Annotated in this window: 125 protein-coding genes, 5 tRNA genes and 3 pseudogenes (2 of these 133 only partly in view); 68 read left to right on the forward strand and 65 right to left on the reverse strand. The window is 67.7% G+C overall.

Annotation, left to right across the window (positions count from 1 at the left end; translation table 11 throughout):
* Both B4V04_RS17660 and B4V04_RS17665 read right to left on the reverse strand, forming a co-directional pair.
* Positions 1 to 1,086, reverse strand: the 5' portion of a protein-coding gene (locus tag B4V04_RS17660; RefSeq protein WP_498232968.1) for a DEAD/DEAH box helicase family protein. Its footprint begins 327 nt before the window's first position; the window shows 1,086 of its 1,413 coding nt (coding positions 1–1,086); it begins with the start codon at positions 1,084 to 1,086; its stop codon lies beyond the left edge, outside the window.
* A gap of 706 nt (positions 1,087 to 1,792) precedes the next feature.
* Positions 1,793 to 2,005, reverse strand: coding sequence for a MarR family transcriptional regulator (locus tag B4V04_RS17665; protein WP_498232969.1), 213 nt, complete (start codon positions 2,003 to 2,005; stop codon positions 1,793 to 1,795).
* 203 nt (positions 2,006 to 2,208) lie between these two features.
* Here B4V04_RS17665 and B4V04_RS17670 point away from each other — a divergent pair, with 203 nt between their 5' ends.
* The 7 genes from B4V04_RS17670 (at position 2,209) to B4V04_RS17700 (ending at position 7,639) form a co-directional block, all read left to right on the forward strand.
* On the forward strand, positions 2,209 to 2,709 hold the full coding sequence (locus tag B4V04_RS17670) for a DUF8112 family protein (RefSeq protein WP_498232970.1): 501 nt from the start codon (positions 2,209 to 2,211) through the stop codon (positions 2,707 to 2,709).
* Positions 2,709 to 3,653: a hypothetical protein gene (locus B4V04_RS17675; protein WP_498232971.1), complete on the forward strand. Its 945-nt coding sequence runs from the start codon at positions 2,709 to 2,711 to the stop codon at positions 3,651 to 3,653. The genes B4V04_RS17670 and B4V04_RS17675 overlap by 1 nt, the downstream gene beginning before the upstream one ends.
* A complete protein-coding gene (locus B4V04_RS17680) occupies positions 3,650 to 3,934 on the forward strand; it encodes a hypothetical protein (protein WP_498232972.1) in 285 nt (94 codons plus the stop codon). Before B4V04_RS17675 ends, B4V04_RS17680 begins: the two co-directional genes overlap by 4 nt.
* Positions 3,931 to 4,791, forward strand: a complete 861-nt coding sequence (locus tag B4V04_RS17685) for a DUF8168 family protein (protein WP_498232973.1) — start codon at positions 3,931 to 3,933, stop codon at positions 4,789 to 4,791. The genes B4V04_RS17680 and B4V04_RS17685 overlap by 4 nt, the downstream gene beginning before the upstream one ends.
* A gap of 481 nt (positions 4,792 to 5,272) precedes the next feature.
* Positions 5,273 to 6,214: a hypothetical protein gene (locus B4V04_RS17690; RefSeq protein WP_498232974.1), complete on the forward strand. Its 942-nt coding sequence runs from the start codon at positions 5,273 to 5,275 to the stop codon at positions 6,212 to 6,214.
* A complete protein-coding gene (locus B4V04_RS17695) occupies positions 6,211 to 6,867 on the forward strand; it encodes a hypothetical protein (RefSeq protein ID WP_498232975.1) in 657 nt (218 codons plus the stop codon). Before B4V04_RS17690 ends, B4V04_RS17695 begins: the two co-directional genes overlap by 4 nt.
* 37 nt (positions 6,868 to 6,904) lie before the next feature.
* A complete protein-coding gene (locus B4V04_RS17700; protein WP_498232976.1) occupies positions 6,905 to 7,639 on the forward strand; it encodes a hypothetical protein in 735 nt (244 codons plus the stop codon).
* A gap of 48 nt (positions 7,640 to 7,687) precedes the next feature.
* Here the strand turns inward: B4V04_RS17700 and B4V04_RS17705 are convergent, their stop codons facing one another.
* The 4 genes and pseudogenes from B4V04_RS17705 to B4V04_RS17720 all read right to left on the reverse strand — a co-directional run bounded on the left by B4V04_RS17705 (position 7,688) and on the right by B4V04_RS17720 (position 9,816).
* Positions 7,688 to 8,191 (reverse strand): hypothetical protein, encoded by a 504-nt coding sequence (locus B4V04_RS17705; RefSeq protein ID WP_498232977.1) that lies wholly within the window; start codon positions 8,189 to 8,191, stop codon positions 7,688 to 7,690.
* Between the two features lie 251 nt (positions 8,192 to 8,442).
* Positions 8,443 to 8,852 (reverse strand): annotated as a pseudogene (locus tag B4V04_RS17710) (winged helix-turn-helix domain-containing protein).
* Positions 8,853 to 8,981: 129 nt separating this feature from the next.
* Positions 8,982 to 9,488, reverse strand: coding sequence for a hypothetical protein (locus B4V04_RS17715; RefSeq protein ID WP_498232978.1), 507 nt, complete (start codon positions 9,486 to 9,488; stop codon positions 8,982 to 8,984).
* 148 nt (positions 9,489 to 9,636) lie between these two features.
* Positions 9,637 to 9,816 (reverse strand): hypothetical protein, encoded by a 180-nt coding sequence (locus B4V04_RS17720; RefSeq protein WP_498232979.1) that lies wholly within the window; start codon positions 9,814 to 9,816, stop codon positions 9,637 to 9,639.
* 232 nt (positions 9,817 to 10,048) lie between these two features.
* Here B4V04_RS17720 and B4V04_RS17725 point away from each other — a divergent pair, with 232 nt between their 5' ends.
* The 3 genes from B4V04_RS17725 to B4V04_RS17735 all read left to right on the forward strand — a co-directional run bounded on the left by B4V04_RS17725 (position 10,049) and on the right by B4V04_RS17735 (position 11,277).
* Complete coding sequence (locus tag B4V04_RS17725) at positions 10,049 to 10,306, forward strand: AbrB/MazE/SpoVT family DNA-binding domain-containing protein (protein ID WP_498232980.1); 258 nt, start codon at positions 10,049 to 10,051, stop codon at positions 10,304 to 10,306.
* Positions 10,303 to 10,704, forward strand: coding sequence for a PIN domain-containing protein (locus tag B4V04_RS17730; protein ID WP_498232981.1), 402 nt, complete (start codon positions 10,303 to 10,305; stop codon positions 10,702 to 10,704). The genes B4V04_RS17725 and B4V04_RS17730 overlap by 4 nt, the downstream gene beginning before the upstream one ends.
* A 243-nt stretch (positions 10,705 to 10,947) precedes the next feature.
* On the forward strand, positions 10,948 to 11,277 hold the full coding sequence (locus B4V04_RS17735; RefSeq protein ID WP_498232982.1) for a hypothetical protein: 330 nt from the start codon (positions 10,948 to 10,950) through the stop codon (positions 11,275 to 11,277).
* A 513-nt stretch (positions 11,278 to 11,790) separates the two neighbouring features.
* Here the strand turns inward: B4V04_RS17735 and B4V04_RS17740 are convergent.
* Positions 11,791 to 12,297 (reverse strand): DUF7342 family protein, encoded by a 507-nt coding sequence (locus tag B4V04_RS17740; protein WP_498232983.1) that lies wholly within the window; start codon positions 12,295 to 12,297, stop codon positions 11,791 to 11,793.
* Positions 12,298 to 13,013: 716 nt separating this feature from the next.
* Between B4V04_RS17740 and B4V04_RS17745 the strand changes: the two genes are divergently transcribed.
* Positions 13,014 to 13,514, forward strand: a complete 501-nt coding sequence (locus B4V04_RS17745) for a hypothetical protein (protein WP_498232984.1) — start codon at positions 13,014 to 13,016, stop codon at positions 13,512 to 13,514.
* 86 nt (positions 13,515 to 13,600) lie between these two features.
* On the opposite strand, the gene B4V04_RS17750 is transcribed toward B4V04_RS17745, so the two are convergent.
* The gene (locus B4V04_RS17750; RefSeq protein ID WP_498232985.1) at positions 13,601 to 14,872 is read right to left on the reverse strand and encodes a Cdc6/Cdc18 family protein; all 1,272 of its coding nucleotides are present in this window, start codon (positions 14,870 to 14,872) and stop codon (positions 13,601 to 13,603) included.
* 715 nt (positions 14,873 to 15,587) lie between these two features.
* Between B4V04_RS17750 and B4V04_RS17755 the strand changes: the two genes are divergently transcribed.
* From B4V04_RS17755 to B4V04_RS17775, 5 genes are all read left to right on the forward strand, one after another.
* Positions 15,588 to 16,355 carry a CBS domain-containing protein gene (locus tag B4V04_RS17755; protein ID WP_498232986.1) on the forward strand — a complete coding sequence of 256 codons (768 nt, stop codon included), beginning with the start codon at positions 15,588 to 15,590 and terminating at the stop codon, positions 16,353 to 16,355.
* A gap of 157 nt (positions 16,356 to 16,512) precedes the next feature.
* Positions 16,513 to 16,869: a DUF8165 family protein gene (locus tag B4V04_RS17760; protein WP_498232987.1), complete on the forward strand. Its 357-nt coding sequence runs from the start codon at positions 16,513 to 16,515 to the stop codon at positions 16,867 to 16,869.
* Between the two features lie 57 nt (positions 16,870 to 16,926).
* Positions 16,927 to 17,196: a DUF8110 family protein gene (locus tag B4V04_RS17765; protein WP_498232988.1), complete on the forward strand. Its 270-nt coding sequence runs from the start codon at positions 16,927 to 16,929 to the stop codon at positions 17,194 to 17,196.
* Positions 17,197 to 17,239: 43 nt separating this feature from the next.
* Positions 17,240 to 18,145 (forward strand): ADP-ribosylglycohydrolase family protein, encoded by a 906-nt coding sequence (locus B4V04_RS17770; RefSeq protein ID WP_498232989.1) that lies wholly within the window; start codon positions 17,240 to 17,242, stop codon positions 18,143 to 18,145.
* Positions 18,146 to 18,238: 93 nt separating this feature from the next.
* Positions 18,239 to 19,534, forward strand: a complete 1,296-nt coding sequence (locus B4V04_RS17775; RefSeq protein ID WP_498232990.1) for a PD-(D/E)XK nuclease family protein — start codon at positions 18,239 to 18,241, stop codon at positions 19,532 to 19,534.
* A 4-nt stretch (positions 19,535 to 19,538) separates the two neighbouring features.
* On the opposite strand, the gene B4V04_RS17780 is transcribed toward B4V04_RS17775, so the two are convergent.
* A complete protein-coding gene (locus tag B4V04_RS17780) occupies positions 19,539 to 20,240 on the reverse strand; it encodes an HNH endonuclease (protein WP_498232991.1) in 702 nt (233 codons plus the stop codon).
* 31 nt (positions 20,241 to 20,271) lie between these two features.
* Here B4V04_RS17780 and B4V04_RS17785 point away from each other — a divergent pair.
* The 6 genes and pseudogenes from B4V04_RS17785 to B4V04_RS17810 all read left to right on the forward strand — a co-directional run.
* Positions 20,272 to 20,340, forward strand: a pseudogene (locus B4V04_RS17785) (zinc-ribbon domain-containing protein); the annotation flags it as partial.
* 87 nt (positions 20,341 to 20,427) lie between these two features.
* The gene (locus tag B4V04_RS17790) at positions 20,428 to 20,784 is read left to right on the forward strand and encodes a hypothetical protein (RefSeq protein ID WP_498233389.1); all 357 of its coding nucleotides are present in this window, start codon (positions 20,428 to 20,430) and stop codon (positions 20,782 to 20,784) included.
* Positions 20,785 to 20,872: 88 nt separating this feature from the next.
* Positions 20,873 to 22,198 carry a restriction endonuclease FokI C-terminal domain-containing protein gene (locus tag B4V04_RS17795; protein WP_498232992.1) on the forward strand — a complete coding sequence of 442 codons (1,326 nt, stop codon included), beginning with the start codon at positions 20,873 to 20,875 and terminating at the stop codon, positions 22,196 to 22,198.
* A 291-nt stretch (positions 22,199 to 22,489) separates the two neighbouring features.
* A pseudogene (locus B4V04_RS17800) lies at positions 22,490 to 23,164 on the forward strand (phosphoribosylamine--glycine ligase); the annotation flags it as partial.
* 80 nt (positions 23,165 to 23,244) lie between these two features.
* Positions 23,245 to 23,814, forward strand: coding sequence for a helix-turn-helix domain-containing protein (locus B4V04_RS17805; protein ID WP_498232993.1), 570 nt, complete (start codon positions 23,245 to 23,247; stop codon positions 23,812 to 23,814).
* 13 nt (positions 23,815 to 23,827) lie between these two features.
* On the forward strand, positions 23,828 to 25,066 hold the full coding sequence (locus tag B4V04_RS17810; RefSeq protein ID WP_498232994.1) for an HD domain-containing protein: 1,239 nt from the start codon (positions 23,828 to 23,830) through the stop codon (positions 25,064 to 25,066).
* Between the two features lie 18 nt (positions 25,067 to 25,084).
* Here the strand turns inward: B4V04_RS17810 and B4V04_RS17815 are convergent, their stop codons facing one another.
* Positions 25,085 to 25,489 carry a universal stress protein gene (locus B4V04_RS17815; protein WP_498232995.1) on the reverse strand — a complete coding sequence of 135 codons (405 nt, stop codon included), beginning with the start codon at positions 25,487 to 25,489 and terminating at the stop codon, positions 25,085 to 25,087.
* Positions 25,490 to 25,592: 103 nt separating this feature from the next.
* Between B4V04_RS17815 and B4V04_RS17820 the strand changes: the two genes are divergently transcribed.
* The 3 genes from B4V04_RS17820 (at position 25,593) to B4V04_RS17830 (ending at position 28,819) form a co-directional block, all read left to right on the forward strand.
* The gene (locus B4V04_RS17820; RefSeq protein WP_498232996.1) at positions 25,593 to 26,879 is read left to right on the forward strand and encodes an HD domain-containing protein; all 1,287 of its coding nucleotides are present in this window, start codon (positions 25,593 to 25,595) and stop codon (positions 26,877 to 26,879) included.
* 67 nt (positions 26,880 to 26,946) lie between these two features.
* Positions 26,947 to 28,011, forward strand: a complete 1,065-nt coding sequence (locus B4V04_RS17825; protein ID WP_498232997.1) for an amidohydrolase family protein — start codon at positions 26,947 to 26,949, stop codon at positions 28,009 to 28,011.
* A 103-nt stretch (positions 28,012 to 28,114) separates the two neighbouring features.
* Positions 28,115 to 28,819, forward strand: a complete 705-nt coding sequence (locus B4V04_RS17830; protein ID WP_498232998.1) for a thymidine kinase — start codon at positions 28,115 to 28,117, stop codon at positions 28,817 to 28,819.
* A gap of 16 nt (positions 28,820 to 28,835) precedes the next feature.
* Here the strand turns inward: B4V04_RS17830 and B4V04_RS17835 are convergent, their stop codons facing one another.
* The 3 genes from B4V04_RS17835 to B4V04_RS17845 all read right to left on the reverse strand — a co-directional run bounded on the left by B4V04_RS17835 (position 28,836) and on the right by B4V04_RS17845 (position 30,286).
* Positions 28,836 to 29,093, reverse strand: coding sequence for a DUF6199 family natural product biosynthesis protein (locus B4V04_RS17835; protein WP_498232999.1), 258 nt, complete (start codon positions 29,091 to 29,093; stop codon positions 28,836 to 28,838).
* 76 nt (positions 29,094 to 29,169) lie between these two features.
* A complete protein-coding gene (locus tag B4V04_RS17840; protein ID WP_498233000.1) occupies positions 29,170 to 29,670 on the reverse strand; it encodes a transcriptional regulator FilR1 domain-containing protein in 501 nt (166 codons plus the stop codon).
* Positions 29,663 to 30,286 carry a class I SAM-dependent methyltransferase gene (locus B4V04_RS17845; RefSeq protein WP_498233001.1) on the reverse strand — a complete coding sequence of 208 codons (624 nt, stop codon included), beginning with the start codon at positions 30,284 to 30,286 and terminating at the stop codon, positions 29,663 to 29,665. The genes B4V04_RS17840 and B4V04_RS17845 overlap by 8 nt, the downstream gene beginning before the upstream one ends.
* A 59-nt stretch (positions 30,287 to 30,345) precedes the next feature.
* On the opposite strand from B4V04_RS17845, the gene B4V04_RS17850 reads away from it, so the two are divergent.
* The gene (locus B4V04_RS17850; RefSeq protein ID WP_498233002.1) at positions 30,346 to 30,864 is read left to right on the forward strand and encodes a CinA family protein; all 519 of its coding nucleotides are present in this window, start codon (positions 30,346 to 30,348) and stop codon (positions 30,862 to 30,864) included.
* A gap of 73 nt (positions 30,865 to 30,937) precedes the next feature.
* Positions 30,938 to 31,357: a universal stress protein gene (locus B4V04_RS17855; RefSeq protein ID WP_144796421.1), complete on the forward strand. Its 420-nt coding sequence runs from the start codon at positions 30,938 to 30,940 to the stop codon at positions 31,355 to 31,357.
* 46 nt (positions 31,358 to 31,403) lie between these two features.
* Here B4V04_RS17855 and B4V04_RS17860 read toward each other — a convergent pair whose 3' ends face one another.
* The 4 genes from B4V04_RS17860 to B4V04_RS17875 all read right to left on the reverse strand — a co-directional run bounded on the left by B4V04_RS17860 (position 31,404) and on the right by B4V04_RS17875 (position 33,099).
* Complete coding sequence (locus tag B4V04_RS17860) at positions 31,404 to 31,610, reverse strand: hypothetical protein (protein WP_498233003.1); 207 nt, start codon at positions 31,608 to 31,610, stop codon at positions 31,404 to 31,406.
* A gap of 72 nt (positions 31,611 to 31,682) precedes the next feature.
* Positions 31,683 to 31,756, reverse strand: a tRNA-Thr gene (locus B4V04_RS17865).
* A 68-nt stretch (positions 31,757 to 31,824) separates the two neighbouring features.
* On the reverse strand, positions 31,825 to 32,373 hold the full coding sequence (locus B4V04_RS17870) for a GNAT family N-acetyltransferase (RefSeq protein ID WP_498233004.1): 549 nt from the start codon (positions 32,371 to 32,373) through the stop codon (positions 31,825 to 31,827).
* Between the two features lie 102 nt (positions 32,374 to 32,475).
* On the reverse strand, positions 32,476 to 33,099 hold the full coding sequence (locus B4V04_RS17875) for a CBS domain-containing protein (RefSeq protein ID WP_498233005.1): 624 nt from the start codon (positions 33,097 to 33,099) through the stop codon (positions 32,476 to 32,478).
* Positions 33,100 to 33,357: 258 nt separating this feature from the next.
* Between B4V04_RS17875 and udk the strand changes: the two genes are divergently transcribed.
* The gene (gene udk, locus B4V04_RS17880; protein WP_498233006.1) at positions 33,358 to 34,053 is read left to right on the forward strand and encodes a uridine kinase; all 696 of its coding nucleotides are present in this window, start codon (positions 33,358 to 33,360) and stop codon (positions 34,051 to 34,053) included.
* Between the two features lie 66 nt (positions 34,054 to 34,119).
* Positions 34,120 to 34,518 carry a hypothetical protein gene (locus B4V04_RS17885; protein ID WP_498233007.1) on the forward strand — a complete coding sequence of 133 codons (399 nt, stop codon included), beginning with the start codon at positions 34,120 to 34,122 and terminating at the stop codon, positions 34,516 to 34,518.
* 18 nt (positions 34,519 to 34,536) lie between these two features.
* On the opposite strand, the gene B4V04_RS17890 is transcribed toward B4V04_RS17885, so the two are convergent.
* Positions 34,537 to 35,949: a DEAD/DEAH box helicase family protein gene (locus B4V04_RS17890; RefSeq protein ID WP_498233008.1), complete on the reverse strand. Its 1,413-nt coding sequence runs from the start codon at positions 35,947 to 35,949 to the stop codon at positions 34,537 to 34,539.
* A 49-nt stretch (positions 35,950 to 35,998) separates the two neighbouring features.
* Here B4V04_RS17890 and B4V04_RS17895 point away from each other — a divergent pair, with 49 nt between their 5' ends.
* The gene (locus tag B4V04_RS17895) at positions 35,999 to 37,003 is read left to right on the forward strand and encodes an alpha/beta hydrolase (protein WP_498233009.1); all 1,005 of its coding nucleotides are present in this window, start codon (positions 35,999 to 36,001) and stop codon (positions 37,001 to 37,003) included.
* A gap of 89 nt (positions 37,004 to 37,092) precedes the next feature.
* Complete coding sequence (locus tag B4V04_RS17900; RefSeq protein WP_498233010.1) at positions 37,093 to 37,464, forward strand: hypothetical protein; 372 nt, start codon at positions 37,093 to 37,095, stop codon at positions 37,462 to 37,464.
* A 27-nt stretch (positions 37,465 to 37,491) separates the two neighbouring features.
* Here the strand turns inward: B4V04_RS17900 and B4V04_RS17905 are convergent, their stop codons facing one another.
* Entirely contained in the window at positions 37,492 to 37,941 is a 450-nt protein-coding gene (locus B4V04_RS17905) for a universal stress protein (protein ID WP_144796460.1), read from the reverse strand.
* Positions 37,942 to 38,022: 81 nt separating this feature from the next.
* Between B4V04_RS17905 and B4V04_RS17910 the strand changes: the two genes are divergently transcribed.
* Entirely contained in the window at positions 38,023 to 39,621 is a 1,599-nt protein-coding gene (locus B4V04_RS17910; protein WP_498233011.1) for an amidohydrolase, read from the forward strand.
* 126 nt (positions 39,622 to 39,747) lie between these two features.
* Positions 39,748 to 39,999 (forward strand): SelT/SelW/SelH family protein, encoded by a 252-nt coding sequence (locus B4V04_RS17915; RefSeq protein WP_498233012.1) that lies wholly within the window; start codon positions 39,748 to 39,750, stop codon positions 39,997 to 39,999.
* Between the two features lie 20 nt (positions 40,000 to 40,019).
* Here the strand turns inward: B4V04_RS17915 and speB are convergent, their stop codons facing one another.
* The 4 genes from speB to B4V04_RS17935 form a co-directional block, all read right to left on the reverse strand.
* Positions 40,020 to 40,871: an agmatinase gene (gene speB / locus B4V04_RS17920; RefSeq protein WP_498233013.1), complete on the reverse strand. Its 852-nt coding sequence runs from the start codon at positions 40,869 to 40,871 to the stop codon at positions 40,020 to 40,022.
* Positions 40,872 to 40,878: 7 nt separating this feature from the next.
* On the reverse strand, positions 40,879 to 41,256 hold the full coding sequence (locus tag B4V04_RS17925; protein WP_498233014.1) for a translation initiation factor IF-5A: 378 nt from the start codon (positions 41,254 to 41,256) through the stop codon (positions 40,879 to 40,881).
* A gap of 141 nt (positions 41,257 to 41,397) precedes the next feature.
* The gene (locus B4V04_RS17930) at positions 41,398 to 41,682 is read right to left on the reverse strand and encodes a hypothetical protein (RefSeq protein ID WP_144796470.1); all 285 of its coding nucleotides are present in this window, start codon (positions 41,680 to 41,682) and stop codon (positions 41,398 to 41,400) included.
* 1 nt (position 41,683) lies between these two features.
* Complete coding sequence (locus B4V04_RS17935) at positions 41,684 to 42,862, reverse strand: aminotransferase class I/II-fold pyridoxal phosphate-dependent enzyme (RefSeq protein WP_498233015.1); 1,179 nt, start codon at positions 42,860 to 42,862, stop codon at positions 41,684 to 41,686.
* A gap of 139 nt (positions 42,863 to 43,001) precedes the next feature.
* Between B4V04_RS17935 and B4V04_RS17940 the strand changes: the two genes are divergently transcribed.
* From B4V04_RS17940 to pyrF, 6 genes are all read left to right on the forward strand, one after another.
* Positions 43,002 to 44,021: an AI-2E family transporter gene (locus tag B4V04_RS17940; protein WP_498233016.1), complete on the forward strand. Its 1,020-nt coding sequence runs from the start codon at positions 43,002 to 43,004 to the stop codon at positions 44,019 to 44,021.
* A gap of 82 nt (positions 44,022 to 44,103) precedes the next feature.
* Positions 44,104 to 45,810: a succinic semialdehyde dehydrogenase gene (locus B4V04_RS17945; RefSeq protein WP_498233017.1), complete on the forward strand. Its 1,707-nt coding sequence runs from the start codon at positions 44,104 to 44,106 to the stop codon at positions 45,808 to 45,810.
* 82 nt (positions 45,811 to 45,892) lie between these two features.
* Positions 45,893 to 47,254 (forward strand): M14 family zinc carboxypeptidase, encoded by a 1,362-nt coding sequence (locus B4V04_RS17950; RefSeq protein WP_498233018.1) that lies wholly within the window; start codon positions 45,893 to 45,895, stop codon positions 47,252 to 47,254.
* A 90-nt stretch (positions 47,255 to 47,344) separates the two neighbouring features.
* Positions 47,345 to 48,127, forward strand: coding sequence for a hypothetical protein (locus B4V04_RS17955; protein WP_498233019.1), 783 nt, complete (start codon positions 47,345 to 47,347; stop codon positions 48,125 to 48,127).
* Positions 48,124 to 48,873 carry a class I SAM-dependent methyltransferase gene (locus B4V04_RS17960; RefSeq protein WP_498233020.1) on the forward strand — a complete coding sequence of 250 codons (750 nt, stop codon included), beginning with the start codon at positions 48,124 to 48,126 and terminating at the stop codon, positions 48,871 to 48,873. Before B4V04_RS17955 ends, B4V04_RS17960 begins: the two co-directional genes overlap by 4 nt.
* 60 nt (positions 48,874 to 48,933) lie before the next feature.
* The gene (gene pyrF / locus B4V04_RS17965; protein WP_498233021.1) at positions 48,934 to 49,764 is read left to right on the forward strand and encodes an orotidine-5'-phosphate decarboxylase; all 831 of its coding nucleotides are present in this window, start codon (positions 48,934 to 48,936) and stop codon (positions 49,762 to 49,764) included.
* A 36-nt stretch (positions 49,765 to 49,800) separates the two neighbouring features.
* On the opposite strand, the gene B4V04_RS17970 is transcribed toward pyrF, so the two are convergent.
* Positions 49,801 to 49,944, reverse strand: coding sequence for a hypothetical protein (locus B4V04_RS17970; RefSeq protein WP_186310935.1), 144 nt, complete (start codon positions 49,942 to 49,944; stop codon positions 49,801 to 49,803).
* Positions 49,945 to 49,995: 51 nt separating this feature from the next.
* Between B4V04_RS17970 and trmY the strand changes: the two genes are divergently transcribed.
* From trmY to B4V04_RS17990, 4 genes are all read left to right on the forward strand, one after another.
* Positions 49,996 to 50,628, forward strand: a complete 633-nt coding sequence (gene trmY / locus B4V04_RS17975) for a tRNA (pseudouridine(54)-N(1))-methyltransferase TrmY (protein ID WP_498233022.1) — start codon at positions 49,996 to 49,998, stop codon at positions 50,626 to 50,628.
* Positions 50,609 to 51,031: a CHY zinc finger protein gene (locus B4V04_RS17980; protein WP_498233023.1), complete on the forward strand. Its 423-nt coding sequence runs from the start codon at positions 50,609 to 50,611 to the stop codon at positions 51,029 to 51,031. The genes trmY and B4V04_RS17980 overlap by 20 nt, the downstream gene beginning before the upstream one ends.
* Before the next feature lie 95 nt (positions 51,032 to 51,126).
* A tRNA-Pro gene (locus tag B4V04_RS17985) sits at positions 51,127 to 51,199 on the forward strand.
* 180 nt (positions 51,200 to 51,379) lie between these two features.
* Positions 51,380 to 52,081, forward strand: a complete 702-nt coding sequence (locus B4V04_RS17990; protein ID WP_144796488.1) for a TVP38/TMEM64 family protein — start codon at positions 51,380 to 51,382, stop codon at positions 52,079 to 52,081.
* A gap of 13 nt (positions 52,082 to 52,094) precedes the next feature.
* On the opposite strand, the gene B4V04_RS17995 is transcribed toward B4V04_RS17990, so the two are convergent.
* The gene (locus tag B4V04_RS17995; RefSeq protein WP_498233024.1) at positions 52,095 to 52,517 is read right to left on the reverse strand and encodes a GtrA family protein; all 423 of its coding nucleotides are present in this window, start codon (positions 52,515 to 52,517) and stop codon (positions 52,095 to 52,097) included.
* Positions 52,517 to 54,019: a sulfatase gene (locus B4V04_RS18000; RefSeq protein ID WP_498233025.1), complete on the reverse strand. Its 1,503-nt coding sequence runs from the start codon at positions 54,017 to 54,019 to the stop codon at positions 52,517 to 52,519. The genes B4V04_RS17995 and B4V04_RS18000 overlap by 1 nt, the downstream gene beginning before the upstream one ends.
* Positions 54,020 to 54,293: 274 nt before the next feature.
* On the opposite strand from B4V04_RS18000, the gene B4V04_RS18005 reads away from it, so the two are divergent.
* The 3 genes from B4V04_RS18005 to B4V04_RS18015 all read left to right on the forward strand — a co-directional run bounded on the left by B4V04_RS18005 (position 54,294) and on the right by B4V04_RS18015 (position 56,060).
* Positions 54,294 to 55,250 (forward strand): alpha/beta fold hydrolase, encoded by a 957-nt coding sequence (locus B4V04_RS18005; RefSeq protein WP_498233026.1) that lies wholly within the window; start codon positions 54,294 to 54,296, stop codon positions 55,248 to 55,250.
* Positions 55,251 to 55,326: 76 nt separating this feature from the next.
* Entirely contained in the window at positions 55,327 to 55,653 is a 327-nt protein-coding gene (locus tag B4V04_RS18010) for a cupin domain-containing protein (protein ID WP_144796496.1), read from the forward strand.
* Positions 55,653 to 56,060 carry a rhodanese-like domain-containing protein gene (locus tag B4V04_RS18015; RefSeq protein WP_498233027.1) on the forward strand — a complete coding sequence of 136 codons (408 nt, stop codon included), beginning with the start codon at positions 55,653 to 55,655 and terminating at the stop codon, positions 56,058 to 56,060. Before B4V04_RS18010 ends, B4V04_RS18015 begins: the two co-directional genes overlap by 1 nt.
* On the opposite strand, the gene B4V04_RS18020 is transcribed toward B4V04_RS18015, so the two are convergent.
* The 4 genes from B4V04_RS18020 to B4V04_RS18035 form a co-directional block, all read right to left on the reverse strand.
* A complete protein-coding gene (locus B4V04_RS18020; protein WP_498233028.1) occupies positions 56,061 to 58,238 on the reverse strand; it encodes a PGF-CTERM sorting domain-containing protein in 2,178 nt (725 codons plus the stop codon).
* Positions 58,239 to 58,463: 225 nt separating this feature from the next.
* Positions 58,464 to 59,372 carry a Vms1/Ankzf1 family peptidyl-tRNA hydrolase gene (locus B4V04_RS18025; RefSeq protein WP_498233029.1) on the reverse strand — a complete coding sequence of 303 codons (909 nt, stop codon included), beginning with the start codon at positions 59,370 to 59,372 and terminating at the stop codon, positions 58,464 to 58,466.
* A gap of 449 nt (positions 59,373 to 59,821) precedes the next feature.
* The gene (locus B4V04_RS18030; protein ID WP_498233030.1) at positions 59,822 to 60,166 is read right to left on the reverse strand and encodes a DUF5802 family protein; all 345 of its coding nucleotides are present in this window, start codon (positions 60,164 to 60,166) and stop codon (positions 59,822 to 59,824) included.
* Between the two features lie 109 nt (positions 60,167 to 60,275).
* Positions 60,276 to 61,208, reverse strand: a complete 933-nt coding sequence (locus B4V04_RS18035; protein ID WP_498233031.1) for an NADP-dependent phosphogluconate dehydrogenase — start codon at positions 61,206 to 61,208, stop codon at positions 60,276 to 60,278.
* A 119-nt stretch (positions 61,209 to 61,327) separates the two neighbouring features.
* Between B4V04_RS18035 and B4V04_RS18040 the strand changes: the two genes are divergently transcribed.
* Positions 61,328 to 61,804, forward strand: a complete 477-nt coding sequence (locus tag B4V04_RS18040) for a cupin domain-containing protein (RefSeq protein ID WP_498233032.1) — start codon at positions 61,328 to 61,330, stop codon at positions 61,802 to 61,804.
* A gap of 35 nt (positions 61,805 to 61,839) precedes the next feature.
* Here B4V04_RS18040 and B4V04_RS18045 read toward each other — a convergent pair whose 3' ends face one another.
* Positions 61,840 to 63,078, reverse strand: coding sequence for a threonine synthase (locus B4V04_RS18045; RefSeq protein WP_498233033.1), 1,239 nt, complete (start codon positions 63,076 to 63,078; stop codon positions 61,840 to 61,842).
* A 174-nt stretch (positions 63,079 to 63,252) separates the two neighbouring features.
* Between B4V04_RS18045 and B4V04_RS18050 the strand changes: the two genes are divergently transcribed.
* Both B4V04_RS18050 and B4V04_RS18055 read left to right on the forward strand, forming a co-directional pair.
* Positions 63,253 to 63,984 carry a helix-turn-helix domain-containing protein gene (locus tag B4V04_RS18050; protein WP_498233034.1) on the forward strand — a complete coding sequence of 244 codons (732 nt, stop codon included), beginning with the start codon at positions 63,253 to 63,255 and terminating at the stop codon, positions 63,982 to 63,984.
* A gap of 96 nt (positions 63,985 to 64,080) precedes the next feature.
* Positions 64,081 to 64,980, forward strand: a complete 900-nt coding sequence (locus tag B4V04_RS18055; RefSeq protein ID WP_498233035.1) for a DUF6159 family protein — start codon at positions 64,081 to 64,083, stop codon at positions 64,978 to 64,980.
* 42 nt (positions 64,981 to 65,022) lie between these two features.
* Here the strand turns inward: B4V04_RS18055 and gcvPB are convergent, their stop codons facing one another.
* From gcvPB to fen, 4 genes are all read right to left on the reverse strand, one after another.
* A complete protein-coding gene (gcvPB, locus tag B4V04_RS18060) occupies positions 65,023 to 66,453 on the reverse strand; it encodes an aminomethyl-transferring glycine dehydrogenase subunit GcvPB (protein ID WP_498233036.1) in 1,431 nt (476 codons plus the stop codon).
* Positions 66,454 to 67,782: an aminomethyl-transferring glycine dehydrogenase subunit GcvPA gene (gene gcvPA / locus B4V04_RS18065; protein ID WP_498233037.1), complete on the reverse strand. Its 1,329-nt coding sequence runs from the start codon at positions 67,780 to 67,782 to the stop codon at positions 66,454 to 66,456.
* 172 nt (positions 67,783 to 67,954) lie between these two features.
* Positions 67,955 to 68,338 (reverse strand): glycine cleavage system protein GcvH, encoded by a 384-nt coding sequence (gene gcvH, locus B4V04_RS18070; RefSeq protein WP_498233038.1) that lies wholly within the window; start codon positions 68,336 to 68,338, stop codon positions 67,955 to 67,957.
* A gap of 268 nt (positions 68,339 to 68,606) precedes the next feature.
* Positions 68,607 to 69,584 carry a flap endonuclease-1 gene (fen, locus tag B4V04_RS18075; protein WP_498233039.1) on the reverse strand — a complete coding sequence of 326 codons (978 nt, stop codon included), beginning with the start codon at positions 69,582 to 69,584 and terminating at the stop codon, positions 68,607 to 68,609.
* Positions 69,585 to 69,755: 171 nt separating this feature from the next.
* On the opposite strand from fen, the gene fer reads away from it, so the two are divergent.
* Together fer and B4V04_RS18085 are read left to right on the forward strand one after the other, a co-directional pair.
* On the forward strand, positions 69,756 to 70,415 hold the full coding sequence (fer, locus tag B4V04_RS18080; protein ID WP_498233040.1) for a ferredoxin Fer: 660 nt from the start codon (positions 69,756 to 69,758) through the stop codon (positions 70,413 to 70,415).
* Between the two features lie 121 nt (positions 70,416 to 70,536).
* Entirely contained in the window at positions 70,537 to 71,091 is a 555-nt protein-coding gene (locus tag B4V04_RS18085) for a DoxX family protein (protein ID WP_498233041.1), read from the forward strand.
* Between the two features lie 115 nt (positions 71,092 to 71,206).
* On the opposite strand, the gene B4V04_RS18090 is transcribed toward B4V04_RS18085, so the two are convergent.
* Both B4V04_RS18090 and B4V04_RS18095 read right to left on the reverse strand, forming a co-directional pair.
* Positions 71,207 to 73,417, reverse strand: coding sequence for a DHH family phosphoesterase (locus B4V04_RS18090; RefSeq protein WP_498233042.1), 2,211 nt, complete (start codon positions 73,415 to 73,417; stop codon positions 71,207 to 71,209).
* 95 nt (positions 73,418 to 73,512) lie between these two features.
* Positions 73,513 to 74,127, reverse strand: a complete 615-nt coding sequence (locus B4V04_RS18095) for a YIP1 family protein (RefSeq protein WP_498233043.1) — start codon at positions 74,125 to 74,127, stop codon at positions 73,513 to 73,515.
* A gap of 139 nt (positions 74,128 to 74,266) precedes the next feature.
* Here B4V04_RS18095 and B4V04_RS18100 point away from each other — a divergent pair, with 139 nt between their 5' ends.
* Positions 74,267 to 74,743, forward strand: a complete 477-nt coding sequence (locus B4V04_RS18100; RefSeq protein ID WP_498233044.1) for a type IV pilin domain-containing protein — start codon at positions 74,267 to 74,269, stop codon at positions 74,741 to 74,743.
* 35 nt (positions 74,744 to 74,778) lie between these two features.
* Here the strand turns inward: B4V04_RS18100 and B4V04_RS18105 are convergent, their stop codons facing one another.
* Positions 74,779 to 75,930 carry a Gfo/Idh/MocA family protein gene (locus B4V04_RS18105; protein ID WP_498233045.1) on the reverse strand — a complete coding sequence of 384 codons (1,152 nt, stop codon included), beginning with the start codon at positions 75,928 to 75,930 and terminating at the stop codon, positions 74,779 to 74,781.
* 23 nt (positions 75,931 to 75,953) lie between these two features.
* Positions 75,954 to 76,925 (reverse strand): sugar phosphate isomerase/epimerase family protein, encoded by a 972-nt coding sequence (locus B4V04_RS18110; protein WP_498233046.1) that lies wholly within the window; start codon positions 76,923 to 76,925, stop codon positions 75,954 to 75,956.
* A 176-nt stretch (positions 76,926 to 77,101) separates the two neighbouring features.
* Between B4V04_RS18110 and B4V04_RS18115 the strand changes: the two genes are divergently transcribed.
* Positions 77,102 to 78,019 carry a PspA/IM30 family protein gene (locus B4V04_RS18115; protein ID WP_498233047.1) on the forward strand — a complete coding sequence of 306 codons (918 nt, stop codon included), beginning with the start codon at positions 77,102 to 77,104 and terminating at the stop codon, positions 78,017 to 78,019.
* A gap of 43 nt (positions 78,020 to 78,062) precedes the next feature.
* Here B4V04_RS18115 and B4V04_RS18120 read toward each other — a convergent pair whose 3' ends face one another.
* From B4V04_RS18120 to B4V04_RS18130, 3 genes are all read right to left on the reverse strand, one after another.
* The gene (locus B4V04_RS18120) at positions 78,063 to 79,103 is read right to left on the reverse strand and encodes a dipeptide epimerase (RefSeq protein ID WP_498233048.1); all 1,041 of its coding nucleotides are present in this window, start codon (positions 79,101 to 79,103) and stop codon (positions 78,063 to 78,065) included.
* Positions 79,100 to 80,191 carry an N-acetyltransferase DgcN family protein gene (locus B4V04_RS18125; RefSeq protein WP_498233049.1) on the reverse strand — a complete coding sequence of 364 codons (1,092 nt, stop codon included), beginning with the start codon at positions 80,189 to 80,191 and terminating at the stop codon, positions 79,100 to 79,102. The genes B4V04_RS18120 and B4V04_RS18125 overlap by 4 nt, the downstream gene beginning before the upstream one ends.
* A 499-nt stretch (positions 80,192 to 80,690) precedes the next feature.
* Positions 80,691 to 81,008, reverse strand: a complete 318-nt coding sequence (locus tag B4V04_RS18130; RefSeq protein ID WP_498233050.1) for a DUF5785 family protein — start codon at positions 81,006 to 81,008, stop codon at positions 80,691 to 80,693.
* A 250-nt stretch (positions 81,009 to 81,258) separates the two neighbouring features.
* Here B4V04_RS18130 and B4V04_RS18135 point away from each other — a divergent pair, with 250 nt between their 5' ends.
* On the forward strand, positions 81,259 to 82,428 hold the full coding sequence (locus B4V04_RS18135) for a glutathione-independent formaldehyde dehydrogenase (protein ID WP_498233051.1): 1,170 nt from the start codon (positions 81,259 to 81,261) through the stop codon (positions 82,426 to 82,428).
* 55 nt (positions 82,429 to 82,483) lie between these two features.
* Here B4V04_RS18135 and B4V04_RS18140 read toward each other — a convergent pair whose 3' ends face one another.
* Entirely contained in the window at positions 82,484 to 82,651 is a 168-nt protein-coding gene (locus B4V04_RS18140; RefSeq protein ID WP_498233052.1) for a hypothetical protein, read from the reverse strand.
* A gap of 161 nt (positions 82,652 to 82,812) precedes the next feature.
* Between B4V04_RS18140 and B4V04_RS18145 the strand changes: the two genes are divergently transcribed.
* On the forward strand, positions 82,813 to 82,965 hold the full coding sequence (locus B4V04_RS18145; RefSeq protein WP_498233053.1) for a hypothetical protein: 153 nt from the start codon (positions 82,813 to 82,815) through the stop codon (positions 82,963 to 82,965).
* 1 nt (position 82,966) lies between these two features.
* On the opposite strand, the gene B4V04_RS18150 is transcribed toward B4V04_RS18145, so the two are convergent.
* Positions 82,967 to 84,094, reverse strand: coding sequence for a CobW family GTP-binding protein (locus B4V04_RS18150; RefSeq protein WP_498233054.1), 1,128 nt, complete (start codon positions 84,092 to 84,094; stop codon positions 82,967 to 82,969).
* 138 nt (positions 84,095 to 84,232) lie between these two features.
* On the opposite strand from B4V04_RS18150, the gene B4V04_RS18155 reads away from it, so the two are divergent.
* On the forward strand, positions 84,233 to 84,700 hold the full coding sequence (locus B4V04_RS18155) for a hypothetical protein (RefSeq protein ID WP_498233055.1): 468 nt from the start codon (positions 84,233 to 84,235) through the stop codon (positions 84,698 to 84,700).
* 24 nt (positions 84,701 to 84,724) lie between these two features.
* Here B4V04_RS18155 and B4V04_RS18160 read toward each other — a convergent pair whose 3' ends face one another.
* From B4V04_RS18160 to mvk, 4 genes are all read right to left on the reverse strand, one after another.
* Positions 84,725 to 85,051 (reverse strand): DUF7976 family protein, encoded by a 327-nt coding sequence (locus tag B4V04_RS18160; protein WP_498233056.1) that lies wholly within the window; start codon positions 85,049 to 85,051, stop codon positions 84,725 to 84,727.
* Complete coding sequence (locus B4V04_RS18165; protein ID WP_498233057.1) at positions 85,048 to 86,103, reverse strand: Mrp/NBP35 family ATP-binding protein; 1,056 nt, start codon at positions 86,101 to 86,103, stop codon at positions 85,048 to 85,050. The genes B4V04_RS18160 and B4V04_RS18165 overlap by 4 nt, the downstream gene beginning before the upstream one ends.
* Before the next feature lie 46 nt (positions 86,104 to 86,149).
* Positions 86,150 to 86,893: an isopentenyl phosphate kinase gene (locus B4V04_RS18170; RefSeq protein WP_498233374.1), complete on the reverse strand. Its 744-nt coding sequence runs from the start codon at positions 86,891 to 86,893 to the stop codon at positions 86,150 to 86,152.
* 80 nt (positions 86,894 to 86,973) lie between these two features.
* Positions 86,974 to 87,990 carry a mevalonate kinase gene (gene mvk, locus B4V04_RS18175; RefSeq protein WP_498233058.1) on the reverse strand — a complete coding sequence of 339 codons (1,017 nt, stop codon included), beginning with the start codon at positions 87,988 to 87,990 and terminating at the stop codon, positions 86,974 to 86,976.
* Between the two features lie 130 nt (positions 87,991 to 88,120).
* Here mvk and B4V04_RS18180 point away from each other — a divergent pair, with 130 nt between their 5' ends.
* Together B4V04_RS18180 and B4V04_RS18185 are read left to right on the forward strand one after the other, a co-directional pair.
* Complete coding sequence (locus B4V04_RS18180; protein WP_498233059.1) at positions 88,121 to 88,669, forward strand: mechanosensitive ion channel domain-containing protein; 549 nt, start codon at positions 88,121 to 88,123, stop codon at positions 88,667 to 88,669.
* Positions 88,670 to 88,731: 62 nt separating this feature from the next.
* On the forward strand, positions 88,732 to 89,082 hold the full coding sequence (locus B4V04_RS18185; protein ID WP_498233060.1) for a DUF4870 domain-containing protein: 351 nt from the start codon (positions 88,732 to 88,734) through the stop codon (positions 89,080 to 89,082).
* A gap of 95 nt (positions 89,083 to 89,177) precedes the next feature.
* Here the strand turns inward: B4V04_RS18185 and rpsB are convergent, their stop codons facing one another.
* The 13 genes from rpsB to B4V04_RS18250 all read right to left on the reverse strand — a co-directional run bounded on the left by rpsB (position 89,178) and on the right by B4V04_RS18250 (position 95,428).
* Positions 89,178 to 89,996 carry a 30S ribosomal protein S2 gene (gene rpsB, locus B4V04_RS18190; RefSeq protein ID WP_498233061.1) on the reverse strand — a complete coding sequence of 273 codons (819 nt, stop codon included), beginning with the start codon at positions 89,994 to 89,996 and terminating at the stop codon, positions 89,178 to 89,180.
* A gap of 16 nt (positions 89,997 to 90,012) precedes the next feature.
* Entirely contained in the window at positions 90,013 to 91,215 is a 1,203-nt protein-coding gene (eno, locus tag B4V04_RS18195; RefSeq protein ID WP_498233062.1) for a phosphopyruvate hydratase, read from the reverse strand.
* Positions 91,215 to 91,394: a DNA-directed RNA polymerase subunit K gene (locus B4V04_RS18200; RefSeq protein ID WP_144796561.1), complete on the reverse strand. Its 180-nt coding sequence runs from the start codon at positions 91,392 to 91,394 to the stop codon at positions 91,215 to 91,217. The genes eno and B4V04_RS18200 overlap by 1 nt, the downstream gene beginning before the upstream one ends.
* Positions 91,395 to 91,396: 2 nt before the next feature.
* Positions 91,397 to 91,591 (reverse strand): DNA-directed RNA polymerase subunit N, encoded by a 195-nt coding sequence (locus tag B4V04_RS18205; protein WP_498233063.1) that lies wholly within the window; start codon positions 91,589 to 91,591, stop codon positions 91,397 to 91,399.
* 12 nt (positions 91,592 to 91,603) lie between these two features.
* Positions 91,604 to 92,002 carry a 30S ribosomal protein S9 gene (locus B4V04_RS18210; RefSeq protein ID WP_094523911.1) on the reverse strand — a complete coding sequence of 133 codons (399 nt, stop codon included), beginning with the start codon at positions 92,000 to 92,002 and terminating at the stop codon, positions 91,604 to 91,606.
* Positions 91,996 to 92,445, reverse strand: a complete 450-nt coding sequence (locus tag B4V04_RS18215; RefSeq protein WP_094557078.1) for a 50S ribosomal protein L13 — start codon at positions 92,443 to 92,445, stop codon at positions 91,996 to 91,998. The genes B4V04_RS18210 and B4V04_RS18215 overlap by 7 nt, the downstream gene beginning before the upstream one ends.
* Positions 92,442 to 92,795, reverse strand: a complete 354-nt coding sequence (locus tag B4V04_RS18220) for a 50S ribosomal protein L18e (protein WP_007999944.1) — start codon at positions 92,793 to 92,795, stop codon at positions 92,442 to 92,444. The genes B4V04_RS18215 and B4V04_RS18220 overlap by 4 nt, the downstream gene beginning before the upstream one ends.
* Positions 92,796 to 92,834: 39 nt before the next feature.
* Positions 92,835 to 92,919: transfer RNA gene (locus B4V04_RS18225), tRNA-Leu, on the reverse strand.
* A 167-nt stretch (positions 92,920 to 93,086) separates the two neighbouring features.
* The gene (locus B4V04_RS18230) at positions 93,087 to 93,839 is read right to left on the reverse strand and encodes a DNA-directed RNA polymerase subunit D (RefSeq protein WP_498233064.1); all 753 of its coding nucleotides are present in this window, start codon (positions 93,837 to 93,839) and stop codon (positions 93,087 to 93,089) included.
* A 1-nt stretch (position 93,840) separates the two neighbouring features.
* Positions 93,841 to 94,230, reverse strand: a complete 390-nt coding sequence (locus B4V04_RS18235; RefSeq protein WP_004046448.1) for a 30S ribosomal protein S11 — start codon at positions 94,228 to 94,230, stop codon at positions 93,841 to 93,843.
* 6 nt (positions 94,231 to 94,236) lie between these two features.
* Entirely contained in the window at positions 94,237 to 94,764 is a 528-nt protein-coding gene (locus B4V04_RS18240) for a 30S ribosomal protein S4 (protein WP_144796569.1), read from the reverse strand.
* The gene (locus B4V04_RS18245; RefSeq protein ID WP_498233065.1) at positions 94,761 to 95,285 is read right to left on the reverse strand and encodes a 30S ribosomal protein S13; all 525 of its coding nucleotides are present in this window, start codon (positions 95,283 to 95,285) and stop codon (positions 94,761 to 94,763) included. Before B4V04_RS18245 ends, B4V04_RS18240 begins: the two co-directional genes overlap by 4 nt.
* Positions 95,286 to 95,342: 57 nt before the next feature.
* A tRNA-Ser gene (locus tag B4V04_RS18250) sits at positions 95,343 to 95,428 on the reverse strand.
* A 268-nt stretch (positions 95,429 to 95,696) separates the two neighbouring features.
* On the opposite strand from B4V04_RS18250, the gene B4V04_RS18255 reads away from it, so the two are divergent.
* The 10 genes from B4V04_RS18255 to B4V04_RS18300 all read left to right on the forward strand — a co-directional run bounded on the left by B4V04_RS18255 (position 95,697) and on the right by B4V04_RS18300 (position 102,590).
* On the forward strand, positions 95,697 to 96,737 hold the full coding sequence (locus B4V04_RS18255) for a zinc-binding dehydrogenase (protein ID WP_498233066.1): 1,041 nt from the start codon (positions 95,697 to 95,699) through the stop codon (positions 96,735 to 96,737).
* Positions 96,727 to 97,083 carry a DUF7977 family protein gene (locus B4V04_RS18260; RefSeq protein WP_498233067.1) on the forward strand — a complete coding sequence of 119 codons (357 nt, stop codon included), beginning with the start codon at positions 96,727 to 96,729 and terminating at the stop codon, positions 97,081 to 97,083. Before B4V04_RS18255 ends, B4V04_RS18260 begins: the two co-directional genes overlap by 11 nt.
* 107 nt (positions 97,084 to 97,190) lie before the next feature.
* Positions 97,191 to 97,769 carry a (d)CMP kinase gene (gene cmk, locus B4V04_RS18265; RefSeq protein WP_498233068.1) on the forward strand — a complete coding sequence of 193 codons (579 nt, stop codon included), beginning with the start codon at positions 97,191 to 97,193 and terminating at the stop codon, positions 97,767 to 97,769.
* 45 nt (positions 97,770 to 97,814) lie between these two features.
* A complete protein-coding gene (locus tag B4V04_RS18270; protein ID WP_498233069.1) occupies positions 97,815 to 98,786 on the forward strand; it encodes an RNA-guided pseudouridylation complex pseudouridine synthase subunit Cbf5 in 972 nt (323 codons plus the stop codon).
* Positions 98,787 to 98,861: 75 nt separating this feature from the next.
* A tRNA-Pro gene (locus tag B4V04_RS18275) sits at positions 98,862 to 98,932 on the forward strand.
* 78 nt (positions 98,933 to 99,010) lie between these two features.
* Complete coding sequence (locus tag B4V04_RS18280; protein ID WP_498233070.1) at positions 99,011 to 99,280, forward strand: DUF7563 family protein; 270 nt, start codon at positions 99,011 to 99,013, stop codon at positions 99,278 to 99,280.
* Positions 99,270 to 99,830, forward strand: coding sequence for a hypothetical protein (locus tag B4V04_RS18285; protein ID WP_498233071.1), 561 nt, complete (start codon positions 99,270 to 99,272; stop codon positions 99,828 to 99,830). The genes B4V04_RS18280 and B4V04_RS18285 overlap by 11 nt, the downstream gene beginning before the upstream one ends.
* A gap of 108 nt (positions 99,831 to 99,938) precedes the next feature.
* Positions 99,939 to 100,328 carry a hypothetical protein gene (locus B4V04_RS18290; protein WP_498233072.1) on the forward strand — a complete coding sequence of 130 codons (390 nt, stop codon included), beginning with the start codon at positions 99,939 to 99,941 and terminating at the stop codon, positions 100,326 to 100,328.
* On the forward strand, positions 100,315 to 100,701 hold the full coding sequence (locus B4V04_RS18295) for a hypothetical protein (RefSeq protein ID WP_498233073.1): 387 nt from the start codon (positions 100,315 to 100,317) through the stop codon (positions 100,699 to 100,701). Before B4V04_RS18290 ends, B4V04_RS18295 begins: the two co-directional genes overlap by 14 nt.
* A complete protein-coding gene (locus B4V04_RS18300; protein WP_498233074.1) occupies positions 100,698 to 102,590 on the forward strand; it encodes a DUF7845 domain-containing protein in 1,893 nt (630 codons plus the stop codon). Before B4V04_RS18295 ends, B4V04_RS18300 begins: the two co-directional genes overlap by 4 nt.
* 294 nt (positions 102,591 to 102,884) lie before the next feature.
* Here B4V04_RS18300 and B4V04_RS18305 read toward each other — a convergent pair whose 3' ends face one another.
* The 4 genes in view from B4V04_RS18305 to B4V04_RS18320 are tightly spaced (each overlapping or abutting the next) and all read right to left on the reverse strand, a layout consistent with a single transcriptional unit that may run on beyond the window.
* Positions 102,885 to 103,226: a hypothetical protein gene (locus tag B4V04_RS18305; protein ID WP_498233075.1), complete on the reverse strand. Its 342-nt coding sequence runs from the start codon at positions 103,224 to 103,226 to the stop codon at positions 102,885 to 102,887.
* A complete protein-coding gene (locus B4V04_RS18310) occupies positions 103,223 to 103,546 on the reverse strand; it encodes a hypothetical protein (RefSeq protein ID WP_498233076.1) in 324 nt (107 codons plus the stop codon). Before B4V04_RS18310 ends, B4V04_RS18305 begins: the two co-directional genes overlap by 4 nt.
* Positions 103,546 to 103,920: a hypothetical protein gene (locus B4V04_RS18315; RefSeq protein WP_498233077.1), complete on the reverse strand. Its 375-nt coding sequence runs from the start codon at positions 103,918 to 103,920 to the stop codon at positions 103,546 to 103,548. Before B4V04_RS18315 ends, B4V04_RS18310 begins: the two co-directional genes overlap by 1 nt.
* Positions 103,920 to 104,403: the 3' portion of an LPS-assembly lipoprotein LptE gene (locus tag B4V04_RS18320; protein ID WP_498233078.1), read on the reverse strand. The gene runs 1,478 nt beyond the window's last position; the window shows 484 of its 1,962 coding nt (coding positions 1,479–1,962); the start codon falls outside the window, past its right edge; its stop codon occupies positions 103,920 to 103,922. The genes B4V04_RS18315 and B4V04_RS18320 overlap by 1 nt, the downstream gene beginning before the upstream one ends.

Consider the following 104,403-nt stretch of genomic DNA (forward strand, 5'->3'; position numbering starts at 1 on the left):
GGGGACGTCGACTCCCTCATCGAGGCACCGTATAGATGTTAGTACGGGGATGTCACCCGCTTCGAACGCAGAGAGCAATCGCTCGCGTTCGGCCTGATCCTCGCGTGCGGTAAAGCGTTCGACAGTCAGGCCGCATTCGTCTCGGAGTCGCCTCGTCGTGGCGTCGACGTGACGCTCTCCCTCGCCGTCAAATCCAGTGGAACCATCACTACAGTAGACCAAGGAGTGACTTGGATCCGATCCCCGCTTGAACAGGTCAACGAGTAGATCTAGCTTCTCTCGGGCGGTGCCGATCAGTCGAGCGCGTTTGAATAGGGCGGTCTGAAGGGACTGGTTATCTCCTAGTTCGAAGTCTCCTCCTGTTTTCTGTTGAGCGAAGAGCCGTCCGATCTTCTTAGTCAGCTGCATGTACTCCTCCATCTCGTCGTCCTGTAACTCCACGATATGAGGAATATAGTAGTACTCACAGAGCGCTCCGGACTCAATCGCTTTCTCAAGCCCGTAATCGAAGACGGTTCCGCCGAAATACGATGTCAGTTTTTCAGTTCCTTCTTCATCGTACCATCTCTCCGGGGTCGCCGAAAGCCCCAGTCGAAGTGAGAAATTATCCATGAGCGCGTTTTGCGTGTGGTTCGCACCAAGATGATGGACTTCATCGGCGATGAGCATCATCCGTCCCGTAGCGCGACTGAGTGTCCGACGCGCGGATTCCATCGAGAGCGTTCGATGGGTAGTGACTACGACGCAGGTGTCGCGGACGCCGTTGTTGAATTCGAGAAGTTCTCGTTCGAGTCGAGGCTGCCAGTTCCGTCGTGATTGATATCCAAGGATCGGATCTGCTCCGAAATCGATCAAGTCTTTTGACCACTGGTCCACGAGATGTTGATACGGAACTGCAACGACGAGAGCGAGGTTCTCATCAAGGGACCGTGCCACGTGAGAGGCAGCCAGCAGCGCAGTGATCGTTTTTCCGGTTCCGGTCGCCATATGCAGAATTCCGCGACCGTCTGCGTTCAACCAGCTACGAACGGCATCCTGCTGATACGGGCGTGCTTCAATCCAGTCCGGTGGTTGTAGATCTGCCATCGCTATTGTCCGAATAACCACATCTAATCCGTGTGCGAATATACGTATTGTGTCGGCGTTATCAGTTCACATATTTCAGCCATCGAACTCAGACTCTATCGATTCAAGTATTCCACCCTCCACCTTCGAGGCATTATGATTAGTTATTTTGGGTTCTTCTGATGTTGAGTCATCAGACTGACTTTGGCTGATAAGAGGCCCGTTGCCAGAGTTTATACTGTGGTGGTTTTCGTGCGATACAACGCCGTGCGGAAAGAAGCACTTCCGGCCACATACCGTGCCATCATCTGCGCTGCGCTGGCAGCGAAACCATTTCTCTTCTCCCGGTTCCCAAGGCTTGTAGAACTCCTTAACTCGCTTATTGAGGTTCTCTACCGAGTGGTCCCAATTACCTGGTACAGTCGCTTGTTCTGTTCGTGATTCATTCATAGTTCAATTCATGTAGACGAGAGTATTAACATTCACTTTAGATATTAGAAATATCGCTCTTCTGTAGGATAGTATTAATGCGGTTGTCAGCAGTTGACCGGTGACAGTGATCAAGTCTCTAAAGTCCTAACGCAAACTCAAGATTCAGGCCGCTCAGCTACAAATCACAAGTAGTGGTGTTCAGCTTAGGATGAACAGTGAGGCAGACCGATCTACGAATGTTCAGGCTCGAGATTACTCTCCTTCACGGAGAAAACGAGTGAGTTTGAGAGAAGGTTCAATGGGATCTAGGATCTTCAGTGAGTTGCCAGAGTGCTGTTGGTTCATGGACATATTCAATAAACTCCGCAGCATGAAGTCTATCTAGCCTCTTTGTTACAGTCGGTCGAGATAAGCCTGTAAAATCCACAAGTGCACCCGTTGTGAGATTGCCTTTAGATACAAATTCGTCAATCACTTTCTCCGTATTCTCGTCTATTCTCAGGGGCATGTTTACGTCATATCTTTTCTAGTACCTCTTATCTCTCATTATACATATCCGTAAATACTAATAACCTTTACTACCCGTTAAGTATAAGTGAATAGGAGTGTTAGGACAGATTGAACACTCGGTCCCACGGGGTAGTCGGTTAGGTTAGAATGCCCGCGTGCGCCAACACGCGGACCGGGTTCCCACACGGAAAGTAAGAACCCATGATAAAGAAAGATTTCAGCGGTCAAGAGAACGTCGATCAATTAATTGAAGCGATAAACCATGTTGAATTTCATGCGCTCGGGGAAGGGGCCGCGATGTGTCAGATGTGCGGCAGCGACCTCGGAGAAGGCGACGACCTAACGGCGTATGCCTTCCGGGCGGCTGGCAACCCGATTTTTGAGGTTGGGTACATGATGTGCGGGGCGGACGAACACGAACACGAACATCCGTCGGTGTTTACGCGTGGTGTTCATGAACTGGTCGTCACTGGCCGGATCGGTCTCTGTACGAATGTGTCGATGCAGTCGTCGTGGTTGGTGCTGATTGAGCCGTCGCCGGTGGTGGTGAGTGTGGCGTCGTCGAGCTCGGCTCGCACGGTAGGTGAATCGACCCGTGACGCCGATACTGAGAGTACTGAAGCTGCGGAGCGCCGTGATGGCCCGATTCCGTTGCTGACGGCCGTCCGTGAGCACATGCGGGCGGATGCGGGTGAGCGGTGATGGTGCCGGCGTTCGATACCGAACACCTTGATTGCGAGTTCTTGCTGCCGGATGATGTGGAAGAACTGATGCTCCCGGACGTGTATGTGGGGCTCGAAATCCCACTGCTCGCACCGGGCGATGGGATCGTGACGGATCGACACCACGCCTCGGCTGACCGGTACGAGGCGGATGATCCGCAGAACCAGATTGGGGGGATGGTGTCGCCGTTCCCGCTCTCAGGATGGCTGCGGCACGGGTGTGAACGCGTCGTACAGGCGGCTGGCGGGACAGCGTGCCATCCGGGTGCGGCGGACGCGGAGTACATGTTGGAGGATGTGTACGAGCGCGATCTCGATGCTGGCTACCATGAGAAGGGGTCGTGCGTGGATGGTGACGCCGGCTGCATGCTGTACGATTTGTTCGGGGGGTTCAACGACCGGGCGGGTCGCCTGGTCCGCCGGCCGATCGGGTTTTCGCCGATTCGCCGACAAGTGGACGTGCTCCAAGGTGAAGCGGAAGCCCATTACCGACAGTTGAACACGCAGGTGCGGTCGCGGAACGCGGAGGATGACGGGCAACCACTTAGAATGGCCTCCCGAGACGTCGTCGGCAACCTCGTCGGCACATGGAAACTCTCACTTCGAGAGTTGAAACCGGAGTACGTTGGGTTGCTCGTGGAGGCGGTCGATTACCTTGACGCGCACAGTGATGAGTTCGAGCTGCAGCTCGGTGGGGCGCGGAATTTCGGGGCGGGCATGGTTGATGCGCGCGTCATTAACCCGCTGTACTCGGACGCGGAGATCAGGCGGGTGTTCAATCGTGCGCAGGATGCGACGTCGGGGATGCAGTGGAAGGATGATGTGTGGCGGGAGTCAGTCCGCGAGGAGTTCGTGGCGGCGCTACAGGCGCGTGTGGCGGGGCGTGATGGTGACGCGTCGGGTCCGGGCGGTGATACGTCGTGACGGGTCCGAGTGACGAGCAGGGCGACAGTGAGGATGAAGAAGTTGGTCTCGATGAGCCGCGGCTGCCGACGATAGCGACGGACCCGGTGCAGGACCCGGTTGATTGGGAGGCGCAAGGCGAGGGCGGTGCGGAGTTGGATGGGGAGTTGAATGAGGTGCGGGAGCCGTCGACGGCGACGGATCCGGTGCAGGAGACGCCTGCGAGTCTGCGGGAGGGTCGTGATGAGCGCGCGTCGGGTGACGATGAGAGTGAGTCGGGTGTGGAGGGTGATGGGGCGTGACGGAGACGGAGTCCGCTCAGGAGCCTGCTGGTGATGGTGAGTCGGATGCGTTGGTGGCGGCGTTTCGGCACGACGTACACAAGCTCAGAGGCCGGCAGCACGAGGCTGGTGAGTCGATAGTGTGTGGAGTAGCGGTGAATGAGTCGGTGCCGTGCGGGGCGGATGGGGATGCGGCGGTGTTGAGTCGCCCGTCGGGGGAGCCGGAGCAAACCGTGGAGAATCACGCGTCGCCGGCGCGGCTCTCCCTAGTGACGGGGGCGACGGTCGCGGATCCCGACGAGGTGCCGGCGTCGTTGGCGGAGGTGCGCGGGTTGGTGGTGCCGGGGTGTTCTGATCCGGCGGAGCTGCACGCTGAATGGTTGACGAGTGATGTGGCGGCGCGGTTCAACGAGTCGGTGTACGTCCCGTACACGTCGCTCAAATACCACACGTTGCTGGTAGCGGCGTTGCTTGATACTTACCGCGCGGGGTATGCGTTCGATGATCTCTATCTCGTGGCGGAGCGGCCAGAGCGTGGCCCGCCGACGAACGGTGATGATGGGGTGGCGGCGGCGTTGTCGGCTGATGTGGTGGTGCCGTGCCGGACGGTGTTGTGGACGTCGGAGTTAGCGGTTCGCATGACGGGTGATCCGCCGCTTGATGGGGCGGTGGCGTCGCTGGGGGCTGGGCCGGCGCGGTCGTTTGCGGATGCGTGGTCGCGGTTGGCGGCGCAGCCGCTGGATTTGGATCGGGAGTGGCTGCGCGTGGTGGATGCGCAACTACGACGAGTCCGGTCGTTCTCGACGGCACTCCAATACGTGGAGGATGTTGTGGCGGGCGGTGCGGCCGTGGAGATGCGTGGCGGGGTGGGGAGGTGATCCGGACGGGCGGGCGGGGTCGGCGGGGCGCAGCGGTCGTGGTGGATCGTTTTGTGAGCGTGCTGGGCGTGGTGGCGCAGCACGCGTCGCGCTGGCCTCGTGAGCGGGGTGGTGGGCGTGGCGGGTGGGTGCGGGTCGTGGTGGGCTCGCAGTCACAGTGGGCGCGTGCTGCGGGCCGCGGGTCTGGTGTCGTGTTGTCCGTGGTGGGACGACGCGGGGCCGGCGCGCGGCTCGGAAACCGGTGGTGCGGGTCGCAGCGCCGAGTGACGCTTCGACCCTGCCGCCGGGACTCGGTGAGAACACCGGAAACGAGGTGTGCCGATCGCGTGGGCGACCGGCAGAAAACACTGGAAACGCGGTGTGTGGATTCCGGGGAGAGTGCGTCGTGGAGAACACTGGAAACGGGGTGTGCGGAGTGGGGTGGTAGTAATGTGGTGTGTGAACATGTAACTATCTCCAGTGGAAGTGGTGGGGTGGGTGCGTGACGCGGATTCAGCAGGTGTTGTTCGAGTTGGAGTCGCAGTACGCGGTCCACCCGTATTTCGTGACGGGGAACGCGTTGTTCAACGCACTCGCTCCGCGCGTTGACGATGAGACGCGGCGGCGATTACGAGTGAGTCACGGGGTGTTCGTGCCGGAGGAGTACGGTGAATACCCGGATGCGCATTCGATGCCTGGGTACGCGGGGAAGCTCGGCGGGTCGCTCCCAGCGGTGGACGCGTACGAGGATTTGTTCCTGTATCGTGATCCGGCGCAGCGATGGTTGTTGGAGTCGCGGCCCAGGGATGCGCATAACACGCATGATGTGCGGATGCACGGTGGGCGTGTGGCGTTCGACAACGAGTGTTGGTTTGGGCGGCCCGAGGCGATGCGAAATAACCGGCGGTCGGTGTCGTGGTACGTGCACTGCTACGTGCACGTGGACGGCGTCAACGACACGATCCCGCTGTCCGAGGACATCCTGAACGGGATTCAGGTCGGCGGCGCGAGGAACTACGGGTTCGGTGAACTATCAGTCGCTGATACGCGGGTCGTGGAGTTGGAGGAACTCGATTACTCTCGACTCGAAGCGGCACACCGCGACGGGGCGGTGTGTGAGGTTGAGTTGGTGACGCCGTTTGTCATCAAGTCGGAGTACCCGGGGGCGGACGCACAGTCGGTGCCGTGGTGGTGGGGAGTAGAGGGTGATGAGTTGCGGCGGCGGGAGACCCGGCTCGTGCAGGGCGGTGAGTCGTACGCGGTGACGGTGCTTGATCACGGGCAAGTCGTCCCGTACTCTGGTTCGAACCCGGTGCGGACAGCGGTGAACGGTGTGTTGCGGGTTGGGACGCATTCCAGATTCGGGTTCGGTGAGTTGCGCATCAGGTCAGCTGTCGATGACCGCGTGCCGGGGCGTTCAGACGCCGGGGGTGGCGGGGCGTGACGTTGCGGCAAGTGGCGTTCGATATCGAGACAACCGGGTTCGACGCGGATGACGTCGTGACGGTGGTCGGGTTCGCGGTGCCGCTCGGCGTGCGCGTGTTCCTCAACACGGCCGGGCGGGCCGCTCCTGAGATCGGTGAGGTCGGTGGGGACGTGGTGGTGAAGGTGTCGACGCACGCGTCGGAGCACGGCTTGCTGGCGGCCGTGGCCGGGTTCGTCACGGAGCGGTTTCGGGACGCGGACGTGCTGCTCGTTGCGTACAACGGGGAGCGGTGGCGCGGCGGGTTCGACCTCCCGTTTCTCCGCACGCGGTTCACACGCCTCGACATCCCGTGGCCGTTCACGGGCGTGCCGTACGCAGACGTGCTGCCGCTCGTCTCGAAGCGATTCAACACGAGTGTCGACGGTGACGCACACAACGATCTTGACACCGCATACGACGTGCTGTGCGACGGGACGTACGGCGAGTTCGATCCGTTCGCGGAGAGTGCGGAAGCGGTGACGGCGTTTGAGGACGGGGAATTCGCGGCGCTCGCGGCGCATAACGTGGCGGACGTGCTGCGGACCCGTGACCTCGGACGGCTCGCGGAACAGTACTGCTCGAAGTCAGATTTCGACGTGAAATCGTTGACACCGACACGGAACGACGCATGACACGATACACGACACGATGGACCGTTGGTGATGGACAGTGAGTACAGACGACTTCCCGGATGACGTTGATGGGTTCAGGACTGCGGGGAAAGAGTCGTGGGCGCATCTCTGGCCGAAATTAGAGTTGGAGCGGTGTCGCTGCAGGCAAACGGAACCGTTCTTCCACGGTGAGTACCGATTCGAGAGGAAGGTTGCTGACCGCGTTCCGGACTGTGCGGTGATCGGAGGTGACGTGAACCGCTGGATTGAGTTCGTCGCTGGGTCCGATCAACCGTTCCGAGAGAAGACGCGGGAAGCGCTTCGCTTGGGGTTCGTGGTGCACTGGGTGTTCCATACTGACAATCGAGACCAGATGTGTGATGCTCGGGAGGCGCTGACCCCGGAATTACAAGCACCGTTCCGGTTCGGTGAGTACGACCCGACGGACGGCACAATTACCGTGGGGGATCCGGTGACGTTCAAGAATTACGCGTTCCCCGTGGAATCCATGGCTGAATTCGTCCCGGAGTCGCTGTTAGGGTATCGGCGCGGTCTCGCCCGTATTGCCCAGCGAGACAAAGCGTATGATCTTGGGATGTTCGACGTGGCTGGGTGTCAACGCCGGATTCTCGCCGAATACCGTCAAGGAAAGTATTACCGCGCCGTCGCACCCGGGCAACCAGTCGAAACCGGGACGTTCGGATTCCCGACACAGGACGGGTTACAACGACTCGTCAATGACGGGCAAGTCACGCGACTCGGACCCGTCCGTCGGCGTGACGCTGTAGAGTAACGTCTGACCAGAAATCACCACCGAGTTGGCGGTTGTCCTTCTGGAAGGTTAGTTCTCGATAGTGTCTGTGATATGATTAATAATTTCGTGAGCGGTAGATCGACTGTACGGTGCGTTTGCATAGCGAAGATCGAACCGCTCGGGTGGCATTTCTTGAATAAGTCCATCTTCTATGGCCTCCTGAATAGTATCGAAATGATATAAACCAAAAATAAAATCAGTTAGTCGATCGAGGGACAGTTCTCCAGTCCCGTCAACGAACACATTTCCATCCGCATGTGATGGTTTGAGTGCCACATGACTTGGCTGCCATATTGGTCGCGTGTCAAGCGGATATACGGCGATTGGTGTTCCACCAAACAGGGATTTAATCGCAATCATGACACTAATACAGTCTCCATGTTGCGGTTCACAGACTTCAGTGAGATTCGCGTCAACGATGGTCTGGCTAACGTCAATATCACTCGTTTGAACGTCGTAAAGTGGTGGTTCAGTTAGATCGATTAATTCATCTTCTAGATCGCTTCGTTGCTCGTTCGGATTATCCTCCATTAGTAAGCAGCTATATCTTGGTGAGATAACACCCTTTCGCTGACCCATCTAGATGAATTAGGTCAGAGAATACTGTAATCGTTATTATTCAGTATATACACCAGATTCGGCTTGTTTGACAGCGTGAGCGTCAGCAGGAGTAGACAGAGCTAGATAGGCGCGCAGGCCAATGTGTAGGGCCGAGCGATGAGCGGTCGATCGACGGGATAGATTGCCCGCGCTCGGCGGGTGACCGAGTCGGGTTGTACGGTTCACTCGGCCGAACTGTCGTACATCGCTTCGAAGTCTTTCTCGCCGCGGATCAGTTCGTCGACGCCGCTCGTGAACGTTACCTCGCCGAACACTGTCGCTCGGTAGTACGTGTAGAGGCCGTCTGCTTCTCGCTCGGTGTGTTGGCGTTTTTCGACGAACCCGACGTTGACGAATTTGTTGAGTGGTAGTGGAGGGTACTGTCGTCGATGTCGATCGCGTCCGCCAGTTCTGTGGGCCTCGTGTCGCCGCTGTGGATGAGGCGGTAGAGGATTTCGTACCTAGCGCGGTGCCCGACCGCTACGTACATCGCCAGGTACTCCTCAAAGCTGAGGACGCTATCCTCGGGCAGCAAATCTTTGGGTTCCCCCAGGAACGCTGCGCCGGGTGATTGCGGGTGATTCGCCGCCATCGTAGTGTCCCGTACAGGAGAGAGGACCTTAGGCACTCTCAAGTCGAATTCTCTCAAAAAACACTGGTTTTTAAATCTGAGATGATTTGAACGGAGGTCAGATATTTTGTGGAATACAGCGTAAGTTCCTCACTCGGTAGGGTATTCCCAGACAAACAGCGGAATTGAGAAATCGAAGTACTGTTCTAAGACGGCCTGTACGTCGTTTTCGGTTCGCCCAAGGGTGGGGAAATTGACGTACGATGGGATCAACAGTACGCCGACATCGGCGGTGCGACCCGTTGGGAACACGGTGGGGTCGCGGTGGGCGATTTCCATTTTCATGAGGTGCCAGTTCGCGCGCATTTGCTCGCCGCTCTCGTGTTCGACTAAGATTCCGTTTTTGTAGGCGTCGAAGCTCGCTCGACGGGAGACCACGTCGTAGTCCGTGGTTGTCTCGAATTTGACCGAGACTTCTTGTTCCCAGTTGAGCGGGGCAAGTAGTTCACGCCGGTCGCTCAGGTTCTGGTTCCCTCCGCCGTGGTCGATGTACGCTTCCGCGATTGCTGGCAGCTCTTCTTTCAGGCCTGTGTCCTCGACGATATCTCTCCCCCCGTTGAACGACCACGTGTCCCGTCTCCGAATCTCAGGCCTCATTGAGCGACGAGACTGGTTACAGGGCCTTACGATTTGAGGTTAAACCACGCTCTCCGGACTTGCGCGGCTCATCCTCTGTTCTCGCGCTCGGCGTGCCTGATGAGTGTTGAGAAATTCGCGGACTGACCGGTACGGTGTTTTCGGACGATCACTCACCGTCGCCAGTTGGTTTGACGTCGTACGGGTACGGGTGTTTCCCTGCGTCCGGGTCAGGGTCGTCGATGATATCCAGGTCCTCGTTGTTAGGGTGTCCTTGTGTCGTTTCCTCGATCTCGGGCGGGTACGGTCGCTTCCCCGCGTTCGGATCCTCGTTGTTCGTGCTGGGCATGTCTGGTCGATGGGTGCGGTCGGGTAAGTGTGTGGCCCACAGGCCGTCCGGAGTCACCGCGTTACGGGGGTATTCTTGTTACACGCATGCTCGGGGGCGTCGGAGAGCGTGCTCCGCCGAGGGCTGTCCTCCATTCGGTAGTGCTGTTGAAATCCATCGGCAAAACGGACGACGGGGGTGGACACGGTAGTATTGGGAAAATTTGATTATTGTCCCACGCGTGGTGTGAGGTATGACGACTGAGACTGATGATCGAGGGAGGATTTATCTCTCGAAGGATCTCCGGGACCGTCACGGCGAGCGGTTCCGCGTGGTTGACCTGCCAAGTCGAATCGTCCTCGTTCCCGTTGACGACGATCCGCTTCAGGCGGTCCGCGAGAGCGTGGGCCCCGTGTTCGAAGGGAAGGATATTGATGAGCTTCGTGAAGATGCACGGGCGACGATCGCGGAGGAGGCTCGCCGAGAAACCGCGGAGGAGTCGGATACGTGACGGCGACGTACGTCGAAACTGATTTTCTCTTCGCTGTGGCGAAACCCGATGATTGGCTGAGCGAGGAAGTTGAGGCGGTTCTCGCCGAGGAATCCGTCGAAACGTCGCTGCTTGCGTACGCGGAGTTTCTCGTCGCCACGTACACGGAAGACGACGGGTTCCGGTTTGAGGTGACACCGCTCGTTGCGAACATGCTTGACTTGGTTCCACTGCCGTCACCGGAAGAAGAGGAACTGCTGCTTGCGGCGGCAACGTATCTTGATGACCACGATCTCACGCCGTTCGACGCGCTTCACGCTGCACACGCCGTGACGCGCCACGGCGGCGTGCTCATCGGGTCCGACCAGGCGTACGACGGGCTATCTGATCTCGACCGTCGGCCGCTCACTCCCGACTAACACGCTTTCGACGGCGCGGATCGCGGCGTGCCTGTACCAGTCGGTGTTGTACGACCGGAGGTTTTCGAGCGGGAGGGACGTGAGTGATGCCCCGACTGTCAGCGTCGGCGACAACGTTGTGGACGGCTTGTCCGAGGGTGAGACTGGGAGCAGGGTGTTGTGTAACGAGTGCGAACAACCTCTCAGATGTGCTACGTATTGCACAAGCGATACCCGGGTTTGAGTGCTACACGGCAGTATCACATGACGACACTTCGGAGCCGGTTGTCGGAGCTCACCGATCCCGACGCCGAAGTGGCTGAACAGACGCGTGACGCGTTGCTTTCTGAACTCGAAATTCCGACGGACTGGACGGTGGCCGAGACGGACGTCGAGATTGCGCAGGACGCAACGGGAGACTGGTTTCTTGTGGCGTTCGACCACCGATCGGATCGGGAGAAGCGAGCGTCCGTTTTCCTACTTTCGGGCTCACACGCATTACAGGTCTACGTCGAATCTGCTGATACCGATCACTGGAGCGAGCCGGCGCGAGACGCCACGGAGATCTCAGCGGTACTTCGCGGCCACGCGTGACCCGCGTCGGACTCACAGATAGTGAACGCAACGGGCGGTGACCAGCGATAGATCGTCAGACTTGCGATGCTGGCTAATCAACGAACGCGGAGACGAAGCGCGTTGAACACGCTACCCGGCCCTATCATTCTCTGAGTCGTTTGTGCCGCTGTTACGGAAGTACAAGGAGAAAGCCCCGCCTTCAGGGCGGGGAGGATGTCAAGGGTGTGGTCGCTGGTGCGCGGTTCGGGGCGTCATAGCTCCCGGATCGATGGCTGAGTGTTCTGGATGAGACGGCCGAACTCAATTTGGTAGCGACACAGCTTGGAGAACTGAATTGAGTGGTGTGCGATATCAACGCCGTTGAGGATGATGGCGAAAATGCGGTCGTAACACGTGGCGTGGTCGTGAGAGGTATCGAGTTCCGATCCGTTTCGGTTTCCGAGTAGCCGTGGACGAATCGGCTAGTTGCCCCGAAGCACCACTGTCTAGACTACTGCGCGAGATTCGTTTTGTTGCCCAGTGGTACGATTGTCAGCTGCGTGATGGTGCCGTGGACTCCGCGGCTTTCTTACGAGCGCGTTCGTACAGTTGGCGTTCTTCGAGAGCGGTGGTCCAGTCGCTGAGGTCCGTATACACGTCGTCAATCTGTGCCGTGCTGAATTCGAGAACATCGACCGCAGCAGGTGAATCAGCGTCGTAGCGGACACGGTACTCCTCAATACGAGTAGTTAGCTCTGACACGCGAGCCTGTAACTCATCAACCGTGTTCTCTTCTGCCAGCCTAGTCGCTTGACGCCACTTGAAATACTCCTCATTCCGCTCATACCGGACTGGCCGGCCCTCGTGACGGATAACAATCCTGAGCTCAGCATAGAAAGACAAGTGTGACCGTGCTGCCTCGTCCGAACAGTCAGCCAACTCGGCGATCTCGCGGACAGTTGTCGGTTCTCGGGCATGTAGTACCGCACCGTACACCCGGTGCTCCGCGTCTTCACCTTCAAACGGCCTCTCGAATGAGGGTGGAGCGTCGTCCGTCATGCCCTCCACTACGGAAGTAGGGACAATGGTTCTTGGTTCGTCGACACTGCTCTGGCGGCAGACTCATTTGTAGAGACACGAGTGAGTGGTTGGGAGTGGGTTGCGTCGGACGCGGCAGTTCCTGTTGATGATGTACTGTGCGGCGGTGATCTGCGGGGGTTAACGCGTTCCAGACGACGATTCCCTTTAGACGCATCTACATCTGTGTGTGGGGTTTGTGACCCGACTTCGGTTCTATGTACGCTGAGCGGCGATGAGATCAAAACACGGTGAAGAAACTCGATGAAAGAGTACCTGCGGCGGGTTAGGATCGATTGCACCCTCCGGTAACTCATCCGCACCGTTTGATGCGTTGCTAGTTGCTGCGAGTCCGCTCGTGGCGGATTATGAGCAGGGTATTTTTGTGATGAATGAAACCAGTCGTGGATTACGAAGAATTCGTTGTAGGTTGCGGCGGAGTATTGGGAGTGTCGCATGTATATGTAAGTCAAAATCCGGCGTGACACACGGTGTCTCGGTGGCTCCTTCGTTGGGTTGCTGAGAGGACGAGGGTTTATTACTGCGTGTTGGTTTCACCTGTTCACCACGCGGCGGTGTGTGGCCCGCTTCGCGGCGATCCGCCGGTGTACTACTAGAATGCGATCCGAAAGCGCGCGAGTTCAGAAACGAGACCAGGGCAACCACATCAACGCGATTGTAGTCGTTGGTACGGGAAGATGAACGCTGCTACGAGATACGTGGAAGCGTCTGAAACAAGCTCACCAGTACACGCATATGTTTCAGATCATGGGCAAGGCGTCTCGGAAACTGAACTCACACATGCGACGGTTGCTGGTCGGTCGATAACCCTCTCAAAGGATGTGGCCACTGACGACCGCGATCTCATCGCGGACGGGATTCGAGTGACCGAACCGGCCGAAAAGTCGTGTTTCGCTAATGCACTCGGGATGTGGGAGTACAACGACCGATTCACGTACGTCGAAGGTTTCGCAGTCATGACCGATCTTGACGTTGGTGGGATCGAACACGCGTGGTGTCTGCTTGACGGAGAGCATCTTGTCGATCCGACGACAGCATCGTTTGACCACTATTACGGTGTTGTAATCGACGATTCAGAGGTCCTCCACGAATATGCCGAAGAGTATCCGTACGAAGGGATTCTCGGTAATCACAAAAACCGGTATGCGTTTCTCCGAGAACGAGGGTACGTCGATTGATCCATGACGCCGGACAGAACCGTCTTTCGGAGTGTCGTTCACAATTCCTCGTAGCCGGGTGAACCGCGAAACTGTGCTAGGGGCCGCTACGGCCAAGTGTCGGAGAGAAACGCGTTGATGTCAACGTCGTACTTGGGTATCGAGACATGGTGGTTGCGGAGAAACCGTTTGTACCGGCCGGACGTTGCTTTGGCCGGGTGAAGAATTTCGTGAGGAGGCACTGTGAGTTCATATGAGAGCCACATGCCGCGGTTCTGGCCGGTGTTGTGTTGATAAGCTTTCACGAGTCCCTTTTCGCGGAGGTTACCTATTAGTTGTTCAACGCGCCGTTTTGAGACGGATTTGAGGCCAAACGACTCGGCGGTGCTCTCATACATGTGGGATAACTCACTAGTAGTGATTTTCTCGTCAGTTCTGTCTGCTCCGGGTTGCGTTTCGTCGTCGCTAGTGGAGCCGGTCATATCCACAGAGGTGTGGACAGCGATGATAGTACACAGGAGTTGTTCCTTCGGATTGAGCTCCTGTGTGAATGTGGTGTATGAACCGAGCGCTTCGCGTGTTTCGCTTGCGGTATTGAGGTGTGCTTCCGTTAGTTGATCGGCGTCGGCTTGGTGTGCAACGTACCCGGCTAATTCGAGCAACTGGAGGGCTTCGGCCGCGCTCCCGGTCTCTTGAGCGATGATTGCTGCACACTTTGGAATCACGGGTTTGGAAATTCCGTCTTCCGTGAATGCGACCTCTGCGTGTGACTCTAAGATATGCCGTAGTTGTGCGGCGTCGTACGGCGTTGTTTCCACGGTGTCCATGTATCGTCTGTAGATGACATCTCGCGGAAGGCGGTTGTAGAGACGAGAATCGTTGGAGATTCCGATGACTCCGCATTCGGTCTGGTCTGTTCCGTACGTTTCGATCGCTTGCTGTATCTCGTCAAACGGCAGATCGTTGTCACCGAGTCCTTCGAGGTTTTCTAAGACCAGATACCAAGTGATGGTCGGATCATCCATCTGCTGTAGGATCGCTTGTTCTAACTCCGGTTGCGAGCGACCGTGATAACTTTCCTCGCAGACCTGGTAGGCGAGTTCAACGTAGATTTGATACAGTGACGTATACTCGCTACAGTCTATTGTGATCACCTCGATATCTCGTTCGACTGCTGTTTCGACGAGGGTGAGAATATGTCGTGTGACCGTACGCTTGCCTGTCCCAGAATCCCCGTGAATCAGTAGGTGGGGCGGGCGAGAGCCGTCCACGAAGTCCTGAAAGTTACTCACTAAGTCGGAGATAGTGTCGTCACGTTCCACGACTGTGTCGGAGATGTACTCATCGCGGAACGGTTGTCTGGTCTTGAATATCGCCATTTGGTGAGTATTTGTGAGGGGTGGTGAGCGAACCGCCGGTTACCTATCCCTATGAATTAGGGTTATAAATGGGTAAGCCCTGAGATGGGTGATTTCTGCACTGGTCCCAGCGATTCGGGGGGACACACACACCCTATTTCGCACGTTCCCCGGTCAAAAGGGAGGGGGTGGGGAGTATGGTCGCTGGTCGGTGTGTGCGTGGAGTGAACGATTGTGACGGGAACGGCTCTATCCAGTGTCTGCGAGTTTTCTTATTAATGCGGTGCTTGAGTTTGAGAGTTGCTCTCGGTTCCTGTAGCTAGCTGAGCGTTGCTTTTTCACTATATTATATATCTTATGGTAATAGCAATATATACATGCAGATACCGTGGCTAGATGACTCAATAAGCGTTTTTTATATTTGGCCTTCTGACGCAGGAATATCTTTTAAATAGGATACGTATCTCCATGATCACTCGTAACGACGGTGGATCTCCCTCCACCCCCTGCTTGAATTGGAGAACGCACGAAATAGGGGGTGGGTGTCCCGGTTCTCCGCCGTGTTTTGACAAAATACGCTGTCTCAGGCGAGCCACAACCCAAAACAGCCACTCACTAAAAATTCCGAACTTACGGTGAATCCGGCAGACTACTCAGTCTATCTTCCATGACCCACGCCGCGCCAAGCAAGGGTGGCTGCATAAGGTAATTAATTCTACACTGGATTAGCGTAGATATGCAGTTCTTCACGGCGGACGATGTCTTGTCGCATAGTACAGCCGCGTCGCCAGATGAGCCAGTGACGGTCGATATCGACGATTCGATTCAAACTGCGCTGGAGATTATGTTGGAGAATGATTTTGACCAGCTCCCGGTGGAGAGTGAGTACGGGGTTGAGGGCGTGGTTACGTACAAGTCGGTTACGAGGTATGTGAAGTCGATGGAGGATGTGAGTGTCGAGGAGACGTCGGTGAAGATTGCGTTGAATACGTCGCCGAAGTTTGTCGATCCTGATCACGATATTTTCGAGTTATTCGAGACATTTGCTGAGGATGATTTTGTCCTCATTGGTGATTCGGATGGGCTTGAAGGGATTCTGACGCGGTATGATATCCTGTATTTCCTTGAACTTCAAGTCGATCCGTTTCTGAAGATTGGTGAGATCGAGGAAAGCCTTCGGCATATCTTCCGAGAGTCCGTCGATGATGTAGACCAGTGCATGGAGGAGGCGTTCGCTACCCGGGCTGAGAATGACGACCGATATGATCCTCCTGAGCGGCTCGATGATTTCTCGTTCGACGAGTATCGACTATTCATGACGAGGAACCTGGAGCAGCTTCCATCTCGATTGACGCAGGAACGCTCAATGGTGGAAGATCTGCTTGAGGATATTCGGGAGACTCGAAACGCGCTATTCCATTTCCGTGCAGAAGCCGATGAAGTTGATCGGGATCAGTTGGACATCGCTCATTCGTACTTCACCGGTATCGCCAACACAGTCTAGCGACTGCCCCGATAGACGTTCGTAAGGTCCGTAGCCGCTGCTTCTCTGGGATTGACGGTTCGTGGGATCACGGTAAGCGATTGAGGATTGTGGCTTGTTGCCGTACAGCATTCTACCGCAAGTCTAATACCCTGTAAGAATATATTATATAGCAATTATGCTTAATGGGCATTTCCAGTCAGCGGGGGCGAGTATTGGTCACGGGGATGCGAGCGTACTCTTCCCCGTTGAGGAGCTCGATGCGACGGTGTTCCAGCGTCGAGATGCGGAACTCGCGATTGCCGACGCTGACGGGGAGAACGTCATCATCATCGCCCCAACGAGCCTAGCGAGCAGTTACTTCCTCACCCAGCACCCCCTTACCGCGATCCCCGTTGACGAGCTCGCACCCGGAGTTCGGTCTACGGTCGCCGATGCGCTCGACACCCCGATTGAGGCGTTTGACCTCATCCAGATCGGCAAGTGGGTCACCGACAGTCCCGACCACTCACTCGCCGAATACACGGACGCGTGACCGGCTGTATGGACGACGAATCGGAGACGAACACCGCGGCACGACCACCCTTTCACGATGACTGACTCGCTTACGGACGACTACCTGGAGGCTGCCCCGTACATCCAGCAAGCAGTTGAGGAGCACGGTGAAGAGTGGGTGCTGGAACACTACTACGAGCAACTGTACCCACTCGGGCGAGTTATGACGGTGCCCGACAAGGACGAACTCCCGTTTTACGACCCCGATGAACATGACACGATGACAGAAGACGAGACAGTGGAGATGTATCAGGCGTTGGCAGCATACCGAGAGAATCTCCGCACCGGGACGAAGCCCGACGAGTGACTGCCGCCCTACATTTTTCTCAGCGGTAGTCGTTAAGTGACGTATGAATTCGGATCGAGCCCGTGGAGTTCTACTAGGGTTGGCGTGCGGGGATGCACTTGGCCGACCAGTGGAGTTCAAGTCTGCATCGAAAATCAGCACTGAACACGGGCGGCTCGACGAGATGATTGGGCACGGGACGTGGAACCAGCCTGCTGGGACAATCACTGACGACACAGAACAGGCGCTGTGTATCGCTCGTAGTCTCGTCGAACAGCAAACGTTCGATCCGGCGGATGTCGCTGACCGGTTCGTCGCGTGGTACGACACCGGCCCGTTCGACATTGGAGGGATGACGAGACGGGCACTGAACCAGCTCAAACGCGGTGACGAGTGGGACAAGGCCGGTCAGCAGGTCTGGGAGCAAAGTCCGGAAGGCCAGAACGCGGGGAATGGGAGTGTGATGCGGTGCGCGCCGCTCGCCGTCTCGTACGCGATGGACTGGGAGCGACTCGCCGAAGTGAGTCGGCAGTCCTCGAAGATCACACACGCGGATCCACGGTGCACGTACGGGTGTGCAGTTCTGAATCTCACCATAGCTGGCTTGCTCGACGACGCGGCAACGCCGTTGAGAGACGCGCTCGGCTACATCGGTTCAGACGCACCTGACGATCTCGTAGCAGCGCTCGAACCACTCGCCTGCGGCGAATCTCCCGGTACGTTAGAGACGTCAGGCTACGTCGTCCATTCGCTGCAAACAGCACTTCACGATGGATTATTCGCCGAAAGTTCTGAGGAGGCGATTGTGACTGCTGTCAACCGTGGCGGCGACACCGATACGATCGGCGCGGTAGCGGGCGCGGTCGCCGGTGCACGGTTTGGAGCATCAACGCTTCCAGACCGGTGGATTGCTGCTCTCGATGGGTCCGAGGAACTCAAATCACTGGCAGAGCAACTCACGTTGGAGTGATACTGACGACGAAAAGAGCGCTCTTACCAGCGTCAGTCAAGTCCCGAGCCCCACCTATGCAGTTTTATTAATGGTCTGTTCAATAAGGTTCGCATGGTGGATGTGAAGTCCCGGGACGTAGACAAAACCGTATCTGATATCCGGGATTTCGCCCAACGGGTGGAAGCGCTTACTGAGCGTGGAGACATTCGCCGTCCTTGGCCAACACTCCGTATTCTCGGACGACGGAATAGAGAACGGTACTGGCAGGCGTATCTTGCGTATTTCTTGGATCCCTCCAAACCACATGGCTTCCGGGGAGTTCTTTTAGAAGATGTTCTGGAGATAGTGTCAGAAGAAACGGACTTCACACGAGATCTGTTGCATCCCGACTGGAATCTTGTGGAAATAGAAACCGAAGCTAGTGGTGACGAAGGTAGGCCAGATATCCTCATCTACCAGCCCGATAGATGGTTCATTTGTCTTGAATTGAAAGTCAATGCAAGCTATGACGCTGGACAGCTGAGAAGGTATGTTGAGGCCTCCGAGTTCAGCAACTTAGATGTAACAGAGTATGACCCTGAACGGCGATTCTACATCTATATTGATACTGAGCAGCCGCCGGGATTCCCGCCAGATGCCGATGCCGACCACGAGTTTGCGATGGTTACCTGGAACGAGATCGCCAGAGCGATAGATACGGTAACAGCCCCTCCTAACGGTCACTATCCCATTCGAAGCATTGAGCAGTTGAGAGACTATCGTGAGCTGATTTCGTACAAGACAAACATGGATCAGGACGACAGAACCTTTCGGGAATTAAAAGACGAGTACATTGAACACCGAGACGCGATTCATGCTGCTAACGAGGCGGGCAACGAGTTTGTCGCTCGGAACTTAGCCCACGAATGGGTTAGTGCGATATCAACCGGCGATTATCAACCAGACTTTTGGGACGAAAATTGGGCAATTCACTATAGAGAAAATCGTGATTCACCGGGTTGGGGACAAGTATACCATAGAAGCTGGAAGCAGAGCGACGACCTAGATGTCGATGTCCATTTCGAGCACAAACCACGTTGGGAACATTTTCAAAAGGGCGTATTAGTTCTCAACCTCGAAATCGAAGGAGGGAGTGACGCAAACGACTCGATTAAATCATGTTGGAATAAAAACAAGGGCGTTATCCAGAGTCGGATACCGGAGACTATGGAGATCGGTTCGCCCAGCCGTCGGGACAAATACATGCTGAAGTCAAAAGACGGCGCTTATGAATACACACCCGGCGATCCAGACGCGTACTTCGAAGCTCTCCAGGAGGCACTTGAAGATAACAAGCCAGTAGCTGATATTGTGGATCAGATCATCACTGCACTTCCGTTTGAGGAACCACCGGACGTCCAATTCTGAGAAACTAATTCAATTGCTCGCGGATGCGGCCTATTACTATCTTCGTATATAGCCACGAGAGCCCGGTGTTGAGTTCTTCGAGGAATGTCGGTCGCACTCCTGCGTCAGGCGGGAATGCGAGTTGCTCGCCGTCGCGGTTGAGGATGGTGTCGCGGAGGAACGGGTGGGCGGGGTCGAAGAATGGGCTGGTTCGGATGCGGTGGTCGCTGTCGATGGTGAACAGGGCGGCATCGAACGCGCGATGGTGGAGTGAGTTCAAGATGAGGACGTTTTCTGGGTGCTCGGCCAGGTCGGGGTCTTGAGTTCGTGGGAGGATGTGGGCTAAGTCCAAGAGGTCTTCTTCTCGAATTCCGGTCATAGTGCAGGCGTGGCCGTACCGGTCGAAGGCGTTGTCACGGAAGGCGTCGCTCACGATGGTTTCGGCGGTTTCGTAGCGTCGGATCCGACCGCTTTGGTCAAGGATCTCACCGGTCGGCCACTGAGCGACGTCGCCGGTTTCGAAGGTGTCCCTGTCATCGGACTCAAACGGCGGTTCTCTATCAATCAGGTTCGATAAAACCGGGAGTTCAGTAATTGACCCTCGTATCCGCGTAGCTGCTGGTACTCTGTGGGCGGGGTTGTACTGCTGTGCGTTCGGAGTGAGGCACATACGATTCTCGTAGCTGCAGTACCGCAGGTCGGATTGAGTTTGGCAGGCTATGCTCATCGCTAAGAACGAAGAAGAGCATTGTTATTATATGTCACACTGCCCGAATTGTGGACAGCAAATCAAGGATGAGCACTATTACTGCGGCCAATGTGGCCACCCACTCGCTGAGATCGGGGGCGAGACAGATCAGAGACCTCCGACAGGGACGGCAGCGAGTCGTCGAGGGTTCCTTAGCAGGCGATCAATGGAGTACCTGACCGAGATACTGAGTGAGGAACGGGAACTGGATTCTGAGACAGTCAGCTACTCGAACCTATCTAGAGATGTCGGAGCTGGGTTGGCGGACCTTGCGACAGTGGCGCTTGTTGAGGATGTCAATTTGCTCGCCCTTGTTCTCGATAATACCGGTGACGCCGACGTTCTAAGTCAGGACGTACAGCAACTCACCAGTTCTCAGATGGAGGAACGAATGATGTGGATGGGATTGTTACTCGTGCCGGCACTGTACGACCGTGCATTTGGAACGGAGTGGGACAACGAGTTCTCAGAGCGCCTAGAAGAACTTTCAGAGAAGGCTGCGGAGTTCGATAAACAACAGTGAGTCAACTCAAGAACCGGATTGAAACGCGCGCGGTGCTTACGATCTCTGCCGCGTGGGTTTTTGTCTCCGCCGGGATATTGTGGGAACGATGACCGACCCTTCCGAATTGTTCGAAGCGTTTCTTCAGAACGACCGAGCGCAATCACGATACCGTGAGCGCAATGAGAAGCGCGATCAGGTTCGGAACGAACGTCTCCTTCCATTGTTGAACCAGTTTCTCGACGGGGAAATCACGCTTGATGAATTTAAACCGCGTAATGACGGCCTCAACAAGCAACACCCGTACTGGGGGTTTGATGGGTTCAACGGGCAAATGCACTTCAACCAGATGTGGAACGCGACTCCCGATCAGGAGGAGCTCGCTGCCCACCTGCGTGAGATTCTCCCCAAGCCCGAGTCAAGGGCCGAGGCTGTGGAGCGAATCAATGCGCACGCCGACCTGGCGCGAACCTACCGGGACAACAGCATCGACGCAGAGCCTCGTTACAAGCCTGCGATGTTCTTTCTCAGTTACTTCTGGCATCTACAAGCGCCGACCGAGTATCCCGTCTTCTACGTCACGACTGAACGCTACTTAGAAGACCACGATCGGTTTATACAAGATGGAGAATACGGTGAGGACTACGTCGAATTCATCGAAGCACTGGGCACGTTAATTGACCTCGCAACAGAAACGACCGACGCCGGCTGGGAGTACCGAGACATCTCGAATGCGATTTACTGGGATCAAGAACTCCGCCCAGAGTGGGAAGCAAATGAGGAAGAGACGGGAGATCCGACGGGGGGTACTCAGGAAGAAGACGTTCTCGCTAGCTTCCTCCCACCTATCGTCTCTGACCTGAGTGGTGTCGCGGAACGAGACAGTGCAGTTGAAGCAGAGTACGAAGAGCAAGACAGAGATTTAGCGGTCGTCTTCGAAGAGAAACTCCACCACTCGTTCCGAATCCTCGGCTTCGATGTCGAAGAACTCGGGCAGGGATCCGGTCGCCAGCCCGACGGTATCGCTACCGCTGTTCGAAACGACTACGCCATCATCTACGACGCGAAAGTCCGCGGTGACGGCTACTCCATCGCCACGGACGACCGAGCGATTCGAGAGTACATCGAGACGCACGCCCGGCAGTTGCGTGATCAAGGCGTTCGTCGTATCTATTTCGCTATCGTGTCCTCGACGTTCACCAATCCTGATCAGGGCACGCTCCGCGAGATCCGCGAGACGACTGCCGTAGAGAGTATCGTATTCCTTAGCGCGGAGTTACTTGAGGAACTCATGGTGCTCCGTCTCCGGGAACCGTACCTGAATCTGGATGATATTCGGGCAGTGTTCGGAACGAGAGACGGCATCTTTCGTCGAGAGGAGTTGAACAATGTACTCCCCGACTGGAGAGATGTCACCGTCGACGAATTTCTATAAACTACCCCCACTCCCTGCTACTCGTTTCCCTAAGCAGTGAGTAGACCTGGCCTATTGAAGCACGAAGCATCGTCACATATGTCTACACGTTTTCGTAGTCAGCGGTAGGTGCCAGAGTATTCTAGCGGTTCCTCTCTGTGTAGGAAATCATGATTTCTGAAATCGTGATTTCTTCCCTGAGAGGTACTTAAGGGGAAATCAGGCCAAAAACCTTATATCGGAAATTTCAGTGATAGAGGTCCTGATATGCCGCATTTTGATTTTGAAATCCATATTAGATCCCACATTTGCGAGCACAAGAAGCTGTTCCCGGGGAACATCGGCCCCTCGACCGGCGAGATGGGGACGTCGATGTTCTGGGCCGGCCAGAACGAATTATTCGAAGAGACTTTCGGTAAGATCGAGGGGTGGCTCGCCGACGAGGGGTACGTCGGCAGCATCGACATCAACTGCATCGTGAACGAGAACGGGATCTACCCGCTGGAGTTCACGCCGCGGTTCGGCTACCCGACGATCGCGTTACAGGAGGAGTCGTTCGAGTCCGGGACCGGCCAGTTCTTCTACGACCTCGCCCACGGGAACGACCCGGAGCTGTCGGTCCACCGGGGGTACCAGATCGCGGTCCGCGTCGTGCTCCCGCCGTTCCCGTTCGACGACGAGAAGACGTACGACGAGAACTCGCGGAACGCGGCCGTGGTGTTCGAGACGGAGAGCAGGGACGGGATCCACCTCGAAGACGCGAAGAGCGTCGACGGGCAGTGGCGGGCCGCGGGCGACAACGGGATGCCCATCGTCGTCACCGGCAAGGGCGAGACGATGCAGGCCGCGCGCGAGCGGGCGTACGACCGCATCGACGACATCGTGATGCCGAACATGTACTACCGCGACGACATCGGCGAGCGGTGGGTCGACGGCGACGGCGACCGGCTGCTCGCGTGGGGGTACCTCGGGCCCGGCGGGGAGTGAGGTCGGCGCCGGCGTTCGCCGCTCGCCCGAACGGCCGTCGCTCCACGACTTTTTAACCGTCCGGGTCCACCACTCGCGGTATGGCGAAGTACTCGACGGGCGGAGGCGGCGGCGGCGACGACGGCGACGCCTGTGAGCTCTGCGGGCGGGAGACGACGAAGCTCCAGCGCGCCACGGTCGCCGGCGCGAAGCTGCTGGTGTGTTCGGACTGCCGCCCGCACGACGACGCGGGCAACGCGCCGCAGAGCGGGGGCGGCTCCGGCTCGGGCGGCAGTCGCGGCGGCAGCTCCGGCGGGAGCCCGGGCGGCGCCAGCGCCGAGTCGAGCGGCTCGGAGAGCCGGAAGAAGGAGCTCGCGCGGAAGCAGGCGAAGATGTACGACTCCGTGACCGGCGACTCCAAGCACTGGGAGGAGGGCGGCACGAGCTACGAGTCCGACCGGCTCCCCTACCTCGTCTCCGGCTACGGCGACGACGTGGCGGCGGCCCGACAGGAGGCCGGCCTCACCGTCGAGGAGCTCGCCGACGAGCTCGACGTCGACGAGGACGACCTGTTCGCGGTGGAGGACGGCCGGGCCGCGACGGCCGGCGTCGGCGGCTCCGTCGTCCGCGCCCTCGAGGAGCGGCTCGGCGTCGAGATCGTCGACGAGTGACCCGCGCGGGACGATGAAGGCGATCAAGGACAGCGTCCACGGTCACGTCCGGCTCGGCGACGTCGCCGCCGAGCTGATCGACACGCCCGCCTTCCAGCGGCTGCGTCACGTCAAACAGCTGTCTACCGTCAGGCTGGTGTACCCCTCCGCGAACCACACCCGCTTCGAGCACAGCCTCGGCGTCTACCACCTCGCCGGCCGCGCCGTCGAGGGGTTCGACGTCGACGCCGACACCTCGGCGCACGTCCGCGCGGCGGCGCTCCTCCACGACGCCGGTCACGGCCCCTACGGCCACCAGACCGAGGGGATCATCCGACGCGCGACGGGGCGGGACCACGACGACGTCGCCTGGCTCCTGACCGACGCCGACCGCGAGGTGTGCCAGGTCCTGGAGCGCAACGGGCTCGACCCCGAGCGCGTCGCCTCGCTGATCGCGGGCGAGGGCGGGCTCGGGGCACTTGTCTCGGGCGAGCTCGATGTCGACCGCATGGACTACCTCGTGCGCGACGCCCACCACACGGGCGTCCCGTACGGCACGGTCGACACCGGGCGGCTCGTCAACGAGCTCCGGCTGGCGGGCGAGGGCGGCTCGGCCGAGAACGGCGGGGCGAGCGGCCCCGGCTCGGTCGACCCCGAAAGCGCCGAGCTCGTGCTCGCGGAGGGGAACGTCCCCACCGCGGAGAGCCTGCTCGTCGCCCGGTCGCTGATGAACGCGGTCGTCTACCGCCACCACGTCTCGCGGGTCGCCGGCGCGATGTTAGAGCGCGCCTGCGAGCGCTACCTCGACCGCACCGACACCGACGCCGAGACGTTCCGCCGGATGGCCGACCACGACCTGCTCGTCGAGCTCCGCGAGACCGTCCCCGAGCTCGGCCGGCGCATCGAGCGCCGCGACCTCTACAAGCGGGCGGTGTGGGTCGGGCTGGCCGACGTGCCGGCCGGAACGGTCGACGCGGGCCACGCCGAGGAGGTCGCCGCCGAGCGCGAGATCGCCGAGCGCGTCGGCCTGGATCGCGAGGCGGTCGTCGTCGACGTCCCCTCCCGGCCCGGGCTGAAGGAGTCCGGCTCCACCGTCGTCGTCGACGGAGTCCCGCAGCGGCTGGAGGACGCCTCGGAGCTCGTCGGCGGGCTGCGCAGCGCCGAGCGCCGCCGCTGGACGCTCGGCGTCTACTGCCCGCCGGAGCACGTCGACGCGGTCGGCGAGGCCGCGCGCGACGTCCTCGGCCTCCGCGGCGTCGGCGCGCGGACGTAGCCGCTCGGTCGTCCCCGTTCAGTCGTCGACCGGCGCCGGCACCGCGAACACCGGGCGGTCGCTCCCGAGGATGACGTCCTGCGTCACGCTGCCGAAGACGGCCTTCCCTGTCGGTCGCCGCTTGCGGCCCGAGACGCAGATCGCGTTCGCGTCGACGTCGGCGGCGGCCGCGAGCAGCTCGTCGGCCGGCTCGCCGCTCGCCTCGTAGTGGACGCAGGTGACCCCGGCCTCCTCGAGCGTCTCCCGAGCGCGTCGCACGGCCGACAGCTGGTGGACCGAGGCGCCCCCGGGATTGTCGCGGAACACGTGGCACAGGTGCGCCTTCGTCTCGTCGGCCGCGCGCGGGAGGTCGGCCACGGCCTCCGCCTGCGCCACCGCGCGTCGGTCCGCCTCGTTGTCGATCCCGATGAGGACGTCGTACATGTGGGGACGTTCGCGTACGATGCTTATAAACGGTGGCCGGGGTTCCCGCTCGTCGCGACCGATCCTCCCACTCCTTTTATCAGATGCCGACGAACCGGTCCGCATGATCACGGTCAAGGACACCGTCCACGACCACATCGAGATCGACGGTGTCGCCGCCGCGCTCATCGACACCCCCGCCGTCCAGCGCCTCCGCCACGTGAAACAGCTCGGCACGGTCCAGCTCGTCTACCCCTCCGCGAACCACACCCGCTTCGAGCACAGCCTCGGCGTCTACCACCTCGCCAGCCGCGCGCTCGATCACCTCGGCATCGGCGGGAAGCGGGCCGAGCGCATCGAGGCGGCGGCGATGCTCCACGACGTCGGCCACGGACCCTTCAGCCACAACCTCGAGTCGCTCACCCACCGCCGGACCGGGAAGTACCACGACGACGTCGACGGGCTGCTCGCGACCGGCGCGGTCGGAGAGGTCCTCCGAGACCACGACCTCGACCCGGACCGGATCGCCGGGATCGTCGCCGGCGAGGGGCGGTACGCCGGGCTCGTTTCGGGGGAGCTCGACGTCGACCGCATGGACTACCTCGTCCGCGACGCGTACCACACGGGCGTCCCGTACGGCACCATCGACACCGAGCGGTTCGTCCGGGAACTGACCTTCGTCGAACAGGACGAGATCGCGGACCGAGCCGACCGCGACCGAATCGAACGCGACCGAACCGACCGCGGGGGCCCCGAACTCGTCCTCGACGAGGGGAACGTCCAGACCGCGGAGAGCCTCCTGCTCGCCCGCGCGCTGATGAATCCGGTCGTCTACACCCACCACGTCGCGCGCATCTCGAAGGCGATGCTGCGGCGGGCCGCGAGCGACCTGCTGGAGGCGACCGCGACGACGGCCCCCGAGCTCCGGCGCATGGACGACCACGACTTCCTCGCCGCGGTTCGCGACTGCCGGGCGACCGCCGAGCTCTCCCGGCGCTACGACGAGCGCGACCTCTACAAGCTGGCGGTGTGGGCCGAGTACGACGACGTCCCCGAGCGCGTCCACGAGGCGGATCGAGAGACCGAGGTCGCCTTAGAGCGCGAGATCGCCGAGGAGGCCGGCGTCGACCGCGAACACGTGATCCTCGACGTGCCGCCGGAACCGTCGATGCGCGAGTCGACCGCCCGCGTGACCGTCAGCGGCGAGGTGCGCCGGCTCGAACGACAGTCGCCGCTGGTCTCCGCGCTCCGGACCGCACAGCGCAACCAGTGGCGACTCGGCGTCTACGCCCCCCGGCCGGCGACCGACCGCGTCGGGCGCGCGGCCGCGGACGTGCTCGGCCTCGACCCGGACGGGCTCGTGACCGAGGTGCGCGGGGCGATGCCGACGACGCTCGACGAGTTCGAGTAGGGGAGGCTGCGGCCCTCCGCCGACCCGTTCCCGTACCGTTTTAACCTCGGGCTGGCGACCGGGAGGTATGCATCTGGAGGGGACGGTACTCGTCGGCGAGGCGTTCGAGCCCGTCGAGGGACGGGTGGTCGTCGACGACGGCGAGATCGTCCGGGTCGAGGAGGAGTCCGTCGAGAGCGACGACGTGATCCTCCCCGCCTTCGTCAACGCCCACACCCACATCGGCGACTCCATCGCGAAGGAGGCGGGCGAGGGGCTCTCGCTCGACGAGCTCGTCGCTCCGCCGGACGGGCTTAAACACCGGCTCCTGCGGTCGGCGACCCGCGAGGAGAAGGTGGCGGCGATGGCCCGCACCCTGCGGTACATGGAGTCGACCGGCACCGGGGCCTTCCTGGAGTTCCGCGAAGGCGGCGTCGACGGCGTGGCCGCGCTGCGGGACGCGGTCGCCGGCGAGGGCGTCGCCTTCGGCGAGCGCGCGATCGACCCCGTCGTGTTCGGCCGCGACGACCCCGACGTGCTCTCGGTCGCGGACGGGTACGGCGCCTCCGGCGCCCGCGACGCCGACTTCGACGCCGTACGCACGGAGGCGCGCGAGGCCGGGAAGCTGTTCGGGATCCACGCGGGCGAGCGCGACGCCGACGACGTCAACCCTGCGATGGACCTGGACCCGGACTTCCTCGTCCACATGGTCCACGCGGAGCCGATCCACCTCGAACGGCTCGACGACCGCGGCACGCCGGTCGTCGTCTGCCCGCGCTCGAACCTCGTGACGAAGGTCGGCGTCCCGCCGATTCGCGAGCTCGCGGAGCGGACGACCGTCGCGCTCGGCACCGACAACGTCATGCTCGACTCCCCGTCGATGTTCCGCGAGATGGAGTTCGCCGCCAAGCTGGCGGACCTGCCCGCCCGCGACGTGCTCCGGATGGCGACCGTCAACGGCGCCCGGATCGCGGGGCTGAACAAGGGGGTCGTCGAACCCGGCGCCGACGCGGACCTGCTCGTCCTCGACGGCGACTCCGACAACCTCGCCGGGGCGCGCGACCTCGTCCGAGCGATCGTCCGGCGCGCCGGCGCCGCCGACGTCTCGCGGGTCGTGATCTGCGGCGAGGAGATCGGCTCGGCGGGGGACTGAAGGCGATCGCGGCCGGCGTCTGACCGCGATTCGGTCGCCGTCGCAGTCGCCGCGACGAGCCGGGAGAGAAACGGTTTAGTCGCTGGCACCGGCCCGATCGCTCATGCACGCCATCACTCGATCCGGCTGGATCGAGGTCATCTCGGGGTCGATGTTCTCGGGGAAGACCGAGGAGCTGCTTCGCCGGCTCCGCCGGTCCGAGATCGCCGGGCAGTCCGTCGCGGTGTACAAGCCGGCGGTCGACGACCGCTACGGCGAGACGACGATCGGCAGCCACACGGGCCGCCAGTGGGACGCGACCGTCGTCGACAACGAGGGCGACGGCCCTCTCGACATCCTCGACGACGAGCCGTTCCCGGAGGTCGTCGCGGTCGACGAGGCGAACTTCTTCTCGAACGCGCTCGTCGAGGTCTGTAACGCGCTCGCCGACGCGGGGACCCGCGTGATCGTCTCCGGCACCGATCAGACGTTCCGGGGCGAGGCGTTCGAGCCGCTCCCGCAGCTGATGGCGACCGCCGAGTACGTCGACAAGCTCCAGGCGATCTGCTCGCAGTGCGGCGAGCCCGCCTCGCGGAACCAGCGCCTGATCGAGGGCGAGCCCGCCCACGCCGAGGACCCGACCATCCTCGTCGGCGCCGAGGAGTCCTACGAGGCCCGGTGCCGCGACTGTCACGTCCTGCGGGCCGGCGAGCGCGCCGACGGCGGTCGGTCGTACCTGACCGGCGGGGAGCCGGGGTCCGGAACGTCGACGGACCCCGACGAGTCCGCCGACGGCGCCGAGGAACCGGTGGACGCGAGCGACGACTGAAGGGAGCGACCGTCGGCTACGCCGCCGATCCGTCGTCCGTCGCCGAGGGCTCCTCGGCGTCGTCAGACTCGGTCGCGACGCGGTACAGCCCGACGAGCGAGACGAGCGCGAGCACCGCTCCCTCGGCTCGCGCGGCGACGTAAGCCCACTCGCGGGGCTCCGCGTCGCCCGCGTCGCGGTAGACGACGCGGGTCCACGCCCGCACGACCGGGCGCGGGGCGAGCGTCTGCACCAGTCCGACGAGGCCGACGACCAACAGCAGCGCGGCTTTCATGGCCGTCGATTCGTCGGGCGCGGGCAAAAGCGATGCGCCGCGGGCGCTCGCGTTCGACGCGGCGCGGCGCCGCCCGTCACACCGGCTCGGCGGCCGCGAGGAACCGGCGACAGGTCGCGGCCGCCCACTCCCGGACCGGCGGCGCGTCGGACCACAGCAGCGCGGCGAGCCCCCGCTCGTCGAACAGGCCCGCGACGGCGCGGTCGCCGACGAGGAGAACGCCGATCGGGGAGTCCCCCTCGTGGCGGTACGCCTCCACGCCGTGTCCGGCGAGAGCCGATCGGACCGCGGCGCCCGCGGGACCGTCGAACCAGTCGCCCGCGCTCCCGGTGAAGACGAGCCGCGCTTCCCCCTCGATCCCGTCCGCGACCCGTCGTGCGAGCGACTGGTCGACTCGGGGGATCACGCCGACGAGGGGGCCGCCGCCGGCGACGAGCGCGGAGAGCCGCGCGGCGGGTCCGGGGTCCTCGCCGCGCTCGACGACGGCGACTCGGCTCTCCATCCCCGAGAGGTCGCCGTCAACGGCCTCGGCGACGAGCGCGCGGAGCGAGTCTCCGTGCGATGCGTTCTCACTCATCGATCGCGTCCCCGCCGGGTCGCGCCGGATACGACTGCCGCCCACCGGTCGACCGGCGGGCGAGGAGGCGGGCCGTCGCGCGCCGCCGGTCGTCGGGGCGCTCCTCGGTCGTTTCGTCGTAGTACAACACCGTCAGCCCGAGGCCCGCCCGGAGGAGCTCGTTGGCCGCGAACCGGTACCGATCGTCGCTCGGGCCGGACGGGGTAGAGGAGTCCGACCGGAGGTGCCCCTCGACGAACAGGTAGCCGCCGGGGACGAGCGCCTCCGCGAGGTCGGCGAAGCGGTCGAGCGTGTGGAAGAAGCTCATCGCGATCAGCTCGTACGCCTCGCTCGGGAAGCCGTACGTCGAGACGTCGCCGCGGATCGGCTCGATCCGGTCGCCGATCCCGCGCTCCGCGGCGCGCTCGCCGACGATCTTCAGCCCCTCGCGCGAGGCGTCGAGCGCGTCGACCGCGTAGCCGGCCTCCGCCAGAAACACCGCGTTCCGGCCGGTGCCCGCGGCGACGTCGAGCGCGCGCCCGTCGGGGATCGAAGGTTCGTACGAGCGCAGCACGGGCGACGGCTCCGGCTCTCGGGGGTACTCGCCGGACGCGAACCGCTCGTCCCAGTCCGTCATGGGGGCACTTGCGCCCGGCCGAGCGTAAACCCCACGGGCGTGCGGGTCTCAGTGCGGGCATGGACGAGACGGAGTCGGCCGCGGAGGCGCTCGGCGAGCTGCTGACCGACCGCGACGAGACGCTCGCGGTCGCGGAGTCGCTGACCGGCGGGCTGGTCGGCTCGCGCGTGACCGACGTGCCCGGCGCGAGCGCCTACTTCGACCGGGGATTCGTCACCTACGCCTACGACGCGAAGCGGGAGCTGCTCGGCGTCTCCCGCGAGTCGCTCGACGCCGAGGGAGCGGTGAGCGCGGCCGTCGCGGAGGAGATGGCGGCCGGGGCGCGCGACCGCGCGGGCACGACGTGGGCGGTCGCGACCACCGGGATCGCCGGCCCGGGCGGCGGCAGCGCGGAGAAGCCCGTCGGCCTCGTCTACGTCGGCGTCGCGTACGCCGCGCCGTGGGGGACCGAGGCGTCGTTCGTCCGGAGCGAGCGCGTCGTCCTCGACGGGGACCGCGCCGCCGTGAAACGCGGCGCGGTCGACGCCGCGCTCGACGCCTTGCTCCGAGCGATCCGCGAGGTCGACGCCGGGGAGTGAGACCGGTCGCCGACATCGGCGTCGAACGTCCGAGCGCGCGAGCGTTTATCCCCGTGGCTCGTGTACGGGCGCCATGGTCGAACGCGTGCTGGTGCCGATGGACGACTCAGAGCTCTCCGAGCGAGCGCTGCGCTACGCGCTCGACGTGCACCGGGACGCCGACGTGACGGTGTTACACGTCGTCGGGGAGCCCTCTCGGATGATGGGGGCGGCGACGGGGATCGCTCTCGCGGACGACAGCGAGGAGCGGGTCCGAGAGCTCTGCGAGGACGTGTTCGAACGGGCCCACGACATCGCCGAGGAGTACGGGGTCGAGCTGGACACGCTGGCGGAGGTCGGGTCGCCGGCCCGCCGGATCGTCGAGCGCGCCGACGAGTTCGACGTGGTCGTGATCGGGACGCACGGCGGGTCGCTGGCCGATCGGCTCCTCGTCGGCAACGTGGCGAAGTCCGTCTTCCAGCACTCGCCGGTCCCCGTGACGGTCGTGCGCTGAGGCGGGCGACGGCGCGCTCGGCTCGGGACGCCGCCGGACCGCGCCCTCACCCGTCGATGTACGCGTGGCCGACGACCGCGACGAGCAGCGCCGCGACGACGATCCACGCGAACGGCTCGACGGCGAGCAGCCGGATCGGCCGCGTCACTGACTCGTCGAGGCCGAACAGGGCGCCCGCGGCGAAGACGATCGCGAGGACGAGGGCGGCGACGACCCCGGCGACGCCGAGCAGCGCGGTGTCGGTCCGGTCCATACCGCGGATCCGTTCGGAGCGTACATAAGCGGATCCCGGAGGCGTCGACACGGATCAGAACGAACGGTGCGAAGCCAGGGCAGGGATTTGAACCCCGGAAGTCTCGATTACAAGTCGAGTGCATGAACCGCCCATGCTCCCCTGGCGCAGGCTGGCGTACTCGGGCCTCGTATGAGTGCGTGTCGCTTTCGGCGAGCGTGACGCCTGCCCGCAGTCACTCGGTTCCGCTCGCCGGCTCGCCGTCGTCGGACTCGTCGCCGCCGGTCCCGTCGCCCGCCCGCTCCGCCAGCGACTTCGTCAGCTCGACGCGGTGGACGTCGTAGCCGTGGGTGGCGTAAAACGCGCGGGCCCGGTCGTTGTCGGCGAGCGCCTCCAGCGCGACAGTCTCGGCGCCCTCGGCCGCGAGGGCGCGCTCGGCGGCGTCGAGGAGGTCGGCGCCGACCCCCTCGCCGCGGCGCTCGGGAACGACGAACAGGTTGCTCACCGTGCCGCGGACGCGATCGCGCTCGTACCCCTCGCGGTCGAGCGAGAAGCCGACGAAGCCGATCGGGTCTCCGCCGCTATCGCCGTCGCGAGCGACGAGTAGCTCCCCGGTGACGACCGAGCGGGCGACCCACTCGCGCACCGCGGCGCGGTTCGACTCGGCGAGCAGCGTCGAGCCGTGGCTCCGCTGGTCCTCCGCCAGCGCGACCCACAGGTCCGTGACGTCGTCGACGTCGTCGACCGTCGCCGGCGCGACCGTCGACCGCTCGTCGTCGGACATTCGACCGCCCGTTCGGCGCGGCGCGGCATGAGGGTACCGACGCGGCGAGGGAGCGGCCGTGACCACCGGCCGGGAGGGCGGGAGGAGAGACGGCCGCGCGGCTCACACCTCGCGACACTCCGGACAGACGGCCTGCCCGTTGGCGGTCACCAGGTCGGGGACGAGCGCCCCGCAGCTCTCGCAGACGCCCTGCGTCGGCGACTCCGACGCGTCCGTCGTGGCGGCCTCGCTCGCCGGAGCGACGCCGCCGTCCGAGCCGAGCATCCCCTCGTCGCCGCGCCGCGTTCCGCGGAGCGTCTCGTCGCCGACGGCGGCCTCGCGGGCGCCGTCGCCGGTCCGCGGCGCCCCCGCGGCGAGCGCGTCGCCGGCGGTGACGACGCCGACCGCCTCGCCGGCCTCGACCGCCACGACGCGGTCGACGCCCTCCGCGACGAGGCGCTCCTCGACGGCCGCGAGCGAGTCGTCCGGCGTCACCGTCGGGAGGGGCGGCCCCATCACCGATCCGACCGTGGGGCCGTCGCCGTCGCTCCCGTCGTCGGCGTCGAGGAGCGCGCCGAGCGCGTCCCGACAGCCGAGCCGCCCCACGGGCTCGCCGCCGCGAACGACGACGAGACAGTCGGTCTCCTCCTCGACCATCAGCCCCGCCGCGTCGGCCAGGCCGTCGGACTCGCTCACGCCGAGGAACTCGCGGTGCATCACGTCACGAACCGTGGTGTCTGTTCGCATGGAGCGAGGATCCGACGCGAACGGCTAAAAGCTGCCCCCGATATCGTTATACGGGTTCCGAACGTAGGAGCCCGATCGGTACGGAAAACGACGGTTCCGTCGTGCTCGCTTTCCGTCGTGCTCACACTCCGTCGTGCTCGACGCCCCCTGCGACGTACCGTCTCCGCGTTGCGACGCGATCGATCGTCGACGCACCGATCGACTCGTCGCCGCGGGCCGAAAAGGAGGGTTCAAACCCTCCGGCGTTCGAGCGGGCACATGACCATTCCCTCGTTCGTGATCGGGATCGCGGGGGGGACCGGCGCGGGGAAGACGACCGTCTCCCGGCTCGTCACCCGCGACCTCGGCGACAGCGTCACCCGCATCCCGCTGGACAACTACTACGAGGACCTCTCCCACTTGGACTTCGAGGAGCGGCAGTCGGTCAACTACGACCACCCCTCGGCGTTCGAGTGGGAACTCCTCCGCGAGCATCTCGAAGCCCTGTTGGAGGGCCAGTCCGTCCAGATGCCGCAGTACGACTTCGAGATCCACAACCGGAAGGAAGAGCGCGTCGAGGTGGAGCCCACCGACGTCATCGTGCTCGAGGGGATCTTGGCGCTGTACGACGAGGAGATAAACGACATGATGGACCTCCGGCTGTTCGTCGAGACCGACGCCGACGTCCGCATCCTGCGCCGGATCCGCCGGGACGTCATCGAGCGCGGCCGCGACCTGGAGGGCGTCATCGACCAGTACCTCTCGACGGTGAAGCCGATGCACGAGCAGTTCATCGAGCCGTCGAAGAAACACGCCGACGTGATCATCCCCGAGGGCGCCAACAGCGTCGCCGTGAACCTCTTGGAGGAGAAGCTCCGCGCCGAGGTCGAGGGCGACGCCGTCCGGAGCTGGGAGCGCGGGAGCCTAGAGGAGGAGCTCGGCGAGAAGCGCTCGCTCGACGTTGACGGCGACTGAACCGGCCGCTCTCACGAGCGGAGAATCGCAGACGCGACTAACTGCTCCGCCTGCGTATCAGCAACCATGATCCGAGCGATCGTCGGCGTCCTCGGCGGACTCACCGCAGTGGTCCCGGACCGGATCGTCGACTTCTTCGAACGCGTCGCGGTCGCGAACCCGGACGAGCTCGAACCGCGGTCGGGGCTCCGCCTGACGATTCGGGCCGAAGGCGTGTTCGTCGTCGCGATCGCTCTGACCGGCGGTCGCGCCTACGCGTGGACGATGTACGTCACCGGCGCCTTCGGTTCCCTCCTGCTCGCGTTCCCGCGATTGTACCGCGAGATCGCATCGCGATTCGTCTACGGCGATCCGGACGCGATCGAGTGGAACGCGGGGTTCGATCGCGTCCTCCGGCTCGTCGGCGCGCTGTACGTGTTGTTCGGGCTCCGGGCGGTCCGGCGACGGCGCCGAGACGAAGCGTGACCCCGCCCTCGCCGCCTCCTACCGCCGCCGGCTCGCCACTCGCTCCTCGGCCGTCTCCGCGCTGACGACCTCGTAGAGTATCGCCCGCCCGCCGTCCTCTTTGGGCCGCAACACCCGGCCGAGCCGCTGGGTGAACTCCCGCTCGCTCCCGGAGCCGGAGAGGACGACCGCCACGTTCGCGTCCGGCACGTCGACCCCCTCGTCGAGGACGTTCGCGGCCACGACCCGGCCGTAGGTGCCGTCGCGGAACCGCTCCAATATCTCGCGGCGCTCCTTCGCGCCCGTCTCCGCGGTGATCGCGGGGAGGAGGAACCGCTCGGAGAGCCGGTAGACGAGGTCGGTGTGGGCGGTGAAGACGATCACGCGGTCGTCGCGGTGGCGGTCGAGGACGGATTCGAGGCGGTCCACCTTCCGGTCCGCGTTCATCATGATCTCGCGGGCGTCCTGCTTCGCGAGGAGGGCCTCGCGAGCGGCCGGGTCGTTGCCGGAGCGTTTCACGAGTTCCCGGTAGTCGCTCCCGCTGGTGAAGGTGATCCCCGCGTCGCGGACGTACTCGACGAAGGTGCCCTGCCTCTCGTCGTAGCGCTCGCGCTCCGCGGGCGTCAGCTCCACCTCGATCCGGCGGATGTCGTACGGCGCGAGGTGGTCGCCCGCGAGGTCGTCGACGTCGAGCGCGTAGGCGCGGTCGCCGATCAGCTCCGCGACCGTCTCGTGGGCGCCGTCCGGGCGCTCGAACGTCGCCGTCAGCCCGAGCCGCGCGGGCGCCGCGAGCAGGCGCGCGACGTCGCGGTACCCCTCGCCGCCGAGGTGGTGGACCTCGTCGAAGACGACGAACTCGAAGGCGTCGCCGACGCCGTCGGCCTTCAGGTACGCCGAGTCGTACGTCGACACCGTGATCGCCTCCCGGCGCTGCTCGCCGCCGCCGAACCGGCCGATCGGGACGTCGAACTCGCGCTCTAGCTCCCGCTGCCACTGGTCGAGCAGGTCGACCGTGGGGACGACGACGAGCGTCGGAACCCCGAGTTCGACCATCGCGCGGATCGCGATCACTGTCTTGCCGGCGCCGGTCGGGAGCTCGAGCACGCCGCGGTCGCCCGCGTCGCGCCACGCGTCGAGGGCCTCGCGCTGGTACTCACGCAGGTCGTAGTCGGTCGCCAGCGCGTCCGGGAGCCCGGCCTCGCGCGCGGCGCGATCGCTTGCGTCCAGCACGCGGTCCTCGACGCTCACGCCGGCGACCTCCAGGGCCCGCCGGATCGCGGCGTAGCGGTAGGCCGGGGCCCGACCGGTCCCCGAGCGGGGGTCGACCTCGACGCCCGGGAGCGGCGGGAGCGACCCGAGGGGATCGCCGTCGGCCCGCTCGTCCGCGTCGGCCGCCGACCCCCCGGCGTCGACCCGGATCGTCCCCTCCTCGTAGGTCAGCCGGACGTTCATCGACGGACGTTGCCGACCGACTTACAAAGGGGCACCGCCTCTCGCCGGCATGCGCGCGGACGAACTCGACCCCGAACTCGCCGCCGTCGTCGACGAGATCGAGGCGCTCGGGCTCCCCGAGTGGCACGAGCTCTCCGTCGACGCGGCGAGACGCGTCGAGGACGAGGTGTTCTCCGGCGATCCGGATCCCCCCGTCGCCGACGTCCGGGACCTCGCGTTCGACGGCCCCCACGGCGAGGTGCCGGTTCGGGTGTACCGGCCCGAGGCGGCGATCGACGCGGCGGGCTCCCGCGGCGGCCCCGGCGATGACGGCGACGATGGCGACGATGGCGACGCCGCGGGCGCCCGCACCCTCGTCCACTTCCACGGCGGCGGCTGGACGCTCGGCACCCTCGACTCCATCGACGGCCCCTGCCGCGAGCTGGCGACGCGAACCGACGCCGTCGTCGTCTCGGTCGACTACAGCCTCGCGCCAGAACACCCCTTCCCCGCCGCCGTCGACGAGGCGGCCGCGGCCGTGGAGTGGGTCGCCGACAACGCGGCCGCGTTCGGCGGCGACCCGGACCGACTGGGCGTCTCCGGCACCAGCGCGGGGGCGACGCTCGCGCTCGCGGCGTGTCTGTACGACCGGGACCTGAGGGACGTCCCCGTCGAGATCGCCGGGCAGTTCCTCCTCTACCCGATCGCGGGCGACGACTTCGGAACCGAGTCGTACCGCGAGAACGCCGACGGCCCCCTGCTCACCCGCGCGGACATGCGGTGGTTCTACGACCGGTACCTCCGGAGCCCGGTCGACGCGCGCAACCCCTTCGCGGTGCCGCTCCGCGCGGCGGACCTCGGCGGGCTCCCGCCCGCGACGGTCGTCACCGCCGGCTTCGACCCGCTCCGGGACGACGGCGTCGCGCTCGCGGAGCGGTTCGGCGAGGAGGGGACGCCCATCGAGCACCGCCACTACCCGGCGATGGCCCACGGGTTCTGCAGCCTCTCGGACCGCGTCGCCGTCGCGGAGGCGGCGCTGTCGGCGGTCGCGAGCGACGTGCGCGAGCGGCTCTGAATCGCGGGCGACGTGCGCGAGCGGCTGCAGCCGGTCCGGCCGCGCGGCCGCGGCGACGACCCCAAGTGCCTCGACGAGAGAGGTGGGGCATGTCGCTCATCGGTTCCGCCGTCACCTTCGTCGTCGGGCTGCTCGTCGGCGGACTGGCGATCTTCGTCGCCGCCGCGGTCGTCACGGGGACGCGCGACTACGGGCACGCCGTGTTCACGGCGCTGTTCGGCGCGATCGTCTGGGCGCTCGCGGCGCTGTTCCTCTCGTGGATCCCGCTGATCGGGGAGTTCATGCCGCTCGTCGCGTGGGTGTGGCTGATCCGGCGGCGCTACGGCGTCTCCTGGCTCCACGCGGGGGTCATCGGGTTCGTCGCGTGGGCGTCGGCGGTGCTCGTGCTCGCGGTGCTCCCGTTCGCCGGCGTCACCGACGCCGTGGGGGTCCCCTTCGTCCGGTCGCTGAGCGCGGTCTGATCGCGGTCGCTCCTGCGGCCGTCGACCTCACTCCGCAACGGTCGTCTTCACGATGCTGACCGGCGCGGTCGACCGGCGCGAGACGCGCTCGGTGACGGAGCCGAGCATCCGCCGGTAGTCGCCGGAGCGCGTCTTCGACCCCATCACCGTCAGGTCGATGTCCTCCCGGTCGACGTACCGGAGGATCTCCTCGTGGGGGACGCCGTACACCAGGTCGGTGACGACGTCGACGCCGGCGTCGGCGGCGTGAGCCGCCACCGCGTCGAGCGCCTCGCGGCCGCGCTCCTCTAACGTCTCCTCGGCCCCCTCGGCGCCGTCGACGAACTCGTCGCCGGAGTAGGCGTTGATCACGTCGCTGTCGACGACGTACAGCACGTGGAGGGTCGCGCCGTATCGGTCGGCGGCGTCGACGGCGTGGTCGATCGCGCGGTCGACGCCCTCGCTGCCGTCCGTGGGGAGCAGGATGCGGTCGTACATACGCAGCGATTCGCGGCGTCACCGAATAAATCGGTCGCCGTTTCCCGAACGGTTAACACGCTGCCAGCCCCGGAGTCGGCCATGACAGCCGCCGCGGATCGACTGTTCGTGAACGGGGAGGTCCACACGCTCGCGGCGCCCGACGAGACACGCGAGGCGGTCGCGGTCCGGGACGGAGCGATCGTCAGGATCGGAAGCACCCGGGAGGTCGAGTTCCTCGAAGGGGTCGACACCGACGTCGTCGACCTCGGTGGGCGGGTCCTCCTCCCCGGCTTCGTCGACGCGCATACCCACCTGACGACGGTCGGCCGCTACCTCGTGCACGCGGACCTCTCGGCGGCCGACTCCCCGGACCGGGCGGTCGACCTGCTGGCGGAGCGGGCGGAGGAGGTGGCGCACGCGGAACGCGCCGCCGAGAACACCGACGGAGAGCGCGGCGGCGACGAGTGGGTCCTCGGCTACGGCTACGACGAGTCGACGTGGGAGGCGGACCGCTACCTGACGCGCGCTGACCTCGACCGCGTCTCCACGGAGCGACCCGTCGCGGCCTTCCGCGAGGACATGCACGTCGCCGCGGTCAACGGGATAGCCCTCGACCGGTTCGCCGACGCGCTCGACGCGGTCCCCGACGAGACGGTGCCGACCGACGCGGACGGCGAGCCGACCGGGGTCCTGCTGGAGAGCGCGATCGACCCGATCTACGAGGCGGTCGAGCCCGGCCCGGCCGAAACGCGGGAAATCGTCGCGGCCGCGCTCGCCGACTGCGCCGCGAAGGGGATCACGGGCTTTCACGACATGGTGCGCAACTCCCACGCGCCGCGGGCCTACCGCGAGCTCGACGCGGCCGGAGAGCTGACCGCGCGCGTCCGGATCAACTACTGGAGCGACCACCTCGACGCGCTCCGCGAGGTCGGTCTCGGGACGAACGACGGGAGCGAGACGGTCGAAACGGGCGCGATCAAGTCGTACACGGACGGGAGCTTCGGGGGGCGGACCGCCCGGCTCTCCGAGCCGTACGCGGACGCCCCCGACGAGACCGGCCAGTGGGTCGTCGACCCCGAGGAGCTGGCGGCGACGGTCGCGGAGGCGACCGCGGCCGGCTACCAGTTCACCGCCCACGCCATCGGCGACGAGGCGGTCGACGCGGTCCTCGACGCGTACGAGGACGCGTCGCACACCGACCCGGAGGCGGCGCGACACCGCGTCGAACACGTCGAACTCGCCGACGACGCGGCGATCGAACGGCTCGCCGAGTCGGGCGTCGTCGCCAGCGTCCAGCCGAACTTCCTCAAGTGGGCGGGCGAGGGCGGGCTCTACGAGGCGCGGCTCGGGCCGGAGCGAACCGCCGGGACGAACCGCTACCGCGACATGCTCGACGCGGACGTGCGCCTCGCGTTCGGCTCCGACGGGATGCCGATGGACCCCCTCCTCGGCGTCCACCACGCGGTCAACGCCCCCGCGGAGACGCAGCGGCTGACGGTGACCGAGGCGCTGCGCGCGTACACCCGCGGGGCGGCGTACGCGGGCTTCGACGAGGACCGGCTCGGCACGGTCGCGGTCGGCAAGCGCGCCGACCTCGTCGCGCTCGACGCGTCGCCGTGGGAGAACCCGGGCGCGATCCGCGACGTCGGCGTCGCGATGACGGTCGTCGACGGCGATGTCGTGTACGACGGGCGCTGAGTCGGTCGCGTCGCCGCGACCGCGACCCGGCGGTGACCGCCGGCGCGCGACGAACCCCCGCCCGAGGACGTCGCAAGCGCTGCCAGAAAACAGTAGTTATTAATCATGTAGTTCGTAGGGCCGGACATGGCAGAGATAGCCATCGAGTACGCGGTCGGGAGTCGCCTCCAGCCGGAGGCGGAGACGGCCCGACGCCTGATCGACGCCTACCTGGGGGACCGGTCCGACGTCGACGGGGTAACCCTCTCGCCCTCCTCCGACTCCGTGTTCTGTGTCAGCGTCGAGGGCGACCGCATCTGGTGTACGGACCCGCGCGAGTGGATCGACGCGATGGAGGCCGTCAGCGCGGCGCGGCGGCGGCTCTCGGAGCTGTCGTAACGGTCGGCTTCGAGAGCGAGTCAGTCGTCTCGTGTCGCCGCGTGAGTCCGCACGAACTCCCGAAGGAGCTTGCCGGCGACCGCCGCGGCCTGCCCGTCGTCGCGGTCGTTCACCTCGACGACGTCGAAGCCGTCGGCGCGGGCCGCGACCGCCCGCACGAGGTCGCGGGCCTCGCGCGGGGCGAGCCCGAACGGCTCCATCGTCCCCGTCCCCGGCGCGAAGCCGGGGTCGAGCCCGTCGACGTCGACCGAGCAGTACACCGACTCGCCCCGGAAGAGGCCGTCGCCAGCCTCGTCGCCGTCTCCGGAGAGCCCGTCCAGCCAGTCGCGCGCCTCCTCCGGCGGGACGACCTCGACGTCGGCCTCGGCGGCGCGGTCCCACTCCCCCTCGGAGCCGGTGCGCGCGCCGACGATCACCGCCCGGTCGACGCCGAGGTCGTCGAGACAACGGCGCGTCACGCAGGCGTGGCTCCACGGGTTGCCGTCGTACGCGTCCCTGAGGTCGAGGTGCGCGTCGCAGACGACGAGGACGTCGGGGTCGACCGCCTCGACGCCGGCGTAGGTGACGGTGTGCTCGCCGCCGACGAGGAGGGGGACGGCGCCGTCGAGGACGACGCTCCGGAGCTCGGCGGCGAGGTGATCGAGGTACGCCTCGACGTCGTCCCACGGACGGACGTCGCCGGCGTCGTGGACAGCGAGCGCGGAGAAGCGACTGTCCGTCCTGCGGTCGTAGTCGTCGTACGTCTCGGCGAATCGCCGGATCCGGTCCGGTCCGAACCGGGTGCCCGGCTGAAAAGTGGTCGTGGCGTCGAGGGGAGCGCCGACGACCACGTAGGAAGCAGCCTCGCGGACGGTCGTCGCTCCGGGGAACATGCCTCGACTACCCGACGACTTTGCGCTGGCCCTCGTACTCGAGGTACTCGATGTTGTCGTCCGAGGTGAACTCCTCGCCCTCGGGGATGCGCATCGTGAACGTCTCGTAGGTGTCGAGGTCCATGACCTGCGCGTCGTTCCCGGAGACGGAGACGACCTGGCCCTGCTTCCGCTGGATTATCGGGACCCAGACCTTCGCGTCGACCGGCTGGGAGAGCGAGCGCTTCTTGTCGTCGAAGACGCCCTTGCCCTCGACGCGCGCCTTGGCGCTCCCGTGTTTGCCGGGCTTGGCTGTGCTGTAGTGGTTGATCTTACAGGGCGAACTGTCCATCATCACGTAGCTGCCCTCCTGGAGTTCGCGAACCTGCTTCTGCTCTCGCGGCATGCGCGCTACTTTTTCCGGCGCGGGTATAAACGGTTTGGAACGGCGTCGACGCCGGCGTTCGGGTCTCCGCCCGCGTCGGCGTGCCGGCGGCCGTCCGCGCCGCCGGAGGGACCGGTACCGAACCCGACCGTGGACTCCGGGTTACGGATCCATCTCGTCGACGTACTCCTCGGGCTCGTCCTCGTCGTCCGCGTTCCCGTCCGGCGGGACGAACCGCCCGGTGATGAGGTAGCTGGCGACGAACAGCCCGATGAAGCCGACCCCGACCGCCGCGGTCGTCCGCACGACGAACGGAAAGTCGATCCACCAGAGCGCGCGGTCGGCGATCGCCATGGCGACGAAGGCGACGAACAGCGCCTTCTGCTCGTCGGTCGGGTCGCGGACGAAGCCGACGACGTCCTCTTTGAGCTCGCTGAAAAAGCCCATCTCAGGCACCTCCCTCCGCGTCGTCGCCGCCTTCGCTCGCGGCCTCCCCGGCGCCCTCGATCACGCGGCTCACGCGCTCCAGCCCCTCCTCCAACTCCTCGGTCGGCAGGCCGAACCCGATCCGGAAGCGGTCCGGGAAGCCGAACAGGTCGCCGGGGGCGAGCACGACGCTCTCCGTCTCGACGACGGTCCGGCAGAACGACTCGGCGTCGTCGAAGCGGTCGGGAACGGTGACGAACCCGTTGACGCCCACGGGATCGTACCAGTCGAGGTCGTGGCGGTCCAGCCAGTCGGCGACGATCGCTCGGTTCGTCGCCGCCAGCTCGCGGTTCTCCTCTAAGATCCGCGGCTCGCGCCGGCCGAGCGCCTGCCGCGCGACGTACTGGCCGAACAGCGACGGCGAGATGGTGGTGTAATCCTTCCACCGCCACGCGCGCTCGACGACCGCCTCCGGGCCGGCGATCCAGCCGAACCGGAGCCCGGCGAGCCCGTACGCCTTCGTGAGGCTCGTCGTCGAGATCCCGTGGGAGCCGAAGCTCGCGACCGGCGGTCGCGGCTCGTCGGCGAGCAGCCGGTACACCTCGTCGCAGAGCAGGTACGCGTCGCGCTCGACGGCGACGTCGTAGACCGCCCGCATCGCCGCCTCGTCGTGGTACCGGCCGGTTGGGTTGTTCGGGTTGTTCACGACGATCACGGCGGTGTCGTCGCGGGCCGCGTCGGCGACCGCGTCCGGGTCGAGCTCCCACTCCGGCGGCTCCAGCTCGACGCGGGTCACGTCGCCGAACGCGTCCGGAACGGCGTGGAGCGCCTGGTACGTGGGCGTGACGACGACCGCGTGGGTGCCGGAGCCGATCGCGGCGGCGTCGTCCGCCCAGTCGTCGTTCGATCCCTCGCCGCCCACGCCGGCCTCGTCGCCGAGCAGCGAGAGGAACGCGAGGAAGTTCGCCTCCTGCGTCCCGCAGGTGAACAGCACCTCGTCGGCGCTTCGGCCGTAGCGGTCGCCGACCGACGCGCGGAACTCGGGGTCGCCGTTCGTCGGGATGACGTAGTCGAGCCGACCGGGGTCCAGATCGAACCGGCTCGCGTCGAGCGAGCGGATCCCGCTCTCGGCCAACATGATGTCGGCCTCGTGCTCGTACTCCGCGAACCAGCGTTCGAGGCCGAACGGGTCGATGCGCATACCGGACGTGGGAGTGGCGCGAGGTTAGGTGCTACGGTCCCTGACGGCGACGCGGGTCCCGGACCGTTCGGGCGGGGACAGCTCGGACGGCCAGTTCGGCCGTCGGAACGACTTTCATCCGCCGTCGAGACGTGACGGCATGATACTCTCTCGCTCCCGGGTCCTCGGCGCGCTGCTCGTCGCGACGGCCGCGATAGCGGCGTTCGTGTTGGCCGAGGTGCTCCGAACCGTCGTCTTCGCGGTCACCTTCGCGTACGTCCTCTATCCGCTTCGGCAGCGGCTCGTCGGCCGCGGACTGTCGCGGCGAGTCGCCAGCGCCGCGTCCACCGTCGTCTCCTTCCTCGCCGCCGCGCTCCTCGTGATTCCGCTGCTGTACGTCCTCTACCGGCAGCGGTCGCGGCTGATCGACCTCCTCGGACAGATCCCCGACGTCCTCGTCGTGGAAGCGCTCGGCCTCCGGTTCCCGATCGAGGTGGCGCCGGTGGTGTCGGCCGTCCGGATCGCCCTCCGGGACCTCGCGCTCGCGCTCACCGCCGCGGCGCCGCGAATCGCGCTCGAGCTCATCGTGTTCACGATCCTCGTGTACGGGCTCCTCCTCCGGCCGGACGCGGTCGGCACCGCCGTCTTCAAGGTCGTCCCCCCGGAGTACCGCGACATCCCGACGCGACTGCACGATCGAACGCGCACGACCCTGTACTCCATCTACATCCTCCAGGCGGCCACGGCCGCCGCGACCTTCGTGCTCGCGTTCGCCCTGTTCTCGATCCTCGGATACGAGTCACCGGCCCTGTTGGCCGTCATCGCGGGCGTCCTCCAGTTCGTCCCCGTCGTCGGACCCAGCGTGCTCGTCGTCGCGCTCGGCGCGGGCGACCTCCTGCTCGGCGAGACGACGCGGGCGGTCCTCGTGGTCGTCTTCGGCCTCGGCGTCGTCTCCTTCGTCCCGGACGCGGTGATCCGGACGCAGCTCGCCGACTGGACGGGGAAGATATCCCCCGGCCTCTACCTCGTCGGCTTCGTCGGGGGCATCCTCACCGTCGGGGCGGTCGGGATCATCGTCGGGCCGCTCGTCGTGTCGCTCCTGCTGGAGATCATCGAGATGCTCTCCGAACACGAGGGGACGGCGATCCCTGCCGAGCCGGCGATCGACTCGGCGGAGTGACCGGAGACGGGGACGACCGGACCGGTCGGCGGCCGATTCACCGGCACGGCTTTCCCGCTCCCGACCCTCCCTCGGACAACCGATGTCTCCGACGGACCCGCCGTCCCAGACGGCCACGCCCGTCGCGCTCGCGGACGCGCCGCGCCTCTCGACGCGACGGCTCAACGACCTCGCGGAGCGCGTGCGTCGCTCGGCGCCAGCGTCCTCGCCCGCCTCGACGGATTCGCCCGGCGCGAGCGACCCGTCCGGTGGGAGCGACGCGTCCGCCGACGGCGCCCCCATCGACGTGTTCGCCCCGGCGACGACCGAGCGTATCGGCTCGGTTCCGGCCTGCGACGGCGCCGACGTCGCCGCCGCGGTCGAGCGCGCGCGGGCGGCGCAGGCCCAGTGGGCGCAGACGCCCGCGACGGAGCGCGCCGCCGTCATCGACCGGTTCGGCGACCTCGTGTTGGACCACCGCGAGGAGCTCCTCGACCTCCTCCAGCTGGAGACCGGGAAGTCCCGTCGGACCGCGGTCGAGGAGCTGTTCGACGTGCCGACCGGCTGCACCTACCTCGCGGACGAGGCGCCGGCCGCGCTCGCCGACGAGCGCCGCCGCGGAGTCGCCCCCGGGCTCACGACCGCGACGGTCACGTACGACCCGATCGGCGTCGTCGGCGTGATCTCGCCGTGGAACTACCCGCTGACGCTGTCGATGGCGGACGCGCTCCCGGCGCTCGCTGCGGGCAACGCGGTCGTCTGCAAGCCCGACGAGAAGACGCCGTACGGGGCGCTCGCCCTCGCGGAGCTGCTGGAGGCCGCCGGGCTCCCCGACGACCTCTTCCAAGTCGTCACGGGCGAGGGGCCGACGGTCGGGCCCGCGCTGATCGACGCGGTCGACTACGTGGCGTTCACCGGGAGCACCGAGACCGGCCGGCTCGTCGCCGAGCGCGCGGGCCGGAACCTGATCGACTGCTCGCTGGAGCTCGGCGGCAACAATCCCCTCGTCGTGCTCGGCGACGCCGACGTCGACGAGGCGGCCCGCGGCGCGGTCGACGCCTGCTTCTCGAACGCCGGCCAGCTCTGTCTCTCCGCCGAGCGGCTCTACGTCGAGGAGTCGGCCTACGAGCCGTTCCTCGCCGCCTTCGTCCGGGAGACCGAGGCGCTCACGCTCGGCACCGGCTACGACTACGACGCCGACCTCGGATCGCTGATCGACGCCGACCAGCTCGACCGCGTCCGGGACCACGTGGAATCGGCCCGGGACGCGGGCGCGACCGTCGAAACGGGCGGGACCCACCGGCCGGACGTGGCGCCGTACTGCTACGAGCCGACCGTCCTGACGGGCGTCGACCCGGACGCGACGGTCGCGTGCGAGGAGACGTTCGGGCCGGTCGCCGTCGTGACGCCGGTCCCGGACGCGGCCGCCGCGGTCGCCGCCGCCAACGACTCGCCGTACGGGCTCAACGCGAGCGTGTGGACCGCCGACCGCGAGCGCGGCGCGGCGGTCGCCCGCGAGATCGACTGCGGCACCGTCAACGTCAACGACGGCTTCCTCGCGACGTGGGGCGCGGTCGACGCCCCGATGGGCGGGTTCGGCGACTCGGGGCTCGGCCGCCGCCACGGCCCGGAGGGGATCCGGCGGTACGCCGAGTCGCGGACGGTCGGCGTCTCCCGCGTCGGCCCGCTCGGCTTCCCCGACCGGATCCCGACCGAGTGGTTCGTGCGCGGCGCGTTCGCGGCGACCTCCCTCGGTCGGAAAGCGAGCCGGGGCGTGCGTCGGCTGAAAGAGCGGATCCGGATCCGATGATCGTTAAATGATTCTCACCCAACATTAATACAGAAAAATATTTATATGATAAATTAAATAATCCGGGTCGGGTGCCACCGATATGCACAGGCGACGTTTCCTCCAGAGCGGTATCGCCGCGGTCGGTCTCGCGGGGTTCGGATCGACGGTGAGCGCACAGTCGGGCGGACGCGACTACCGGCCAGGCGGCCCGTGGGCGCCGAACGAGCGCGCGGTCAACTACGAGGCGTACCTGGACAACGAGCAGCTCGGCGAACGCCTGAAACAGATCGACCGGCGGAGCGACCGCGTGGAACTGGAACGGATCGGGTCCTCTGCCGGTCGCGAAGATCCGATCTGGGAGGTCACGATAGGCGACGGGGACGAGAGCCTCCATCTCATCAACCAGATCCACGGCGACGAGCCCTCCGGCGCCGAGGCCGTCGTGAAGATCCTCAATCGACTGGCGACGGGCGGCTCCCGGCGGGTCGAGAAGATCCTCGACAATCTGACGATCACGATCGTCCCGCGGGTCAACCCCGACGGCGCCAACTTCGTCGGCGACGACGGACTCGGCACCGACGGCGAGCTCCGGCAGCGCCGGTATAACACGAACACGTGGGAGGAGGGTGACTCCCGGTACATCAACGCGAACGCGTACTACTCCGGCGACGTGCCGGGGTACGACCTGAACCGCGGATTCAGCATCTTCCCCGACTTCGAGCCGGGCGACGAAGACGAGGAGTGGTGGGACGTTCTCGAAGACTACCCACAGTTCGGCTACCTCAACGTCCCCGTCGAGGACGTCCCGTTCGACGTTCGCGACCCCACCGTCGACGACGGCGAGAATCCGTACGACGAACTGTTCGCCGTCGGGCTCAACCTCAACCCGGAGAACCGGGCGGTGACCGAGTCGTTCCTCGAGGCCGACCCTGACTGGGCGATCACGCACCATCATCAGGGGGCGACCGCGGATCCCGAGTCCCCCGACACGGGCAACGGACCGCAGTGGCAGTCGATCATGAGCGTGATGGCGCCGTTCGGCCCGAGGTACGTCGGGCTCGACGGCGTCGACTACGCCGGCTACGTCGGCCGGGGGAACCCGTACCTCTCGGAGGACGCGCAGACGCGCTCGCTGCGGCTCAACCAGCTCGTCAACGAGCGCGCCCAGGAGTTCGGGAAGGGCAAATTCAACACGCTCACCCGGTACGGGTACGGCCCGCTGTGGGGGTCGTACCTCGACGCGCTGTGTCCGCAGACGGACGCTGCGGGGATGCTGTACGAGGTGTCTCACCAGAGCGACGAGCGCGGCCACAAGGCCATCGGCACGACGGTCAAGATCACCGTCGCGGGATTCATGGCGACGTTCGAGCGGATCGCCGACGGCTCGATCAGTGAGGTCGACGAGCTGGACTACTTCGACATGCCGCTGGCCGAGGGTATCGACAGCCCGTTCGACCGGTAAGCCGGACTCGGTAGGGGGGGTCGCGGTCGCCGGCCGCTGGCGGCCCGGTCCGACCTCCGGATTCAAGTCCGTCGCCCGCCACGTGAGACCATGGCAGGACCGGACCCCGCCGAACTGCGGCGGGTCGTCGACGCGTTCCCCGCGGCGGACGGCGTCGAATCGGTCGACGACGAAGCGACCGTTCGCGTCGACGACCTCCTCGACGGGACGTACGGCAGGCTGACGCGCGAGTGGTATCCCGAGCTCGGGGAGCTGACCGAGACGTACGCCGCGGGCGAGATCCTCCGCGAGGACGTGCTCGAACACGTCGAGGCGGTGCCGTCGTTCCGGCTCTCGGACGGCGCCGCGCCCCTCCCGGAGAAGCGCCGGGCGCTCGCGGCGGCCGACGAGGCGGCCGACGAGGTGGCCGAGATCGCGGGGTGGTACGCGACCCTGCGGTCGATGCTCGACGACGACCCGGACGACCTGACGCGGGTCGAGCGGCTGCTCCACGGCTTCGGCTACGCCCTCGCGCACGGGCTCTTCCTCGGCGCGTCGTCGCCGAAGCGCGTCGTCCGGCGGCTCAGGCTGGCGTACCGGTCGGTGGGCGTCGACATCGACGAGACCGAGAGCGAGGCGGGCGCGGAGCGGACGACGTTCACCTGTCCGTACCGGAACGTCGGCGCCGGGATCTACGGCGAGAAGTGGGTGTGCCACGAGAAGCTCGACCGCGTCGACGACGGCTACGTGACGTACCTCGGGGAGCGGGGGATCGACTACCAGCGCCCGCGGGACTGCGACGGGAGCGAGCGGTGTTACTCCACGGTCGCGCGCGACGGACCTGAGCTGTGGTGGCCGAAGACCGCGCCCGCGGAGGTCCGCGCCCGGTCGTGACCCGGGACCGTCGGCGCCCGAGGTCGCGGTCGGCGGCGCGGACCGGCGAGACTCGCTCGGGCGGCGGCCCCTCCGCGGCGGCCGACGACGAGTCCGCAGCGCACAGAATCCAGCGCGGCTACGCCGCGTGGGCGCGGGCCTACGACTGGTTCGCGCGGGGGACCGCGTCGGTCGGCGGCGTGCGGGCGGGCTGCGTGCGGGCGCTCGACCTCGATCCCGGCGACACCGTCGTCGAGTTCGGCTGTGGGCCCGGCGTCAACGTCCCCGCCCTTCGAGAGGCCGTAGGCCCGACGGGACGCGTCGTCGGCGTCGACATCACCGGCGCGATGCTCGACCGGGCGCGAGGGCTGGCGGAGCGCCGAGGGTGGGAGAACGTCGAGTTCGTGCGGGGCGACGCGACCGACCCGCCGGTCCGGTCGGCCGACGCGGTGCTCGCGACGTTCGTCACGTCCCTGTTCCCCGACCCGTACGCGGTCGTGAGCGACTGGTGCGGGCTGGCCGACACGGTCGTCGTCGCGGCGTTCGCGCCGCGCGGGAGCCGCCCGGCGAACGCCGCGCTCTCGGCGTTCGCGCGCATGAACGGTCGGCTGTTCGACCTGGACGCAGACGACCCCCTCGAACGGCTGGACGCGCGGACGGCGGCCGCGCGGCGGGCGCTCGCGGACAACGCTGAGACGCTGACGGAGGAGCGGTACCTGTTCGGGACGATCGCGATGTACGCCGGGGACCGATCCACGGAAGCTTGAGAGGCGCGAGCCGCGGGGCGGAACGCAACGTTTAGCGCGCCCCCGGACGCACGGTCGGGCATGAGCTTCTTCGAGACGCTGGCGGCCCGGATCGAATCGACGGACAGCGTCGTCTCGGTCGGGCTCGACCCGGACCCGAGCCGGCTCCCCGACTCCGTCGCCGACGCCGACCTGCCGCGGTGGGCGTTCAACCGCCGGATCATCGACGCCACCCACGAGCACGCCGCCTGCTACAAGCCGAACGCGGCGTTCTACGAGGACGCCGACGGCTGGCGCGCGCTCCGGGAGACGATCGCCTACGCCCACGGGAAGGACGTCCCCGTCCTCCTCGACGCGAAGCGCGCCGACATCGGCAACACGACGCGGCGGTACGCCGCGGCGCTCGATCACGCCGACGCGATCACGGTGAACCCGTACCTCGGCCGCGACTCCCTCCAGCCGTTCCTCGACCGCGCGGAGAAGGGCGTGTTCGTCCTCTGTCGCACCTCGAACCCCGGCGGGAGCGACCTCCAGGACCTCGAGCTCGCCTCCGGCGAACCCCTCTACGAGCGCGTCGCGGCGCTCGCGGACGTGTGGAACGGGAACGACAACGTCGGGCTCGTGGTCGGCGCGACCGCGCCCGAGGAGCTGGCCGAGGTCCGCGAGATCGTCCCGGAGATCCCCTTCCTCGTCCCCGGCGTGGGCGCGCAGGGCGGCGACGCGGAGGCCGCGGTCGAACACGGGCTGGCCGCCCGGCCGGACGCCGCCGTCGACGTGGGGCTCGTCAACTCCTCGCGCGGCATCATCTTCGCGGGCGAGGAGTCGAGCCGCCCGGGCGACGAGGCGACGTACTTCGGCGCCGCCGGCGACGCGGCGAAGCGGCTCAAGAAGCGACTGAACCGGCACCGGTAGGCGGTTCGTGGACGGCCGGTCGGGTTCGGGGCCGAGTCACTGCTGACGGCCCTGCAGACACGCCGTACAGGCGCCGGCGCCGTCGTTCCAGTGGTCGTCGCAGACGGCGCGGCCGCACCGCGGGCAGCCGTGGCGCGCCTGCGCCGCCTCGCACACCTGACAGAGTCCGGCGACGCTCATGCGTCGTCTTCCGGTCGCGTGCCTTATCAGGGTCCGGGTCGACCCGACCGTATGCGCCAGTTCGTCGTCGTCGGCCACGAGGCGCCGACCGATCCGGACGCGGTCTCGCTGTCGGACCTGCCCGGCGCGGGCCGGCTCGACCTGCTCTGTCGGTGCGTCGCGACCGGCGTCTTCCTCTCGCACGGGATCCGCGAGGCGGTGCGGGTCCACCTCGTCGTCGCCGACGAACTCACGGTCACCTTCGACGCGGACAGCCTCCGCCACCTCCACCCGGACGAGCGCAACGTCGCCGCCCGGGTCCGCGACGCGCTCGCCGCGAAGCCCGACGCGATCGGGCACATGCCCGCCGACGTCTCACCGGGGGTCGAGCTCCGCCGGATGGGGCTCGAAGCGACGCTGGACCGGCTGCTGGACTCGAACGGGACGGGCGGCGCCGGCGGCGGGGCCACCGACCAGACCCTCGTCCAGCTCCACGAGGACGGCGACCCCCTCGTCGACGCCGCGCCGCCCGACGATCCGGTGTTCGTCCTCTCGGACCACCGCGACTTCACCGACGGGGAGGAGTCGCTGCTCGCCGAGCGCGCGGAGCGCCGCGTCCGCGTCGGCCCCGAACTGCTCCACGCCGACCACACCGTGTCGGTCGTCCACAACTGGCTCGACACCGATGGCTACGAGTCCTACTGACCGGCGGACCACGACCGCGCCCGCGACCGACGACCGGTTCGCGGTCCCCCTGCGCGGGGTCGCCGTCGACCCCGAGACGCGATGCGCTCACTGGGACGACCCCGTCGACGTGATCGCGCTCCGGTTCGGCTGCTGTGAGGCCTACTACCCCTGCGACGCCTGTCACGACGCCGCGGCGGATCACCCGGCCGAACCGTGGCCTCGGGACCGCTTCGACGAGCCGGCGGTGCTCTGCGGGGTCTGCCGCGCGACCCTCTCGGCCCGCGAGTACCTCGACGGCGACGGAGAGGCGCGTTGCGCCTCTAGCAGTCGGGCGAAGCCCGACGACGACGCCTGCCCGCGCTGCGGCGCCGAGTTCAACCCCGGCTGTCGCGAGCACCGCGACCGGTACTTCGAGGCGTGAGCCGGTCGCTCGGCGGCGGATCGAGCCGGGGCCGATCGGCCGCCGTTTCCGGCATTCGGAAAGGTTAAAAGAACGAACGGCCTTCTGTCGAGTGCGGGCCGGTGGGGTAGCTTGGTATCCTTCGGCCTTCGGGTGGCCGTAACCACGATTCAAATTCGTGCCGGCCCACTTCCCGCATCCGTTTTGAACCGCGTAGCGGCGCGTACCGCGTGAGATGACGGCTCACCGGCAGGCGTGAGACGACGAGGAGAGCGCTCCCCCGGCCACGGAGCCAACCGGGGAGGCTCCGCGACTCCGAACCGCGCTTTTGACAACCTTCAAGTCCACCGCTGGCCGGGTGTAACACGAATGAAGCTCTTCGCCTCGGCGTCGGACCGGCGGCGGGGGATCCTCGCGATCGTCGCCGTCGCGGTCGCCTTCGCCGGGCTCTATCTCTTCGTTCGGGAGTACGCCGCGTTCCTCACCGACGCCGAGGCCCTGCGGCTGTGGCTCCGGCAGTTCGGCGTGCTCGCGCCGCTCGTGTTCATCGCGATCCAGGCGCTTCAGGTGATCGTCGCGCCGATCCCGGGACAGGTCGTCGCCCTCGTCGCGGGGTACCTCTTCGGCCCACTCGCCGGCACGGTCTACAGCGTCACGGGCGTGCTCATCGGAAGCGCGATCGCGTTCTCGCTGTCGAAGCGCTACGGCCGGTCGTTCGTCGAGGACGTGATCCACGCGGACGTGATCGATCGGTTCGACGGGTTCGTCGACACGGTCGGACTCCCGGGGCTGTTCGCGTTCGTGATCATCCCCGGGCTCCCGGACGACGCCATCTGTTTCCTGAGCGGGCTCACGAAGTGGAAGCTCCCGGCGTTCATGGGCGTCATCGCCGTCGGTCGACTCCCCGCGTACGTGCTCACGGTGTACGCCGGCGGCGAGCTCGCGAGCGGGCGGTTCCTCTCCGGGATCGCGCTCATCCTCGTCGTCGTCATCGCGTCTGTGGTCGGCTACTACAAGCAGGAGGCGATCCGCGACGTGATCGCTCGCGTCGAGCCCCGGCTTCCCTTCTGACCGCTGACCGGGGTCACCCCCACGTCCACTGGGAGTCGAGCGCGAACCGGTAGAGCCCGCTGAGGAAGATGGCGACCCCGTTCGCGACGAGGTACATGACCTCGCCCCACTCCACGAGCGCGTAGAGGACGCCGAGCTGGATCGGGATCGCGGTGCCGCGGACGAGGTTCGTCTTCGCGAGCCCGGAGAGGTACTCCGCCGTGCCCGTGTTCTGGCTCGCCTCGAACGTCCACGCGTTGTTGAACACGTACGACAGAACGATGGTGATCTCGATGGCGACCGTCGCGCCGATCAGGTAGTTGATCCCGGCGGCGTCGACGAACAGCCAGAGCAGCCCCATCTGGATCCCCGCGGTGAACGCGCCGACGACGACGAACCGGCGCATCTGAACGGCGATCGGTCCGCTGACGAGGTTGCGGAGGATCGCCCGGACCATCACCGATAGCCGAGCGCCTCGAGCCGGGCCTCGAGGTCCTCGTCGACCTCGTCGTCCCCGGCGGCCTCCCCCTCCCGGTCGCGGAGCTCGGCGACGTGGTCCGCGGCGATCGGCGCGAACCGCTCGACGACGGCCAGCTCCTCGTCCGTCGGGTCCGCGGACAGGTCCTCCTGCTGGGTGGGGTCCGAGGGACGGTGGTACAGCTCCGTCTCCCCCGTGTCCGCGTTCTCGATGTACGTCCACTCCGCGTCGCGGACGCTCACGAGGAGGTCGCCGTCGGCCATCGACCGCGGGATCGGCTGCTCGGTCACCTCCTCGCCGCGGACGGTCACGGAGACGACGGGGTCCTGATCGGGGTCGCCGTCGCCTCGGACCGCGGGCGCCACCGACTCCCCGCGCCACTCCGGCGGCGACTCGACGCCGAGCAGGTCGGCCACCGTCGGCGGGATCGCGTCGAGCCCGACGTGTCGGGAGACGCGTCCGCCCTCCTCGCCGGGGACGTTCACGACGAGCGGCACGCGGATCAGCTCGTCGTACAGCTTCGGGTAGTGCGCGAGGTGGCCGTGCTCCTGGAACTCCTCGCCGTGGTCGCCCGCGACGACGATCGCGGTCTCGTCGGCGACGCCGGCCGCTTCGAGCGCGTCGAGCACCCGCCCCACGCTCGCGTCGACCTGCCTGACGGTCGCCTGGTACAGCGTCCGGAGGTCGCGGAGGGTCCGCTCGCCGACCTCGAGCCCGAGGCTCGTGCGGGTGTGCGCGTGGAGCATCCGGTGGGTCCCGACGAGCCCGTCCGACACCTCGCGGATGTACCGCGGCGCCGGGACGTACGGCGTGTGGGTGTCCATGTAGTGGGTCCACAGGAAGAAGGGGCCGTCCGTCTCGTCGATGAACTCGGTGGCGGCGTCCTCGACGTCGAACATCCGCGAGGCGTCGAGGAAGGGGCGCTCGTCGCTCTCTCCCCAAAGCCTGGATTTGAGGCGCCGGAACGGCGAGGCGAGCAGCTGGATCCACGCCTCGACCGTCGGGTGCGCGGCGAGGTACCGGCTGTACCGGCTCGACCCGACGCTGGTGACGAACGGCTCGAACTCGTCGAACCCCTCGGGATACCCCCAGTGAGACGTGAGGAAGCCGTTGGCGGCGTTGAAACCGCCGGTCGCGATCCCGGCCTCCGAGAGCACCGAGGCGAGCGTCCGCGCGTCGGTCACGCCGATGTCGCCGTTCCGGGCGAAGACGGGCTCCGACGCGAGGATCGACGGGAACGAGAACGGCGTCCAGTTCCCGGTCGCGAACGCCCGGTCGAACGTCGTTCCGTCGGCGGCGAGGTCGGCGAGCACCGGCGAGATCCGATCGGCGTCGTACGGCGCGACCGCGTCGGCCCGCAGCGAGTCGATCGTGACGAGGACGACGTTGGAGACCTCGCGCTCCGATTCCGTCGTCGGCGACCCCGCCGCAGTGGACGACTCCGATTCCGTCTCGTCCGAGTGTGACGTGTCCGGTGCCATGTTATGCGATGGGTACCTCAGACGCCGCGACGCCGCGAGACGGCCCGACCGGTCGTGTCCCGTCCCCTCGGCGATTGGAGCGGGACACGGTTCTCTGACGAGGAGACGGGCCGGCGACCGACCCCCGCCTCTTCGAGCCGCGCGTCAGCAACACGAGTATACCCCAGAAAGCGCATGCCAGCGGCTTGAGGATTTCGATCTCGGAGACGGCGGCGAGCATCTCGAAGACGGCGGCGAGCGTAGCTATTTGCCGCGGGCGGGCGAAGGGGAACGCATGACCGATGCGACGACCGAGGCGGTCCGCGGCGTCGACGCCCTCGACGCCCACGTCCCGACTGACGAGATCCCCGAGTCGGTGCCGGCCGAGTCGCGAGCGGTCGAGACGAACGGCGTCCGGCTCCACGTTGTCGAGGCGGGGCCGGAGGACGGGAAGCTGCTCGTCCTGCTCCACGGCTTCCCCGAGTTCTGGTACGGGTGGCACGAGGCGATCGCGACGCTCGCCAACGCCGGGTACCGCGTGGTGGTCCCCGACCAGCGCGGGTACAACCTCTCGGAGAAGCCGCCCGCCGTGAGCGACTACCGGATCGGCGAGCTCGCCCGCGACGTGGTCGGCATCGTCGACGCGTACGGTCGGGATACCGCCGCCGTCGCCGGCCACGACTGGGGCGCGGCGGTCGGGTGGTGGCTCGCGCTCCACCACGCCGACCGCGTCTCCGAATTCGTCGCCGTCAACGTCCCGCACCCGACCGTCTTCAGGGAGACGCTCCGGAGCTCGTGGGACCAGCGGCTCAAGAGCTGGTATATGCTCGCGTTCCAGCTCCCGAAGCTCCCCGAGGCCGTCGCCAGCGCGGGGAACTGGCGGCTGGCCGTCCGCGGCCTCCGCGACTCGAGTACCCCCGGCACGTTCAGCGACGAGGACGTCCGACGCTACCGCCGCGCGTGGAACCGCGAGGGCGCCTTCGAGGCGATGGTGAACTGGTACCGGGCGATCGTCCGGGACCGACCCGAGCCGGAACGCACCCGCGTCGAGGTCCCGACGCTGGTGATCTGGGGCGCGAAGGACCGGTTCCTCACCAAGCGGATGGCGGGCCGGAGCGTGGAGCACTGCGCGGACGGCCGGCTGTTGACCCTCGACGCCGCGACGCACTGGGTCGTCCACGAGGAGCCGCACCGCGTCGCGGAGGCGATCGCCGACCACGCCGACCCGCTCCCGCCCGGCGCGCGCGAGTAGCCCGCCGCGGGTCTCAATCCGCCGCGCGTCTCGACTCGGCACGATCCTTTTATATCGACGGCGACGACCGTCGGTCATGACGCTCGACAGATACGCGGACGCAGTCGCCGACCTCGACCCCGCCGCGGGCGAGGTGGAGACCGCCGAGCTCGTCGTCACCGACGACGTGCTCGTCAAGGCGTTCGTCCTCGGTCCGGACGCCGCCGTCGACCCGCACGAACACGTCGACGCGACCAACGTCTTCCACGTCATCGAGGGGGAGCCGACGGTCGTCAGGGACGGGACCGCGGAGGCGCTCGCGGCGCCCGCAGTGGTCCTCAACGAGCGCGGCGCGGTCCACGGCGCGCGCAACGACACGGACGAGCGAGCCGTGCTCACGGCGAGCCTCTGCCCGCTCCCCTGATGGACGGCGAGATCGACCCCGAAGAGCTGGCGGCGCTCCTCGACGACGAAGCGAGAGACCCTCCGGACGACCTCCGGATCGTCGACATCCGCGACCGGCGGGCGTTCGACCGCGGCCACCTTCCGGGAAGCGAGTGCGTCCCGTTCCCGGAGCTGACGACCCGCGTCGAGGAGCTGGCTGGCGCCTCGCGGATCGTGACCGTCTGCCCGCACGGGATCGCCAGCCGGCAGGCCGCCCAGCTGATCGGAAGCTACGCCGGGATCGAGGACGCGCGCGTCGAGAGCCTCCGCGGCGGAATCGAGGGGTGGGAACGCGAGGTCGGCGAGCTGGCGACGAGAGCGGGAGGGGACGACGACCCCGACGGGAGCGACGGCGCGGCCGACGAGGGCCCCGAGGCCCCCTTCTGATCAGGGGTCGCGCCGACCGAACAGCCCGGCGGCGGCGACGAGCGCGACCACGGCGGCGACGGGACCGAACCCGGGGACGCCGTCGTCGGTGGCGCCGCCGAGGGGCCCGTCGCCCTCGACGGTGACGGTCGTCGACGCCTCGTCTTCCGGCCCGACGACGCTCACGGTTACCGTCCGGTCGCCGCCGATCCCGCCGGACGCCCCCCCGAGCGTGACGTTCCGGGCGACCGTCCCCTCGGCGTCGGCGTCGAGACGGACCGGCGCCGTGGCGACCGTCTCGCCGTCGACGCGGAACTCGACGTCGCCGCCGGCGGGGAGTCCCGCGTCGTTGCCGACGGCCGCGGTGACGCGAAGCGACTCGCCGGCGGTCACGCGCTCCGCACCGGTCGAGACGTCGCGGACCGACGGCGGCGCAGGCTCGGAGACGACGACGGTCAGTCGCTCGCCGGCGGCCCGGACCGCGTACTCACCGGGCTCCGCGAACTCGTGCTCGAAGCGCTCGGTCGCCTCCGCGCCCGCGTCGACGGTTCCGGACCGGGAGTCGACGACCTCCCCGTCGACGGTCAGCGCGAGGTCGTACTCGCCCGCGACGCCGCCCGTGTTGGCGACGTCGACCGCGACCGCGAGCGTCTCGCCCGCGACGAGTTCCACCGGGTCGCGGGAGACGGGGCGATCGCGGTACTCGCCGGTCGCGCGGACGCCGTCGTCCGCGAGCGCGTAGCCGACCTGCGCCGGCGTCTCGCCGAACGCCTCGGCGTGGGCCGCGCGGTCCCACGTCTCCGCCGTCTCCCGCGTGGTCGTCAGGCGCTCGGCCTCGGCGCGGATCGCGGCCGCGGTCTCGGCGTCGGCCCCCTCGGCCGCGGCCGCCTCGACCGCGTCGAGGACGTCCTCGTTGGTGATCGGCCCGTCCGCGGCGTTCAGGTCGCGGAGGACCGTCGCCAGCGACGCGCTCCCGTCGGTCGCGACGCGGAGCCGGCGATCGATCTCGCCCGCGACGAGCGCCCCCTTCGTGTAGTCCGGGTTCCGCTCCCACGTCCCGGGGTCGGCGAGGATCGCGGAGGCGTCGGGATCGCGCTCGCCGCGCGCCAGCGTCCGCTCGAACGCCTCGAAGTCGGCGTCACCGCGGTCCAGGGCGAACAGCGCGGCGTAGTAGGTCGCGCTCGCCTCGGTGATCCACCGGCCGCTCGCGTCGGTCCGATACGCTTGGCGCGTGTGGACGTACTCGTGGGTCCACACGTCATCGGCGGTGCCCGCCGGCTCGGTGTCCCGGACCCACACGTCGGCGTCGCCGATCTGGAGCCCGCGGACCCCCCACTCGACGCCGTCGGTGGGCGCCGCCACCGCGAACACCGTCTCGTCGCGCACGCCCACCTGCAGCGCGGTCGACGCCGACTCGAAGACGCCGAACACCTCCTCGGGAGTCGCCTCGAGATCGGCCGCCGCGGGGACGATCAGCCGGTGGCGCTGGCCGTCCGCCTCGCTGACGTACTCTTCGTACGGACCGATGAACGCCATCGCCTGGGAAGCGACCCCCTCGCCGTCGACGGCGTTCTCCCGCGTCAGCCGGACCTGCCCGTCGTACTGCCCGGTGTACGACCAGCTCGCGCTCGTCCGCGGCGTCCGGACCAGCGCCCACTCGCCCGTGTCGACGAACCGGTAGGAGCCGCGGGCGCCGAGCGGCCCCGCCTCCTCGACGGTGTCGTTGGCGTCCGTCGCGTAGGTGAGCGAGGGGTTCCGCGTCTCCCCGTCCCACGCCCACGTCGACGCGCCCGAGCCGCCCCCGTCGGCCGGCTCGAAGCCGTCGGCCTCGACCGCGTCGTCGTTCGCGCTGAGCAGGGTCACCCGGAACTCCGTGACGCGGTCGGGTAGCTCCGCCCGCGTCGTGACGCCGACCGTCCCGGCTTCCTCGGTCGCGAACAGCTCGTTCCGCAGACGGATCCTGTCGGAATCGTCGACCTGACTCGTCGCGGTGCCCCCGTCCCCGTCGGCGGCCGAGGCGCTCCCGTCCCCCTCGAGCGACGCGGGACCGACCGATCCGTGAAAGGTGGTCTCGCCCGAGACGCCGCGGTCGCCGACCGCCGCGCCTCCGGCGACCCCCAGCGCGGCGAGTAGCAGGACCGCGACGAGCGAGACGGCGAGGAGCGACCGAACCGCGGGATCCGAACCCGACCGTGTCATGGATCCACCACCGTGCGACGCCGACATAGGCCTGTTCCTCTCGACGGCGGTCGACGAGAGCACGCGTCGCTCGGAACTCCGGCACGGATCGAAAAAACGAACGCCGAGAGGGGGGAGAGGGAGCGTGTGACGTCCCTCCGTGCGATAGTTTGCCACTGAGCCTCATAGTTATACACGCCCTACCGCCGAGCGCGGTCGAATTCGCGCCCGTCTCGACGAACCGGATCAGATCGCGTGGACCCGGGCGGTCCAGAAGTCGCTGAAGGCGTTCTCGAGCGCCGCCTTCGGCTTCCCGGTCGCGTCCGAGACGTCGGTGACGTCGGCGTGCTCGCGGACCTCGCCGAGCACGCTCCGCTCGCCGACGACGATCACGCGGTCGACGTCGCCCGCGTCGGCGACGGCGGCCAGTTCCCGGTTCGCCTTCTTCAGGTGGTCGTCGATCTGGCCCTCGCGGCGTCGTTCGAAGCGCCCCTGCGAGAAGCCCCCCTTCGAGTGGGCCCCCTTCACGTCGGAGGCGAACCCCTCGAAGGCGACGCGCTCGGTCCCCTCGTACGTGCCCATCGCGAACGTGTCCGACCGGACCACGGCGAAGGCGAACCGGCCGGTCGGGCGGAACCACGGCTCCTCCAGCCGGAAGGCGTCGTCCCACCGGTCGAAGGGCTCGGGCTCGATCGGCGGCGCGATCGCCGCGCTCACCGCGCCCGAGTCGTCGGCGAGGACGACCGCGGGCGCGGCCCGCCGGACCAGCCGAGTCCGGTCGCCGAACCACTCCGACACGCTCGTCGGCACCGCGTCGTCGCTCGGGACGAACGCCGTGAGCAGCCCCTCCGGATCGGCGCTCTCGACGGCCCGGAAGCGGTCGAGGACGTCGGTCAGGCGCGCGCCGCGGGCGTCGCTCACGCGTCGGAACTCGACCGATTCCTCCTCGCCCTCCGCCCGGCTCAGCCGCTCCTCCAGCGACTCGATCCGGTGTTCGAGATCGTTGACGCGCTCCTCGGCGCGCTGGCGGTCGGCGACCGCGTCGGACCGGCGCTCCTCCTCGGCCTCGGCGCGGCGTTCGAGGTGGCGCTTCTCCTCCTCCAACTCCGCAATCTTCTCCTTCAGCTCGGCGCGGCCGAGCAGCCTGTCGATCATACCGACCCCGCGACCGCTGGCGACCTAAAAGGTGCGTCTGCGGCGAGCGAACCATCGAAACGGTTTATAAAGGATTGCGGCGGCGTGCGCCTCCGAGCGCCCGACGGGCGCGAGGAGCGCGTGCGAGGGAGTCGGTCGCCCGGAGCAACGCGGAGGGCGACCGACGAGGCTGGGGAGGCGTGAGGCGCGGTTGCTGTGCGGGGCGGGACTCAAAGGGGCAGCCGCGAGGACGAAGCACGCCGCAGTAAGCACCGCAGCGAGCAACGCGAGCGAGGCGCGCAGCAAGGCGCGCGAGTCGTCGCGGCTGGGGCTTTGGAGTGGTTCAGCGTCGACCTGCTATCGATCGATTATAAGCGAGCGGCTGGGGCTTTGGAGGTGTTCAGCGTCGCTCACCGGTCGACCACTTATAAAACACAGACGACACGGAAAACCAGATCCATCACGTCGTACTACGCGTTCACGAACGGCTCCCACCCTTCCCACCGCAGCAGCGCCTCCGCCCGATCCGCGTCCGCCAGCAACACGTTCCTCCGGTCCGGGAGGGTCTCGTCCGCGAGCTCGTGGGGGAGCGCGAGCGTCCCGCTCGGCACGTCGTCGTCGCCGGCGACCGGGATGTGACCCGAGCCGAGCTTCATCACGAGGGGCGCGTCGAGCCGCTCGATCCCCTCGCCGTCCGCGTAGAGCTGCTCGTTGACCTGCTCGTGGTCGGCCCGCCGGATGACGGCGCGGTCGCCGTCGTGGGGCTCGACGTACAGTTCCCCCAGATAGTAGCCGCTGGAAAATCGCTCGAACATGCTATGCGTGATATCCTCTGCCACGGTTGTATATAAGCGTTACCCGGAGCGCGATCGAAGTTGATAATCGACAAGGGTTGACAGCCGGCGGAAATGAATAAATCGGCGCCTACTCGGCGTCCGACCGCCGCGCGATCTCGTGACGACCGAACCCGTACCGGAGCCGGTTCGCGAGCCGCCGCGAGAACCGCCCCTCGTTCCGCGAGTCGAACCGCTCCGCGAGCGCCTGATAGATGATCGGCACGGGGACCTCCTGTTCGAGCGCCTCCTCGACGGTCCACGTGCCCGTGGACCCGCCGGCGACGTGGTCCGCGACGTCGCCCAGGTCCGACCCCTCCTCGCGGAACGCCTCCTCGCAGAGCTCCAAGAGCCACGACCGGATGACGGCGCCGTTGTTCCACGTGCGCGCCACCGACTCCATGTCGAGGTCGTACCGGCCCTCAGCGAGCAGCTCGAACCCCTCACCGTACGCCTGCATCAGCGCGTACTCCACGCCGTTGTGGACCATCTTCACGTAGTGGCCCGATCCCGACTCGCCCATCCGGTCGTGGCCGGCCGGTCCGGTCGCGACCGCGTCGAAGACCGGGGTCATCGCCTCGTACGCCCACGCCGGCCCGCCGACCATGAGCGAGAACCCCGCCTCGGCGCTGGCCGGCCCGCCCGACGTACCGCAGTCGAGGTAGGCGGCGTCCGTCTCCTCGGCGCGCCGGACCGACTCGCGGAACCGCGAGTTGCCGCCGTCGACGACCACGTCGTCGCCGTCGAGGTGCGGCTCTAGGTCCGCGAGGGTGGCGTCGACCGCGTCGCCGGCGGGCACCATGAGCCAGATGCGCTTGCCGCCCTCGGCGCTCTCGCCTCCGTCGGACCCGTCCAACCGATCGCAGAGGTCTTCGACCGACTCCGCGGGCTCCGCGCCCGCCTCCGCCGCGGTCGCCGTCGCCTCCGCCGAGAGGTCGAACGCGACCACGTCGTGGCCCGCCTCCAGCGACCGGTTCACGACGATCTGCCCCATCCGCCCGAGTCCGATGACGCCGAGTTCCATGCGCGAGGGATGGCGACCGCCCGCCGTAGTGGTTCCGGTTCGGCGGCCGCCGCCGCGCGCCGCTCTCCGCGTTCGCGCGACCCCCCAACCGTTTTGCCCGTCCCCCGAGTGCCACGTCCATGCCACGAGTTAACGAGGACGAGCTCGACTGGACGGAGACGGACCGCGGCGAGACCCGGTTCCGCCGGAAGCAGCTCGCCGAGGCGGCCGGCGGCGAGGGGATCGGCTGTAGCCTCTACGAGCTCCCCGCCGGGGCGAAGTCGTGGCCGTACCACTACCACACCGCTAACGAGGAGGCGATCTGCGTCCTCGCGGGCGAGGCGACCCTCCGGCACGACGGCGAGACGGAAGCGATCGCGGCCGGCGACTACGTCGCGTTCGCGGCGGACGAATCCGGCGCGCACCGCGTCGTCAACGAGGGCGACGAGCCGGTCCGATACCTCGCGGTGTCGACGATGACCGAACCGGACGTGACCGTCTACCCCGACTCGGACACCTTCGGCGTCTACGTCGGCTCCCCGCCGGGTGGCCGCGAGGAGCGCTCGCTGGAGGGGTACTACGAGATCGACGGCGACGTCGACTACTGGGAGATGTAGGCGCTCCGGCCGAGAGAGCCCGCGGCGACCGGCCGTCAGGCGTCGTTGCCCTCGCCCGCCGCGGCCTCCCGCTCGCCGAGGTGCGCCCGGAGCGCGTCGACGTCCTTGTTGCCCGCGCCGGTGTTCAGCAGGACGACGGTGTCGTCGGGGCCGAACTCCCCGGAGTCCGCGAGCGCGAACGCCCCCGAGACGGCGGCCGCGCAGGTCGCGCCGACCTCCAGTCCCTCCGACCGGGCGACCTCGATCGCGGCGTCGAGGATCTCGCGGTCGGTCGTCGCCACCGCCCCGCCGCCCGACTCCCGGACCGCGTCGAGGATCAGGTGACTCGCGCCGGGATCCGGGATCGCGATCCCGTTGCAGGCCGTCGCTATCTCGTCGTCCGGGACGGGCTCGTGGCGGTCGGCGCCCGCCTCGTAGGCGTCGACGACCGGCGAGCAGCCCGCCGCCTGCGCGGCGTACATCGGGACGAGCCCGTCGGTCCATCCCAGGTCGCGGACCTCGCGGGCCGCCTTGTGCATCCCGACGAGCCCGACGCCGCCGCCGGTCGGGTAGACGACGCCGTCGGGCGCCTCCCAATCGAGCTGCTCGAGGAGCTCTAACGCCATCGTCTTCTTCCCCTCGTGGCGGTACGGCGTGACGAACGTCTTCGTCGAGTACCAGTCGGGGTGGGCCTCCATCGCGTCGGCGTACGCCGCCCCGGCGTCGCCGATCTGGGAGTTCCCGTCCATCGGGCCGGCCACGGTGAGGTCGGCGCCGTGGGCCTCCGTCATCGCCTTCTGCGTGAACCCCGCCCGCGACGGGAGGAACACGTGCGCGTCCAGGTCCGCCCGCGCGGCGTACGCGGCCGCCGCCTGGCCCGCGTTGCCGGCGCTGTTCAGCGCAACCGCCTCGGCGCCGTGCTGGCGCGCGGCCGTGGCCGCGAGCGACTGCCCGCGGTCCTTGAACGTCCCCGTCGGGTTCGCCCCCTCGTCTTTCAGCAGGACCCGCCCGACGCCCATCGCGTCGGCGAGCGCGGGGCAGTCGACGAGCGGCGTCGCGCCCTCCCCGAGCGTCACCGCCGTCTCCGGGGCGAACGGGAGCAGCTCCGCGTACCGCCACATCGACTCGAAGGGGCGCTCCGCGAGCGCCGCGGGCGTCAGGTCGACCCGGTCGTAGTCGTACGCGGGGTCCAAGATCCCGCCGCAGTCCGGACAGCGGTGGGTCGCCGTCGCCGCGTCGAACGCCCCGCCGCAGTCGACGCACGAGAGTCCGGTGAACGCGTCCGTCGTCTCCATGGGGGGTCGATCGGTCGCCCTCGACTTCGATGCACCGATCCGGACGGTCTCGGACCGCCGGCCGACCACTTAACGTCGAAACGAATGAAGAGATAACGGGAGGGAGCGGGGCGCGGGAGCCTCTAGACGTATGTCCCGACACGACGGCAGAACGACGACCGCGGAGTGGGACCGATGAGCCGGACGCGACTGCGGCTCGCTCTCCCGACCGACTCCTGGCTCGGCGAGGCCTCGCGATCCCGTCCGGACGCGGCGCTCCGCGTGACGGGGACCGTGGCCGCGGACGGGGGCGACGTCACCGCGCTGGCGGCGGCGGGCGACCGCGCCGGGATCGTCGAATCCCTCCGCGGTCGCGACCGCGTCGATCGGGTCGAGGTGGTCGAAGACGAGGGAGCGGAGACGGTCGTTCGCGTGGCCGGGCCGCCGCCGTCGTACGTCGCCGCCGCGCGGCGGGTCGGCGTCCCGATCGAGGGGCCCGTCGAGGTCGCGGACGGCCGCGCGACCCTCGTGGTGGCCGACGACCGCGAGCGGCTCTCCGCGTTCGGCCGCCGGCTCGCGGCCGCGGGCGCCACCGTCGAGTCGACCGGCGACGACGAACCCGACCCGGTCCTCACAGAGGCCCAGCGCGACCTCGTCCGCGCCGCCGTCGAGGCGGGCTACTACGACGCGCCCCGGGAGTGCACGCTCACGGAGCTCGCCGCCGACCGCGACATCGCCAAGTCGACCTGCAGCGAGACGCTCCACCGCGCAGAGGGACGGGTGATGTGGCGGTTCGTCGAAGGGCAGCTGTCTCTCGGCTCGGAGGCGACCGGCGACACGGCACCCGGTTCGGCGACGGACCCGACGACGGGCGACCGCGACGCCGAGGACGCCGGCTCGCACGACGCCGCCGTTTCCGAACCGTGATCGCCGGCCTCGCCCCATCGAGCCGACTGCTGCGCCGGTTCCGAGCGATCCCGAAACGCCCGGCTGTTATTTATGCGGACACCGCGATGAGCGCGCATGGCGCCCCGAACAGTCGGCGGGCGGATCGGACTGCTCGACCGAGTCAGAACCGGATGGACCCTCACGAGGGACAGCGCGGGCGTCATCCGCGACGATCCCGAACTGCTGGCGTTCCCGCTGATCGCCGCCGCCGCGAGCGCGGGGTTTTTCCTCGTTTTCCTCGTCCCGATGCTGGTGGCGAACCTCGTCGGGAGCGGGTTGGAGTACGTCGCCCTGTTCGTCTGGTACTTCGTGACCACGTTCCTGAGCACCTACGCCGCCGCGGCGCTCGTCCACGCGACCAACGAGTCGTTTCACGGCCGCGACCCGAGCGTCCGCGAGAGCCTCGCCGCCGTCGGCGGGCGGCTCGGGCCGATCGTCGCGTGGTCGCTGATCTCCGCGACGGTGAGCGTCCTGCTCAAGGTCCTCGAGGACTCCGACAACCCGATCGCCGGGCTCCTCGGCGCGCTGTTCGCCGTCGGCTGGAGCGTCACGACGTTCTTCGTCGTGCCGGTGCTGGTGTTCGAAGACGTCTCCGTCGCCTCGATGTTCTCGCGGAGCGCCGCGACGTTCCGGGACACCTGGGGCGAGACGCTCGGCGCCGGCTTCGGCGTCACGCTCGTCGTCGGGCTCGTCGGGATCGGACTCGCCGTGGCCGCGATCGCCGTCTCGCTGCCGCTCGCCGCCGTGTTCCCCGCCGCGGGCGGGATCCTCGCGGTGGTGCTGCTGGCCGTCGCGATCGCGGCGACGTACCTGCTCAGCCAGACGATCTGGGGGGTCGCGAAGACGGCGCTCTACGTGTACGCGGCCGAGGGGCAGACGCCCTCGCAGTTTGAGAACTTCGAGTTCGAGACGCTCGGCGGGCGCACGGAGCGGACGGCGTCGCCCGGGAGCGCCGGCGACCGGGACGACCTGTGACCGTCGCGGCCGCCGTTTAGAGTAGCGGGGCTGCGCTCCGCCCTACTCCCCGTCGAGCGCCTGCCACGAGAGGCGCGGGTTCCGCGCGGCGGAGACTTGGTCGATGCGGCCCGCGGCGGTCCGGTTCGGGGCCGCGTCGAGCGCCTCGTCGGTGTCGGCGTACGCGAGGTCGAACGCCTCCGCGAGGTCGTCGAGCGAGGACCGTCCCTCGATCTCGGTCGGCTCCGTCAGCATCGCCTCCGGGACCATCTCGGGCCACTTCGTCGTCGGCGGGTGGACGCCGAAGTCGAGCATGCGCTTCGCGACGTCGGCGGCGTCGCGCTCGCCCGCCGTCGCCGCGAACTCGTGGTGGAACGGGCCGTGCGGCACGTCGAGGTCGATCCGCTCAGCGAGGTAGTTCGCGTTCAACACCGCCTTCGCGGCCGCGTCCGCGAGCCCCTCGTCGCCGAGGCGGGCGATGTACGCGTACGCCTTGATCAGGACGAGCCAGTTGCCGGTGAATCCGTGCACCTTCCCGATCGTGCGCTCCGGCTCGAAGCGCTCGTACCCGCTGGCGTTCTCGTTCTCGCGGACCTGCGGCGCCGGGAGGAACTCGGCCAGCTCGTCGACGACGCCGACCGGGCCGGCGCCGGGCCCGCCACCACCGTGGGGGGTCGCGAACGTCTTGTGGACGTTGTAATGCATCACGTCGAACCCCATATCGCCGGGGCGACCGCGGCCGAGCAGGGCGTTGAGGTTCGCGCCGTCGTAGTAGAGCAGCCCGCCCGCGTCGTGGACGACGTCGGCGATCTCCGCGATGTCGCGCTCGAAGAGCCCGACCGTGTTCGGGTTGGTGAGCATCAGCGCGGCCGTGTCGTCGCCGACGGCCGCCTCCAGCGCCTCGACGTCGACGCGGCCGTCGTCGCCGGAGGGGAGCTCGACCACGTCGTAGCCGGCGGTCGCGGCGGTCGCGAAGTTCGTCCCGTGCGCCGAGGCCGGGATCACGACCTCGGAGCGGTCGTTGCCGTGGTGCTCGTGGTACGCCTTCGCGACGAGAATGCCGGTGAGCTCGCCGGCCGCGCCTGCCGGCGGCTGAAGCGTCACGGCGTCCATCCCGCCGATCTCCGCGAGGAACTCCTGCAGGCGGTACTGGAGCTCGAGGGTCCCCTGCGTCGACCGCTCCGACCGGTCCGGGTGGACCGCCGCGTTCGGGTCGGCGGCGACGTCCTCGGTGAACTTCGGGTTGTACTTCATTGTGCAGCTCCCGAGGGGGTACGGCCCGGAGTCGATCGCCCAGTTCATCTGCGAGAGCCGGGTGTAGTGGCGGGCGATCTCCGGCTCCGACGGCGCCGGCAGGGTGAGCTCGTCGCGGGTCAGGTCGTCCGGCAGCGGCGAGTCGTCCGTCACGTCGACGGTCGCCTCCCCTTTCTCCGAGAGCAGCGGCTCGCGTACGTCCTCGGCGTTGCGCTCGTAGCTGGCCTGGTCGTGGATCACTCAGATCACCCCCTCGAACGCCGCGACGAGGTCGTCCGTCCGGGCGGCGTTCAGGTCGGTAACGCACACCTGCAGGAGGTGCTCGCCGACGACGTGGACCGCGAACCCCTCGGCCTCCAGGTCCTCGGCGATCGCCGCGGCCGGCTGGTCGACGCGCACGGCGAACTCCCGGACGTGGTGTCGGTCGTGGACCGGCGCGACGGCGCCCTTCAGCCCGTCTATCCGGTCGGCGAGGGCGGCCGCCTCGCGCACGCAGTCGTTCGCGAGGTCCACGAGGCCGTCCGGCCCGAGCGACGCCGCGTGGATCGCCGCGCGGAGCGCGACCCACGCCTGGTTCGTGCAGATGTTGGAGGTCGCCCGCTCCTTCCGGATGTGCTGTTCGCGGGTCTGGAGCGTGAGCGTGTACGCGCGGTCCCCGTCGGCGTCCTCGCTCGCGCCGACGAGCCGCCCCGGCACCTGCCGGAGGAACTCGTCGCTGCAGGCGAAGATCCCGAGCCCCATCCCGTAGGCGGTCGGGAGCCCGAGCGCGCCCGCCTCGCCGACGACGACGTCGGCGCCGACGCTCGCCGGCTCCTCGAGGACCGCGAGCGAGACGACGTCCGATCCGAGGACGAACAGCGCGTCGCTCTCGGCCGCGAGGTCGCCGACCGCCCCGAGGCGCCCCTCGATACAGCCGCGGACCGTCGGGTTCTCGGCGTACACCATGACGACGTCGCCGCCGACGCGGTCGGCGATGGCGTCGACGTCGGCGTTGCCGTCGGCCATCGGGTACCGCTCGACCGTGAGACCGGCGCCGGCGCAGTAGTTCGCGAGCACCTCGCGTTTCCCCTCGCGGAGGTGCTCGGGGACGAGGACGGTGTCGCCCGAGGTCGACCGGACGCGGTCCGCGAGCGTGGCGGCCTCGCCGAGCGCGGTCGCGGCGTCGTACATCGAGCAGTTCGCGACCGGGAGCCCGGTGAGCTCCACCAGCATCGACTGGTACTCGAACAGCGCCTGGAGGAACCCCTGCGAGATCTCCGGCTGGTACTGGGTGTAGCTCGTGAGGAACTCCGCGCGGTCCGAGAGGTGGTCGACGACGCTCGGCACGTAGTGGCCGTAGTGGCCCCGGCCGAGGAACTCGGTCAGGTCGTCGTTCCGTCCGAAGATCCGCGCGCACTCCGCGCGGATCTCCCGCTCCGAGCGCGGCTCGATCCCGAACTCGCCGTCGAAGGCGACGTCGTCGGGGATGTCGAACAGCGCCTCCTCGTCGTCGACGCCGATCGCCGAGAGCATCTCGGCGGTCTCGGCGTCCGTGTGCGGCGCGTACGGGGTGCCGTCCGTCTCGCTCATCGGTCCGCTCCCGCACGCCGATTTGATCCCGCGCGTCGGCCCGCTCCCGCGCGTCCGCCGTCGCTCTGTCGTCCGGTTCCGGGTCGTCCGTCGAGTGGTGAGGTGGTCATGGTCGTGTGTCCGCTGGTTGGTCCCGCGTCCGGGGATCGGTTCGGTACGTCGTGCGCGTTCGCTACGCTATCTGCGCGTCGTACTCGTCGGCGTCGAGGAGCGCCTCGGCCTCCCCTCCCTCGGCCGGGTCGACCTCGAGCAGCCACCCGTCGCCGTACGGGTCCTCGTTGACGAGCTCCGGCCGGTCGAACAGGTCCTCGTTGACGGCGACGACCTCGCCCGAGACGGGGGCGTACAGGTCCGAGACGGCCTTGATCGACTCGACGACGCCGAAGACTTCGCCGGCAGTGACCTCGTCTCCGACCTCGGGGAGCTCGACGAAGACGACGTCGCCGAGTTCGTCCTGCGCGAAGTCGGAGACGCCGACTCGGACGGTGTCGCCGCCGGTCGTGGTCCACTCGTGCGATTCCAGGTACCGTAACTCGTCGGGAACTTCGAAGCTCATTGGTGAAAGGGGTCGTCGTGGGACGCTCGGCCGGGCCGGCGGGATCCGGTCGCCGCGCACCGCCGGGCCGCGCGGCGCCGACGGGCCGATCGACGCGAGGCGTCGACCGGCGGAACCCTCGGCCGAGAGATACTCCACGACACGTGTGATGCACCCTTCCGGCGACGGGGAAATAAAAGGTATGTTCGCGGCCACCGCGCCGTCGTCGCGCCGGTCCGATCGTCCGCAGCGCGGTGAGGCGCGGCGGGTCGCGACCTCCTCGGACCGGCTACGACCACCGGTCGAGCCCGGTCTGGACCTGCGACTCCCTGATGCGCTCGAACCCCCGATCGACCTCGTCGGCGGCGACGCCCCACTCGTCGACGACGTAGGCGCGGGCGGCCTCCACGTCGGGGTTCACGTCGGCGTCGACGTCGACGTCGGCCGCCGGCGGGTCCATGAACAGCTCGCGGATCTCGGCGGCGTTCGGGATCTCGACGCCGCGCGCGTCGAGGACGCCCCAGAGGTCGCCGTGCTCCTTCACCGCCTTCACGGCCGTCTTCGGCCCGACGCCGTGAACGCCCTCGTTGAAGTCGGTGCCGCACAGCATGGCGACGTCAATCAACCCCTGCCGGTCCAGTCCGAGCTCGTCGAGCGTCGCCGCGAGCTCCATCAGCTCCGGGTCGCCCTTGCTCGTGAGCTGGCGGAGCGTCGTCGGCGCGCCGAAAAGCAGAGTGTCGTAGTCCTCGCTGCCGGCGTGGTCGACGGTCCCCGTCGCGGCCATGTGGGCGCACTGCGCCTCCCCCTCGGCCGGGGCCTCGACGATCGGCACGTCGAGCAGGCGGAGCAGCTCGCGGGTCGTCTCCTGGATCGCGTCCGTGAGCCGCTGGGTGCGGGCCTCCAGCCGGGCGGCCTCCACCGCGTCCCCGCGCTCCTCTGCCGCGGCCCGCCGCTCCTCGGCGCGCTCGCGCTTCTCGCGCCGATCGGCGACCTCGTCGGCCTTCAGGTCGGTGACGGCGCCGTCGAACACCATCACCGGGATCAGGTCGTGCTCGAAGAACTTCGGGAGCCCCTGCACGACGCCGACGAGGTTCGCGACCTCGACGCCGTCGGCGGTGGTGTACTTCTCCTCGGACGTCCACTTCACCGTCGTCGTGAGGTACCGATACAGCCAGTTGTGCGCGTCGACGGCGACGACGCTCCCCTCGATCTCCTCGAAGGCGACGTCCCGGATCGCCGCGAGGTCGCGTAGGTCCGCGTTTCCCATTACGCGATCCCTCGGCGTCGCGGCTCTTAAACCATCGACTCGCGCGGCGGTCGCCCGATCTCGGGGCCGGCCCGCGCCGGCCGCCGTCGCACCGAGCGCGCCGAGCCGCCGTCCCGCGCTGCCGGCTTGTGGGGCGTTTATGTGCGTCAGTCGACTAGGATTCGGTAGCGAATGGTCTCGCCGTTCGAGGTGTTGCGGATCGACGAGGACGCCGACGAGGCCGCCGTCGAGCGCGCCTACCGCGATCGGGTGAAGGAGGCGCACCCGGACCAGGGGGGGACGCTCGAGGAGTTCCAGCTCGTCAGGCGCGCCTACCGCGAGCTCGACGAGCGGAGCCGAAACGGGAACGGGAGCGACGGCGCGGTCGCCGCCGCCGACGTCGACCTGACCGACGACGAGGGCGACGCCGCCGAGGTGGAGCCGGTGCGGGTCGAGTTCCTCGATTACGACGCGCTCGCCGACTACGGCTGGTCGCTCGACGACGACGCCCTCTTCCGGAAGGCGTCGCACGCCGACCTCGGCGCGGCCGAGCACGGGCGCCTGCTCGTCCAGCCGGACGAGAGCCTGCTGGAGGCGGCGGAGAACCGCGGGTTCGGCTGGCCGTTCTCCTGTCGCGGCGGCGCCTGCGCGAACTGCGCGGTGTACCTCGTCGAGGGAGAGCTCTCGCAGCCGGCCAACCACATCATGCCGGACGACCTCGCCGAGGAGGGGTTCCGCCTCTCGTGTAACGGCTACCCGCTTAGCGACGAGCTGAAGGTCGTGTTCAACGTGAAGCACTTGGCCGAACTCGACGACCTCATCCTCCCGCCGGGCCCGTTCACGCGGCGGTGATCGAGCGGAGAGCGGATCTCCTCGGTAACCGACTGTTCGGAGCCTGGCAACGGTGAATTTCGGAGCCGACCAACCTTCCCCAAAGATAGTTATATATGTGATTGTTGATTTGTCGTCTGATATGAGTTCGAGTGAGGTGACACTGCGGAGCACGGTCGGCGGGATCTCGGTTGAGGGACAGCTCCACACGCTGAGCGTGTGGTTCATCCTCGCGTTGCGCTTGATGATCGGGTTGGCGTTCTTCCAGAGCGGCCTCGACAAGGTCCTGAGCGGGGAGTTCAGCGCGTCCGGCTACCTCTTGAACGCGCCGGCCGGGAACGGGAGCCCGGCCGCCGGGCTGTTCACCGCGATGGGCGAGACCGCGTGGTTCGTCGAGTTCGTGAACGTCGCGGTGCCGTGGGGCGAGCTCCTCATCGGTCTCGGCGTCATCGTGGGCTTGCTCACGCGATTCGCCGCGTTCTGGGGCGCGTTCATGATGGTGCTGTTCTACCTCGGGAACTGGGACATCGGCCACGGCTACATCAACGGCGACTTCGCGTACATGCTCGTGTTCCTCTCGGTCGCCGCCTTCGGCGCCGGGCGCATCCTCGGGCTCGACGCCTACGTCGAACAGTACGAGGTCGGCGGACAGCCGCTCGTCGAGCGGTACCCCTGGACGCGCTACCTCCTCGGCTGATCGCCGCCTTCGGCCGAGTCGACTTGAAAACCAGAGCCGTCCGCAGAATTCGGTCTCTCGGGAGCCACCTCGTCACTCCGCAAAAGCGCGCCGACCGCGTCCCCGTCGGGGTCTCTTAGAACTCCTCTGCGACGGCGGCGACGACCGCGTCCTCGACCGCGTCGCGCTCGCCCGAGAGGAACTCGATCTTGCCCTCGCGGAGCCCGGCCGTGGTGACGTCGGCGCCGGGCGCGAGCTCGGCCGCGCGCTTGGCCACGTCGCGGACGGAGACCTCCTCGCTCGTCCGGAGGTACAGCTCGTCGGTGCCGATGCCGACGGTCGCGTGCGCCTCGCCGTTCGCGCGCCGACGGTGGAGGTCGTCGAGCAGGAGCGGCGTCGGCGGGAAGTCGTAGCGGTGGGTGTAGCCGTCGGTGTCGAGCACGTCGAACTCGACGCCGTCGACCGCCTCGGTGACGACGTTGGCGGTCGCGGTCTCGACCTCGGTCTCCAGCTTCTCGCGGAACTGCTCGGAGACGTGCGCGGCGAGGTTGCCGCCGTCCTCGAAGAGGAGGTCGGCGACGAGCTCGCGCTTGTCTTGGTACGACTGGTAGTACGCCTCCAGCGCGATCGCCTCGCGGAGCTCGGCGACGCGCTCGACGTCGTAGCCCGCCTCGCGGGCGAGGTCGACGTAGCGGTCGGGGGTCTCGGCCCAGTAGCTCACGGCCGGGAGGTGCCGCAGGTCCGCGCGGACCTCGTCGTTGATCGCGGAGGCCAGCGAGGCGACCAGCGCGCCCGTCGAGAGGTCGCCCTCGATCGACTCGATCTCCGGGGAGACGAGGGTGTCGACGGCCTCGCGTGTCTCGGGGTCTGCGACCTCGGCGTCGACGACGACGGCGTCCACGCCGTAGACGGAGAGCAGGTCGATGCCGTCCGCGGACTCGACCGTCGAGCCGGTGCCGACGAGGAGGAACAGCGGGAGCTTCTCGTCGTGGCGGTCGCGGTCCTGCAGCATGCGGGTCGCGTCGTTCGTCGCCGCGTCCATCCCGTACACCGGGTCGTCGAGCGGGCGGCGGGTGAAGTAGTGGTACTCGGCGTCGCTCTTGGCGTGCTCGTCGCGGATCAGCGGGAGCACGGCGCGCTCGACCGCCGCGCCCGCGACGTAGCCGTCGGCGGTGGCGGGGTGGCGCACGACGATCGGGCGCGATTCGAGGACCGCGCGGCGGACCGCCTCCGCGGCGTCGAGCAGCCCGTCGGCGAGCTGCGCGACCGTCTCGTCGCCCGCGAGCGGCTGGAGCCCCTCGGGGCGCGCCTCGTCCGTGAGCGCCTCCGCGAGCCGGCGGCGGACCGCCTCGGCCTCCTCGCCCTCGAGGAGGACGAGCGCCTCGGACTCGACCTGCACGTCGCCCCGGTGGCTCTCGACCTCGCCGTCGATCCGGACCGCGTCGCCGACCTCGACGTCCGGGTACGCGCGGACGCCGGGCTCGACGAACGCCGCCACGTCGACGACGCCGGTCTCGTCGCGCACCTCGAAGACGGTGGGGCCGCCCGTCTGCCGGACGCCGACGACCTCGCCGTCGATCCGCACCGCGTCGCCGACGGCCTCGGAGAGGGTCCCGATCTCGACGCGCTCGCGGTCGTCGTCGAGCTCGTCTGGCTCGTCGGTGTCGACGTCCTCCGTCGCGTCCGTCGTCTCCGTTTCGCTCGCGACCGGCTCCTCGCGGTCGTCCTCGACGGGTTCGGTCGCGTCGTCGTCGGCGCTCACGTCCTCGTCGTCGGCGTTGGCGTCGTCAGGCTCGTCGGACTCGTCGTCAGCGACCTCGCCCTCGTCCGCGTCGGTCGGCTCCTCGACTTCGGTCTCGACGGTCGCCGCGTCGTCCTCGGTCGCTTCGGCCGCCTCGTCGGACTCCGTCTCGTCGGCGCCGGCGTCGTCGGTCGTCTCCTCGCTCCCGTCTTCCTCGTCCTCCTCGGGCAGGTACTCCGTGTCGCCGTCTTGGACGAGCACGCCGCGGAACTCGCGGTCGGCCTGTCGGATCGACCACGCGAGGTCGATGTTCCCGTTGTCGCGGACGCCCTTCACCTGGACGAACACCTCGTCGCCCGGCTCCCAGTCGAGGCTGTCGAGCCGGCGGTCGAGCTCGGACCGGTGGAGCAGTCCCGTCACGCCCGGCGAGAGATCGATGAACACGCCGAACTCGGCGTAGCCGTCGACGACGCCGCGGTAGAATCGGTCGGACACGAGCTGGTCGGGGGAGTTTCCGCGGAAGTCGAACACGACGTCCTCCTGGTGCGGGTCGCAGATGCGCCCGCCGCCGTCGACGTCGACGCCACAGATGATACAGGATCCCATTTGAGTACACCGAGAGCCTCGGGCCTAAAACGGTTGTCGAAACCCTCGCGGGAGCCTCTCGACGGAAACGCCCGCCGCGGCGACCGCCGGACGGATTACGCGAACAGCATTCGAGCCGACGCGATCACGCGGTAGCCGACGCCGTACCCGAGCAGCGCGGGCGGGATCGCGGCGACGAGCGTGCGCGGCCACGAGGTCCCGTGGACGACCCGGAAGCCGATCAGCAGCAGGGCCGCCGCGTACGCGCCGCAGGCGATCCGCAGCGCCGGGACCGGCGGCCCGGCGAGCGCCATCGGCGAGCTGGCGTACGCGACGACCTGCACGGTCTCGCTGACCCCGCCGCGGTCCCGTAGCGAGAGCCCGTCGTCGATCTCGACGCTGGCGAGGGTGACGCTCACCGTCGCGACGGCCGCGGTCAGGTGGAGCCCGACCGGGGCCGCGAGCGCGACCACGACGAGGAAGGCGACGAGCGCGGAGACCGGCACCGAGGCGACGACTCCGGGGACTGCGGCGGGGTCTGCGACCATCCAGCCGAGCGTGAACGCGCCGGCGACGGCGACGGCGAACGTCAGCGCGGGCGCCTGGTCGCCGGGCGCCACGCCGTTCGCGAAGAGGCGACGCGGCCGGACGAGGGCCTCGACCCAGGCGCGAGCGAGCCCGCGCGGTCCCCGCGCTCGCCCGCCGACCGGGTCCTCGATCCACGATGTCACGTGCGCCTTTCGTCCGGGTGGGATAACGGGGTTCCGGTTCGGGAGCGACCCTCCCGAGAGCAACGATGAAACCCCCCGTTCTCCCGTCTGATAAGCGGCGGGTAAACCCTTATACCGGGCCGCGCGGAGCGATAGTCGAATGCGCGCCTTCCGGAACGACGAACGGGGGTTCACTCCGGTGGCCGGCACGGGGCTGCTCGTCGGCGTCGTCGTTCTCCTGTTGGCGATCGTCGGGGCCGCGATGTTCGGCCTGATCGACGGGGTCGCGCCGCCGGACGCGGAGTTCCAGGTCGAGCGGGAGGGCGGCGACCTCGTCGTCGTCGCCGCCGGCCCCGAGCCCGTCCCGGCCGAGGAGCTGTACGTCCGCGGCGAGGACCCCGACGGCGAGGTCGAGTTCGGGGCCTGGCCCGGCGACGGCGTCGTCGAGCCCGGCGACCGCGTGGTCGTCCCGAACGCGACCGGGAACGAGCAGTTCGACGTGGTCTGGGAGCCGGTGGCGTTCGACACCCGCGAGACGCTCGGCAGCTACGACGGCGAGGACTCGGCGATAAGCGAGTGGGCCGAGGAGGGTGGGGCCGGCGCGGACCCGCTCGGCGACGGTGGCGGCGGGTTCTGACGGACGCGGAGACGAATCGAGCCGAGCCGCGCTCGCTACTCCACCGACACCCACTCGCCGCGCTCGTCGGAGCGCTCGATGGCGTCGAGGACCTTCTGGACCCGGTACCCCTCCGCGAACGACGGCGAGAACTCGCCGCCCTCGGCGACCGCCGAGAGAAACTCGTAGTTCTCGTGGACGAAGGTGTGCTCCCACCCGATGACGTGTCCGGGGGGCCACCACCGGTCGACATACGGGTCCGTCTCGTCTGTGACGAGCACCGTCTGGTAGCCGCGGTCGCCCTCGCGGAGCACCTCGAGTTCGTTGAGCCGCTCTAAGGAGAACTTCAGGCTCCCCTTCGAGCCGTGGACCTCGACCGTGTGGTCGTTCTTGTGGCCGGTCGCGAACCGGCTCGCCTCGAACGTCCCGATCGCGCCCGACTCGTAGGCGACCTGTGCGGAGTAGGCGTCGTCGACGGTCACGTCGCGGTACTCCGCCACGTCGGCGTCGTCTCCGGCGCCCTCGCCGTCCTCGTAGACGGGCCGCTCGTCGACGAACGTCTGCAGGTGACCGGAGAGGCGGTCGATCCCGCCGACCTCGTCGCCGACGAGGAAGTCGGCGAGGTCGATCGTGTGCGCTCCGAGGTCGCCGAGTGCGCCGGATCCCGCCATGTCGGCGTCCATGCGCCACGCCCACGGCGCGTCGGGATCGGCGAGCCAGTCCTGGAGGTACCGCCCGCGAATCTGCCGTATCTCGCCGAGTTCGCCGTCCTCGATCAGCCCCTTCGCGTAGCGGATCGCCGGGACGAACCGGTAGTTGAACGCGGTGCCCGCGGGGACGTCGGCCTCCGCCGCCGCGTCGCGCATGGCCGCCGCCTCGTCGAGCGTCGGCGCGAGCGGCTTCTCGCAGAGGACGGGAACGCCCGCCTCGAGCGCCGCGATCGACGGCTCCGCGTGGACGTGGTTCGGCCCGAGGTTGTAGAAGACGTCCACCTCGTCGAGGGCGTCCTCCCAGTCGGTCGCGGTGTGCGCGAAGCCGAAGCGGTCCGCGGCCTCGGCGAGCGCCTCCTCGTCGCGCCCGACGAGCGTGTGGCGCTCGACCGCGGGCGCGTCCGGGAAGAACATCGGCAGCCTCGCCAGCGCGTTCGCGTGCGCCTTCCCCATGAATCGATACCCCAGCACGCCGATTTTGAGTGGATCTCGTGTCATCGTGATTCGTCTCCCGTCCGCGGTCACTCCGCCCAGTACGCGTCGCCCGGCTGCGTCTCGAACACCGCCCGGTCGAGCACGTCGACCGCCTTCTCTAACCCCTCGCGCGAGGAGGTGAGCGAGTCCTCGTGTTCGATCGACAGCGCCCCCTCGTAGCCGACCATCCGGAGCGTCGAGACGACGTCCTTCCAGTGGCTCTCGTCGTGACCGTAGCCGATCGAGCGGAACAGCCACGAGCGGTCGGGTTCCTCGGTGTAGCTCGTCGTGTCGAGCACGCCCTTCACGCGAGCCATGGAGTCGTACACCTTCGTGTCCTTCGCGTGGAAGTGGTGGATCGCGTCGTGATCGCCCAGAAAGCGGATCGCCTCCGTTACGTCGATCCCCTGCCAGTAGAGGTGCGAGGGGTCGAAGTTAGCGCCGATCCGCTCGTTCGTCGCCTCGCGCAGCGCGAGCATCCCGGTCGGCTCGTAGACGAGCATGTTCGGGTGCATCTCGATGGCGACGTCGACGCCGTGATGCTCGGCGTGCTGCGCGAGGTCCTCCCAGTACGGGATCGCGACCTCGTCCCACTGGTACTCGTGCGCGTCGGCGTGCTCGCTCGGCCACGGCGCCGTGACCCAGTTCGGCGTCGAGTCGCCGGGCGCGCCCGCGGGGAGTCCGGAGAAGCAGGTGACGGTGTCGACGCCCAGCAGGTCGGCCAGCTTGATCGCCTCCCGGAGCTCGCGGTCGGCCTCGGCCGCGCGCTCCTCGTCGGGATGGAGCGGGTTGTTGTGGGTCGCCAGCGCCGAGATCCGGAGGTCGTGCTCGTCGAGCAGCCCGAGCAGCTCCTCGCGCGCGCCCTCGTCTGCGAGGTGGGCCTCGCGGTCGACGTGGTCCTCACCGGGCCATCCTCCGACGCCGAGTTCGACTGCGTCGACTCCGATGGAGTCGAGATACGCGGCCGCGTCCTCGATCGATTCACCGCCCAACGGAACGGTCAGTACGCCGATGTCCATGCGGGAAATAGTACAACACCCCGAATAAATCTTCAGGTGCTGACGACCGATGGAAGCCGACGGCCGGATCTCGCCCCCGTTCCGGGCGTTTTCGGCCTCCCTTCGGCCTCGTTTCGGTCCGACGCGGGGCCGCGAACCACATGAGGTTTTAACGGGTGGAACGCGTATGACGGACTATGGGAATCCTCTCGCGCGCCTCCTACGTCATCCGCTCGAAGGTGAACGCCCTCCTGAACCGGGCGGAGGATCCGACGGAGTCGCTCGACTACTCGTACGAACAGATGCGCGACGAGCTCCAGGACGTCAAACAGGGGATCGCCGACCTGACGACCCAGAAGAAGCGCCTGGAGATCCAGAAGCGCAAGCTCGAGGAGAACGTCGAGAAGCACAACCGACAGGCCCGCGAGGCGGTCCAGCAGGACCGCGACGACCTCGCGCGGAAGGCCCTCGAGAAGAAGAAGTCGAAGATGACCCAGATCGAGGAGCTGGAGGGGCAGATCGCGAAGCTGAACGACACCCAAGACCAGCTCGTCGAGAAGAAGAACAAGCTCCAGAACCGCATCGAGGAGTTCCGCACGAAGAAGGAGACGATGAAGGCCCGCTACGAGGCCGCGGAGGCCTCCTCGCGCGTCTCGGAGGCGATGACCGGCGTCGGCGACGAGATGGAGGACGTGAGCCGGTCGATCGAGCGAGCCGAGGAGCGCACCGAGGAGATGGAGGCGCGCGCGGAGGCGATGGACGAGCTGGAGGAGTCCGGCGCGTTCGAGGACGCGCTCTCCGACAAGGACAGCATCGACCGCGAGCTGGAGAGCCTCTCGACGGACAGCGAGGTCGACGCCGAGCTGGAGACGCTCAAGGGCGAGCTCGGGAAGGGCGAACCCGCGAGCGACGACGCCGACGCGAGCACCGACGAGGAGATCGACGCGGAGCTCGCCGACATCGAGAGCGAGATGGACGAGGAGGACCTCGAGGCGGATCTCGACAGCGAGGCGCAACGCGCCTCTGGCAGCCGGACGCAGTCCGGCGACGGGAACACCGAGGTCGACGTGGAGCTAGAGGAGTCGGAGGCCGACGCGGACGAGCAGCGGAACTAACGAGGACGGGCGCCGGTCCCCGCCGCCGTTCTCGCACCCGGCCTCACTCCGACCGCGCTCCGGTCCCCGCCCGCTCTCGCTCTCCGAGCCGGATCTCGCCCCCTTCCATTCTGATCCCCTCGTACGGGTCCTCGGCGAGCAGCAGCGAGCCGTCGAGGTCGGCGTAATCGAGGAGCGGCGCGAGCTGCGCGGCCGCCGCGATCGACGCGTTCGACTCGATCATGCACCCGCACATCACCTCCAGCCCGTGGGCGCGCGCCGCGGCGATCATCCGCCGCGCCTCCGGCAGGCCGCCGGTCTTCATCAGCTTCAGGTTCGCGATGTCGCAGCGGTCGGCGATCGCGGGGACGTCGTCGAGCGTGACGCACGACTCGTCGGCGGCGATCGGGAGCGCGGACCGCTCGTAGACGAACCGGAGGCCCTCGGGGTCCTCGGCGGGCACCGGCTGCTCGACGAACTCCACGTCGCGGTCGGCGAGCCACTCGCTCTTCGCGACCGCCTCGCGAGGGGTCCACGCCTCGTTCGCGTCGACGCGGAGCCGGGCGTCGGGCGCGGCCTCCCGCACCGCGTCGATCAGCTCGCGGTCCCGGTCGGTGCCGAGCTTGATCTTGAGGATCGGGTAGCCGGCGTCGACCGCGGCCGCGGCCTTCTCCCGGACGCGCTCCGTCTCGTCGAGCCCGACCGTGTAGGAGGTCGCCGGCGCGGTCGACGGGTCGAGGCCCCACAGCCGATACAGCGGGACGCCGAGCCGCTTCGCGGCGAGGTCGTGGACGGCGATCGAGACGGCGGCCCGGGCGGCCGGGTTGTCGCCGATCGCCTCGGCCATCCGGGACTCGATCTCGCGGATCGCGTGCGGATCGTCGACCGCCTCGACGACCGCGAGGAGCTCCGGGAGCACCGCCTCGACGGTGGCGGCCGTCTCGCCGTAGTGGGCCGCGGGGGCGGCCCCGCCGACGCCGGTCATCCCGGCGTCGTCCGCGATCCGGACGATCACGTTCTCGGCCTGCGTCTGGGTGCCTCGCGATATCGTGAACGGGTTCTCGAGCGGGAGCGAGACCCGCTCGAACTCGGTCTCGAGGCTCATTCGTCGCCGGTCTCCCCGTCGGCGGCCGCGATCTCTCCGCCGAGCCCGGCCGCGACGATCCCGTCGACGATCGCGTCGGCGCCGTCCCTGACGGGGTCGGCGGCGGGCACCCCGGCCTCCGCCGCGAATCCGGCGACCGCGTCGGCCGCCGCGCCGTCGTCGTCGACGTCCTTCGTGTTGAGCGCGCCGGCGACGACGCTCGCCTCGCGGACGGGCGCCGCGAGCCCCTCGTAGAGGTCGACGTAGTCGGCGAGCGGCGGGAGCGAGAACGACTCGTAGCCGTGGACCGCCTCTCGGCCCGCGGCGTGACAGAGGACGAGCCCGTCCGCCATCGACCCGTGGAGGATGCCGCAGGTGACCGCCGAGTAGGCGGGGTGAACGATGCTCCCCTGTCCCTCGACGACGAGGAGGTCGTGGTCGTCGCCGATCTCGACGAGCATGTCCTCGACCGCGCCGGCCGTGAAGTCGGAGACGACGCGGTCGATCGGGTTCCCCCAGCCGGCGATCATGATGCCGGTCTGGCCGGTCGGGACGAACGCCGCGTCGATCCCGCGCTCGCGGGCGGCGGCGACGATCTCCAGCGAGGCGGTCATCTTCCCGACCGAGCAGTCGGTACCGACCGTGCACACCACGTCGGCGTCGACGTCCCCGGAGGCGCCCGTCGCCACCGTCAGGTCGTCGTCGGGCTCGCGCACGTCGACGAGGTCGACGCCGCGCTCGGCGGCCAGCGCGGCCAGCTCGTCGTCCTCGTTGAGGAAGTAGTGCAGGCCGCTGACGACGTCGCAGCCGGCCGTGATCGCCGCCTCGACGTCGCCGCGCCACGACTCCTCGAAGCCGCCGCCGATCGGGGCGATCCCGATGTAGAGGGCGTCGACGTCGCCGTCGGCGGCCGCGTACGCCTCGTCGAACGACCCCACGATCGGCGCGTCCGGGAGGTCCGGCGCGTGGTCGGCGACGCGGTCGCCGGCGAGGTCGCGGTCGAGGACGGCGCGCACGTCCTGGTCGCCGTAGCGCATCACGCCGAGCGCGGTCTTCGCGCGGTCGGGGAACTTCTCGTGGGCGAGGATGACGATCCGTTCGTCGCTCATGTCCGAGCGCTCGCCCCGGTGGGGCTTAAAAGAGTCGGGCGCCCGACGACCGGTCGACTCGACGGCGGCGATCTCACCGAGCGAGACTCGAACGCACGCTGTGATATTCATAACTGAACTGCGGCGGCGCGTGCCGACGAGCACCCGAAGGGTGCGAGTCGCACGCGCGAGGGACGCCGCGAGTGACGCGGGCGACCGAAGGGAGCCCCGAACGAGCGGCGAGGCTGGGGAGGATTGAGGCGCGGTGCCGTGCAGGGCGGGACTCAAAGGGGCAGTCGGGAGGACGGCGCAGGCGACGTAAGCACCGCAGGGAGCGAACGAAGTGAGCGACCGAGGAGCGCAGCGAGCGTGCGCCGTCCTCCCGACTGGGGCTTTGGAAGTGTCCTCCATCGCTCCGCTATCGACTATTTGTGAATGAGAGGCCGAGGATGTGAAGCCGCATCCCACGCTTCCGCCGGATACTCATAAAAGAACGACGCCGAGATCCAAAAGCGCGTATTCAGGCGCTGCCGTCGACGAACTGGTCGGCGCCCTCGTAGAACCAGTAGCCGTTCTCGCGCATCGCGCGACCCAGCTCCTGGTGGAACTCGACGAAGTCGGCGAACTCCTCCTTCTCGACGCCCTCGAAGATCTCCGCGACGGAGACGACCGTCTCGTAGTCGATCCGGATCGGGTGGTCGCCGTACTGCTCGACGTACTCCGCGGCCGTCAGCGGGAAGTCCTCCGCCTCGTCGATCTTCTTCGCGAGCACGGCGTGGCCGTACTGCCGCCTGCCCTCGCTGCCCTGCTCGCCGTCGGGGTCGTGTGGCCAGTCCATACCCCCCGTTTACCGTGCCGCAGGAAAGTCGTTGCGCTCCGCCGGGCGGCCGGTTCGATCCCCCAGCGGCCCCACCTCAGACGATCGACGCGGCAGTCCCCGCGTCCAGGCCCGAAACTCCGACGCGTGCAGGGCTCTCCGACCACGACGTAACTGACGATTAATTGAATTGTACTATAATTTATTAACCATATCAATAACGGAAAAACATTTAGAATACTTGCGGTGTTGTGTTACTCTGGATCACATCATGAAGGCTGTCGTTTATCAAGGCCCGTACGACGTGGCCGTAGAGGAAGTAGATGACCCGGAGATAGAACACCCGAACGACGTCGTCGTCGACATCACGACGTCGTGCATCTGCGGCTCCGACCTGCACATGTACGAGGGTCGGACCGCGGCCGAAGAGGGGATCGTGTTCGGCCACGAGAACATGGGGATCGTCTCCGAAGTCGGCGAGGCCGTTTCGACCCTAGAGGAGGGCGACCGCGTGGTGATGCCGTTCAACGTCTCCTGCGGCTTCTGTCAGAACTGCGAGGAGGGGTACACCGGCTTCTGTACCAACGTGAATCCCGGCTTCGCGGGCGGCGCGTACGGCTACGTCGCCATGGGACCGTATCCGGGTGGACAGGCCGAGAAACTGCGCGTCCCGTACGCCGACCACAACGCGCTGAAACTGCCGGAGGGGCGCGAACACGAGGACGCGTTCTCGCTGCTGGCGGACATCTTCCCGACCGGGTGGCACGGCACCGAACTGGCGAACCTCCAGCCCGGCGAGTCCGTCGCCATCTTCGGGGCGGGCCCGGTCGGCCTGATGGCCGCCTACAGCGCGAAGATCAAGGGGGCCGCCGAGATCTACGTCGTCGACCAGGTCCCGAGCCGGTTAGAGCTGGCCGAAGACCACTGCGACGCCACCCCGATCGACTTCTCCGAGGGCGATCCGGTGGACCAGATCATCGAGGAGCACGGCGGAATGGTCGACAAGGGCGTCGACGCGGTCGGGTATCAGGCGACCGACCCGGACGACGTCGACACCGAATCCGAGGACTACTCCTACCAGCCGGCCAAGGAGAATCCGGCGGTCGTGATCAACAGCCTCATCCGCGTGGTCCGACCGACCGGCGAACTCGGCATCCCCGGCCTCTACGTGCCGGAGGACCCGGGCGCGCCCGACGACATGGCCGCGCAGGGACGGCTCGGCATCGACTTCGGGAAGTTCTTCGAGAAGGGACTCAAGTGCGGCACCGGTCAGTGTAACGTCAAGTCGTACAACCGGTACCTCCGCGACATGATCATCGAGGGGCGCGCGGACCCGAGCTGGGTCGTCTCGCACCGCGTCGACCTCGAGGAGGCCCCGGAGATGTACGAGGCGTTCGACGCCCGCGAGGAGGGCGTCACGAAGGTCCTGCTCGAACCCTGAGTCGCCGAGGCGTCGCCTCGCCGCCGCCGTTTCGATTTTTCTGCCGCGCCGATCGTCAGGCCCGGAGCCACGCCTTCGGATGCTCGTCTCGGAGGTGCGACTGGTACCGCCCGATCAGCTCCGGGTAGCCGTCGGCGACGCAGTGCCAGCCGCAGTGCTCGCAGGTGCGTTCGACCGCCTCGTCCCCGCTCTGTACGTGTCCGCCGCGCCTGTACGTGACCATGAGTGTCTCGTCGCGGCCGATACCGCGTCGATAGGTACCGTACGCCACGAGCGGGGTTCACTCTGTCGGCGCTCGCGACCCGTCTTCACCGTCGGTGTGGGGAGGGGTCCGCCGCTCGGACCGCCGAAACCGGTATGTCGGTCCCTCGCGTGGAAACTCCCATGTGCAAGTACTGCAACTGGGCGTTCCACGACGGGTGGGGCGAGCTGCTGAAGTACGACGACGTCTACCAGTCGGCGATCGGCGCCGAGACCGAGTCCACCCACGGGTTCCACGAGGACTGGGACGACCTGCAGGCGGAACTGGGGATCTGAGTCAGAGCGGGAACGCGTCGGGTGCCGACGCCGACGCGGCGTCGGCCGCCGCCAACTCGTCCAGCTCCCCACGGATCCGCGCCTCGTCCATCTCGCTGCCGATGAACACGAGCCGCGTGCGGCGGTCGTCGTCCGGCCCCCACTCGCCGATCGGTCCCGCCTGCACCGAGGGGCCGGCCTGGCTCACGCCGATGACCTCGTCGGTGCCCGCGACGTTCGCGACCCCCTTCGCCCGGACGACGGCGCCGTCCCAGTCGTCGAGCCACGCCGCGAACGGCTCGGGGTCAAGGGCCTCCGCGGAGCGGTAGACGAACGAGTCGACCCCGTGGGCCGCGGCGGCGCCCTCGGCGTGGTCGTGGTCGTGAGCCCCGTTCTCCTCGCCGTGGCCGTGTTCGTCGCTCTCGCTCCCCGCGATCGCGCGTTTCCACCCCGGCGACCGCGTGGCCGTCTCGAAGTCGAACAGCCCCGTGTCGAGCACGTCTCCGGGGTCGACCTCGGAGTAGCTCGTCCGGATCCGCTTCGCCCGCGGGCCGAGGCGATCGGCGACCGACTCGATCTCGTCGAGCACGTCGTCGGGGACCATGTCCGTCTTGTTCATCACGAGGACGTCGCAGAACTCGATCCCCTCGACGAGCACGTCCGCAAGGGGGCGATCCGCGGCCGGCTCGCCGTCGCCCGGAAGCGACTCGCCAGCGTCGAACTCCTTCCAGAAGCCGTAGGTGTCCAGCACCGTCACCATCGTGTCGAGCCGGAATCGCTCGGTGGGGTCGATATCGGAGTCCTCGGTCCCCTCCGTGAACGCCCGCGCGACCGGGATCGGCTCGGAGATCCCCGACGACTCCACGAGGAGGTAGTCGAACTCCCGCGACGCCGCCAGCGCCGCGGCCTCGCTCAGCAGGTCGTCCTGCAGCCGACAGCAGATGCAGCCGTTCGAGAGGTCGACGATCCCCTCCTCGTCGTTCTCGCGCGCGACGAGCTCGGCGTCGACGTTCACCTCGCCCATGTCGTTTAAGATGACGGCGATCCGCCTGTCGCCGGGGTTCGCGAGCAGGTGGTTCACCATGGTCGTCTTCCCGGCGCCGAGGTACCCGCTGAGGACGGTGACGGGGATCCGGTCGTCGTCGCTCATGTGTGTTACCACGAGACGTGCTACCAGTATGAAACGATCGATCGATGCGATCGCACCGCCGCGGACGACGCCGTCGACCGGGCGAACGAGGCCCCGAGTCCCACAAAGTATTCCCCGACGGCCGAACCGTTTCCGCGCATGCGCCGCAGAGCCCTCCTCTCGACCGCGGCCGCCGTCTGGACCGCCCCGCTCGCGGGCTGTCCCGTTCCGCCGTGGGGCGAGATCCCCGAGACCGTCGACGGCGCCGAGGTGACGCTCCGGCGCGAGCACACCGGAGAGTTCGAATCCGAGGAGCCGAGTCCGCACGACGACGCCGTCTTGATCCGCGCGGTCGACGCCGATCCGCCGCGCCTCACCGTCAGGGGACGGCTGCTCGACGGGTCGCGTGACTGCTACCGCGTCGACCTGATCGAGGCGACACTCGACGACGACCGCCTGCTGCTCCGACTGACCGACGAGGACGATCCGGACTGGGACGGCGGCCCGTGCCCCGATATCGCCCAGCCGCATCCGTACGAGGTCGAAATCACGTTCCCGGAGGCCCCGATGCCCGAGCGCGTCGAGGTCCGCCACGGCGACGAGACGGTGCTCGACGAGGAGGTGTAACCCGCGGGCGGTTCCGGACGCGGGTCAGCGCTCGATTCCGCCCTGCTCTTTGATTTTCATGATGTGCCGGACGGTCAGGTAGATCTCCTCGGGCGATGTCTGCTCCTCCGAATCGTACAGGTCGGACACGCGGTAGAGGATCGCCGAGAGCTGCTTGCTCTCGGAGCTGTCGCCGCGCACGTCGGCGGCGACCTCGCGGAGGAACTCTCGGACTTCGTCGTCCTCGGCGAACGCCTCCCCCGCCGCGTCGGTGACTGAGTCCGGGACGACCGGATCGACGCCGGCCGCGTCGAGGGGGTCGGCGGGGTCGCCGTCGCCGCCATCTCCGTCGCCTCCACGCTCCCCGCTCATCGCCCCTCGCTCGCCCCGCGTCGGCGCACGACGCCGGCGTTGTTCGCGACGTTCTCCACGATCACCCGGAACGCGTCCGCCGTCTCGCCGTCGCCCAGAACCACCGGCTCGCCCTCGTCGCCCCCGGTCCGGACGGCGGGGTCGAGCGGGACGCCGCCGAGGAAGGGGAGCTCGTGCTCCTGTGCCAGCGCCTTCCCGCCGCCGGAGCCGAAGATTTCGTGGAAGCCGCCGCAGTCCGGGCAGCGGAAGCCGGCCATGTTCTCCGCGATCCCGAGCACGTTCGTGTCGTGTTTGCCGAACATCCGGAGCCCCTTCACCGCGTCGTCGAGCGCGACCTCCTGCGGGGTCGTGACGATCACGGCGCCCGTCAGCGGGAGCGTCTGGAGGATGGTGAGCTGGGTGTCGCCGGTCCCCGGCGGCAGGTCCATGATTAGGTAGTCAAGCTCGCCCCACTCGACGTCCTCGACGAGCTGGGTGATGATCTTGTGGACCATCGGCCCGCGCCAGATGACCGGGTCGTCCTCGCCGGTGAGGAAGTCCATGCTCATCAGCTTCACGCCGAACCGCTCGGGCGGGACGATCGTCTCGCCGTCGGTCTGGGGGCGCTCTTCGGCCGAGACCATCCGCGGGACGTTCGGCCCGTACACGTCGGCGTCGAAGAGCCCGACGCGCGCGCCGAGCTCCGAGAGCCCCGCGGCGACGTTGACGGCCATCGTCGACTTGCCGACGCCGCCCTTCCCGGAGGCGACCGCTATCACGTTCTTCACGCCCGGGAGCACCTGTTCGTCCGCGTCCAGTTCGTCAGGGATCGACGCCGAGAGCTCCACGTCGAACTCGGTGTCCGCGAGCGCCGCCCGCACGTCCTCGGCGATCGCGGACTCGTGCGGCGAGAAGGGCGCGCCGAGGGCGAGCGACACGCGGACCGTCCCGCCGGCGCCGTCCCCGCCCTCCTCGACGGCGACGTCGTTCACCAGCCCGAGGGAGACGATGTCGTCCCCGAGGTCGGGGTCCTGCACGTCCGCGAGCCGCTCCCGCACGTCCGCTTCGTTCATGCCCGGAGGGAGGGCGGTGGGGCGAATAAGGGTTCTGTACCCCGGATCAGTCGACGCGGGTCCCCGTGTCCTCGCCGCGCAGGAACGGCGCCAATCCCTCGGCGCCGAACACGTACGCCGGCGCGTCGAGCGCCAGGAGCTCCCGCACCTTCGCCGCCATCCCGCCCGACACGTCGGTCGCGTCGCTCGCGCCGAGCGCGTCGGCGACCGCCTCGAAGTCACCGATCGCGGGGATCACGTCGCCGTCGACGTCGAGGACGCCCGGGACGGTCGAACAGACCCCGACCCGCCGAGCGCCGAGGCCCGAAGCGAGCTCGACGACCAGCTCGTCGCCGGAGACGACGGTGACCCCCGCGCCCGCGGTGGCGACGCCGTCGCCGTGGAGGACGGGGACGAACCCCTCGCCGAGCAGCGTCGCCGTCGAGGAGAGCGGCAGGTCGAGGTCGCCGTCGGTCCCCTCGGGGCGGGCCGACAGCGACAGGGGATGGACGGGCACCGCGGGTACGCCGCGGTCGTGGAGCCGGTCGAGAACTGCCCGGTTCAGCGTCGTCATCGCGCCGTGGACGTCCGCCACCGCCGCCGGGTCGTGAGTCCCCGCGGTCGTCGACACGCCGTGCTCGCTGGCGTGGTGGTGGCCGAAGCTCCCGCCGCCGTGGACGACGACGAGCCGCTCGACCGCCCCGTCGGCGAGGGCGTCGGCCACGGCGTCGCAGGCGGCCGCGAGCGCGTCGTCGTCGAGCGTCTCGGGCCGGTCCTTCTCCGTGATCAGGCTCCCGCCGAGCTTGAGCACGACGGGGGGCGCCGGGGAAGGTGCGTCGCGGTCGACGTCGGCCGCGGCGCCGGAGCCGGAGACGCCGTCACCACCGCCCGTCACGGCTCCACCACCCGGACGCCCTCCGTCGCCAGCCCGGCGCGGAACGCCTCCTCGCAGCCCTGCGTGAACGAGAGCGCGGTCTCCGTCGCGTCGCTCGCGTCGAGCGCGACGACGCAGCCACCGCCGCCCGCGCCGGTGAGCTTCGCGCCGTGCGCGCCCGCGTCGCGGGCGGCCCACACCATCGCGTCGAGCGAGCGCGCCGAGACGCCGAGCGCCGAGAGCAGGCCGTGGTTGAAGTCCATCAGCTCGCCGAGCGCCGCGAGCAGCTCCGGCGACGGCTCCGCGTCGGACTCGGCCTCCGCGAGCAGCCCCTCCCCGGTCCGGACGAGGTCGCCGATCGACTCGACGGTGTCCGCCGCGAAGCCGTACTCCTCGCGGAGGTCGCCGACGCCGGCCACGAGCTCGCCGGTGTCGCCTGCGCCGCCGTCGAAGCCGACGACGAACGGCAGGTTCGGCGTCTCGATCGGCTCGCAGTCGTCGCCCTCGACGCGGACCGCGCCGCCCATCGTCGAACAGAAGGTGTCGGCGCGGGAGGCCTGCCCGTCCTGCACCTCGTGCTCGGCGCGGTACGCGCGGTCGGCCAGCTCGCGCCGGTCGAGCGGCTCTCCGAGCGCCCGCGTCGCGGCGTCGATGCCGGCGACGACGACGGCCGCGGAGGAGCCGAGCCCCGCCCCGAGCGGGATGTCGCTCTCGACGGTGATGTCGAAGCCGGCGTCCGGCGCGTCGGCCGCGTCCCGGGCCTGTCGCACGGCGGCGTCGACGTAGCCCATCGCGGCCTCGACCAGCGGCGTCGGCACGTCGACGTCGGGGTGATCCCCGGTGCCGCCGGAGTACTCCACGGTGAACCCGTCGAGCGAGAGGTCCTCGGCCGCGACGCGGACGTGGTCGTCCGACCGCGGCTCGGCGGTCACCGTTGCGCGTCGCTCGATCGCGGCCGGCACGGCCGGCTCGCCGTAGACGACGGCGTGTTCGCCGAAGAGGTACACCTTCCCCGGCGCTTCACAGGCGGTCATACGAACCCCCTCTCCCCGGGGGCATACAGGCGTTGCGCTTGTCGGGCCGCCGTCGGCGCCCCGCGAACGCGGGACGGCGAGGGCCTCGGCTCCCGCCACCTTTTCACCGGCGGCGGCCGTGGTCCGCGTCATGACGACGCTTCCGTCCCTTCTGACGCGGTCGCTCGCGAACTTCGTCGAGGGGCTGGCGGTCGCGATCCCGCGGCTGCTCTCGGGGCTGATCTTCCTCGCGCTGGCGTACCTGACGGTGCGGATCGTGCTCGCGCTCGTCCGCTCTTCGATCGAGCGGATCTACATCGGCGATCGCGAGCTCGTGGGCGACCTCATCGTCACGCTCGTGGCGATCTTCCTGTGGTTCGGCGTCGCGTTGACGTTCCTGAAAGTCGTCGGGATGGGCGACATCGCGGCGAGCCTCGGCACCGCCGTCGGCTTCATCGCGCTGGGCGTCTCCTACGCGCTCTCCGAGATGATCGAGGACACGGTCGCCGGCGTCTACCTCCTCCGCGACCCCGACTTCAACCCGGGATACCGCGTCGAAGCGAAGGGCGTGACCGGGACGGTCGCCGCGATCGAGCTCCGGAAGACCCGGATCGACACGGACGCCGGCGACCGCGTCGTGATGGCGAACCGAGAGATAGAGCCCCGCTGGACCCACGACGTGCCGGACGAAGAGTCCTGATCTCGCGGCCCGAGCGCGTAACGGGCCAAATACTTATCAATTCAGTCTGAGAAATCCGCGCCATGTCATCTCAAGAAGACGCGAGTGCCGGGGAAACGGTCGACGGAGACACGACCCTCGCCGCCCTCTCGCACGCGTCGGCGCTGGTCGCTTCGTTCCTGGGACCGCTGCTGTTCTTAGTGCTCGCGGACGACGACGACGAACTCGTCAAGCGGAACGCGAAGAACTCGCTCAACTTCCAGATCATCGTCTTCATCGCGATGATCGTCTCGGGGCTGTTGACGGTCGTGCTCGTCGGCTTCCTGCTCCTCCCGCTGATCGGACTGATCGACCTCGTGTTGGTCGTAATGGCCACGCTGAAGGCCAACGAGGGGCAGGTATACGCGTACCCGTACACGCCGAACATCCTCTGAGGACCGCGGAGGGGCCATTTTCACACGACGGAGACGGCCGCGGCTCCGCGGTATCGAAGCGTCGGAAAAGTCGAACTCGATTTCGGAAAACCGACTTACAGCTCGTCCTCGAAGTCGTCGAGGGCGAAGACGGTGTCGGCGCCGCGGCGGTCGAGCGTCTCGTTGGCGAGCAGCCAGTAGACGACCGACAGCGCGCGTCGACCCTTGTTGTTCGTCGGGATAACGAGGTCGACGTTCGACAGCTGGTTGTTGGAGTCGCACATCGCGATGACCGGGATGCCGACGGTGATGGCCTCCTTGACGGCCTGCGCGTCGCCGATCGGGTCGGTCACCACGACGACGTCCGGCTCGATGTAGCCGGCGTAGTCGGGGTTCGTCAGCGTGCCGGGGATGAAACGCCCCGTGCGGGCGCGGGCGCCGATGGCGTCCGCGAACTTCTCGGCCGGGAACCGGCCGTACTGCCGCGAGGACGTGACGAGGATCTGCTCGGGGTCGTAGTTGGAGAGGAAGTCCGCGGCAGTCCGGATGCGCTGGTCCGTCGTGCTCACGTCGAGCACGTACAGGCCGTCGTCGCGGACGCGGTGGATGAACCGCTCCATGTCCGCCGTCTTCTGCTGGGTCCCGATGTGGACACCGGCGGAGAGGTAGTCCTCCACGGGGATCAGCAGGTCGACGTCGTCGTCGGGCATGACGTCGTCGTCGAACGGGGAGGCCTCTTCCTCCTCGTCCGCGGCGTCGTCGTCTTCGATCTCGGCGTCGGCGGGTGCTTCGGGTTCGGCGTCAGCGGACGCCCCCTCGGCAGCCGCGTCGGCGGTCGGTTCCTCGGTCGTGTCGGCCTCCTCCTCGACCGCCGCGTCGACCGCCTCGGTCTCCGCGTCGTCGTCGAGTTCGACCGCGTCGTTGTCTTCGCTCATGCGTGGTGTGGGCCCGTCATACCGCGTCGTCCGCGATGCGGACCAGTTCGTTCAGCTTGGCGGTTCGCTCGCCGCCGACCGTGCCGGTCTTGATGAACCCGGCGTCGGTCGCCACGGCGAGGTGTGCGATTGTGGTGTCCTCCGTCTCGCCCGAGCGGTGCGAGATGACCGTCTCGTACCCGTTGCGGGCGGCGAGCTCGACCGCGTCGAACGCGTCCGACAGCGTCCCGATCTGGTTCGGCTTGATCAGGATGCTGTTGGCCGCGCCCTGGTCGATCCCCTCGCGGAGCCGCTCGACGTTGGTGACGAACAGGTCGTCGCCGCAGATCAGCGTCCGGTCGCCGACCCGGTCGGTCAGCTCCGCGAACGCCTCGTAATCGTTCTCGTCGAGGGGGTCCTCGACGTACGCGAGGTCGTACTCGTCGACGAGGCCCGCGACGTACTCGACCTGCTCGGCGGTCGACTTGGACTCGTCGCCGTACACGTACGACTCGCTGTCGTCGTCGTACAGCTCGGCGGCGGCCATGTCGAGCCCGAAGCGGATCTCGAAGCCCACTTCGTCCTCGACCAGCTCGACCGCCTCCTCAACGACCTCGAACGCCTCCGCGTCCGAGATCGGGGGTGCCCACGCGCCCTCGTCGCCCTTCGCGGCCGGCACGCCGCGCTCGTCGAGCACGTCCGCGACCGCCGCGTGGACCGCGGCGTTCGCGAAGACGGCCTCCGAGACGCTGGGCGCGCCGACCGGCGCGGCGAGGAACTCCTGGATGTGCGTCGCCTCCTTGGCGTGCTCCCCGCCGCCGACGACGTTGCCGAGCGGGATCGGGAAGTTGTCGCCGCGGAACGCGCCCCCGAGGTGCTGGTACAGCGGCGCGCCGAGCACGTCGGCGGCGGCCTTCGCGGCCGCCATCGAGATGGCGACGGCGCTGTTGGCGCCGATGGCCGAGAAGTCGTCCGTGCCGTCGGCCGCGCGGAGCGCGCCGTCGACGGCGCGCTGGTCGCCGGCGTACAGGCCCTCCAGCCGGGGAACGGCGTGTTCCCGAGCCTTCGCGATCGACTCGCTGGCGGGGAGTTCGATCGCCTCGTACTCGCCGGTGGACGCCCCGCTGGGCGCCGCCCCGCGGCCGAAGCCGCCGGACTCGGTGAGGACGTCGGCCTCGACGGTCGGGTTCCCCCGCGAGTCGAGCACGCGACGCAGCGAGACGCTGGTGATGCGGGTCATCAGTTGGACTCCCTCCGGACCGTGAACGGGAGCGCGCCCGCGTCGTACTCCTCGGCGGCGACGAGGATGGGCTCCGTCTGGTCCGTGTCGATCAGCACGGGCGCCCCGTACGACACCTGCAGCGCTCGCGCGCCGAGGATGCGTGCCTTCTCGTATCGATTGTATCGCTGTGTTGACATTGTTACTGGTACGGCGAGACGACGTCGACGAGGTCGCGATGGCTGACCATCATCCGGCGGCAGCAGTGCCGGTCGACCCCGAGGTCGTCGAGCACGTCGCCCGGGTCCTCGTCGCCGTCGCGGGCGCGCTGCTTGAACTCCTCCCAGTGTTCACCGATGACGTTGCCGCACGTGAAACACCGGACGGGGATCATCATGACTGGATCACCTCAGCGGTAGGACTTCTGGTAGCGGGCACGCGCGCCGGGTCCGCCCCACTTCTTGGGTTCGGACTGGCGCACGTCGTTGACCAGCAGCGTGCGGTCGAAGCTCATGTACGCGTCGCGCAGCTCGGCGTCGCCGAGGTGCTGGACGAGACCACGCGCGATGGCGGTCCGCGTCGCGTCGGCCTGGCCGCTGAAGCCGCCGCCCTCGACGTTGATGTCGATGTCGACGCCGTCGCGGAGCTCCTCGCCCGCGATGCGGAACGGCTCCAGCATCTTGAGCCGCGCCTGCTCCGGTTCGACCAGCTCGACTGGCTGGGAGTTGATGCGAACGCGGCCCTCGCCGTCGCGCACGGTGGCGCGGGCGACGGCCGTCTTCTTCTTGCCTGAGGTGTTAGTTACCATGTGACGTTGGCTCCCAGAGACTCGGAGATCTCCCCGAGCGTCGTGAACTTGATGTTCGAGAGGCGGTCGAGCGAGGTGCCGTCGAGGACGACGGTCTCGGCGTCCTCGTCGCGCTCGTAGGGGTTACCCACGTAGACGCGGACGTTCGAGAACGCCTCGCGGCCGTCCTCGGTCTTGTACGGCAGCATGCCGCGGATGGCGCGCTTGAAGATGCGGTCGGGGCGCTTGGGGTAGTACGGCCCGCTGTCGGAGCCGAGCTCCGCGCGGGTGTGGTACGTCTCCATCGTCGCCTCCTCGTTGCCGGTGATGACCGCGCGCTCGGCGTTGACGACGGCGACCGTCTCGCCGTCGAGGACGCGCTGGGCGACCTTCGACGAGACGCGACCGAGGATGCAGTCGCGGGCGTCGACGACGACGTCCGCGTCGATCTTCGCGAGACTCATCGGATCACCCGAACGTTGCTCCCTTCGGGATTCTGTTCAACGAACTGTTCAAGCGACACCGCTTCGCCGGCCTGGTCGATCTTCGTGCGGGCGGTTCCCGAGAAGTCGACGGCGGCGACGGTGACGTTCTTTTCGAGCACACCGCTGCCCAGCACCTTGCCGGGGACGACGACCGTCTCGTCTTCCTGCGCGTATCGTTCGATACGGCCCAGGTTGACCTCAGCGTGCGTGCGCCGTGGCTTCTCCAGTCGGTCGGCGACGTCCTGCCACACGTTGGCACCGGAGTCGCGCGAGACCGACTTCAGATCGGCGATGAGGTTCTGTAGTTTCGGATTCGTCTTGCTACTCATAGCTGTCCCTCCTGAAGCGGAGAGTTAGTGAAAACGGAGTGCAGGGAGCAGGATTTGAACCTGCGGACCTCTACAGGACAGCGCCCTGAACGCTGCGCCGTTGGCCTGACTTGGCTATCCCTGCGTGCACTCCTGCGTAATCCGGCTCCCTTCAAACCACTTTCGGTCCCGCCGTCGGAACGACCCGAGGCGGGTCCGGAACGACCCGACTCGGCGTCGGATCGGGACGCGGCGCCGCGGCTCCGTGCAGGGGCGAGCGCCGGCCGCGTGGTCTGAAGGTCCGTCATTACGTTAGACCGCGACTTTCGTCTGTAGTTCGTCCGCGCGCTCCTCGATGGAGTCGATCGCGCGGAGCAGCAGTTCCTCGACGTCGAACGACCCGTCCGTCTCGATGTGGAAGACGAACGCGCCGGGGACGTCCTCGATCGCGACCTCCTTCCCGGGGAACCGCTCCGAGAGGTCGTTGTCGAACTCGTCGGTGAGCTCGATCGACCCGTCGGGCGTCTCGATGACGCCGCGGAGGATCCGGGGCTCGTCGTCGTCGAACTCGCCGAGGTCGCCCTCGACCGTGACGCGCTGGAGGTGGCGGTAGCCGACGGAGACGCCGCCCTGGTGTTTGGCGTGCTCCTTGCCGGTGTTCAGCACCGCGTCCGCCTCGAACTCCAGCCGCTGTCCCTCCTTCAGCTCGATGATCGGCACGTTCTCGTCGGCGACGCCGACGAGCGGGTCGGCGCTCTCGATGTCGCCGGAGTACGCCGTCGCCGGTCCCTCGACGTCGAGCGCGAGGGTGACCTCGTCGCCGACCTCGAAGTCGTCGAGCGGCGTCGTCAGGGGCACCAGCCCCAGCCGGAGGCCGATCATCTCGTCGAACATGACGGAGGAGTTCTCGACGAACCGGACGGTGTCGATCGAGAACGTCGGGACGTCGGCGATCATCGCGCGGCGGATGCCGTTCGCGAACGCCGGCGTGAGCCCGCGGATCAGCACCCGCGCGCTGCGTTCGTCCCGTTCGACGTACTGGACGTCGAAGTCGTCTTCCGTCATGTCAGACTCGCTTGTTCTTTGGCGCCTTCGTCCCGTCGTGCGGGATGGGCGTGACGTCCTCGATCCGGCCGATCTCGACGCCCGCACGCGAGAGCGCGCGGATCGTCGCCTGCGCACCGGGTCCGGTGGACTTGTTGAGGTTGCCGCCGGGGCCGCGCACGCGGACGTGCACGCCCTCTAAGCCGGCGTCCTTGACGCGCTCGGCGACGACCTCCGCCATCTGCATGGCGGCGTACGGCGACGCCTCGTCGCGGTTCTGCTTCACCACGGTGCCGCCGGACGACTTGGCGATCGTCTCGGCGCCCGTCTCGTCGGTGACCGTGATGAGCGTGTTGTTGAACGACGCGTACACGTGGGCGATGCCCCACTTTCCGTCCTCGGATTCACTCATGGTTGGTTACTCCTGTGACTCCGCGCGCTCGGGGTGGAGATCGTCCGCGAGCGGGCTCGTCTCGTCGAAGGCGATGGCGCCCTCGTCGTCCACGTCGACCTTCACCGAGGGGCGCGTGACGCGCGCGCCGTTGACGGTGATGTGGCCGTGGACGATGAACTGGCGGGCCTGCTGCGTCGAGGACGCGAACCCCTGCCGGTAGGCGACCGTCTGGAGACGGCGCTCGAGCAGGTCGGTCACGTCCAGCGAGAGGACCGCGGAGATGTCGTCGTTGTCGCCGAGGATGCCGATGCGGCGAAGTCGCGAGACGAACTCCGCGCCGGCCTCCTGGGCGGCGTCGACGTCGCCCTGGGCCTCGCCGAGCAGGCGACGCGCCTCGCGTCGCATGCTGCGCAGCTCGGACTGGGCGCGCCAGAACTCCTCTTTGTTCTTCAGGCCGTACCGCGAGAGGAGGTCGGACTCCTCGGCGATGCGCTCGCCCTGGTACGGGTGGTTCGGCGTCTCGTAGCCCTTCGTGTTCTTGCCGGTGCTCATTCCTCGTCACCCGCCGCTTCTTCCTCCGCCATCTCCTCGCGGATCTCCTCGACGTTGACGCCGATGGTGCCCTCGGACCGACCCGTGGACTTCGTGCGCTGGCCGCGTACCTTCTGGCCGCGCTTGTGGCGAACGCCCTTGTACGATTCGATGACCTTCATCCGGTTGATGTCGTGGCGACGCTTCTCGCTGACGTCGGTGCCGACGAGGTGCGTCGTCTCTCCGGAGTAGAAGTCGTTCTGTCTGTTCGTCATCCACGACGGGACGTGGTCTTCGAGGTTCTCGGCGATGTCGACCACCGCGTCGATGTCGCCCTCGTCGAGGAGACCGAACGTGGCGTTGCGGTCCACGTCGGCCTTCTCGGCGACCAGCCGCGCCGTGCGCGTGCCGATGCCGTCGAGTTCGGACAGGCTTCGCTCGACCGTCTTCGTCCCGTCGAGGTCCGCGCCCCCGATCCGGACGAAGTACTGGAGGTCTTCCTCCTCCTCCGGCGAGTCGTCCTGTGATTCTTCCGTGCTCATGTGTTGGTTGTGGTGAGCCCTACCGGCGCGAATCCGGCGGTGCTCGGTCCGTTCGAGCGTTGCGGCGGGGATTCGAACCCCGGAGGCAGTGACGCCACAGAGTTAGCAACCCTGCGCCTTGGGCCAGGCTTGGCTACCGCAACTCGCGTCGTATCGTCGCCCTCGTGGACTCGGGACCCGGTGCCCCTGCAGTTCGTGCATCCGTACGGTCCCGCTTTCGCTACTTAAACATCACGGAAGGGCGGAGCGAGTGCGCCCGGTTCGCACGGGTGTGAGGGGTTATCACGGGAGGACGGGGATCCGCGTCGCGGGTGAACCGGAATCCGTCGAGCCCGACGGTCCGCGGATCTCGCTCCCGCGAGGGGTTCCGTTTGGCGTACTGTTTAGTGGGTGCCGCGGGTGGACCGACTCATGAAGGCCGTCCAGTTCGGTTCCCACGGCGACCGCGACGTGATCGAGTACGGCGACTTCCCGGACCCGGAGCCCGACCGCGGCGAGGTCGTCGTCGACGTCAAGGCGGGCGCGCTGAATCACCTCGATATCTGGACGCGTCGCGGGATGCCCGGAATCGACCTGGAGATGCCGCACATCCCCGGCAGCGACGCGGCCGGCGTCGTCGAGTCGGTCGGCGAGGGCGTGACGCGGTTCGAGCCCGGCGACCGCGTCGCCGTGAGCGCCGGCGTCTCCTGCGGCGAGTGCGAGTTCTGTCGCCACGGCGAGGAGTCGCTGTGCCCCTCCTTCCACATCATCGGCGAGCACGTCCGGGGCGTCCACGCCGAGAAGGCCGCCGTTCCGGTCGAGAACCTCGTCCCCGTCCCCGCGGGCGTCGACTGGGAGGTCGCCGGCTCCGCGTCGCTCGTCTTCCAGACCGCGTGGCGGATGCTCCAGACCCGCGCGGACGTCGAGGCGGGCGAGAAGGTCCTCGTGCTCGGCGCCTCGGGCGGCGTCGGCCACGCCGCCGTCCAGATCGCCGACCACGCGGGCTGTGAGGTGTTCGCGACCGCCTCCTCCGAGGAGAAGCTCGCGCACGCCGAGTCGTGCGGCGCCGACCACGTCATCGACTACGAGGCGAACGACTTCGCCGAGGAGGTCGCCGAGATCACCGGCCGCCGCGGCGTCGACATCGTCGTCGACCACGTCGGCGAGGCGACGTACCCGGACTCGCTGAAGTCGATGGCGAAGGGCGGCCGCCTCGTCACCTGCGGCGCGACCACCGGCCCGAACCCCGACGCGGGGCTCAACCGCATCTTCTGGAACCAGCTCTCCGTCATCGGATCCACGATGGCGACGCCCGGCGAGGTCGACGACGTCCTCGAACTCGTCTGGGACGGCACCTTCGAGCCGTACGTCCGGGAGACGCTCCCGATGAGCGAGGCCGCGCGCGCTCACGAGATGATCGAGAACCGTGAGGGATTTGGCAAGGTAGTCGTTAAACCCGATAGTGAGCTCTGAGACCGACGCGGACGGGAGCGCGGCCGGCGGCTACGTCCACGTCCCGGACGGCGAGAGCGGGGAGCGCCCGGCCGGCGAGGAGCCGGCCGCGTCGGGATCGGACGCCGGACCCGTCGACGCCGGGGAGCCGGAGGGCGACGGCTTCGGCCGGGAGGGATGGGCCTTGACGGCCGTGCTGTTCCTCTGCGCCATCGTCATCCCCGGGGTCATCTACCTCTACCCGTACGCCGCCGGCTGGTTCGGGCTACCGTTCTTCGCGACGTACCTCGCGCTGCCGCTCGTTCCCGCGGTCCTGCTCGGGCTGGTCGCCGTCTGGTCGATGACCGCGGCGACGCGGGACCGGTAACGGGGAGCCGCCGGGGTGCCACCCGCCGCCGACGAGTCACCCGCCGACTGCGACGCCCGCGAGCGCCGAACGACAACCGTTTTGAACGACACCCGCGCAGTAGCGATATGTTGATCACCGTCTCCGGCCCGCCTGGCAGCGGGAAGAGCACGAACGCCGCTGGGCTCGCCGATCGGCTCGGGATGGAACACGTCTCCGGCGGCGACATCTTCCGCGAGATGGCGGCCGAACGCGACATGACGCCGGTCGAGTTCAACGAGTTCGCGGAGGAGGACCCGCAGTTCGACCGCAAGCTCGACCGGCGCCTCCGCGAGATCGCCACGACCCGCGACGAGCTGGTCCTGGAGTCGCGGCTCGCCGGGTGGCTCGCCGCCGAGCACGCCGACTTCCGGTTCTGGTTCGACGCCCCGCTCTCGGTCCGCGCCGAGCGGATCGCCGACCGGGAGGAGAAGCCCGTCGACCGGGCGCGAGCAGAGACCGAGCGCCGCGAGGACTCCGAACGAAAGCGGTACCGCGAGCTCTACGGCGTCGACATCGACGACCTCTCCATCTACGACGCCGCGTACAACACCGCTCGCTGGGGCCCCGACCGCTTCCTCGACGCGCTCGTCGCCACCGTCGACGCGTACGACCCCGCGGCCGACGAGGGGAAGGCGCCGATCGAGGGCGTGCGCTACGACTTCTGAATCCGCGACGACACGGTATCTCCACATGACCGACACAGCCGACATATGACCGACACAGACGACGACGCTCCCGCGCCCGCTGACGACCCGCTCCGAGCCCCGCCCGACGAGCGCTCGGTCCCCGAGCTGCTCCGGTTCGGCGTGGTCAACGTCGACAAGCCGGCCGGCCCGTCGTCCCACCAGCTCTCCGCGTGGGTGCGCGACGCGATCAACGACGCCCTCGACGCGCTCGATCCCGAGGGCGAGCCGATCGACGGCGTCGCTCACGCCGGCACCCTCGACCCGAAGGTCACCGGCTGTCTCCCGACGCTCACCGGCGATGCGACCCGGGCGGCCCAGGTCTTCCTGGAGGGGAGCAAGGAGTACGTCTCGGTCCTCGAGCTCCACGGGTCGCCGCCGGGCGACTTCCGCGAGGTGGTCGGCGAGTTCGAGGCGGAGATCTACCAGAAACCGCCGCGGAAGAGCGCCGTGACCCGCCGGCTCCGGACCCGGACGATCCACGAGCTCGACGTCCTCGAGGTCCGGGACCGGCAGGCGCTCCTCCGGATCCGGTGTGAGTCGGGGACGTACGTCCGAAAGCTGTGTCACGACGTCGGCCTAGCGACCGGCGTGGGCGCTCACATGGGGCATCTCCGCCGGACCGCCACCGACCCGTTCGACGACCGCGACCTCCACGCGTTGCAGGACCTCGTCGACGGGCTCGCGTGGGCCCGCGAGGGCGACGAGTCGCTGCTCCGCGAGGTCGTCCGGCCGGCGGAGGAGGCGCTGGTGCATCTCCCATCGGTCACGGTCGCCCCCTCGGCCGCGCGCAACGTCGCCACCGGCGCGCCGGTGTACGCGCCCGGCGTCATCGACGCGGACGCGGGGGCGACCCACGATGCGACGCCGGAAAGCGACGACCCGCCGCTCGTCGCCTGCCACACCCCCGACGGCGCCGCGGTCTGTCTCGGCCGGCTCGTCGGCGACCCGGACGCCGAGTCGGGCGTCGTCGTCTCGCTGGAACGGGTCCTCGTCTGAGAGGGTCGTGGCCGGGCGGCGAGGTGTGAAACGAAGTCCTTAATTACCGGACTCTCGTTTTTTCGGATGCAGACGGGGACCGTGGGGTAGTGGTATCCTATGCGGATGGGGTCCGTATGACCTGAGTTCGACTCTCAGCGGTCCCATAAACATTCTGACTGCTTCCCATTATCGGAAGCCTCAGCGCCGTCTAGCACCCGAAAACCGCGTTCGGGGGGTGCGCTATGAACCGCCTCCACGGCGGTTCCGACAACGGCGGTCGCTGCCTCCACTGCGGGGGCCACGTATCAGAAAGGTTTCAGTCAGTCTTCGGTGACGACGACGACCGCGCCCACCGCTGTCTCGGCTGCGACTGCTTCCGTCGCGTGAGCAGCGGGAGCGCCGCTGGAGTCAACGTCGATCTTCCGGACCCGGACGACCATCCGAACCGGAACCGCGGCCAGCGCGTCGGAGCCGGCGTCCGCGCCGACGGAGGTGAGTTCGATGGCTACTGACGAGCGCACCGCGTGGGAGCAGCGCACGCGCACCGAGCTCGAGCCCGACGTCGGCGCCGTCGACACGGACGACCCCTGCGAGCAGTCCGACCACTGCGACCGCGAGCAGCAGTACCGCGTCCCGTGGCCCAACTTCGGCGGCGACGTCGCTCTCTGCGACTACCACCTCGCCCGGTACCGTGACATCAACCCAGAGATTTGGGGCCGCGTCCGCGCCCTCGAGGGCGTCGAAGATCCCGACGTGTACGCCGTGATCGGCGACCGCTTCCTCACGCTCGACGAGGTGCCGACGGAGATCTCCGTCGATGGCGAGAAGATGCGCCGCGTCGCCCTCGGTGCCGACGGCCTCGCACTGTTCGACAGCGCCGAGCCGGACGACGACGGAACAGTTCGCTTCAGGACGGTCGGCCGTGACCTCGAGGCCCGCGAGACAGTCGCGGTTCCGAAGAAGCACGCCGGCGGCTTCCTCGACTGGTACCGGAGGAAGGAGGGCGTCCACACGCTCGATCCAGACGCTCGCGACGCGCTCCACGGTGGTGGTTCGGCGTGAAAGACGCCGATGAGATTGAACAGTACCGAGCTGAGTGCGACCGTTGTGGGGCTACCTCCCCGTGGTTCGACCGTCGAGATTCGGCGAGAGAGGCCGCGGACGTGATGGGTGGGGCTCCCGACCCCGTTCACGGGAACGTCGAACCGTGCTGTGGCGGTGGCGCATCCGTCAAAACGAGAGTGGTGGAAGATGCCGAGTGACGACCGTGCGGAATACGGAGACGAGACTCTGCACGTCGACGACGATCTCGGGCTCTGGGTGCCGCCGCGCTTACGCGAGTTCGAGAGTCAAGTAGTGTTCCGAACGCCGAGAGGAACGGTTCAGCACTTCGGATCGCAGCCGCTCGACGCGTACTACGGCCTCATCGACAAGTCGGCGTTCGGTGACGCTGACGAGTTCCGCGACTGTCGGAACCCAGAACTCGCGCCGGACCGCGTTTCGATCAAGCCCCAGGGAGAGGAGGCGCAGGTATTCGAGGTGGACGATGTCGGGCGATAAACACACTGAGGGACTCGATCACGTCGTACTCCGCCGGCCGATCGCCCGCTGGATCGGCGACGAGAAGGTCCCGGCGAACCCTGTCACGAAGGACGTTGTCGACGGCGCTGTCGGAACACCGCTGATCCCGCGGCGGCGGATTGGCGGCAAGCACGTCAACGCGGTCCGCTCGGACGCTGTCCCCGTTCGTGGGTACCGTGACGGGCGGTTCGTGCTCGCGATCGCACCGGAACACGCCTCCGTCGATGTGTTCGATCCGTCTGAGCACGACCTCGGCGAGCCCATCACTGAGCCGTGGGTCCCGCTCGTTGCGGTGTTCACCGCTGGCGAGGAGCACCCCGTGGTCGTTCCCCGGAAGGAGGTCGACCTGTGAGCGACGACTACCTCGAGCCCGGTCCGCAGGGCGGGCTCGACGAGCTGCTCGAGGAGGCCGAGCCGGTTACCGCTGCCGACCAGGACACGATCGAGGGCGAGGTCGACTCCGAGGAGGCGCGCGAGCTCCGCGACGCCGCCGGTGATGCCTCGCGACAGGTCCATCCTAGCAGCCCGGAGGCGACCGAGTACCAGACGTTCGACTCTGACGGCCCGATCCCCTGCGTCGAGCCGCGGGTTCACGCCTTCGGCGCTCACCTGCTGTTCTCTCAGCCCGACGTGAGCGAGCAGGGCCATCCGGGCTCGCTGTCGCCGTACGACGCGATCGTCTCGCAGTACGAACCCAGCATCGCCGACGACGTCGGCTCGTTCGTCTTCGACGGCGAACTTTGGGAGATCAACCCGGAGAAGACGCGCTACTGGTCCGGCGGCATCGCGGCGCCCGGCCGCCCGTACGAGACGTTCAACGAGTACCAGATCGGCGTGCGGGCGCAGGACGGTCTCGGTGAGCGGAAGGCCACGCTCCAGTTCCGTCCGTCGCTCCCTGACGCGCGCACCGCGGACGGCGACCGGATCGACTCGATGCCCGAGGACCTCCCGTACGGACTGCGCGTCCAGGCTAACTCCAGCAACCTCGAGCCCGACGAGGTGATCCCGCTGATCCGTCGGCTCGCCGAGGAGCTGAACATCAACTCACACTACTTCGCCGACGAGTGCGTTCACGAGTACTCGAACGCCTACCAGATGGAGATGTACCTCCGGCTGGACCGCAGCGCCGGCGAGCAGCACGTCGCCGGCAAGGGTGCCGTCCTCGACCAGCTCGCGCTGTTCGGTTCGAACAACCGCGGACGCGGCGAGTACAAGTGGGATAACGAGAAGGTCGTCGGCCACCGCAACGCGGTCGCGCTCGACGAGGCCACCTGGAAGAAGCTCACGGACACGGAGCATCGCGTTGGGAAGCTGACGAAGTACTACCATCCCGAGTTCGCCCGGTCGGAGGAGACGTCGGCGGAGGACGATCCGCTCTCCGATCCGAAGCTCGAGCTCCAGTGGTCGAAGGAGTACTCGAGTCGCTCGTCGGTGCCGTGGGACGACGAAGACGCGTTCGATGTCGAGTCGCTGCGGCACGAGCTCGACGAGTCGCTCCTGAACGTTCTACTGTGGGCTGGGCTGCCGACGCGGGCCGACCCGCGCACCTACACCGCCGACCACTACTTCGAGGCCACGGAGAGCGAGCGAGATCTCGACCTCGTCGGGAATCGGATGCCGAACGTCCAGGAGGGCGAGGAGCAGCAGGCGGTCGCTCACTTCGCTCGCGGTGACGCCTCCGAGGGCGAGCGGTCCGTCATCGCGGCGCTCACGGACGGCGGAGACGGCGCGCACGTCGATCGGATCGCCGAGATGTCCGATACCTCTCGGTCGACCGTGTACCGCGCGGTCGACAAGTTCGACGACCTCGTGCAGGTCGCGAACGCGAAGATCTCGTTCGAGGACAGCGTGATCCGCGAGAAGTTCCAGGATCTGCTGTCCACGTTCGAGGACGTCACCGAGTGGGTCGTCGGCGGTGTCCGGCAGCTCGCCTCGGAGGAGGCTTCGATGATCGACCAGGACTCCGCGCTCGCCCGCTGGGCGCGACGTCACGGCGTCTCGATCACTGAGTCCGCCGACGGGATGGTTGTCGACCTCGGCGGCCGGCCGCTTTCGCGCCTCGAGCTCGTGAAGCTCATCCGCGCCGGCGTCGACGCCGCGGAGGACACCGGGATGATGGCGTACCGGAAGTTCCTCAGCGGTGAGTTCTCCTGGACGGAGCGAGGCGGCGGTCGCCGGACGAACCAGCGGCCGATCAACCGGAACGGCGACGTGCTGTTCTCCTCGAAGCCGCCCCGGTAGCGCGGCCCCTCGTGAGTGGCAACACTACTCTGACCCCTGTTTCTTGTCGTCATAGTTAGGTTTTGAGTGGCATCTGGGCCGGTTTCGGCGTCGATCTCGGTCTCGATCAGACTCGACGTCGTCGCGAGCGCCGCGGTGGATCCGGGTGCGATCCCACGGGGTGGGACGGACCCCTTAGGGAGTGTGCCTAAGGGCACCCCCTTCGGGGGAAAATACTCAGCAACCGCTCAGCACACCTCCAGTTGAAGCACTCGAAACAGGGGTTCACCCCGCGCGAAAAAATAAGAGGCCGATCTACTCTACCAGCGACACCCACTCTACCTCACCGCGCATCGCGGCCACGTCGGCCGCGCTGGGTAGCTGCACCATCGCCAGCCCGAACACGGCCCACGGAGCCGAGGAGATGGCGAACGCCCACACGAGCGCCGTGAGGCCGCACAGATACGGCGCCGCTCCAGCGACCCGGTCACCGCGCGTCCCGGTCGGAGGCCCCGCAGTGGGCTCGACGTACAGCCCGAGAAACTCGAACCGCGGCTCGCGTCCGGTCACGATCCAGACAAGGTAGTGTGCGACCTCGTGGGCGATCGCCCCAGCAAGCGCGGCGGCGATCCAAGAAAGAAGCTCGAGGAGACTCATGCTCGGCGGTCCAGTGCGAGGATGAGCCCCGACAGGATCAGCGGCGGCACGATCAGGATGACCAGCGCCGCGAACGAGCTGATCACGCCGAACATCTGGCCGAGGATTGTCCCGCCGAGGATCAGCACGAGGACGAACGGGATGATCACCGAGCCCTGCCGGAGGAAGATGTTCAGGCCGATCCCCGAGTAGAGGACGGTGCCCACGACGAGCGAGCTCGTCGGTCCCGCGTACGAGCAGATGATCGCGTCCCATAACTCGAAGTTCTGCATCGCCTCGTTGAACATCTCCGCCGCGTAGCGTCCATCGGGACACGCCATCAGATGTCCACCCCCCGAGCGTACGCCAGGATGTCCGCCGCGATGACGATCGGGAGCACACCGAACGCCCACGTGATCGCGTCCTCGGCCGGGCCTGGCGGCGCGATGTTCACGAGCATCTGCACACCGGGTCCGAGGCCGCTGACGATCCCCTGCACCGTGTTGAGCAGCGCGTTGTAGTAGCCGAGCAGCGTCCCGCCGATGGCCTCTCCGGTCTGGATGTCGCGCGCCGCGGTCTGCGCCTGCTCGAGCTCCTCCGCGTTCCCGGTCTCGGCGTTGATCCCGAGCTGGTCGTCGATGTCGTACTGCTGCATCAGCCCGCCCCAGCCGTTCAGCAGGAGCAGGAAGATCAGCAGGATGAACGAGATGCGCATCAGGTCTGCCCTCCTCGGTAGTGGTAGACCACTGATATCGCGATGGCGAACACCACCGCCGGGCCCGTCGTCGTCAGCGAGAGGAGCCCCAACTGCCAGAGCATCCCGCCGACGAGCGAGGTCGCGATCGCACCCGTGCCACGGTTTAGTTCGCTGAACATCATCCCCGTGGCGAGCAGGATGAACACACCGACGCCAGTGCGCCATCCGTCACCGAGGTCTCCCGGGATGAGGTCACCGCGCGGGCCGGACACCGGCTCGCGGAACTGTACGACACTCCCGCCGCGGTCAAGGTAGATTTCAGCCATCCATGTCTTGTTCGTCTCGTTCGCCGTCAGCGGTTCCTGGTACACGATGTCGTTCGCGTCGCTGAAGGTGACGTTATCAACGAGAACGTTCGATTTATTAAACCGCTCGTGGATGGTCAGCGTCACCCCATCCGTCTCGTTGGCCGAGTCGAAGTACTTGAACAGGATGTACTGG

It is taken from the genome of Halorubrum sp. B52, assembly GCF_059752555.1.

What these genes read in the sequence shown, in the direction of transcription:
- B4V04_RS18100 (WP_498233044.1), top strand. Translation starts at nt 74,267, where the DNA reads ATGCGCGCCTTCCGGAACGACGAACGGGGGTTCACTCCGGTGGCCGGC.
- B4V04_RS18020 (WP_498233028.1), bottom strand. Translation starts at nt 58,238, where the DNA reads ATGACACGGTCGGGTTCGGATCCCGCGGTTCGGTCGCTCCTCGCCGTC.
- B4V04_RS18085 (WP_498233041.1), top strand. Translation starts at nt 70,537, where the DNA reads ATGAGTTCGAGTGAGGTGACACTGCGGAGCACGGTCGGCGGGATCTCG.
- B4V04_RS18230 (WP_498233064.1), bottom strand. Translation starts at nt 93,839, where the DNA reads ATGACGGAAGACGACTTCGACGTCCAGTACGTCGAACGGGACGAACGC.
- pyrF (WP_498233021.1), top strand. Translation starts at nt 48,934, where the DNA reads ATGAGCTTCTTCGAGACGCTGGCGGCCCGGATCGAATCGACGGACAGC.
- B4V04_RS17750 (WP_498232985.1), bottom strand. Translation starts at nt 14,872, where the DNA reads ATGGCGATATTCAAGACCAGACAACCGTTCCGCGATGAGTACATCTCC.
- B4V04_RS18295 (WP_498233073.1), top strand. Translation starts at nt 100,315, where the DNA reads ATGTCGGGCGATAAACACACTGAGGGACTCGATCACGTCGTACTCCGC.
- B4V04_RS18125 (WP_498233049.1), bottom strand. Translation starts at nt 80,191, where the DNA reads ATGAGCGACGAACGGATCGTCATCCTCGCCCACGAGAAGTTCCCCGAC.
- B4V04_RS17875 (WP_498233005.1), bottom strand. Translation starts at nt 33,099, where the DNA reads ATGCGAACAGACACCACGGTTCGTGACGTGATGCACCGCGAGTTCCTC.
- B4V04_RS18055 (WP_498233035.1), top strand. Translation starts at nt 64,081, where the DNA reads ATGGCGCCCCGAACAGTCGGCGGGCGGATCGGACTGCTCGACCGAGTC.
- B4V04_RS17665 (WP_498232969.1), bottom strand. Translation starts at nt 2,005, where the DNA reads ATGCCCCTGAGAATAGACGAGAATACGGAGAAAGTGATTGACGAATTT.
- B4V04_RS17740 (WP_498232983.1), bottom strand. Translation starts at nt 12,297, where the DNA reads ATGACGGACGACGCTCCACCCTCATTCGAGAGGCCGTTTGAAGGTGAA.
- B4V04_RS18285 (WP_498233071.1), top strand. Translation starts at nt 99,270, where the DNA reads ATGGCTACTGACGAGCGCACCGCGTGGGAGCAGCGCACGCGCACCGAG.
- B4V04_RS17715 (WP_498232978.1), bottom strand. Translation starts at nt 9,488, where the DNA reads ATGAGGCCTGAGATTCGGAGACGGGACACGTGGTCGTTCAACGGGGGG.
- B4V04_RS17765 (WP_498232988.1), top strand. Translation starts at nt 16,927, where the DNA reads ATGACTGACTCGCTTACGGACGACTACCTGGAGGCTGCCCCGTACATC.
- B4V04_RS18310 (WP_498233076.1), bottom strand. Translation starts at nt 103,546, where the DNA reads ATGGCGTGTCCCGATGGACGCTACGCGGCGGAGATGTTCAACGAGGCG.
- B4V04_RS18000 (WP_498233025.1), bottom strand. Translation starts at nt 54,019, where the DNA reads ATGGCACCGGACACGTCACACTCGGACGAGACGGAATCGGAGTCGTCC.
- B4V04_RS17950 (WP_498233018.1), top strand. Translation starts at nt 45,893, where the DNA reads ATGCACAGGCGACGTTTCCTCCAGAGCGGTATCGCCGCGGTCGGTCTC.
- cmk (WP_498233068.1), top strand. Translation starts at nt 97,191, where the DNA reads ATGTTGATCACCGTCTCCGGCCCGCCTGGCAGCGGGAAGAGCACGAAC.
- B4V04_RS17815 (WP_498232995.1), bottom strand. Translation starts at nt 25,489, where the DNA reads ATGTACGACGTCCTCATCGGGATCGACAACGAGGCGGACCGACGCGCG.
- B4V04_RS17970 (WP_186310935.1), bottom strand. Translation starts at nt 49,944, where the DNA reads ATGAGCGTCGCCGGACTCTGTCAGGTGTGCGAGGCGGCGCAGGCGCGC.
- B4V04_RS18235 (WP_004046448.1), bottom strand. Translation starts at nt 94,230, where the DNA reads ATGAGTGAATCCGAGGACGGAAAGTGGGGCATCGCCCACGTGTACGCG.
- B4V04_RS17820 (WP_498232996.1), top strand. Translation starts at nt 25,593, where the DNA reads ATGATCACGGTCAAGGACACCGTCCACGACCACATCGAGATCGACGGT.
- B4V04_RS18040 (WP_498233032.1), top strand. Translation starts at nt 61,328, where the DNA reads ATGCCACGAGTTAACGAGGACGAGCTCGACTGGACGGAGACGGACCGC.
- B4V04_RS17705 (WP_498232977.1), bottom strand. Translation starts at nt 8,191, where the DNA reads ATGGAGGATAATCCGAACGAGCAACGAAGCGATCTAGAAGATGAATTA.
- B4V04_RS17835 (WP_498232999.1), bottom strand. Translation starts at nt 29,093, where the DNA reads ATGAAAGCCGCGCTGCTGTTGGTCGTCGGCCTCGTCGGACTGGTGCAG.
- B4V04_RS17930 (WP_144796470.1), bottom strand. Translation starts at nt 41,682, where the DNA reads ATGGGCTTTTTCAGCGAGCTCAAAGAGGACGTCGTCGGCTTCGTCCGC.
- B4V04_RS18010 (WP_144796496.1), top strand. Translation starts at nt 55,327, where the DNA reads ATGACGCTCGACAGATACGCGGACGCAGTCGCCGACCTCGACCCCGCC.
- B4V04_RS18245 (WP_498233065.1), bottom strand. Translation starts at nt 95,285, where the DNA reads ATGAGCACGGAAGAATCACAGGACGACTCGCCGGAGGAGGAGGAAGAC.
- B4V04_RS18145 (WP_498233053.1), top strand. Translation starts at nt 82,813, where the DNA reads ATGTGCAAGTACTGCAACTGGGCGTTCCACGACGGGTGGGGCGAGCTG.
- gcvH (WP_498233038.1), bottom strand. Translation starts at nt 68,338, where the DNA reads ATGAGCTTCGAAGTTCCCGACGAGTTACGGTACCTGGAATCGCACGAG.
- B4V04_RS17890 (WP_498233008.1), bottom strand. Translation starts at nt 35,949, where the DNA reads ATGAACGTCCGGCTGACCTACGAGGAGGGGACGATCCGGGTCGACGCC.
- B4V04_RS17935 (WP_498233015.1), bottom strand. Translation starts at nt 42,862, where the DNA reads ATGCGCATCGACCCGTTCGGCCTCGAACGCTGGTTCGCGGAGTACGAG.
- B4V04_RS17770 (WP_498232989.1), top strand. Translation starts at nt 17,240, where the DNA reads ATGAATTCGGATCGAGCCCGTGGAGTTCTACTAGGGTTGGCGTGCGGG.
- B4V04_RS18105 (WP_498233045.1), bottom strand. Translation starts at nt 75,930, where the DNA reads ATGACACGAGATCCACTCAAAATCGGCGTGCTGGGGTATCGATTCATG.
- B4V04_RS17795 (WP_498232992.1), top strand. Translation starts at nt 20,873, where the DNA reads ATGACCGACCCTTCCGAATTGTTCGAAGCGTTTCTTCAGAACGACCGA.
- B4V04_RS17940 (WP_498233016.1), top strand. Translation starts at nt 43,002, where the DNA reads ATGATACTCTCTCGCTCCCGGGTCCTCGGCGCGCTGCTCGTCGCGACG.
- B4V04_RS17905 (WP_144796460.1), bottom strand. Translation starts at nt 37,941, where the DNA reads ATGTACGACCGCATCCTGCTCCCCACGGACGGCAGCGAGGGCGTCGAC.
- B4V04_RS17720 (WP_498232979.1), bottom strand. Translation starts at nt 9,816, where the DNA reads ATGCCCAGCACGAACAACGAGGATCCGAACGCGGGGAAGCGACCGTAC.
- B4V04_RS17910 (WP_498233011.1), top strand. Translation starts at nt 38,023, where the DNA reads ATGACAGCCGCCGCGGATCGACTGTTCGTGAACGGGGAGGTCCACACG.
- B4V04_RS17790 (WP_498233389.1), top strand. Translation starts at nt 20,428, where the DNA reads ATGGAGTACCTGACCGAGATACTGAGTGAGGAACGGGAACTGGATTCT.
- B4V04_RS17830 (WP_498232998.1), top strand. Translation starts at nt 28,115, where the DNA reads ATGCACGCCATCACTCGATCCGGCTGGATCGAGGTCATCTCGGGGTCG.
- B4V04_RS17755 (WP_498232986.1), top strand. Translation starts at nt 15,588, where the DNA reads ATGCAGTTCTTCACGGCGGACGATGTCTTGTCGCATAGTACAGCCGCG.
- fen (WP_498233039.1), bottom strand. Translation starts at nt 69,584, where the DNA reads ATGGGAAACGCGGACCTACGCGACCTCGCGGCGATCCGGGACGTCGCC.
- B4V04_RS18280 (WP_498233070.1), top strand. Translation starts at nt 99,011, where the DNA reads ATGAACCGCCTCCACGGCGGTTCCGACAACGGCGGTCGCTGCCTCCAC.
- B4V04_RS17850 (WP_498233002.1), top strand. Translation starts at nt 30,346, where the DNA reads ATGGACGAGACGGAGTCGGCCGCGGAGGCGCTCGGCGAGCTGCTGACC.
- B4V04_RS17675 (WP_498232971.1), top strand. Translation starts at nt 2,709, where the DNA reads ATGGTGCCGGCGTTCGATACCGAACACCTTGATTGCGAGTTCTTGCTG.
- B4V04_RS17760 (WP_498232987.1), top strand. Translation starts at nt 16,513, where the DNA reads ATGCTTAATGGGCATTTCCAGTCAGCGGGGGCGAGTATTGGTCACGGG.
- B4V04_RS18045 (WP_498233033.1), bottom strand. Translation starts at nt 63,078, where the DNA reads ATGGAGACGACGGACGCGTTCACCGGACTCTCGTGCGTCGACTGCGGC.
- B4V04_RS18205 (WP_498233063.1), bottom strand. Translation starts at nt 91,591, where the DNA reads ATGATGATCCCCGTCCGGTGTTTCACGTGCGGCAACGTCATCGGTGAA.
- B4V04_RS18305 (WP_498233075.1), bottom strand. Translation starts at nt 103,226, where the DNA reads ATGAGTCTCCTCGAGCTTCTTTCTTGGATCGCCGCCGCGCTTGCTGGG.
- B4V04_RS17885 (WP_498233007.1), top strand. Translation starts at nt 34,120, where the DNA reads ATGATCCGAGCGATCGTCGGCGTCCTCGGCGGACTCACCGCAGTGGTC.
- B4V04_RS18180 (WP_498233059.1), top strand. Translation starts at nt 88,121, where the DNA reads ATGACGACGCTTCCGTCCCTTCTGACGCGGTCGCTCGCGAACTTCGTC.
- B4V04_RS18270 (WP_498233069.1), top strand. Translation starts at nt 97,815, where the DNA reads ATGACCGACACAGACGACGACGCTCCCGCGCCCGCTGACGACCCGCTC.
- B4V04_RS17915 (WP_498233012.1), top strand. Translation starts at nt 39,748, where the DNA reads ATGGCAGAGATAGCCATCGAGTACGCGGTCGGGAGTCGCCTCCAGCCG.
- B4V04_RS18150 (WP_498233054.1), bottom strand. Translation starts at nt 84,094, where the DNA reads ATGAGCGACGACGACCGGATCCCCGTCACCGTCCTCAGCGGGTACCTC.
- B4V04_RS18035 (WP_498233031.1), bottom strand. Translation starts at nt 61,208, where the DNA reads ATGGAACTCGGCGTCATCGGACTCGGGCGGATGGGGCAGATCGTCGTG.
- B4V04_RS18185 (WP_498233060.1), top strand. Translation starts at nt 88,732, where the DNA reads ATGTCATCTCAAGAAGACGCGAGTGCCGGGGAAACGGTCGACGGAGAC.
- B4V04_RS17735 (WP_498232982.1), top strand. Translation starts at nt 10,948, where the DNA reads ATGACGACACTTCGGAGCCGGTTGTCGGAGCTCACCGATCCCGACGCC.
- B4V04_RS18110 (WP_498233046.1), bottom strand. Translation starts at nt 76,925, where the DNA reads ATGGACATCGGCGTACTGACCGTTCCGTTGGGCGGTGAATCGATCGAG.
- B4V04_RS17860 (WP_498233003.1), bottom strand. Translation starts at nt 31,610, where the DNA reads ATGGACCGGACCGACACCGCGCTGCTCGGCGTCGCCGGGGTCGTCGCC.
- B4V04_RS17805 (WP_498232993.1), top strand. Translation starts at nt 23,245, where the DNA reads ATGGCGAAGTACTCGACGGGCGGAGGCGGCGGCGGCGACGACGGCGAC.
- B4V04_RS17990 (WP_144796488.1), top strand. Translation starts at nt 51,380, where the DNA reads ATGAAGCTCTTCGCCTCGGCGTCGGACCGGCGGCGGGGGATCCTCGCG.
- fer (WP_498233040.1), top strand. Translation starts at nt 69,756, where the DNA reads ATGGTCTCGCCGTTCGAGGTGTTGCGGATCGACGAGGACGCCGACGAG.
- B4V04_RS18140 (WP_498233052.1), bottom strand. Translation starts at nt 82,651, where the DNA reads ATGGTCACGTACAGGCGCGGCGGACACGTACAGAGCGGGGACGAGGCG.
- B4V04_RS17725 (WP_498232980.1), top strand. Translation starts at nt 10,049, where the DNA reads ATGACGACTGAGACTGATGATCGAGGGAGGATTTATCTCTCGAAGGAT.
- B4V04_RS18165 (WP_498233057.1), bottom strand. Translation starts at nt 86,103, where the DNA reads ATGAACGAAGCGGACGTGCGGGAGCGGCTCGCGGACGTGCAGGACCCC.
- B4V04_RS17745 (WP_498232984.1), top strand. Translation starts at nt 13,014, where the DNA reads ATGAACGCTGCTACGAGATACGTGGAAGCGTCTGAAACAAGCTCACCA.
- B4V04_RS18255 (WP_498233066.1), top strand. Translation starts at nt 95,697, where the DNA reads ATGAAGGCCGTCCAGTTCGGTTCCCACGGCGACCGCGACGTGATCGAG.
- B4V04_RS18135 (WP_498233051.1), top strand. Translation starts at nt 81,259, where the DNA reads ATGAAGGCTGTCGTTTATCAAGGCCCGTACGACGTGGCCGTAGAGGAA.
- B4V04_RS17840 (WP_498233000.1), bottom strand. Translation starts at nt 29,670, where the DNA reads ATGAGTGAGAACGCATCGCACGGAGACTCGCTCCGCGCGCTCGTCGCC.
- B4V04_RS18130 (WP_498233050.1), bottom strand. Translation starts at nt 81,008, where the DNA reads ATGGACTGGCCACACGACCCCGACGGCGAGCAGGGCAGCGAGGGCAGG.
- B4V04_RS18050 (WP_498233034.1), top strand. Translation starts at nt 63,253, where the DNA reads ATGAGCCGGACGCGACTGCGGCTCGCTCTCCCGACCGACTCCTGGCTC.
- B4V04_RS18120 (WP_498233048.1), bottom strand. Translation starts at nt 79,103, where the DNA reads ATGAGCCTCGAGACCGAGTTCGAGCGGGTCTCGCTCCCGCTCGAGAAC.
- B4V04_RS18015 (WP_498233027.1), top strand. Translation starts at nt 55,653, where the DNA reads ATGGACGGCGAGATCGACCCCGAAGAGCTGGCGGCGCTCCTCGACGAC.
- B4V04_RS17845 (WP_498233001.1), bottom strand. Translation starts at nt 30,286, where the DNA reads ATGACGGACTGGGACGAGCGGTTCGCGTCCGGCGAGTACCCCCGAGAG.
- B4V04_RS17810 (WP_498232994.1), top strand. Translation starts at nt 23,828, where the DNA reads ATGAAGGCGATCAAGGACAGCGTCCACGGTCACGTCCGGCTCGGCGAC.
- B4V04_RS18215 (WP_094557078.1), bottom strand. Translation starts at nt 92,445, where the DNA reads ATGAGTCTCGCGAAGATCGACGCGGACGTCGTCGTCGACGCCCGCGAC.
- B4V04_RS17900 (WP_498233010.1), top strand. Translation starts at nt 37,093, where the DNA reads ATGTCGCTCATCGGTTCCGCCGTCACCTTCGTCGTCGGGCTGCTCGTC.
- B4V04_RS18155 (WP_498233055.1), top strand. Translation starts at nt 84,233, where the DNA reads ATGCGCCGCAGAGCCCTCCTCTCGACCGCGGCCGCCGTCTGGACCGCC.
- B4V04_RS18200 (WP_144796561.1), bottom strand. Translation starts at nt 91,394, where the DNA reads ATGTCAACACAGCGATACAATCGATACGAGAAGGCACGCATCCTCGGC.
- B4V04_RS17780 (WP_498232991.1), bottom strand. Translation starts at nt 20,240, where the DNA reads ATGAGCATAGCCTGCCAAACTCAATCCGACCTGCGGTACTGCAGCTAC.
- B4V04_RS18160 (WP_498233056.1), bottom strand. Translation starts at nt 85,051, where the DNA reads ATGAGCGGGGAGCGTGGAGGCGACGGAGATGGCGGCGACGGCGACCCC.
- speB (WP_498233013.1), bottom strand. Translation starts at nt 40,871, where the DNA reads ATGTTCCCCGGAGCGACGACCGTCCGCGAGGCTGCTTCCTACGTGGTC.
- B4V04_RS18090 (WP_498233042.1), bottom strand. Translation starts at nt 73,417, where the DNA reads ATGGGATCCTGTATCATCTGTGGCGTCGACGTCGACGGCGGCGGGCGC.
- B4V04_RS17825 (WP_498232997.1), top strand. Translation starts at nt 26,947, where the DNA reads ATGCATCTGGAGGGGACGGTACTCGTCGGCGAGGCGTTCGAGCCCGTC.
- B4V04_RS17855 (WP_144796421.1), top strand. Translation starts at nt 30,938, where the DNA reads ATGGTCGAACGCGTGCTGGTGCCGATGGACGACTCAGAGCTCTCCGAG.
- B4V04_RS17895 (WP_498233009.1), top strand. Translation starts at nt 35,999, where the DNA reads ATGCGCGCGGACGAACTCGACCCCGAACTCGCCGCCGTCGTCGACGAG.
- B4V04_RS17945 (WP_498233017.1), top strand. Translation starts at nt 44,104, where the DNA reads ATGTCTCCGACGGACCCGCCGTCCCAGACGGCCACGCCCGTCGCGCTC.
- B4V04_RS18210 (WP_094523911.1), bottom strand. Translation starts at nt 92,002, where the DNA reads ATGGTAACTAACACCTCAGGCAAGAAGAAGACGGCCGTCGCCCGCGCC.
- udk (WP_498233006.1), top strand. Translation starts at nt 33,358, where the DNA reads ATGACCATTCCCTCGTTCGTGATCGGGATCGCGGGGGGGACCGGCGCG.
- B4V04_RS17870 (WP_498233004.1), bottom strand. Translation starts at nt 32,373, where the DNA reads ATGTCCGACGACGAGCGGTCGACGGTCGCGCCGGCGACGGTCGACGAC.
- B4V04_RS17995 (WP_498233024.1), bottom strand. Translation starts at nt 52,517, where the DNA reads ATGGTCCGGGCGATCCTCCGCAACCTCGTCAGCGGACCGATCGCCGTT.
- B4V04_RS17980 (WP_498233023.1), top strand. Translation starts at nt 50,609, where the DNA reads ATGGCTACGAGTCCTACTGACCGGCGGACCACGACCGCGCCCGCGACC.
- mvk (WP_498233058.1), bottom strand. Translation starts at nt 87,990, where the DNA reads ATGACCGCCTGTGAAGCGCCGGGGAAGGTGTACCTCTTCGGCGAACAC.
- B4V04_RS17955 (WP_498233019.1), top strand. Translation starts at nt 47,345, where the DNA reads ATGGCAGGACCGGACCCCGCCGAACTGCGGCGGGTCGTCGACGCGTTC.
- B4V04_RS18220 (WP_007999944.1), bottom strand. Translation starts at nt 92,795, where the DNA reads ATGAGTAGCAAGACGAATCCGAAACTACAGAACCTCATCGCCGATCTG.
- B4V04_RS18115 (WP_498233047.1), top strand. Translation starts at nt 77,102, where the DNA reads ATGGGAATCCTCTCGCGCGCCTCCTACGTCATCCGCTCGAAGGTGAAC.
- B4V04_RS18025 (WP_498233029.1), bottom strand. Translation starts at nt 59,372, where the DNA reads ATGATCGACAGGCTGCTCGGCCGCGCCGAGCTGAAGGAGAAGATTGCG.
- B4V04_RS18240 (WP_144796569.1), bottom strand. Translation starts at nt 94,764, where the DNA reads ATGAGCACCGGCAAGAACACGAAGGGCTACGAGACGCCGAACCACCCG.
- B4V04_RS17670 (WP_498232970.1), top strand. Translation starts at nt 2,209, where the DNA reads ATGATAAAGAAAGATTTCAGCGGTCAAGAGAACGTCGATCAATTAATT.
- eno (WP_498233062.1), bottom strand. Translation starts at nt 91,215, where the DNA reads ATGACCCGCATCACCAGCGTCTCGCTGCGTCGCGTGCTCGACTCGCGG.
- trmY (WP_498233022.1), top strand. Translation starts at nt 49,996, where the DNA reads ATGCGCCAGTTCGTCGTCGTCGGCCACGAGGCGCCGACCGATCCGGAC.
- rpsB (WP_498233061.1), bottom strand. Translation starts at nt 89,996, where the DNA reads ATGAGCGAAGACAACGACGCGGTCGAACTCGACGACGACGCGGAGACC.
- gcvPA (WP_498233037.1), bottom strand. Translation starts at nt 67,782, where the DNA reads ATGAGCGAGACGGACGGCACCCCGTACGCGCCGCACACGGACGCCGAG.
- B4V04_RS18030 (WP_498233030.1), bottom strand. Translation starts at nt 60,166, where the DNA reads ATGTTCGAGCGATTTTCCAGCGGCTACTATCTGGGGGAACTGTACGTC.
- B4V04_RS18315 (WP_498233077.1), bottom strand. Translation starts at nt 103,920, where the DNA reads ATGCGCATCTCGTTCATCCTGCTGATCTTCCTGCTCCTGCTGAACGGC.
- B4V04_RS17925 (WP_498233014.1), bottom strand. Translation starts at nt 41,256, where the DNA reads ATGCCGCGAGAGCAGAAGCAGGTTCGCGAACTCCAGGAGGGCAGCTAC.
- B4V04_RS17775 (WP_498232990.1), top strand. Translation starts at nt 18,239, where the DNA reads ATGGTGGATGTGAAGTCCCGGGACGTAGACAAAACCGTATCTGATATC.
- B4V04_RS18005 (WP_498233026.1), top strand. Translation starts at nt 54,294, where the DNA reads ATGACCGATGCGACGACCGAGGCGGTCCGCGGCGTCGACGCCCTCGAC.